The sequence below is a fragment of the Arthrobacter oryzae genome, assembly GCF_030812315.1.
GTDB lineage: Bacteria > Actinomycetota > Actinomycetes > Actinomycetales > Micrococcaceae > Arthrobacter > Arthrobacter oryzae_B.
The window spans coordinates 1-115,343 of the sequence record NZ_JAUSSM010000010.1; the positions used below are offsets into that span (position 1 = coordinate 1).

General features: G+C 60.6%; 85 protein-coding genes and 6 pseudogenes (1 of these 91 running past the window's edge). 37 read left to right on the plus strand and 54 right to left on the minus strand.

The window, feature by feature from the left end; translation table 11 throughout:
* Positions 1-74: 74 nt before the first annotated feature.
* Positions 75-353 (minus strand): annotated as a pseudogene (locus tag J2S97_RS18345) (transposase); the annotation flags it as partial.
* Between the two features lie 274 nt (positions 354-627).
* Here J2S97_RS18345 and J2S97_RS18350 point away from each other — a divergent pair.
* Together J2S97_RS18350 and J2S97_RS18355 are read left to right on the plus strand one after the other, a co-directional pair.
* Entirely contained in the window at positions 628-882 is a 255-nt protein-coding gene (locus J2S97_RS18350) for a hypothetical protein (protein ID WP_307051381.1), read from the plus strand.
* Between the two features lie 664 nt (positions 883-1,546).
* A complete protein-coding gene (locus J2S97_RS18355) occupies positions 1,547-2,020 on the plus strand; it encodes a hypothetical protein (RefSeq protein WP_307051382.1) in 474 nt (157 codons plus the stop codon).
* 254 nt (positions 2,021-2,274) lie between these two features.
* On the opposite strand, the gene J2S97_RS24160 is transcribed toward J2S97_RS18355, so the two are convergent.
* The 3 genes from J2S97_RS24160 to J2S97_RS18365 all read right to left on the minus strand — a co-directional run bounded on the left by J2S97_RS24160 (position 2,275) and on the right by J2S97_RS18365 (position 3,916).
* Positions 2,275-2,463 (minus strand): Lsr2 family DNA-binding protein, encoded by a 189-nt coding sequence (locus tag J2S97_RS24160; RefSeq protein ID WP_444875939.1) that lies wholly within the window; start codon positions 2,461-2,463, stop codon positions 2,275-2,277.
* Entirely contained in the window at positions 2,372-2,593 is a 222-nt protein-coding gene (locus J2S97_RS18360; protein WP_444875936.1) for a histone-like nucleoid-structuring protein Lsr2, read from the minus strand. The genes J2S97_RS24160 and J2S97_RS18360 overlap by 92 nt, the downstream gene beginning before the upstream one ends.
* Positions 2,594-3,628: 1,035 nt before the next feature.
* Positions 3,629-3,916, minus strand: coding sequence for a hypothetical protein (locus J2S97_RS18365; protein ID WP_307051383.1), 288 nt, complete (start codon positions 3,914-3,916; stop codon positions 3,629-3,631).
* A 373-nt stretch (positions 3,917-4,289) separates the two neighbouring features.
* On the opposite strand from J2S97_RS18365, the gene J2S97_RS18370 reads away from it, so the two are divergent.
* Both J2S97_RS18370 and J2S97_RS18375 read left to right on the plus strand, forming a co-directional pair.
* Complete coding sequence (locus tag J2S97_RS18370; protein WP_307051384.1) at positions 4,290-4,646, plus strand: hypothetical protein; 357 nt, start codon at positions 4,290-4,292, stop codon at positions 4,644-4,646.
* Positions 4,647-4,849: 203 nt separating this feature from the next.
* A complete protein-coding gene (locus J2S97_RS18375; protein WP_307051385.1) occupies positions 4,850-6,271 on the plus strand; it encodes a hypothetical protein in 1,422 nt (473 codons plus the stop codon).
* A 1,714-nt stretch (positions 6,272-7,985) separates the two neighbouring features.
* On the opposite strand, the gene J2S97_RS18380 is transcribed toward J2S97_RS18375, so the two are convergent.
* Positions 7,986-9,371 carry an IS1380 family transposase gene (locus tag J2S97_RS18380; RefSeq protein WP_307051386.1) on the minus strand — a complete coding sequence of 462 codons (1,386 nt, stop codon included), beginning with the start codon at positions 9,369-9,371 and terminating at the stop codon, positions 7,986-7,988.
* A gap of 384 nt (positions 9,372-9,755) precedes the next feature.
* Here J2S97_RS18380 and J2S97_RS18385 point away from each other — a divergent pair.
* A pseudogene (locus J2S97_RS18385) lies at positions 9,756-9,881 on the plus strand (DUF4193 family protein); the annotation flags it as partial.
* 55 nt (positions 9,882-9,936) lie between these two features.
* On the opposite strand, the gene J2S97_RS18390 reads toward J2S97_RS18385, so the two are convergent.
* Positions 9,937-10,365 carry a helicase associated domain-containing protein gene (locus tag J2S97_RS18390; RefSeq protein WP_307051387.1) on the minus strand — a complete coding sequence of 143 codons (429 nt, stop codon included), beginning with the start codon at positions 10,363-10,365 and terminating at the stop codon, positions 9,937-9,939.
* A 145-nt stretch (positions 10,366-10,510) separates the two neighbouring features.
* On the opposite strand from J2S97_RS18390, the gene J2S97_RS18395 reads away from it, so the two are divergent.
* Positions 10,511-10,720 (plus strand): type II toxin-antitoxin system death-on-curing family toxin, encoded by a 210-nt coding sequence (locus tag J2S97_RS18395; RefSeq protein WP_307051388.1) that lies wholly within the window; start codon positions 10,511-10,513, stop codon positions 10,718-10,720.
* 2,186 nt (positions 10,721-12,906) lie between these two features.
* On the opposite strand, the gene J2S97_RS18400 is transcribed toward J2S97_RS18395, so the two are convergent.
* The 5 genes and pseudogenes from J2S97_RS18400 to J2S97_RS18415 all read right to left on the minus strand — a co-directional run bounded on the left by J2S97_RS18400 (position 12,907) and on the right by J2S97_RS18415 (position 17,792).
* Positions 12,907-13,077 carry a hypothetical protein gene (locus J2S97_RS18400; RefSeq protein WP_307051389.1) on the minus strand — a complete coding sequence of 57 codons (171 nt, stop codon included), beginning with the start codon at positions 13,075-13,077 and terminating at the stop codon, positions 12,907-12,909.
* An 827-nt stretch (positions 13,078-13,904) separates the two neighbouring features.
* Positions 13,905-14,552, minus strand: coding sequence for an aldehyde dehydrogenase family protein (locus tag J2S97_RS24050; protein ID WP_373460588.1), 648 nt, complete (start codon positions 14,550-14,552; stop codon positions 13,905-13,907).
* Positions 14,465-15,363 (minus strand): annotated as a pseudogene (locus J2S97_RS24055) (aldehyde dehydrogenase family protein). The gene J2S97_RS24050 and the pseudogene J2S97_RS24055 overlap by 88 nt, the downstream one beginning before the upstream one ends.
* A 7-nt stretch (positions 15,364-15,370) precedes the next feature.
* Positions 15,371-17,047: a thiamine pyrophosphate-dependent enzyme gene (locus tag J2S97_RS18410; protein WP_307051390.1), complete on the minus strand. Its 1,677-nt coding sequence runs from the start codon at positions 17,045-17,047 to the stop codon at positions 15,371-15,373.
* A 223-nt stretch (positions 17,048-17,270) separates the two neighbouring features.
* Entirely contained in the window at positions 17,271-17,792 is a 522-nt protein-coding gene (locus J2S97_RS18415; protein WP_307051391.1) for a cupin domain-containing protein, read from the minus strand.
* A gap of 198 nt (positions 17,793-17,990) precedes the next feature.
* Here J2S97_RS18415 and J2S97_RS18420 point away from each other — a divergent pair, with 198 nt between their 5' ends.
* On the plus strand, positions 17,991-18,536 hold the full coding sequence (locus J2S97_RS18420; RefSeq protein WP_307051392.1) for a MarR family winged helix-turn-helix transcriptional regulator: 546 nt from the start codon (positions 17,991-17,993) through the stop codon (positions 18,534-18,536).
* 209 nt (positions 18,537-18,745) lie between these two features.
* Here J2S97_RS18420 and J2S97_RS18425 read toward each other — a convergent pair whose 3' ends face one another.
* The 14 genes from J2S97_RS18425 to J2S97_RS18490 form a co-directional block, all read right to left on the minus strand.
* Complete coding sequence (locus J2S97_RS18425) at positions 18,746-19,546, minus strand: aspartate dehydrogenase domain-containing protein (RefSeq protein ID WP_307051393.1); 801 nt, start codon at positions 19,544-19,546, stop codon at positions 18,746-18,748.
* 262 nt (positions 19,547-19,808) lie between these two features.
* The gene (locus tag J2S97_RS18430) at positions 19,809-20,198 is read right to left on the minus strand and encodes a RidA family protein (protein WP_307051543.1); all 390 of its coding nucleotides are present in this window, start codon (positions 20,196-20,198) and stop codon (positions 19,809-19,811) included.
* Between the two features lie 5 nt (positions 20,199-20,203).
* Positions 20,204-20,524: a hypothetical protein gene (locus tag J2S97_RS18435; protein WP_307051394.1), complete on the minus strand. Its 321-nt coding sequence runs from the start codon at positions 20,522-20,524 to the stop codon at positions 20,204-20,206.
* A complete protein-coding gene (locus J2S97_RS18440; protein WP_307051395.1) occupies positions 20,524-21,612 on the minus strand; it encodes a Rieske 2Fe-2S domain-containing protein in 1,089 nt (362 codons plus the stop codon). The genes J2S97_RS18435 and J2S97_RS18440 overlap by 1 nt, the downstream gene beginning before the upstream one ends.
* A gap of 3 nt (positions 21,613-21,615) precedes the next feature.
* Positions 21,616-21,834, minus strand: a complete 219-nt coding sequence (locus tag J2S97_RS18445; RefSeq protein WP_307051396.1) for a recombinase-like helix-turn-helix domain-containing protein — start codon at positions 21,832-21,834, stop codon at positions 21,616-21,618.
* Positions 21,827-22,354: an alpha/beta fold hydrolase gene (locus tag J2S97_RS18450; protein WP_307051397.1), complete on the minus strand. Its 528-nt coding sequence runs from the start codon at positions 22,352-22,354 to the stop codon at positions 21,827-21,829. The genes J2S97_RS18445 and J2S97_RS18450 overlap by 8 nt, the downstream gene beginning before the upstream one ends.
* Positions 22,355-22,465: 111 nt before the next feature.
* The gene (locus tag J2S97_RS18455) at positions 22,466-24,112 is read right to left on the minus strand and encodes a thiamine pyrophosphate-binding protein (RefSeq protein ID WP_307051398.1); all 1,647 of its coding nucleotides are present in this window, start codon (positions 24,110-24,112) and stop codon (positions 22,466-22,468) included.
* Positions 24,113-24,201: 89 nt separating this feature from the next.
* The gene (locus J2S97_RS18460) at positions 24,202-24,990 is read right to left on the minus strand and encodes an SDR family oxidoreductase (protein ID WP_307051399.1); all 789 of its coding nucleotides are present in this window, start codon (positions 24,988-24,990) and stop codon (positions 24,202-24,204) included.
* 85 nt (positions 24,991-25,075) lie between these two features.
* Positions 25,076-25,819 (minus strand): SDR family oxidoreductase, encoded by a 744-nt coding sequence (locus J2S97_RS18465; protein ID WP_307051400.1) that lies wholly within the window; start codon positions 25,817-25,819, stop codon positions 25,076-25,078.
* The gene (locus J2S97_RS18470) at positions 25,816-26,631 is read right to left on the minus strand and encodes an alpha/beta fold hydrolase (RefSeq protein ID WP_307051401.1); all 816 of its coding nucleotides are present in this window, start codon (positions 26,629-26,631) and stop codon (positions 25,816-25,818) included. Before J2S97_RS18470 ends, J2S97_RS18465 begins: the two co-directional genes overlap by 4 nt.
* A complete protein-coding gene (locus J2S97_RS18475; RefSeq protein WP_307051402.1) occupies positions 26,615-27,610 on the minus strand; it encodes a VOC family protein in 996 nt (331 codons plus the stop codon). The genes J2S97_RS18470 and J2S97_RS18475 overlap by 17 nt, the downstream gene beginning before the upstream one ends.
* A gap of 27 nt (positions 27,611-27,637) precedes the next feature.
* Positions 27,638-28,672, minus strand: coding sequence for a PDR/VanB family oxidoreductase (locus tag J2S97_RS18480; RefSeq protein ID WP_307051403.1), 1,035 nt, complete (start codon positions 28,670-28,672; stop codon positions 27,638-27,640).
* A gap of 3 nt (positions 28,673-28,675) precedes the next feature.
* Positions 28,676-29,023, minus strand: a complete 348-nt coding sequence (locus tag J2S97_RS18485; protein ID WP_307051404.1) for a RidA family protein — start codon at positions 29,021-29,023, stop codon at positions 28,676-28,678.
* 44 nt (positions 29,024-29,067) lie between these two features.
* Entirely contained in the window at positions 29,068-30,630 is a 1,563-nt protein-coding gene (locus tag J2S97_RS18490; RefSeq protein WP_373460589.1) for an aldehyde dehydrogenase, read from the minus strand.
* A 415-nt stretch (positions 30,631-31,045) separates the two neighbouring features.
* Between J2S97_RS18490 and J2S97_RS18495 the strand changes: the two genes are divergently transcribed.
* The 6 genes and pseudogenes from J2S97_RS18495 to istB all read left to right on the plus strand — a co-directional run.
* The gene (locus J2S97_RS18495; RefSeq protein WP_307051405.1) at positions 31,046-32,326 is read left to right on the plus strand and encodes an MFS transporter; all 1,281 of its coding nucleotides are present in this window, start codon (positions 31,046-31,048) and stop codon (positions 32,324-32,326) included.
* 1,001 nt (positions 32,327-33,327) lie between these two features.
* On the plus strand, positions 33,328-33,837 hold the full coding sequence (locus tag J2S97_RS18500) for a flavin reductase family protein (RefSeq protein ID WP_307051406.1): 510 nt from the start codon (positions 33,328-33,330) through the stop codon (positions 33,835-33,837).
* Positions 33,838-35,426: 1,589 nt separating this feature from the next.
* Positions 35,427-36,478 (plus strand): annotated as a pseudogene (locus J2S97_RS24165) (IS110 family transposase).
* A 36-nt stretch (positions 36,479-36,514) separates the two neighbouring features.
* Positions 36,515-37,330 (plus strand): hypothetical protein, encoded by an 816-nt coding sequence (locus J2S97_RS18515; protein WP_307051409.1) that lies wholly within the window; start codon positions 36,515-36,517, stop codon positions 37,328-37,330.
* A 20-nt stretch (positions 37,331-37,350) separates the two neighbouring features.
* Positions 37,351-37,746 carry a Mu transposase domain-containing protein gene (locus J2S97_RS18520; RefSeq protein ID WP_307051410.1) on the plus strand — a complete coding sequence of 132 codons (396 nt, stop codon included), beginning with the start codon at positions 37,351-37,353 and terminating at the stop codon, positions 37,744-37,746.
* Positions 37,743-38,468: pseudogene (gene istB / locus J2S97_RS18525) on the plus strand (IS21-like element helper ATPase IstB); the annotation flags it as partial. The gene J2S97_RS18520 and the pseudogene istB, both read left to right, overlap by 4 nt.
* A 50-nt stretch (positions 38,469-38,518) precedes the next feature.
* Here the strand turns inward: istB and J2S97_RS24170 are convergent.
* The 4 genes from J2S97_RS24170 to J2S97_RS18540 are packed head-to-tail and all read right to left on the minus strand — an operon-like array spanning position 38,519 to position 44,991.
* The gene (locus tag J2S97_RS24170) at positions 38,519-39,613 is read right to left on the minus strand and encodes a hypothetical protein (protein WP_444875937.1); all 1,095 of its coding nucleotides are present in this window, start codon (positions 39,611-39,613) and stop codon (positions 38,519-38,521) included.
* Complete coding sequence (locus tag J2S97_RS18530; RefSeq protein ID WP_307051412.1) at positions 39,613-41,355, minus strand: hypothetical protein; 1,743 nt, start codon at positions 41,353-41,355, stop codon at positions 39,613-39,615. The genes J2S97_RS24170 and J2S97_RS18530 overlap by 1 nt, the downstream gene beginning before the upstream one ends.
* A 4-nt stretch (positions 41,356-41,359) precedes the next feature.
* The gene (locus tag J2S97_RS18535) at positions 41,360-44,128 is read right to left on the minus strand and encodes a hypothetical protein (protein WP_307051413.1); all 2,769 of its coding nucleotides are present in this window, start codon (positions 44,126-44,128) and stop codon (positions 41,360-41,362) included.
* Positions 44,128-44,991, minus strand: a complete 864-nt coding sequence (locus J2S97_RS18540) for a hypothetical protein (RefSeq protein ID WP_307051414.1) — start codon at positions 44,989-44,991, stop codon at positions 44,128-44,130. The genes J2S97_RS18535 and J2S97_RS18540 overlap by 1 nt, the downstream gene beginning before the upstream one ends.
* A 917-nt stretch (positions 44,992-45,908) precedes the next feature.
* Here J2S97_RS18540 and J2S97_RS18545 point away from each other — a divergent pair.
* The gene (locus J2S97_RS18545; protein WP_307051415.1) at positions 45,909-46,736 is read left to right on the plus strand and encodes an AfsR/SARP family transcriptional regulator; all 828 of its coding nucleotides are present in this window, start codon (positions 45,909-45,911) and stop codon (positions 46,734-46,736) included.
* Between the two features lie 2,828 nt (positions 46,737-49,564).
* Here J2S97_RS18545 and J2S97_RS18550 read toward each other — a convergent pair.
* The 9 genes from J2S97_RS18550 to J2S97_RS18590 all read right to left on the minus strand — a co-directional run bounded on the left by J2S97_RS18550 (position 49,565) and on the right by J2S97_RS18590 (position 59,717).
* Positions 49,565-50,437 carry an SDR family NAD(P)-dependent oxidoreductase gene (locus J2S97_RS18550; RefSeq protein WP_307051416.1) on the minus strand — a complete coding sequence of 291 codons (873 nt, stop codon included), beginning with the start codon at positions 50,435-50,437 and terminating at the stop codon, positions 49,565-49,567.
* Positions 50,438-50,707: 270 nt separating this feature from the next.
* Entirely contained in the window at positions 50,708-51,100 is a 393-nt protein-coding gene (locus tag J2S97_RS18555) for an EthD domain-containing protein (RefSeq protein WP_307051417.1), read from the minus strand.
* Between the two features lie 78 nt (positions 51,101-51,178).
* Entirely contained in the window at positions 51,179-52,474 is a 1,296-nt protein-coding gene (locus J2S97_RS18560; RefSeq protein WP_307051418.1) for a cytochrome P450, read from the minus strand.
* A 79-nt stretch (positions 52,475-52,553) separates the two neighbouring features.
* Positions 52,554-54,197, minus strand: coding sequence for a GMC family oxidoreductase (locus tag J2S97_RS18565; RefSeq protein WP_307051419.1), 1,644 nt, complete (start codon positions 54,195-54,197; stop codon positions 52,554-52,556).
* A 51-nt stretch (positions 54,198-54,248) separates the two neighbouring features.
* Positions 54,249-55,709 carry an aldehyde dehydrogenase gene (locus J2S97_RS18570; RefSeq protein ID WP_307051420.1) on the minus strand — a complete coding sequence of 487 codons (1,461 nt, stop codon included), beginning with the start codon at positions 55,707-55,709 and terminating at the stop codon, positions 54,249-54,251.
* Between the two features lie 89 nt (positions 55,710-55,798).
* Positions 55,799-57,055, minus strand: a complete 1,257-nt coding sequence (locus tag J2S97_RS18575; RefSeq protein WP_307051421.1) for an NAD(P)/FAD-dependent oxidoreductase — start codon at positions 57,053-57,055, stop codon at positions 55,799-55,801.
* 2 nt (positions 57,056-57,057) lie between these two features.
* Positions 57,058-58,356, minus strand: coding sequence for a cytochrome P450 (locus J2S97_RS18580; protein ID WP_307051422.1), 1,299 nt, complete (start codon positions 58,354-58,356; stop codon positions 57,058-57,060).
* 82 nt (positions 58,357-58,438) lie between these two features.
* A complete protein-coding gene (locus tag J2S97_RS18585; RefSeq protein ID WP_307051423.1) occupies positions 58,439-58,948 on the minus strand; it encodes a nuclear transport factor 2 family protein in 510 nt (169 codons plus the stop codon).
* Positions 58,949-59,396: 448 nt separating this feature from the next.
* A complete protein-coding gene (locus tag J2S97_RS18590; protein ID WP_307051424.1) occupies positions 59,397-59,717 on the minus strand; it encodes a 2Fe-2S iron-sulfur cluster-binding protein in 321 nt (106 codons plus the stop codon).
* 407 nt (positions 59,718-60,124) lie between these two features.
* On the opposite strand from J2S97_RS18590, the gene J2S97_RS18595 reads away from it, so the two are divergent.
* Together J2S97_RS18595 and J2S97_RS18600 are read left to right on the plus strand one after the other, a co-directional pair.
* Positions 60,125-61,048 carry a LysR family transcriptional regulator gene (locus J2S97_RS18595; protein ID WP_307051425.1) on the plus strand — a complete coding sequence of 308 codons (924 nt, stop codon included), beginning with the start codon at positions 60,125-60,127 and terminating at the stop codon, positions 61,046-61,048.
* Between the two features lie 168 nt (positions 61,049-61,216).
* The gene (locus J2S97_RS18600; protein WP_307051426.1) at positions 61,217-62,245 is read left to right on the plus strand and encodes an alcohol dehydrogenase catalytic domain-containing protein; all 1,029 of its coding nucleotides are present in this window, start codon (positions 61,217-61,219) and stop codon (positions 62,243-62,245) included.
* Between the two features lie 173 nt (positions 62,246-62,418).
* Here J2S97_RS18600 and J2S97_RS18605 read toward each other — a convergent pair whose 3' ends face one another.
* From J2S97_RS18605 to J2S97_RS18615, 3 genes are all read right to left on the minus strand, one after another.
* Positions 62,419-63,387 (minus strand): hypothetical protein, encoded by a 969-nt coding sequence (locus tag J2S97_RS18605; RefSeq protein WP_307051427.1) that lies wholly within the window; start codon positions 63,385-63,387, stop codon positions 62,419-62,421.
* Between the two features lie 91 nt (positions 63,388-63,478).
* Complete coding sequence (locus J2S97_RS18610) at positions 63,479-64,867, minus strand: FAD-dependent oxidoreductase (RefSeq protein WP_307051428.1); 1,389 nt, start codon at positions 64,865-64,867, stop codon at positions 63,479-63,481.
* Positions 64,868-64,937: 70 nt separating this feature from the next.
* Complete coding sequence (locus J2S97_RS18615; protein WP_307051429.1) at positions 64,938-66,308, minus strand: MFS transporter; 1,371 nt, start codon at positions 66,306-66,308, stop codon at positions 64,938-64,940.
* 294 nt (positions 66,309-66,602) lie between these two features.
* Here J2S97_RS18615 and J2S97_RS18620 point away from each other — a divergent pair, with 294 nt between their 5' ends.
* Both J2S97_RS18620 and J2S97_RS18625 read left to right on the plus strand, forming a co-directional pair.
* Positions 66,603-67,421, plus strand: a complete 819-nt coding sequence (locus J2S97_RS18620; RefSeq protein WP_307051430.1) for an IclR family transcriptional regulator — start codon at positions 66,603-66,605, stop codon at positions 67,419-67,421.
* 160 nt (positions 67,422-67,581) lie between these two features.
* Positions 67,582-68,538 (plus strand): VOC family protein, encoded by a 957-nt coding sequence (locus J2S97_RS18625; RefSeq protein ID WP_307051431.1) that lies wholly within the window; start codon positions 67,582-67,584, stop codon positions 68,536-68,538.
* A gap of 1,857 nt (positions 68,539-70,395) precedes the next feature.
* Here J2S97_RS18625 and J2S97_RS18630 read toward each other — a convergent pair.
* Complete coding sequence (locus J2S97_RS18630) at positions 70,396-72,501, minus strand: beta-galactosidase (RefSeq protein ID WP_307051432.1); 2,106 nt, start codon at positions 72,499-72,501, stop codon at positions 70,396-70,398.
* A 1,244-nt stretch (positions 72,502-73,745) separates the two neighbouring features.
* Between J2S97_RS18630 and J2S97_RS18635 the strand changes: the two genes are divergently transcribed.
* Both J2S97_RS18635 and J2S97_RS18640 read left to right on the plus strand, forming a co-directional pair.
* Positions 73,746-74,129 (plus strand): hypothetical protein, encoded by a 384-nt coding sequence (locus tag J2S97_RS18635; RefSeq protein WP_307051433.1) that lies wholly within the window; start codon positions 73,746-73,748, stop codon positions 74,127-74,129.
* On the plus strand, positions 74,122-75,642 hold the full coding sequence (locus J2S97_RS18640; protein ID WP_307051434.1) for a glycoside hydrolase family 43 protein: 1,521 nt from the start codon (positions 74,122-74,124) through the stop codon (positions 75,640-75,642). Before J2S97_RS18635 ends, J2S97_RS18640 begins: the two co-directional genes overlap by 8 nt.
* Positions 75,643-75,804: 162 nt before the next feature.
* Here the strand turns inward: J2S97_RS18640 and J2S97_RS18645 are convergent, their stop codons facing one another.
* A complete protein-coding gene (locus J2S97_RS18645) occupies positions 75,805-76,158 on the minus strand; it encodes an ArsR/SmtB family transcription factor (protein WP_307051435.1) in 354 nt (117 codons plus the stop codon).
* Between the two features lie 116 nt (positions 76,159-76,274).
* Here J2S97_RS18645 and J2S97_RS18650 point away from each other — a divergent pair, with 116 nt between their 5' ends.
* The gene (locus tag J2S97_RS18650; RefSeq protein WP_307051545.1) at positions 76,275-77,384 is read left to right on the plus strand and encodes an alkene reductase; all 1,110 of its coding nucleotides are present in this window, start codon (positions 76,275-76,277) and stop codon (positions 77,382-77,384) included.
* A 245-nt stretch (positions 77,385-77,629) separates the two neighbouring features.
* On the opposite strand, the gene J2S97_RS18655 is transcribed toward J2S97_RS18650, so the two are convergent.
* Both J2S97_RS18655 and J2S97_RS18660 read right to left on the minus strand, forming a co-directional pair.
* The gene (locus J2S97_RS18655; RefSeq protein ID WP_307051436.1) at positions 77,630-78,697 is read right to left on the minus strand and encodes a LacI family DNA-binding transcriptional regulator; all 1,068 of its coding nucleotides are present in this window, start codon (positions 78,695-78,697) and stop codon (positions 77,630-77,632) included.
* A gap of 117 nt (positions 78,698-78,814) precedes the next feature.
* A complete protein-coding gene (locus tag J2S97_RS18660; RefSeq protein WP_307051437.1) occupies positions 78,815-79,888 on the minus strand; it encodes a LacI family DNA-binding transcriptional regulator in 1,074 nt (357 codons plus the stop codon).
* 454 nt (positions 79,889-80,342) lie between these two features.
* Between J2S97_RS18660 and J2S97_RS18665 the strand changes: the two genes are divergently transcribed.
* From J2S97_RS18665 to J2S97_RS18715, 11 genes are all read left to right on the plus strand, one after another.
* A complete protein-coding gene (locus J2S97_RS18665; RefSeq protein WP_307051438.1) occupies positions 80,343-81,734 on the plus strand; it encodes an ABC transporter substrate-binding protein in 1,392 nt (463 codons plus the stop codon).
* A 30-nt stretch (positions 81,735-81,764) separates the two neighbouring features.
* Positions 81,765-82,703, plus strand: a complete 939-nt coding sequence (locus J2S97_RS18670; protein WP_307051439.1) for an ABC transporter permease — start codon at positions 81,765-81,767, stop codon at positions 82,701-82,703.
* A complete protein-coding gene (locus J2S97_RS18675; protein ID WP_307051440.1) occupies positions 82,700-84,460 on the plus strand; it encodes a dipeptide/oligopeptide/nickel ABC transporter permease/ATP-binding protein in 1,761 nt (586 codons plus the stop codon). Before J2S97_RS18670 ends, J2S97_RS18675 begins: the two co-directional genes overlap by 4 nt.
* A gap of 2 nt (positions 84,461-84,462) precedes the next feature.
* Entirely contained in the window at positions 84,463-85,320 is an 858-nt protein-coding gene (locus J2S97_RS18680; RefSeq protein WP_307051441.1) for an ATP-binding cassette domain-containing protein, read from the plus strand.
* Positions 85,321-85,392: 72 nt separating this feature from the next.
* Entirely contained in the window at positions 85,393-88,212 is a 2,820-nt protein-coding gene (locus tag J2S97_RS18685; protein WP_307051442.1) for a family 78 glycoside hydrolase catalytic domain, read from the plus strand.
* Complete coding sequence (locus J2S97_RS18690) at positions 88,146-89,720, plus strand: glycoside hydrolase family 43 protein (protein WP_307051443.1); 1,575 nt, start codon at positions 88,146-88,148, stop codon at positions 89,718-89,720. The genes J2S97_RS18685 and J2S97_RS18690 overlap by 67 nt, the downstream gene beginning before the upstream one ends.
* 10 nt (positions 89,721-89,730) lie before the next feature.
* Positions 89,731-91,494 carry a DUF5605 domain-containing protein gene (locus tag J2S97_RS18695; protein ID WP_307051444.1) on the plus strand — a complete coding sequence of 588 codons (1,764 nt, stop codon included), beginning with the start codon at positions 89,731-89,733 and terminating at the stop codon, positions 91,492-91,494.
* A 70-nt stretch (positions 91,495-91,564) separates the two neighbouring features.
* Entirely contained in the window at positions 91,565-92,842 is a 1,278-nt protein-coding gene (locus J2S97_RS18700) for an MFS transporter (protein ID WP_307051445.1), read from the plus strand.
* Positions 92,835-94,568, plus strand: a complete 1,734-nt coding sequence (locus J2S97_RS18705; protein WP_307051446.1) for a DUF5605 domain-containing protein — start codon at positions 92,835-92,837, stop codon at positions 94,566-94,568. Before J2S97_RS18700 ends, J2S97_RS18705 begins: the two co-directional genes overlap by 8 nt.
* Positions 94,568-96,316, plus strand: coding sequence for a hypothetical protein (locus J2S97_RS18710; protein ID WP_307051447.1), 1,749 nt, complete (start codon positions 94,568-94,570; stop codon positions 96,314-96,316). The genes J2S97_RS18705 and J2S97_RS18710 overlap by 1 nt, the downstream gene beginning before the upstream one ends.
* A complete protein-coding gene (locus tag J2S97_RS18715) occupies positions 96,313-97,071 on the plus strand; it encodes an SDR family NAD(P)-dependent oxidoreductase (protein ID WP_307051448.1) in 759 nt (252 codons plus the stop codon). The genes J2S97_RS18710 and J2S97_RS18715 overlap by 4 nt, the downstream gene beginning before the upstream one ends.
* A 158-nt stretch (positions 97,072-97,229) precedes the next feature.
* On the opposite strand, the gene J2S97_RS18720 is transcribed toward J2S97_RS18715, so the two are convergent.
* The 4 genes and pseudogenes from J2S97_RS18720 to J2S97_RS18735 form a co-directional block, all read right to left on the minus strand.
* Positions 97,230-99,083 carry a hypothetical protein gene (locus J2S97_RS18720; protein WP_307051449.1) on the minus strand — a complete coding sequence of 618 codons (1,854 nt, stop codon included), beginning with the start codon at positions 99,081-99,083 and terminating at the stop codon, positions 97,230-97,232.
* 175 nt (positions 99,084-99,258) lie between these two features.
* Complete coding sequence (locus J2S97_RS18725; RefSeq protein ID WP_307051450.1) at positions 99,259-100,302, minus strand: family 43 glycosylhydrolase; 1,044 nt, start codon at positions 100,300-100,302, stop codon at positions 99,259-99,261.
* A 52-nt stretch (positions 100,303-100,354) separates the two neighbouring features.
* The gene (locus tag J2S97_RS18730) at positions 100,355-102,766 is read right to left on the minus strand and encodes a glycoside hydrolase family 3 N-terminal domain-containing protein (protein ID WP_307051451.1); all 2,412 of its coding nucleotides are present in this window, start codon (positions 102,764-102,766) and stop codon (positions 100,355-100,357) included.
* Positions 102,767-103,034: 268 nt separating this feature from the next.
* Positions 103,035-103,328: pseudogene (locus J2S97_RS18735) on the minus strand (phosphogluconate dehydrogenase C-terminal domain-containing protein); the annotation flags it as partial.
* A gap of 558 nt (positions 103,329-103,886) precedes the next feature.
* On the opposite strand from J2S97_RS18735, the gene J2S97_RS18740 reads away from it, so the two are divergent.
* A complete protein-coding gene (locus J2S97_RS18740) occupies positions 103,887-104,957 on the plus strand; it encodes an IS110 family transposase (protein ID WP_307051452.1) in 1,071 nt (356 codons plus the stop codon).
* A 2,476-nt stretch (positions 104,958-107,433) separates the two neighbouring features.
* Here J2S97_RS18740 and J2S97_RS18750 read toward each other — a convergent pair.
* From J2S97_RS18750 to J2S97_RS18770, 5 genes are all read right to left on the minus strand, one after another.
* Entirely contained in the window at positions 107,434-108,225 is a 792-nt protein-coding gene (locus J2S97_RS18750; RefSeq protein ID WP_307051453.1) for an SDR family NAD(P)-dependent oxidoreductase, read from the minus strand.
* Positions 108,226-108,399: 174 nt separating this feature from the next.
* The gene (locus J2S97_RS18755) at positions 108,400-109,221 is read right to left on the minus strand and encodes a sugar phosphate isomerase/epimerase family protein (protein ID WP_307051454.1); all 822 of its coding nucleotides are present in this window, start codon (positions 109,219-109,221) and stop codon (positions 108,400-108,402) included.
* Between the two features lie 160 nt (positions 109,222-109,381).
* Entirely contained in the window at positions 109,382-110,794 is a 1,413-nt protein-coding gene (locus J2S97_RS18760) for an MFS transporter (protein ID WP_307051455.1), read from the minus strand.
* A gap of 320 nt (positions 110,795-111,114) precedes the next feature.
* Positions 111,115-111,660 (minus strand): AAA family ATPase, encoded by a 546-nt coding sequence (locus J2S97_RS18765; protein WP_307051456.1) that lies wholly within the window; start codon positions 111,658-111,660, stop codon positions 111,115-111,117.
* The gene (locus tag J2S97_RS18770) at positions 111,657-112,304 is read right to left on the minus strand and encodes a bifunctional 4-hydroxy-2-oxoglutarate aldolase/2-dehydro-3-deoxy-phosphogluconate aldolase (RefSeq protein ID WP_307051457.1); all 648 of its coding nucleotides are present in this window, start codon (positions 112,302-112,304) and stop codon (positions 111,657-111,659) included. The genes J2S97_RS18765 and J2S97_RS18770 overlap by 4 nt, the downstream gene beginning before the upstream one ends.
* Positions 112,305-112,450: 146 nt before the next feature.
* On the opposite strand from J2S97_RS18770, the gene J2S97_RS18775 reads away from it, so the two are divergent.
* The 4 genes in view from J2S97_RS18775 to J2S97_RS18790 are tightly spaced (at most 3 nt apart) and all read left to right on the plus strand, a layout consistent with a single transcriptional unit that may run on beyond the window.
* Entirely contained in the window at positions 112,451-113,437 is a 987-nt protein-coding gene (locus J2S97_RS18775) for a Gfo/Idh/MocA family protein (protein ID WP_307051458.1), read from the plus strand.
* Positions 113,430-114,425, plus strand: coding sequence for a LacI family DNA-binding transcriptional regulator (locus J2S97_RS18780; protein WP_307051459.1), 996 nt, complete (start codon positions 113,430-113,432; stop codon positions 114,423-114,425). Before J2S97_RS18775 ends, J2S97_RS18780 begins: the two co-directional genes overlap by 8 nt.
* Positions 114,422-114,988, plus strand: coding sequence for a VOC family protein (locus tag J2S97_RS18785; RefSeq protein ID WP_307051460.1), 567 nt, complete (start codon positions 114,422-114,424; stop codon positions 114,986-114,988). The genes J2S97_RS18780 and J2S97_RS18785 overlap by 4 nt, the downstream gene beginning before the upstream one ends.
* Positions 114,989-114,991: 3 nt before the next feature.
* Positions 114,992-115,343, plus strand: the start of a protein-coding gene (locus tag J2S97_RS18790) for a sugar phosphate isomerase/epimerase family protein (RefSeq protein ID WP_307051461.1). 548 nt of this gene lie beyond the right edge of the window; only the first 352 of its 900 coding nucleotides appear in the window; it begins with the start codon at positions 114,992-114,994; its stop codon lies off the right edge, out of view.

The following is a 115,343-nucleotide window of genomic DNA, read 5'->3' on the forward strand; positions in this document are numbered from 1 at the left end:
AAACGCTACGTCTGCCGCTCCATCTTCCGGCAACTCCAAACCATCATGACTTGACAGAACCCATAGAAGAGTCATTTTGGGTTGATGTCCCTGGCCAGATAGGCCGCGGCTCGGCGCAGAATCTCGTTCTCCTGTTCCAACAGGCGGTTCCGCTCCTTCAGCTCCCGCATCTCGGCCGACTCCGTCGCTGCCGGGCCGGCCCCGGATTCTTTACGGTCGGCGATGGCAATCCAGCGCTTGAGCGTCGTGACCGAAAGCCCGAAATCCTTCGCAATCTGCGCCAGGGTCGCCTCGCCCTTGCGGGCCACATCAATAACATCCTGGCGGAACTCCGCCCCATAAGCCGTGGGCATGGTCAACATCCTTCCACGAGCACGAGCTCGCTAGGTCAAGGAGTCAACAAAACCGGGGGCAGTCCCTTGGCCTTCCCCAGTGCATCAGCGGCCTCTGGAAAGCTGGCCTGTTCCTGGGCGACCCAACGCCAGACCGATGGGTTGGTACGACCGTCGAAACTAATTCGAACAAACTCGAAGGAGTGATCGGACTCAGAGTTGCCATCATTCCGGCTCATTCCGATAAGTCGGACCTGATTTACAAGGATGACGCCCGAAACCTCATTGTCTGCCCATGCCCTACGACCAAAGCTTTATGCAGACGTTCTACGAGGGGCGACGGGTCGTCCGGGCACTTCTTGCGTCCGTCTTCAAGGAACCGAAGCCGGGCATACTGACGACGAACGCAGAGCGCGAAGTCGCTCGCGTGTGGATCGAACGCAAGATGTTGATAGTGGCGGATGCGTTAGAAGCCATAGCTACACTTCAGCAGCAGGGGGTTGCTCCAGAGAAGCGCTCAATCGATAACAACGACCACGGTGTCCGATGAATCTCTGCAGAAGGAAGTAACCGCGACTCTTATTGCTCCCTTCGCAAAGATTGGGAAGACGAAATCCCAGTCAAGGCGATATCGGACTCGGTAGAGCCATGATGTTAGGGGAGAAGCCAAATGGCCTTTCCCCCAACATCACAACTGTTCGTTTCTTCGTCTCCATCTGTGCGACCCAGAACAGCCGCCGGGGTCCTTTTCGAGCGCCAGGAGTTTCAGGGTCAAGGTGTTCTTACGTCGAGTTGTAGAACCCTCCCTGTGAATCCAATAGAGAAAGGCGGTGCGCGAAGTGGGGGACGACAGATGAGACCGACAAACTTGTCCGCATCGTCGAGTTCTATACGTTTACAGGCCGCCACCTCTGTGTCACGAGCTTTGCTGCACCGCCATAAAGTGCGAACACTCATGGGCGGGTCTTGGGGCGGCGCACGCCTGGGCCTCGAATTGCTGGGCACTACACACCCGGATGACTAAGTGTGGCCCGTGTGACTGCCGAAGGATCGTTCTGCGCACGTCTGCCGGAGCACCGAAAGCCAACAGATCAATATGAAGGTGGGCATCAAAGCTGTAACGCCAACGTAACGGATTGTAAGTTAAGTTGGCGACATGCTGGGCAGGAGGAGTCTTTTTGATGGCCCTCCGTTACTCGGGAGGAGGCCATGGGATGGAAGACCACGTGGATCGAAATGACACAGCGGCACGGGCCGTGTGGGACGACTATCGCAAGCGTCAAGAATTTGAGCACCTCCTAATCGACCACAAGATCTCGTGGTTTTTAACGACCCAAACCATTATGTTCGCCGCTTACGGACTTACCGTAGCCCAGGCTGAGGACGCCGAGGGCGTAAGTACATTCCGTATTGTTGTGCCCTGCGTAGGTCTGATTCTAGGGATATTGACGTGCATCGGCGTGATCGCAGTCGTCAACTCGAAAAGACTTTCATTCCTCGGATTTAAGGCTTACTGCGAGGCGAAGAAATTCCAACCACCCGAGCCGCATGTGGCCATGAAAGTTGAAAACGCGGCCCCGAATGTTGAATGGGGAGTCAAAACCGGCAACACGTGGCTGACTCTTATACCTGACATTTTCACCCCGTTTCTCTTCGCCGGTGCCTGGTTTGTCTTCCTAATCCGGTAGGGGCGCTGACCTCCGGACGAGTAGGCGCGCGTATGAAAGTCCTCCTTGACTCATAAGGCCTGTTCTGCAACTGCGACATGAAAGAACACCACGACCCCGAACACCTCGAACCAAAAAAGGCGCGGGCTGGTTGATTCCCAGACGTGGGGACTATTTCCGCATGAAAAGTTCGCGTCAGGATGCTGTGTCCCGCAGATAAAAATCAGGGCCGGAATCAGCAAAGACTTCCAGCCCCGATTTTGTTTTCTCTGGGTCTAGTGAGCCGCTTCGTACTTCTCTACAACATTCGACTGGATTCGACCACGTGTATTTACCTGGATGCCATTCTCGGCCGCCCACAACCTTACCGCTTTAGCGTCCGGGGTCACGCGCGAGGAGGACTTGGATTGAGCCGCCGCACGGCCACCAGCCACTCTGCGGCCAGCGTTGGTACAGCGCGTCACGCAGTTCCTTAGCGTGTCCCTCATTGAGATCAATCTCGTATTCATTACCGTCGAGAGCGAAAGATATTGTTTCGTTAGCTTCCGAGCCGTCAATATCATCTTCCAACAGCACGACTGTCCTTTTTGCCATGAAATATGGCTAGCAGCCTAGTGAGGAAACAGATGCGCTGCCCAACAGGACCCGGCCCGGGAGTTTCAGAACCCTAAGATGAGGCCTTTAGCACTCGGTTTGAATGGGTATAGGAACCCGGGCACACGTCTAAACGGCACGCAGAGAACTGAGCAGTCCACAGTTGGGACTAATCCGGGTTATCCACGGCTGGAATCGGGAGCCAGCAGGATAGCTCCCTCAGCAGCAGTAGCGGTGGACAACTCATCAGGATTGTCCCCGGCTGTGGGCAGCGGAACTGTGCTGCGCTGCTTTTCCGGCGCCCAGGCACTCCTTTCACCGTGGCAGAGTCAGCTGGCGCCCACTGCATGGCAGAGATTCGCCGCGGTCAGATCAAGCCCCGGTGCATTTGCGCTCATTTAGCAGCAAACAGCCCCAGTTCCCTACGGGGACGCTTATTTCAGGACGTTGGCATCCCGTGGTGTTGCCTTGTACTGGTGGTGCGAGGTTCTGTGCTTCGTGGAGGTCGAAGCGGAACGAAACAGGAAAGCCTCGAGGATTCTTGCCGGCTGCCGCTGTGTGCGATAACGCAACAGTAACGCTTGGGATGTTCTGATTTCTCTGTCGGAGGATTTACGCCATGGCATCTGAGTGGATGTTGGCCGTAGGAGCAACCCCTGCGTAGAAAGATGCGCGATGCACCTTGTAAGAGAGATCGACTTGGAACATGTACTCGTGTGGGTGCGTCGCGGGGGATTCCCTGGCGAGGCAACGGGTGAGGACATGGAGTCTGCTCAGTTACTTTTGAAACAAAACCCACAAGCTAAAGCTGTGCTCGTGGTGCTAGGCGCTGAATCTTTCCTTTGGATAGACGCCACGGGAGGAGAAGCTGCGGAACTCGTTGCCAGTGGTGATAACCTCCAACAAAATCAGACCGCGTCTGCGCCGCGGGGCGGCTTTGGTTTAGGAACTGGTGACGGCGCCACCTTGGCAGGCGTACCCAGAAGCTGGCACCTTCTGCGCTTCAATTGCCCGCACGGCGACACCACAATTTTCCTATCCCAATACCCTAAGTCCACTCCAGTTTGTCCTTGGCATCATCTTCCGCTGGAATTCCAGAGGCCTGACAGTGAGTGACTTGTCTTCGCTAATGACTCCGGGGTCCGCAGGATTGCGGTTCATATTCGTCAGTTTTATACCAACCTTCACGGCCGGCATTGCATTATTGCTGCTGGTGACCGCTGATGCACCACTAGGTCCAATAGACGTCTCGAATGCCTTAGCCAGACTTGCCGATTTAACAACTTCCCACGCAGCCGCTCTGGCTGCCGCTGCAATTTTCATCAGTGCCCTCCTTCATCCCTTGCAGCTCCCTCTCGTTAGGGTTTTAGAGGGATACTGGCCCCGTTACATGGAGCCACTCTCCCGTTGGGCCGTGGCACGGCAAACCCGTGCCCAGCGTCGCTTGGCCATGCGTGCGAAAGTTCCATCAGATCCAGGTCCCGAGGATGCTGAAAGCGCACTGGAAGCCGGATGGACCTTGACCCATCGTTTTCCTCCTGTTGGAACCGCCTTGTTGCCGACGGCGCTAGGGAACGTTCTACGAGCGGTTGAAACCGCGGCTGGGTCACATTACGGCGCGGATACGGTCACTTGGTGGCCACGACTGTACCCAGTCCTGCCTAAATCAGTGAAGGAAATAATAGACGATCGGCGCATGCAGCTTGACGCGACCTGCAGGTTAAGTGCGACAGCGCTGATCGTCGGCATCATTACTCTCGTCCTGTTGGTTGACGATGGGGGGTGGCTTGTGCTGGCCGCGGTACCCTTTTTCTTGTCTTGGGTCGGGTACAAGGCCGCTATTTCTGCAGCTGTGGCCTATGGAGAAATGTTGTCCGTCGCCTTCGACCTCCACAGATTCGATGTGTTAAAGGCCCTGCATTTGTCCTTGCCGACAGATGCAGTTACAGAGGCTGACATAAACAAACAGCTCTCTCTGTTTTGGATGCAGGACGTTCCGCTTATGGATGTCCAGTATGTGCACGACCGGAGCGAAAGCGAGAGTGACGATTAGTGCTTGGACCACTCCAAGCGTGTGTCACCGTCCAGGAAGGATATTTCGTGATGTCTCGGGACATTGATGACCCAGTCCGCAAACTGGCTCGCGACTGGGCAGGACTTACACACCAGGGCAGGATCGTTATCAGCATTAGTGAGGTCGTGCGTGGCCGCCCCCTCCAGCACATCCTCTCTCACGAGACAGCTCATGATGTACTCATGAAGGGGTCAGAACTCGGATGGGCTCAATTAGCGCTATCAAGCGAAGGGCTTGCCCCAGCTCCCCCAAGCGAAATTCGAGAACGATGCGCCAACTTGCTGGAGCTGTTTATTCAAGCATCTCGCTATACCCAGGAAGGCGTAGCCACGTTCGTCGTCAGCTTGGATGTTCCTGAGGAAGATTTAGCGACCTATCGAGGTTATCACCCGCAAGACTATCTGGATGCGGCAGGAGCGCTAGAGTGGCTGCGTAAGCGCGGCGTCGACAATGAAACGAAGTTCGCTGTGGCGTTCGCGATCGGTCAGTTAGCACTAGCCATCCCCCTCCTTGATGAGTGGAGGCGGGAGCGCCTATTTGATATTGGGGCTACTCGACACTGGTTACAGGTAGGCTCTAACCGCCCTGATCGCCGCTTTCCGGCGCTTTGTCGATTCTTGTCCGCACAGCCGGACGCGGTGCTGGAACAAATCGGGTCTGGGGGAGTGGTTGCGGCAGTCCGTACGTGTCGGGGCGTTGCCGTGGACGGCCAACAGCTTTCCTTCTCTGGACACGTAGAACCGCCTCTAAGCAGCGAGTTCATGCTGCACCTGGCTAAGACCATTTTCGGAGACCTGGTACTGGATTTCTCGATTGAGGCTGAGGCTCGGCTCGAGCTACTCAAACGGTGGCGGATCCCCGCACTGAGTCTCCCCGGCCTGGCACCTACGCTGATGTCAGTCGTACTTACGCCAACGACATCCGTAAAGGGCCCCTTCCACCTTTATCCGCGTATAGATGAGTTACACGGTTATCCACTCGTTCACGTACTTTATAACAACACATCGGAGCCTTTACCCGGAGTTGAGCTTTTGGAAGGAGGTGAACAATGGCTGCGGCCAAGGGAGGCGGCGCTGTGGTTTGTTTCTCCGGATGGCCGAGGCCGTGCATGCCACCTCCGGCCCGACGCCTTGCGCGAATGGGTAGAGCATCTCGACCAGGATACTACCGTGAGTCTCCGCGATGGATTCTCCAATTTTGGTCTACCCACGGGCGAACCTAGGCTTTCAAAGCGTCGGCATATCCTGCTCGTTCAAAACCAAACGCCCGGCCAGATACTCACGGTACTTTCCCATGTCGGTCTTGAACCAGGAGTTGAAGAGGTTCTGGTAGCGGTGTTTCAGTCGGACTGGCCAGACGTTGCGTACGTGCTTCTTCGATCGCCGTCGGGATCACCAGTAGTCGTGGTGCCTACCGCCCTGATTACAGCCCGGAGAATGATCGAAGAGCTGCACGGGGCGACCGGCAAGGTTCGATTCCACTTCGTTGGGTCGGCTGAAATGATGAGGTCCTGGCCAACGACTGTGGATATTATGCGAGTCCTAAGCGATTTTGAGGGTCGAGACTGGCAGCAATGGATCTTACCTACCGATCTACTCATTTGAGCGTCGCCTCATTTGGCTCAAGTCCCTCTCCAGCAAGGACATCGGCGAGGGCAACAACTTCCGCCAGGTCAAGCAAGATGCAACCGCGGGAGTTTGAGTCGGCCACAGTGCTAGATGCTCACGACGATGTGCTCACGACATGGAAATTGAAGCAGACGACGTGCTCGTTAGAGTGATCACTTTAAATGAAGCAGTCAGGGCAACGGTCGCGAGTGTAAATACGCTTCCCGTTCCAGTTCCTGCGTCGGTGTTTGAGGCCGACGACAGCTTCTGCCTGGGAGTTGAACTGTCCGCCCACATTGGTCACCATCTGGTACCCTCGGCGATTGACCACATCTGGTACCTAACCAATTCGATCACTTAAACAAGAATGTTCCCTGTTTTCGGTGCCTATACCCTGGCACGTTCGACTATCGAAACTGCAAGCACAATGTTGTGGGTATTAGCACCTCACAACCGCCCTACCCGCTTAAAACGGCACTTGCGTTTGGAGGCACCCTGTCGCTCCTGATGCTCCGGACGAGTTCATTGCTGGGAGGCGAGCAGCCGTGGTGGCTGCAGCCGGAAGGGCCGAACTGTCCCGCACTGAGATAGACGTGCCTCCCACCATCACTTCAATCATTAGGGAAGCCGCAGAAGAGGCCGGCGAGTCTCCCAGGTAATTCTTGACTGGCAGATTGCATCGAGTGCGGCTCATGGAAAGTCTTGGTCAGGACTGCTGACTCTCATGCCGAAAGACGGTTGGGGTGCGAAGGCGCGAAGGAAAGCAGATACAGATCGTACTGCTGGCATTTCAATGATGATTGATCTTGCCGAACGTGCCCTTGTGATACTTGGTTGGGGCTTGGACCGCCTTGAGGAACTTAGGGCAACAAAGGAGCCCGTCGCCTACGCAGAGAGGATGTCGGCGACGGCCGAAAAATGAGCCACCTGTTCCGCGCGCTTGGTGGATTATCGGTGAATAAAGGTCTGCTCGAAAATGGAGCGTTTTGCCAGAGATGTGCCTGAGCAAGGGTCCCCGGCTGCTGCAGCTAGAGGCTCAGCCGACAGGGGGATGTTGAATGTCCTTCCATATCCAGTTGTCCGCCCGGAAGGGCCGATTAGAGGGAACATTTCACCGGCTCTTTCACAGCCCGACACTTGACACTTCTTCGGGACGATAGCCTCACGGGCACCCTGTTCCGTACTGCGACCGTAGGCGGCAAGTTTTTCGGCCAGAAAGCCGGCCGTAGACCCGATGTGAGATAGAGCGTTACTGATTTCGTACTCGTATTTCGCCTGAACATTGCCGTTACGGAGACGCCAATAGTGATAGGCGCGCTGGCTTAACCACCATTGCCACAGCCTCATTACATACAAAAATGGGGGGTCAGGGTAAAGAAGCTGCATGTGCAGTTGTGCAGTCGCCAGTTCAACCGCATCCATCGTCCGATCACGTCGGCCTTGCCGGTGATCCGCGAAGTTGCCTGCTCAATAGCTCCTTCCAACGCACCAAAGGCTGCCATTAGACGAACCAGAGCGTCACGCTCACGTTGCTTGGCATTTTCTTGTTCTTGGTGAGCAAGCTGTCGCCTAAGCCTCGATCCACCGGCCGGGTTTGATGGGGCGGGGTCGTTCTGATCGTGGTTCGGGTTCGGTCGTTGGGCATGACAGGGTTCCCGGCCTTGCTGCCGGTGATGTTCCATGGCCTGCTTGCGCCGAATCGGCTGGATCGTCAGATAGCGGCGATCCGTGGTGGCCCGCAGGCCGCTTCGAAGAGTTGTGACCAGCTGGTTTCCCAGGGCCATTGAGCGGGCAAGTGCAGAGTGATCTTCCGTCCCGAGGTCGCGATCCTGGCAGGGACAGTGATGAGTTTCCGGCGGATGCTGCCGCCGCGTGCTTTGCCCAGATCGGCGCCGGCGAGGGTGCCGATGGCGCGCGAGAGGTTGAAAGCGATGGTCGCCAGGACCAGCCAGGCCGCGTTGGCGGTGAACTTTCCCGAGGGCAGGTGCGCCAGGGCACTGTCTTTGAGGTCCGCGTTGACCTGCTCAATGATGGCGTGTTGGCGGTGGGTTTTGTCTGCGGTGACGGTGTCCAGGTCGCTGGTGGTGAAGGAGGGATGGAAGCGGTGGGTGTCGAACAGGGTCTGTTGCCCTTCGCCTGCTTTGGCGTTCAGTTCCGGGATCCTGCGCACGACCAGGCGTCCGTGGATGTGGTCGGCTCTCTTTCGGCCCACGAAGGCGGTGAAGGCGGTTTCGGCGACTTCCGCGGAGGAAATCCAGGCTCCGGTGGTTTCATCGCGGACCGCGTCGGTGTATTGGATTGTGGTCCAGTCCTTCTCGTAGATGGTGGCGATGGCTCGTTTGACGGCCGGGTCCATCCTGGCGGTAATGGACACTTTCGCGCCTGCGCGGTGGGCAGCGGCGACGACCGAGTGCCCGTAGAACGCACTGTCGGCACGCAGCAGCACCGGCCCGGTGGCATCCTTGCCGCGCAGCCGTTTCACGGTGGCGAGGATGTCACCGATGAACTTCCCGGCCCCGCGCGGGGAGCCGGAGCTTCCCTTGCGCAGCCTCGCGCCGATGATGACCGGCGCCGCGGTCGCGGTCGAGAGAATCCCGATCAGCGCGTTCAATCCCCGGACTCCGGAGTAACCGTATCCGGAACCCTGTTTTCGGTAGCCGTGGACTTCTTTGATGGTGTCGTCGATATCGACCAAAGCGTAATCATCGATGCCGGAGGCGATCGGGGCCACGGCGGCTACGTTCACCAGCCACCGGGCGTCGAGCTGGCGGACATGGCCAAAGGTGAACGCCCGCAGGAACGATCCCAAAGTCGACGGGGCATATGCACCGGCGAAGAGTTTCTTCATCCCGCCGTGCCGCAACAACGCCATGTCATCGATGGAATCAGCGCCCGCGATCATGCCCGCGACCAGTGCGCTGACCATCAACCCTGCGTTCGCGCCCAAGTAGCCGGGCAGCGTCAGCCACTGATCAGCGAGTTCTCCAAGGCAGGTTTTCGCCGCCAGCGCCATCGCCGGGACCAGACCTGCTGCCGACACGAGATTGGAATCATCGAACGCGGCTGACACGCGCGTGGATCTACGGAAAAGTTGCACCTACGAGATGCCTGTCGGATTGGTTAAACGGAGTTCTAGACAAACCCCATATTTCCCGACCCGACAGGCATTCTCCGTTTAAACCGCCGATACGACCTCAACCCGACCGGTGGATCGAGGCTAAGAGAGCGTAGAGAGGCACTAACGGCAACTAGCGCAGCGGCACCTCCCAATGCTGCACCCAGAAAGCCGCTGAAAAGATTGGGCATGCCACCACCGACGGTGATCAGTAAGCCAAAACCGCAGATCACCGATAGGCACAAAACTGTCCAGACGAGCGCAACATTAGACGTTATCGGCAGAGATAGCGTTTCCCCAGTTCCTTTACCTCACGGATCACGTCGAGGGTGTACATGGCGGTGCAGGAATACCAGGGTTAGCTGCGTCGTGCAGGTGATTCCCCAGAGCGGGGACGAGTTCACCTGCTATTCCTGTTTCCTTGTCCGGCACCGGTCCCAGATGGCGCGGCAGAGCAACGGCCATTCATACTGCGTCGAGTGCGAAGGTTAAGTCCCGCAGATAGGTTTCCGCGCGCTCTGGTGGCCCCTTCTCAACCTTAGCTTCATCACATAGGGGGTGCCTGAACATGTAACGGCGGGGGATGCCGGCAGACGTGTGGACCGCTGTTGATTATCGAATGCCTTGCCCTAGTAGGAAGCACTTTTGGGAGACCACGAGGCCGGAGCCACGTGTTCGCCATTTCTGGGTATGAATTACGGCGTCGGCCGCCGGTGCGGCGCCTGCCTTCGCGACACCCGGGCAGATGCTCGTTTAGCAGTGCTTCCTTCTCCGGCGCCATCTTCCCCTGGTTGTAGGCGATCCGCTGACCATGCAGCCACACACCCAGGGCGTGTTCGGCCGCATCCGGCGTCTTCTGATGACGCGGCCAGTCACCGCCAGCATCCCGGAGGTCCTTCACCTGCTCAGAACGCTTCTGCCACCGGGCCTCATCCTCAGCCTTCTTAGGGGAGGCTTGATCCCAGCCGGGAATCACATCAAGCCCGTCCCGGACAGCGGGGGAGAGGTTTCCCTGGTGTGCTTCCTTGCGCCGGAGGTAAAGCCACCGGCATTGGCCAGGCCGGCTACAACTGTCATGGGCACGGGAAGCCTATCCGGAACTGGCGGTGAAGGCGGCCGCCTTGTTGGAATCGGTCGCCCGGTTCCATCCACTCATTGATGGAAACAAACGGACCGCCTGGACGCTCATGGTGCTGTTGCTCTGGATCAATGGTTACCGGCATGCCTTCACGACAGATGAGGGCTTCGACCTCGTCGTCGGACTCGCCGCGGGCACCATCGACTTGCTGGACTCTGCCGCCAAAATTTCCCGGCATTTGGTGCCCCGATAGTCGTTCAACACCATCCGATACGGGGTGTGGACAATGTCCACACTTTTCGTCTTGGACTTCCTCGTACAGCCCTCGGACTGCTTCGGATTCCGCACGTTTTCACGGATTCCCAGTGTGTGCAGGACTAGGAATACAGTTCGAGTCCCACCTCGGGCACGCATGACCCCTCGTCAGAGGGGTTTTTGCTCTAATGTGTGGACATTCTGTTCGGTCAGGTCCCTCTTACACGGGCCGCGATTGTGCCTGGCGCCGCGGTCGCCTGTGAAGTTATGTGGGTGACGGGTACAGGGTCATGGCTGGTGGGCCCTCCGCCTGCTGGAGTGTAGGGTATTTGCCGTCCTATCTGGCTGTTCGGGTGGCCAGTTGTTGGCCGTCACTCATTCATGGCCAGGAGTTGTGGTGACGACATGACGAAGCCGAATTTTCTTTCAGGATCTTCCTCGGGTGGTTGCTTTCTGCGAGCCAGGCCGAGTGCCCTGATCGCGTGTTTGTCCGGCCAAAGGGGGTGTGGACAGTGTCCACACCTTGTCCACAGCCGGCTTTTCGAATCGCATTTGATACCTTCCTCATGATTCTGCCTTCACTACTTCATGGAGGTCTCTGTTGCAGGTGACATGACCTTGCGGCCCAGACCCTCGGTTTCCTAGGACGTTGGGGGTTCAGCGGGAACGTCTTCGGAGCTATCTATTGCTGGCGTACGATCCGGCGACAGAGTCCAGGTGTGTGGGATCCGGACTCTTCTTCCTGGTTTGGTTGATCAGTGCGACCTGTCCCTAGTTGGACGCGCGGTTATCGTCTCTTCCTCCCATGCGTAGGGTCAGCGCCGTTCCCGTTAAGAAAGGCGTACCGAGCAGACTTGCGGCAGACGAGGCGGCTGCAGCGCCTCTCAGATGCGGGCCCGTCACCGACGGTCATTCCGCTGAACACAGCGACGATCACGTTGGCGGCACCGGCGTCGTGGACGACGTAGCCGGTCGCTGCGGACACCGGATGTGTCTGTCAGATTTTCGGCGTCGTTCTGATACATGGAGTCACCGCTGGGTTTGAGGGTCCGGAGTGCAACCTGGGGAACCGGGAGCGATCCAAGGTTTCGCGAGGAAATAAGCGACGGAGGAGCGCCGAACGAAACTTTGGACCGTGAGCGGCGCATGGCGCCCTGGTTGCGCGAAGGACCCGCCGAGCGATGATGGGGAGCAGAATGACAAACAGCGATGTTGCTTCTGGTGGTTCATGGGGGTGGGGGAGTGGGGCGGCATGACGTCTTGGAAGCCGCTACTCAACGGGCTCTGCTGACATGAACGTAGGTGCCCCGAGCGGGAGCTGAACCCGAACTGCTCCGATCCCGCGGGCGCTCCTCGCACAGCATGAGCTCGGTAGGGAGACCCAGGGGAAGCACGCGTGGGGTGGCTTCGCGATTGCGGTGGTGGAGTGAGGCCATATGGGGCTGTCCGCCTCAGGCTCGCTCAGGTGCTAACAGCGGGGTCGAGCTGACAAGGCGCGAGCACATGCGCCTGCACAACTGGGGAAGGTGCGTCATGGCTGAAATCAATGCGGTGCTGGCCGGACTGACGGCTGAAGAACTCGAGGAGATGTCGAAACTGGGCGGAAGGGGCACCTGGGGCGGCAACTGATCGATGCGCTTGACCGCCCCGCAGGCGGTCCTGATGCCCGCAAAGACCTCAGCGACCGTTTCCAAACCCAGAGCCAAAGGCTAAAGCAGGCTCCCAAAGGATGGGCCGCCGAAACGGCTGGCATGGACGCTTCTCCCACGGGTTTCCGGGGAATTTTGGAACGCCGATATTGTGCCACATGTCGCGCCGCCGTCTGGGGCGCGTCAGGTTGCGATCCAAGAGTTTCCTCGACCCATCGTCAGAAAAGAAGAATCTAACCCTATTCTGACGGCCCTTGGCCACCTGCCTGACGTCAGGTTGCGGTGTGCCTTAGCCACACGCACATGATCGGTGCACCGGGTCTGCCGACCTCCACGAGGTTACGCAAGAGGCCGCGTTCGATCTCACCCCACTGAAGGTCCTGAGTTGCGTCACGCCCTCTACGGAAAGATTCTCTGTTGGTGGGTGTAGCGTGATGGTGGCAGCTCATTGACGAGGGACCAACGGGTGCGTGCACCGGCATCTGCGGGAACTTTGAACCCAAGGTGTTGGATTTGGGGCTTCTGGAAGTCCAGTTCAGGTTCCGGCCATCGGCTCGTGATGCCACCATCCCTCCCAGGGCGATGATGAAATGGTGCCTGCGGGGAACCTTTCATCGCGGCGATAAATCACGCGCTCTTGATCGCAGTTGTTGTAGCTGGCAGGGACGTCGACGAAGGTACTCAGGATGCTCAAAAAAACTTTCATGACTACTGTCTCCCGGTGTGGGCTCGACGGTCTCCGGTGATCGCCGATGGTTTTACCTTGTTTGCTAGGGATCCGGTTGACTTCCGGACCCAATACAACAAGGCCTGTCTATATGGGCTGGTCAAGCTGAGCAAAGTACTTACAAACAGAAGGGGCAGGGGGCGGATCCTGACGTGACCGACGTCTCCCTTCGTTAGTTAGATATCAATGAATACCTCAGGTAAACTAACTATCTTGATTCTAAGTTACTTAGCACAAAGCTGCAATGGTTGATTTGCGCCGCTCCGCCTACGCAATTTCAGGAGCTTCGCCGCCCATCTTGTTTGTGCTGTTCGGAAAGCTGCACCCGTAGTTGCTGCATTGCAGCAGGCTGTGCCACCTGCTCGGTAGCCCGGACCGTTTCGATCCTTGGCAAGCAGTTGCGGTTGATAGATGAGGAGCCAGGACGTGGTTACCTGTCTCCAGAAACATGTTTTCCTCCATCTGATGCTCACGCGCCACGGGGGCGGCAAGGGTGGCCTTCACCCTCGGAACAAACCTCGTTGGGTAACGCTCCGACAATTCGTTCGGCAGCGTAGTGGTTCGCTCGGTAGATCCCGCCTTAGCGGGAAGATGTCGAAGTTGAACTGACGACTAGTTGGTGGACGACCTTCCCGAAGGCTGAAGGATTGCCGGGACCATCAGGAACATGACGCGCTGAGGCCCCGGCAAGTTGCTCCCCGGAGTCCGTCTGGTCTACCTCAGGTAGGGATCTGCGCGATGCCGATGTATTGAGTAGTGGTGTATTCGGCGATGCCTTCGTTGCCGCCTTCGCGGCCCCGACCTGACTACTTGACGCCGCCGAAAGGTGCCGCGGCGTTGGAGATGATGCCGGCATTGAATCCAACCATGCCGAATTCGATCTGTTCGGCCACACGCAGCAGCTTGTTGAAGTCGCGGCTGTAGAGGTAGGACGCGAGGCCGTATTCGGATGCGTTCGCGAGCCGGATGGCGTCGTCTTCGGTGGTGAATATAGTGACAGGGGCGACGGGTCCGAAGATTTCCTGGCCCAGAATCGCGGCGTCGTTGGGCACGTTGGCCAGGACAGTGGGCTGGTAGAAGTAACCGGGCCCGGCCACGGGGGTGCCGCCGGTGACGGCGGTGGCCCCGGCACCGACAGCGGCGGCCACGAGGGCGTGCACGTCATCGCGCGCGCCGGCGTCGATGAGCGGTCCTACCTGGGTGGCGGGGTCGGTGCCGCGCCCGGTAGCCAGGGATCCCATCGCGGCGGCGAACTTCCGCGTGAACTCCTCGGCGACGGATTCCTGGATGAGGAACCGGTTGGCGGCGGTGCAGGCTTCGCCCATATTGCGCATCTTCGCGGCCATGGCACCTTCGACTGCCTTGTCTATGTCCGCGTCCTCGAACACGATGAACGGCGCGTCCCCGCGCAGTTCCATCGAGGTGCGCAGCACGTTTTGCGCCGCATCTGCCATGAGCCGTTTGCCCCGGGGGTGGAGCCGGTGAACGAGACCTTCCGCAGCCGGGAATCCTTCAGCAGCGGCCCCGAGATCCCGGACGCGGACGAGGAGGAGACTACGTTCAAGACATCGGCGGGCAGGCCGGCGTCGAGCATGGTCTGGGCGAAGTACTGGGCGGTCAGCGGGGTGAGCTTTGCGGGCTTGAGGACCATGGTGCAGCCAGCGGCGACCGCGTGGGCGACCTTGCGGGTGGCCATCGCCAGCGGGAAGTTCCACGGCGTGATGAGCAGGCAGGGCCCGACGGGTTTGTGCTGGACCAGGATCTTGTTCTGCCCTCCGGCGTGGTGAGGTAGCGGCCGTAGTCGCGGACGGTTTCCTCGGAGAACCAGCGCAGGAACTCGGCCCCGTAGGTCACTTCGCCGCGGGACTCGGCCAGGGGTTTGCCCATCTCCAGGGTCATCAGCAGCGCGAAGTCCTCGGCACGTTCGGTGACCAGGTCAAAGGCCCGGCGCAGGATCTCCGCCCGCACCCTTGGCGCGGTCCGCGCCCAGGACGCCTGCGCGGCATCTGCTGCGTCGAGGGCGGCGACTGCGTCGTCGCTGGTTGCGGAGGCGAGGGTGACGATGACCTCCCCGGTTGCGGGGTCGTGCACTTCGAACGTGCCGCCGTCGGACGCCTCTCGCCACTGGCCTCCAATCAGCAGGCCCGTAGGGACCCTATTGAGCAGTGCAGGTTCGGTAAGTGTGGGGACAGTCAATTTTTTCCGTTCGTTGAGCAGCACCGGCGAGGTGGCGAGGATTAATGCCTGCGGCAGGGCAGAGCCCACCAGCGACCTAGTAGGCCTTGCCTCTTTGTTCCACCACTAGATGGATCAGTGCAAAGATACGATCTTCGTCGATAGCTTTCAGTGCTGCTTCAATTGCGGCTGGGATGTCAGCATCACGGTCGACTTTGATGCCGAACCCGCCGAAGGCTTGCGCCATGAGCGCGAATTCAGGGTTCTTTAGTTGTGTTCCTGAAACCCGGGCAGGGTAGTGGCGTTCCTGGTGGGTGCGAATGGTGCCGTATTCCTGGTTGTCCATCACGATCACCAAGGGAGTGGCGCCGTACTGCGTTGCGGTGGCCAGCTCTTGGCCGTTCATGAGGAATTCGCCGTCCCCTGCGATGGTCACGATGCGTCGGCCGGGGTATTCCAGAGACGCCGCGATGGCCGAGGGGACGGAGTATCCCATGGAGCCGTTGCGGGCACTGATCATGGAAGCGTAGCGCTGGGTGGGGAAGTAGCGGTGTGCCCAGTTGGTGTGCTCACCGGCGCCGAGGGTGACCATGGCGTCGTGGGGGAGGGTTGGGACGAGGTTGGCCATTAAGGTGTCCATTCGTGCATGGCCGAGGGTAGGCCTCGCATGGGGGAGCGCGGCGAAGGATTCCTGCTCAGTGCGCATCCGTGTCGTCCAGGCCTTCCATTCGTCCTTGACCGGGAGTTCGATCTTGGCCAGGTCGCGGATGAACACGTCGGGCTTGGCAACGATCTGGTAAGAGACTGGACCTGACCTGCCTCGGAGCGATGGGTCGATCGTGACAAGAAAGTTCTTTTTGGTCCAGTCCTGACGGCACAGGAAGCCGTCCGTGATGACGTCACCCGGGACAGTGCCGACAAAGATCAGCAGGTCTGTCTCTTCGAGCAGGTCATAAGTGGGACGCGGGCGACCGTAACCGATAGGACCGACGTAGGACGAGGAACCGAACGGAACAGTCCCTTGGGTCCGCCATTCAGCCGCGGCTGGAATATGGTGCTTTTCCAGCCAGGCGGTGAGCTGGTCAGCACCCTCCTGGGTCCAGTCATTTCCACCGGTGACGAACAGTGGCTTCGTCGATGCTGACAGGGCCGAGGCTAGTGCGTCGGAGTCCACCGTGGTCATGCCTCCGGTGGCCACAGGGATTGGCGGGTGAAGTTCGGCAGGGATCTGTTGCCTGATGACGTCCTCGGGCAGCCCGATAACGACGGGGCCGGGCCGGCCATTCATCGCTGAGAACAGGGCCTCGGCGACGATCTCGGAAGCGCGATCTGCGTGATCCAGAACCATGACGCGCTTAGCTCCGGTGTCGAACCAGGCTTTGATGTCGAATTCCTGGAAAGCTTCACGGTCCCGGTGCGCGAAAGGAATCAGGCCCACGAACAGCACCATCGGTGTTGAATCCTGCCACGCCGTGTGCAGTCCGACGTGGGCGTTGGCCGCACCCGGGCCGCGGGTAACCATCGCGATGCCAGGCATCTGGTGAATTTTGCCGTCAGCTTCGGCCATGTAGGTGGCCCCGCCCTCGTGGCGGCAGACGATGGTCTCGATCGTCGAGTCGTGAAGCCCGTCCAGTACATCCAGGAAGCTCTCGCCGGGGACAACGTGTGCCCGCTTGATGCCGTGTGCGACAAGCGAATCAACAATGACGTGTCCTGCTGATTTGTGGGTTTGCCCGTCCTGGCTGACTGGGAGGGTTTCCACTGCCGCGCTCACTTACTCACCGCCTCGTTCGGGAGGACGGCGGTTGCCCGCCCTGGGTGAGGTGCTGGTTGGCATGGGGGAAGTGGATTGGCCAATGTTGTCGACTCCATCGTCATGCAGCTGATGCTGCTCAATTTCACAAGCGAAAATATTGTCTTCTGCTGATACCTGACAGATGCACCAAGAAGCGCGGGTACCAGCTCCAGCTGGTACCCGCGCTCTCGGAGGAACATGTCTAGCGTGTAACTCCGTGCATTTCGGAGGTCGGCGGGTAGAAGGGAATTTCCGGCTTCTTGGCGCCAATGATTACGCAGATCAGCGCGTCCTCTTCGCTGACAGTACGAAGGCTGCGCGGAACGCCTGCAGGAACACGAATCAGGTCGCGGTAGCCCAAAACGCGGCTGGCCTTCTTGGTGCCGTCCTCGACATCGTGGACGCTGAACTCCACCTGTCCCTCGAGGACGAAGAATACCTCTTCGACGTCAGGGTGAGTGTGCTCGGGTCCTACGCAGCCGGCGGGCAGAACCATGTTGGAGAACGTGAAGTGTTCGGCCTGAAGGATGTTGTTGTCGTCCGAGTGGTCCCCGGTAGCTCCGGAGCCGATGTAGCGGACCTGGCCGCGCCGGAATTTGTCTCCCATTTTCGTCTGGAACTTCAGAGTGTCAAAGTCAACGACGCGGCTCTCACGGGACGCGATAGATGAATCGATGAGCTCTTCAAGATCTGTTGTAGTCGGTGCACTTACGGTTTCGCTCATTGTTAAACCTCTCGGACTGGGGCGATGTAAACCAAGAACTGGCAGCAAAGCGAAGGAGCAACTCCCTCAACTCTAACTATCTTAACACTAAGGTAGATTGGGTCAAGTAACAAGACCTTAAGTGAATCAACCAAGAGTTAATTGATTGCATGAAGGCTCAGTGTTAAGATTCACTATCTACTTCTAAAGGACAGGGCCATGGCTGACGAAACAACCGAAGCTGATGCTGTTGACCGCATTCTCGCGGATTGGCTGCGTGAACGGCCGGACTTGGATGCGAGCTCGATTGGCGTCCTCGGGCGGCTTTTGCGGCTGGCCAATCAGATCCGCGCCGTCGAAAGTTCCTACTTTGATGAGTATGGGTTGACACTTGCGTCCTTTGACGTCCTAGCTAACCTGCGCCGCTCTGGCCCACCTCACCGGAAGACCGCCGGGGAGCTCGCGACCTCGTCCATGCTCACGACCGGTGGTATTACTTTCCGGTTGGACAGGATGGAGGAGCAAAACCTCATCGAGAGAGTTCGCACCCGCGAAGACCGCCGGGTTGTTTACGCCCAGCTCACCGATCATGGCAAGGCTGTTATCGATGAGGCATTCGGTAAGCATTTGGACAAACAACGTCAGATGTTGAGCGGTCTGACGCCCTCAGAACTCGATCAACTCGCAGCGTTGCTTAAGAAGGCAGAAGCCTCGGTGGTCGCATTTGATGTCAATGCGCTGGAAGCGGTTGGCCCAAACTCCTGAAGCTCCGTCTTCTCCGTTGCGTCAGGGTTTGGCGGGCGCATCCTTGGCCTTCGCGGGTGCCGCGTCTGTCTAGAGAGGGCCCAAACAACGCGAAGGCCAAGTTTTCACTTGGCATGAGGTTCAGCAGAGGCTCACCTGCCGGCACTTCTGGAACGCTCACTGACCGGAAGGATCCCCGCGGAGGCTGCAGTTCGAACCCGCTGCTGCGCTCATATCAGTCCGCCCCGGCCGCCGATAATGGATTCCAGGGATCGTAGTACGGCGAACGGCACGACGCCGCTTGTCCTCGGATTGTCCTCAGAGGGCTTGTTGCGGATCTCGAACCGGTATTCCCCGATGTTTCCAGAAGCTTCAATGACGTGGCTGGTGAGTTCCGCTGCGGGGTCTGCCCTTACTCTGACCGTCACAGCGTCCCAGTTGTTAACGGCGATAGCAACGGCGGCGCCGGCGTTTAGGGATTTAGGGAACAACAGCGCGGCTTCAGCGGCCGATCCTTCATAGACGTCCAGTGGCCCTGGAGTATTGCGTATCTCCTCCAACAAAGCCTCGTTCATCCAGGGCTGGAGAAGGGAGCCCGGCAACTTCGTCGTCGTAATCGTGACTTTGTCATAGCCTTCGGCACGGGCGCCTGAGGACAAAAGGTCAAGGCCGCCAACTGCGCCGGATGTCAGGAAGAGCCGGCCTGGCCCGGCGGCGCGAAGCTGTTTTGAGAATTCTCTATCTGCCAGGGCGCCAATAGAAGTCACGAGCAGGTCAACACCTGCCCGGAGCACATCCTCAGCGTGCTCGACGAGTGCTTCCTGACCTGCACATTCGACCAGTAGGTCGCAGCGTTCCAGGGCCTCCGCCAAGTCCATACGTTTCACCGGAGTATTACTGAGCGGGCTTCGGGAGATAATTCCTTCCAGGACAGCCCCTGCGACCCGTCCCTTAGTAATCCCAGCGACGACGGGCACTCCAATGGCGCCGTAACCGATAACTCCGACACGGCAGGTGCGTGCTGACTTCATGATGTCCTTCGAGTCTTGATTGGGTAGTTGGATCCGCTCGAGCGTGTGGTTGACGAGGCGTAGTGAGGAGAATGTCCTCGTCACGCTCGAAGGCACTTGTGTTCGCTCGAACACCACTGAACTACTGGGTGATTTCACGCGCTGTTCAGCGTGTGGTGGGAGTGAGGTTGTTTCCCTCCGAAAGCCGGATTGCCGACGACAATCCGGCTTTCGGAGGGGCAGAAGCCGGGAGGACGTGTCCACCCACCCCTGGCCTCTGGCCCTAATCCTGGTGGGCAGCCCCGATAATGCCTTGTGCTTCGATTTCCACCGTTAGCCCGTCTACAACGAGACGGCTCACCTCCACTAGGGTGGAGCACGGAAAGTCGCCCGAGAACACTTCGGATCGTGCCTTGCCGACCAGCGCTTTATCAGAGATGTCGGTGAGGTAGATGCGCAGTGTGATGATGTCATCTACTGTGCCCCCGCATGCTTCGGTAAGTTCTTTGATCCGGCGGAAGGTCTCCCGCGACTGAAGATAGGTATCGCTTCCACCGACAATGCCGCCGCTGCCGCCGGCATGCATGCCGGACAGGAAAAAGTGCTGCCCCTGCAACCGTGCGTTACTGAACATCTTTTCGCGCGGAGGCTCGGGAACTGTCGCCGCTTTCACCCTGCTCAACGACTTACCCTTTCGTTGGACTCCCGGCGCAGGCGTTCGCGCACTGGCAAGAAGTCATACGTCGGATAGAACTGGGTGGAAAAGACACCCCAGGCCCGCCGTTCCAGCTCGACGTTCACGGTATTCAGCAGACGAGCCGGAAGCCGCAGAGTGACTATTTGACCTACACCCATGGCGACTACCCAAGAGACGATCTCACAACCTTCAGGCGGGAAGCCGTTCCACCAGTCCCGTTCATCCAGTCCGGCTTGAATCTGTTCCAGGTGCTGGGACTGATCATGCTGCAGAAAGACTGTCAGCAGCATGGAGTCATCCATTACAGTCCTTCACCCCTGAGGATTGCCGCCTGCTTTTCTGCGTCGGCTTCGTAGACGCGCCTGATCCGCGCCACGCCGAGGTCGTGCTGGTAGAGGTGTTCGTCTTTGTCAGCGTCGGCGGCAAGTGCTTCGAGGACTTCCCGGTCCTGTTCTAGGACTGCCCAATGCTTTTCTTCAAGAGTCGTCTTGTACATGAACCGCCAGACGTCGCGCTCCCAGTCCGAGACGGTGCGGGTGCGCCAGTGGAAGATGGCCGAGTTGTTTGCGTCAATGGGAGTGGCCATGCCGACGATGCCAAAAGTCCCGCCGGGTCCTGCGGACTCGGCATACGGGATTTCCAGATCGACGTAGTCCATTGCCTCGCGGCAGTATTCGACCCAGTCGAAGTTCACGCCGCGCTGGTCCGTCTTCTCAAAGAAGAAGCCTCGGTCAGTTTCGCGGATTCGGAAGCGGGCGCTGGTGTCTCCACCGAACATGGAATGTGAGTCGCGGTGGAGGAACGCGCCGTGCATCGGGTCCAGGACGTTGTCCATGTAGAAGCGCCAGGGCCCCTTCCACTCCGCGAAGTTCGAGAACCAGGAAACCTCCGGATTCGCCAAGCGGTCCGGCAGCTTGAACTCCGTTACCTCAGAGTCGGCTGTCAGTGGCATGAACGCGAAGATGGTATCGGCTGCTTCTGCAACTGCCAGCGACGTGGTGACCGTTCGGCCCTCGAGGGCACATCCAGGCATGCCGGGAACGGAGACTACCGTACCGTCTCCATCGACCTGCACACCGTGATATTTGCAGGCAACACGATCTCCGAGGTGCTGACCAACTGAGAGGGGGGCACTGCGGTGGGGGCAGCGGTCCTCGAGCATCCGGATACGTCCGGTGGCGTCGCGGAACAGCAGCCAGTCCACGCCCAGGCGCTTAACCTTGACCATGTCCCCAACGCCGACGAAACGGGAGGGGTAGATGGGGTACCAGCGGTCCCGCAGCCCCATGGCTGCCAGTTCTTTGGCATCGACTTCGTGGCGGACGCCGACCACGTTTTTTGTCTTGCTCTTCCCGGTGGTCGGACGAGCGGTTTGCGTTGTAGTTGTCATTTCTTATTCTCCCAGTCGTCGCATTTCGGCGCGGAAACGGGCTTCGTCCCACGGTTTGCCATCCGGAGCATTGAGACCAAGGCCGTTCAGACCTGCAACCACCCCTGGCAAATCTTTTGTGCCGCCGCCGAAGACCTCGCTAAGTGCCCCTGCAAGTTTCTTCTCGTAGGGAGTTGCGGGCCTGGTCAAGGCCTGATTCGGTTCTAGGTACTGTTCAGGCACGGAAGTCCTCCTCTGGTTCGGCGAAGGTGTGCAGGCCTTCGGCGATGTTCATGAATGATGTGGCCCACTCGTTGAAAGAGTCGGCCCGTGTTCGGTGCGCGGGGACGGCGGTGTTTTCGATGATGACGAAGACGCCGTTGTCGATTCCTCCGGCGATGCTTTGCGGTTCGGCAATGTCGGTGTCTGCCTGCGGCACCGCGGCGATAACCAGCGATGGTGCCTGAACGAGCTGGAGCGAATGTGCATATCCCTCGATGGAGGTGTCAACCTCCGGGTCTCCGAGAATCAGGCTCTTGACCAGCTCGGGATAACGGCCAGCGAGCACGATCGTGGCGTAGGCGGCCCGTCCGGAGGCCACCAGGTGCACGGGGGTGACCCCGCCGTCCTGGAGTGCTGCCGCAGCACCTGAGACCCACTCTTCAAGCTGGTCTTCCGTGACGGTGGCACCGAGAAAGGCGCCATCGAAGTTTTCCCAGGTTTGTGCATCGTAGGCAGCAACCTGCCGGCTATACCACTCCACGGCTCCGGTGCCGTTGTGAAGGCAGACGACACGGTGCCGGATTTGCCCTATGTCCGGTGGTGGACTGTCCAAAGTAAGTGGTTCTGTCAGTGCCATTTTTTCCTCGTCCCTCTAGTGGTTCCGGCTGGGGATATGCACCGGCGGCACGAACGGTCCCGGCGCCGGGTCCAGGGCTGTGACGTCGATTTCGATGACGGCCGGTCCCCGGACCGCCAACGCTTCTGCCAGTGCCTGATCGAATTGTCCGGAGCCGCGAACCCGCCAGAACGGCAGGCGCAGTGATTGGGCCAACAGGTCAAAGTCCGGAGTGTAAAGATCCACGCCAGCTTGGGCGAAGCCGTTGGCTTTTTGCATGTTCCGGAGGACTCCGTAGCCGCTGTCGTTGAAGACCAGCACTACGCACCAGGCGCCCGAGCCTCCGAGTGAGGCGAGCTCACCGAGGTGGACCGCCAGTCCGCCGTCACCGACGATCACCGCGGTGGGGATCCCGGGCCGGGCGCAGGCGGCGCCGATGCCCATCGCAAGTCCCTGTCCGATGCCGCCGCCGAGCGGGAAAATATTGGTTTCCCGTGAGTAGATCTCCAGCAGGCGGTTGCCCCATTGGCTGGAGGGGATTGTTACGTCGCGGGCGATCACCGATCCGCGGTCAAGCCGCCGACGAACGCTTTCGCAGATCTCGGCGTACCCGCCGATGTATTCGGTCAGGGCGGCCCTGACGTTGCGTCGGGTCGCGCGTACCCGCTCGGTCCAGCCGGCCTCGACGCCGGGGGCGGGGAGTTTCGCGATGATCTGCTTGAGCAGGACTTGGGAATCACCTTCCAGCCCGACATCGGCCGGGTAGACCCGGCCGATGGCTGCAGGATCGATGTCTAGCTGGATATGCGTGCTGGGCAGTGCCATGGAGTAGTGCTTTGTTTCATTGGAGCGGAAGTGTGTTCCAATGCTCAGCAGCACGTCCGCGTCCGCCAGGAGTGCCGCGGCCTCGGGGGTGGTAGCGAAGTTGCCGATCACCTGGTCATCATCTTCGGGTACGACGCCTCTGCCGGAATTGCTGGTCAGTAGCCCGGCGCCGAGGCGGTGCAGCAGCTCAGCCAGGGCTGTACCGGCACCCGCGGCTCCACCGCCTGCCCAGATGAGGGGCCTTTTGGCCTGGGAGAGCATTCCAACGGCTTTGGCCAGAGCTTCCTCGTCGATGGAGGTTTCAGGCTGGCTGGGGGAATCCGCCGGGCGCTGTTCCTCGGGCAGGGCCAGGTACTGCAGGTCGATGGGCCATTCCAGGCTGGCCGGTGTATGGGGGGCGGTCAGCAGGTGCGCGATAGCTTCTTCCAAATCTGCTTCGGCATCTTTGGCGTTGAAGATGGTCCGCGCATAGCCCGATACTGCGTGAAGCATCTGCAGCTGTCGTGGGACCTCATGGATCACTCCGCGGTTGCTTCCGAGGAATTCACTGTCAATTTGGCCGGTGATATGCAGCACGCGGCTGCCTGCGGTCAGCGCTTCCACCATGGACCCGGCAGCGTTGCCGGCGCCTGTTCCGGTGCTGGTGAGGGCGACGCCGAACTTGCCCGAAGCGCGCGCGTAGGCGTCCGCCGCGTTTACCGCCGCGGCTTCGTGGCGGACGGCGACGAAGTTCAGTTCCCGGTCTACGGCCTCGATGAGGGGAAGGTTGTGAATACTGATCACCCCGAAGGCGGTGTCAATGCCGTGCCTGCGCATTACCCGGACGAGGATGTCACCGCCGGTTGGATTTTGGGGCATTTTCGTTCCTTGTTCCATGGACATGTCTTATCTCTTTCGTAGATCAGGGCCGGGCAATGCCGTTGAGCGTTAGCCCGATGGCAGGTGCCTTACACATAGCGGCCAACACCGCCGCCGACGTCGATCGTGGCTCCTGTGGTGTAGCCGCTTAGCGGGGACAGAAGGGTAAGAATGTGGAAGGCGACTTCTTCGGCTGTGCCGAAGCGGCCCAGCTTTACCCCTCGGTCCTTGGTGATTTCGGCGCTCCACTCGGTGAAGTCCAGGCCGCTGCCTGACTGCTCGAACCGCCGGCGCCACTGGCCGGTGTCGACCAGGCCGAGCAGCACGGAGTTGACCCGGGTACCGTCCGCGGCGAGATCTTCAGATAATGAGTGGCTCAGGTTCAACAACCCGGCGCGCGCGGCTGAAGTAGCGGCCAGGCGCAGTTCAGGTTGGCGGGATAGGATCGCATTGACGTTGACCACTGAGCCGTGCGGCGACGCGGCGAGGGCAGCCCGGGCCGAGCGTACGATGTTCAACACCCCGAAAATCTTGAGGTCAAATTCTTCGCGGAACTGCTCGTCGGACGTCTCATCCAAGGTAGCCATGAGGGAGCGGCCGGCGTTGCACACCAGCCCGTCAACAGCCCCGAAGCTTTCCAAGGTCCCGGCGACGAACGCGTCGGTGGCTTTGCGGTCGGTCACGTCGCAGGTGGCCAGATAGACGGAGTTTTTATCAGCCCACGCAAACTGATCGAAAGCGGCCGCGAGGCGCCCGGCATCACGGGCGCAGGCAGCTACCTTCGCGCCTTCTGCAAGCAGGTAACGGGCGGTAGCCAGGCCGACGCCGGAACTCGCTCCCGTCACAACGACAGTGCGGTCCTTTAATTGCAGATCCATCTGGTGGTCTCCTTGATCATCAGCCGGAGCCCGGCGTCCTGGGATATTTTCGGGAATGGGGATGTTGTGGGTGGTGTTAGCTGACTCAATGCCCCATGACAAAGCCGCCGTCAACGATGATGTTCTGACCGGTGATGAACGCTGCCGCGTCCGAGAGCAGGAACTGGACGACGCCCGAGACATCCTCGGGCACCTGGTCCCTTTCCAATACCCTTGTCTCTTCGTAGAGCCGGTAGCGGGAGGCCGGCACGGACTCGGTTGCCTCGACTCTGGTAAGGCCCGGGGAAACGGCATTTACACGGACCCCGGCTACTCCCGCATCCCGGGCCATGGTCCGGGTCATTGCCAGGACCGCGCCTTTGGAGCTGACATAGTGGACCAAGCGCGGCGAACCGTACAGCGCGGCGTCGGAAGCGACATTAACGATGGCGCCTGTCTGCTTTTGTGCCAGCTGCGGATAGAGGTGCTTGCTCACCAACCAGGTGCCGAAGGTGTTCACCGTCATGACCCGCTGGAAGAAGTCCTCTTCAAGGTCCCAGAAGGTGTCCCCGCCAACGCCGTCGGCAAGAGCTGCGTTGTTGACCAGGCCATCTGCCCCGCCTAGTTCCTGAACGGCATCGGCCAAAGCCGCAACGGAGTCCTTATCCGCGATGTCGGTGATGATTGCCGTGGCATCAAAGCCGCGTTCGCGCAGCGTATCTGCTGCACATTCTGCGAGGTCTGCGTTTTTCTCAGCGATGACAATACGGTCACCTCCGGCTGCCAGCCGTTCGGCGATACTGAATCCCAGACCACGTCCAGAGCCTGTTACTACGATCAGCCGTGTCATGAAAGCCTCTTCCAAAACTCTAGAATCGACGACGCCATCTCTGCCGGCTTCTCCTGCACTGCGGCATGGCCTGCACGGGGAATGATCTTGAAAGAAGCGTCTGTTATGGATTTGGCGAGAATCCGGGATTCAGCCACACCGGTGACTACATCGTCTTCGCCGACCAAAACCAGTGATGGTACCTGCAGGGACGACAGCACATTCGATGTGTCGGTAGCTGCCATCATGGCCGCTGCCGCTGTGTAGCCGGGCAACCGGACCGCCGCCATCTCGGACCTGACCGCCGCGGCTGTCGCAGCATCCGTTGCCGGCGAGACCAGCCTGGACGCGCGCCGGTCGGCAAACGCTTCTGGCCCCAGTTCAGCCAGTTCCGGGACGCGAGCCAGCATCCTGTCCACCGACTCACCGGTAACGGCCGAGCCTCGGGTGCTGTCCGCCAGCACCAGGGAGCGGACAGCACCCGGTTCCTGCGCTGCCACTTTGGTGGCGATGACTCCTCCCCACGAGGTCCCAATCAGGTGTGCGGGACCAAGGGCAAGGGAAGCCAAAATCTGCAGGACGAGCCCGGGATGGTCGACCGGACCCAGCGGATCCGCGGACTCCCCGTACCCTGGTGCATCCCAGCAGAACGTGCGGTAGCCGGCCTCACTGAGCAGCTGTGCCAGCGCCCCGCAGGATGAGGCGTTACCCCCGATGCCGTGCATCAGGAAAACAGGCGCTCCTTCACCACGGACGACCAGGGAGACGCCGTGGAGGGAAATACGGCTGCCCAAGCTTCGGGTGGCGGGAGCTGCCTCAGTGGGCAGCTGCATGACTTACCGAATCTGCCGACGGAACAGTGAAGTAATCCGCGCTGCCCGGGACGACGAGGGAGCGGTAGCCGTCATCGGGGATTCCGGCCATCGCAGTGCGAACGTTGACCGTGGGGGGCCCGGCGGTTCCCCACTGGTCCGACAGTTCCGGGGTCCGCTTCCAGGTGCGGCACAGCCAGCTGTCCTCATCAACCTGCGCAACTTCCGAGGTGTACTCACAAACCAAGCCAGCAGGGTCGGTGAAGTAGGAGAAGGTGTTATCCCCGGGACCGTGGCGTCCCGGTCCCCACTGGGGGGCGATACCGTGGGTTTTGAGGGACCCGATACCACGCATGAAGTGGTCGATGCTCTGCATTTCGTAGGCCACATGGTTAACTGCTGTCCACGGGGCCTGGTTGAAGGCGATGACATGGTGCTCGGAATTGCACCGGAGGAAGGACATCTGGTGCTCGGACCAGTCCGAGACCCGCATGCCCAGGACCTGGGTGTAGAAGGCGGTTGCCCGGTCAATGTCGATCGTGTTCAGCACGACGTGGGCAATTTTGCGCGGGATTGCCCGGCGTCCGGATGGCTCCTGGCTGACGACCGCATGAACGTCAGCGGACAGCTCTACGAGCCTTCCCTCGGGGTCAACCAACTGCAGGCCGTATCCGCCGGCAGCGTCGTCCAGGGGTCCGGGTTCACGGAAGAGGGGAATACCCAGAGCAGCGAGCTTAAGGGCTGCCTGGTCCACCTCCTGGGGCGTGGCGAGGGCGAAGGCGACGCCGCCAAGCGCGTTCTGCTGGCCCTTTTCCAGCTTTAGAATGTGGTGCTCGGAGCCGGTCCCGCGGAGCCAGAAGCGGTCGCTGTCCTCCTCGACGGTGGAAAGGCCCCAGACCTCGTGGTAGAAATCCTTGGCACGTGCCGTTTCCGGTACCTTCAAGGACACCGAGCGAAGGGATCGCAACTTACAGACAGGCTCTGCTGCGAAGAAATTCATGGGGCTACCTTCTTACTTTTCGAGGGTTTAGAGATCAAGAATCAGTTCGGCCGAACGGCAACGCGAGACGCATACGAACATGGATTTGTTTGCGGCCTGCTCGGCCTGGGTGAGGAGAAAATCACGGTGCTCCACGTCGCCGCTGATGACGCGTGTTTCGCAGGTGCCGCAGATTCCTTCAGCGCAGGAGCTGGGAACGTCGATGCCTGCGTTGTTGAGGGCATCAAGCACAGATACGTCAGGCCCGACGGGGATGCGTTGGCCGGTGCTGTTGCACACCACGTCAAATGCTGATTCGCTCTCCACCGGGACAGCAACTTTTTCTGGTGCCTTGAACCGCTCGATTCGAAGCTGCGCTTCGTCCTGCATGGCCCCGGCAACGGCTTTCAGCAGCGGTTCCGGACCACAGGCGTAAACCAGTGCATCCGGGCTCAGGGTTCCGACAGCGGCGGCCAGGTCAGGGTAGCTGCCGTTGGCTTCGTCGTCGGCGTGGATGGTGATCCGGTCCTGGGGCAGGGTGTCGATCTCGGGAAGAAAGGCCATACTGGCGCGGGACCGGCCGGTGTAGAGCAGTGACCAGTCCGCGCCTGCTGCGTGCAGTTGCCGCGCCATGGAGATGATCGGGGTGATGCCGATCCCGCCGGCGACCAGCACGTAGCGTCCGGCGTCTTCGAGCGCGAAGTTATTACGCGGGCCTTCTACCTTAAGGAGTGCTCCCACCGGTAGACCCTCATGGACATGTTGGCTGCCGCCGCGTGAGTCGGGAGTCCGGAGCACAGCTACCGTCCAGCTGGTCGAATCCAGCGGATCGGAGCATAGCGAGTACTCGCGTATGAGCCCGTTGGGCAGGTGAAGGCTCAGGTGGGAACCGGGCTGCCATTGGGGCAGCTGTGCTCCGGACGGGTCAGCGAAGGTAACGCTGGTTACCCCGTCCGATTCCCATGTTTTTTGCTGGACCCTCAGGGTCCGTGCGGTGGGCTCACCGGTCATTGCCCGGTCAGTGGTCGGATTCTGCCGGGTTGATTCTTCCGGTCCCCGTGCGTTCAAAATGGCGGTAGTCATGATTCACTCCTGGCCCCGGTGGGCAATGGCTTCAATTTCCACCGTGGCGCCGTATGGCAGCGCGGAAACTTCAACGAACGTCCTGGCCGGTCGAGGAGCGGTGAAGAGCTGTTCGTAGTGGCTGTTGGCTTCTTCGCGCAGGGTCAGGTCCGTGACGAAGTAGGTGGTTTTGACGATGTCCTGCATGGACATGCCAATGGTCGCCAACCGCTCCGAGAGCCTGGTTGTAGCGGCCTCAATGGCCTCGGTTCGGCCGCTGACCGGCGTGTAGTTTTCGTCAACGGACAACGCCCCGGACACGAAGCCGAAACCGCCGGCCTGGTATGCCGGACTGTAGGGGTGAGCACTCACTGACTTGCCTTTCGTGGGGGATGGATTGGAATATGCTGCGGATTTCATGCGCCGGCCCAAGGCAATGGGGCGCCGGAAAGGTCGACATATATGCTCTTTTGGTGCATGTAGGAGCGGATACCGTCCCTGCCTTTTTCGGTGCCCAGCCCGCTTTCTTTGATGCCGCTGAAGGGTGTGGCGATGCTGAATTGCTTGTACGTGTTGATCCAGACGGTGCCCGCGGCAACGGCGCGCGCGATGCGCCAGGCCCGCCGGTAGTCGGCCGTCCAGATGCCGCAGGCCAGACCAAACACACTGTCGTTTGCCTGGGCCAGCAGGTCAGTTTCATCATCAAAGGGAAGAACTACAGCCACGGGACCGAAGATCTCCTCCTGGCAGATCAGGTCGGAGTTGGCCACGCCGGCAATGATGGTGGGCAGGTAGTATGCGCCCTGCTGCAGTTCCGGCTCCGCTGGCCGTGCGCCGCCGCACAGGATTTGTGCTCCGGCCGCCCGCGCATCCTCAACCATTTTTTCAACGGAGTCCCTGTGGGCGTGGGCAACAAGAGGTGCCACTTGTGTGCCCGGGTCGGTTCCTGGCCCCACCCGCAGGGCTTTGGCTCCTTCCACTACGCGTGCCAGCACGGTGTCATAGATGGCCCTCTGGATGAACACCCGCGAACCGGCGATGCAGCTTTGGCCGCTGGAGGAAAAGATTCCGTAAAGCACCCCGGCAACGGCTTGATCCAGATCCGCGTCCGAAAAGATGATGGTTGGCGATTTTCCGCCCAGTTCCAGCGTGATCGGCATGATTTTCTCAGCTGCGATGCGGCCCAGCTGTCGCCCGGTCGAGGTGCCGCCGGTGAAGGAAACCTTGCCGACTTCCCTGTGCCGTGCCAGAGCGTCCCCGACGGTCCTTCCCGGACCGGGAAGCACCGAAAGCAGGCCCGAGGGCAGTCCAGCCTCGTCACAGATCCTTGCCAGCAGCAGCGACACCCAGGGTGCCCACACCGGCGGTTTGATAATGACGGCGTTGCCCGCGGCAAGGGCCGGAGCAACCTTTTGCGCGTCGCTGGCAATGGGGGAGTTCCACGGTGTAATGGCAGCCACCACACCGATGTGCTCATAGGTGGAGATACTCAGGTAGTCACCCCGCGGCGGGGTTAACGCATCCTCCATGGTTTCAAGGGCCGATGCGGTGAAACGGAATGTGGCCGCAGCGCTCATGGCCAACGCCCGCGTTTCCTTGAGCGTTTTACCCGTGTCCTGGGTTTGAAGAACAGCGATCCGGTCAGCGTTGGCTTCAAGAGCCGAACCGATCCTGTGCAAGACAGCTGCGCGTTCGTGCGGTAGCTTACGGGCCCAGCCGGACTCCGCAATGGCCGCCAGGCCTGCCGCGACCGCCACATCGACATCGTCAACAGTGGCACCATGGAGCGTTGCGAAGACCTCAGAAGTTGCGGGATTGACGGACTCGATCAGTGCCCCTGCGCCCCGGCCCCAGACGCCGCCAACGTAAATCTCGTCCAGCGTATCGATGCCCGGTTCAAAGCCGCGGAAGGGGATATATCCTTCGGAGTCTGTACCGGCCGGCCGTTCCACGATGCCCGCGCTGCTCTGCGTTGTCATCCTCAGGGTCCACCAATCTTTATAGTCACTCAGGCTGCCGCCGAAGTTGTTCGCGGCTATCCCCGCAGTCGCGGAAGCGACCGGAATGTGAACTAGGTCATGTCAAAGAATAACAGCACTAAGATACTTTGTGTCAAGGCAGTGGGGTCTTGACCTTTAAGGGCTAAGGAGATAGAACTAACACATTGCCATGATCTTCACCACACTTGAGCACCTCGCTAGCGCCCGCCTACGTGGGCGGGCTGACGGTGAGAAAGCACGTGTCGTGCGTGAACGGAGAAACCGTCATGATGTAGCAGCGGGCGACGACGCCTGGGCCTCGTCCACGACCTTGACTCCCGAGCCGCCTACGGGCGGGTGGCATGCCCCCGCTTCGAGACTGTATTCGAAGCCCTCACAACCTTAAGGATGTCCAATGGACACGATGAGCGAACCCAAGAAGCAGGAAGAGACCAAACCGAATTGGTGGGTACTTTGTCTCGCATGTGCGGCCATAGTGCTCGATGGATACGACACGGTCGCGCTGGGCGTGTCCATACCGGCGATTGCCAGGGACTGGGGTGTTGCACCCTCGCTCTTCACTCCTGCGCTTGCGCTGACCAGCGCTGGAGTGGCCCTGGGGTATCTGGCGGTAGGGCGCCTCGTGGCCAAGATGGGCACCAGAAACGTCATTTTTTCGGCGGTCGTGGTGTTCACCCTGGGTTCGTTGCTGACAGCGTGGTCGGATTCGATTCTGCAGCTGACGATTTTGCGATTCGTGACCGGCCTGGGACTGGGTGCCGTGCTGCCAGCCGCTGTCGCCCATGCGACCGCAGTCAATCCCGCTCGGTTGCGTCAATCGATTGCGGTGGTCGTGATGACGGGCATCTCCCTCGGGGCGCTCATCGCGGGGTTGGCCGGGAGCGGTATCGTGGGCGCACTGGGGTGGGAATGGGTGTTCATTACCGGAGCTATCGCTTCTGCTGTGCTTCTGCCGTTCCTGTGGTTTGGACTCTCCGCCAGCCACGTATCGAGCACGCCCATCGATGCGGCCGAGGCCAAGCACCATGCGTCGGTGGCGCGCCTGTTCGATGCTTCCGTACGAAGCAGAACCCTCCTCCTGTGGGCTTTTTCGTTCCTCATCTTTGCCTCGTTCTACGTGTTCTCTTCGTGGTTGCCAACACTGCTCACCAGCTACGGCTTCAGTGCCGGCCTAGCACCACTGGGATCGGCGGCCCTGGGCATAGGAAGCATCATCGGTGCCGGCGTACTAATCCTCGCATCGCGTCGATTCCGGATGACGTCCGTCCTGGCTGGAACCTCGGCAGCAGCGATCGTGTTCCTTGTCATCTCTGCATTCCTCGGCCCGGACAAAGCGCTGCTGCTGATGGTCTTTGGTGGCGTCGGCCTCGGACTTCAGGCCGGCATGATCGGCCAGGCCGCGGTGGCAGTGACGCTGTATCCCCAAGCAACGGTGACCGCCGGTATCGGCTGGGCGGCTTCAATGGGCCGACTCGGATCGGTTGTCGGCCCGATTTTCGGCGGCGTCCTCATCGGGCTCGGCGTGGATACCAGCATCATCGTTCTCTCAGTATGCGTGCCCGTGATCATCGCTTTGGTATTGGTGCTGATTCTAGGACGGATCACAGCAGCCAAAGCGACGGTTCCGACGTCATTACAGCCGGCGAAATCGCCCCTCACCGCGCCTCGGACCTAGCGTAGACCCTGCCCTGCACTGCCCTTTCGACACCCAACCGTAGGGGCAGTGCAGGAGGTTGAATCCTAATACCCCTGCCGTCAGTGGAAAGCCTCCCAGGACGCACCTAGGGAAAGAAGAAGAAAGTCATGGCGCGCGGCCCACAGAACCACGGCCATGGTCAACACCGTCGCGCGGGAGACCGAGAAGTAGCACTACCCGCACCACTCGACGTTGGATTGGCAGGCACCCCGCTAGCGTGCGCATCGAGGATCTGGCGTAAGTAGAGCTGGCGTGCCATGGGCCAGCAACGAGTTCGGCTTGCTGCCGCTCTGGGCGTGCTGGGCGCTGGCACCCCTCTGAGTAAGTGCTGCTAGGCAGTGTGGCCAGCGAAAGCGAGGGAGGGCCGAGTGATTCCGGGACGGAAGTTACTCTTCTTGAGGGATCCTCATTCTGCATCTCTGCGGCGAGCGACGACATGACAAGGGCCGGACGCATGGAGCTTCTTCAAGGACACCCGCTTCATCGCGGAACGGAACCTGACCATCAATGGCGGCTCTATCGAAGCGCTGTCCGTTGCGACACCACAGCCTACCGCGCGAAGTTTGTCGGGAGGGCCGCCAGCAACGGAGGGATGGACAGTCCGTTGCTGATCGAACGCGAACGAATCCTCGGAACCGGTCTGACTGAGACTGTAAACGTCCGCAACTACTCCTGGGACATCGTTTTCGTTGCGCCTCGCTGCATGTGACAATTAGCCATACTAATTAGCTCCGCTAACCATTATTGCGCGGATCATCGACTCTCATCCTCGGAGTAGTCCGAGGGTGCTGCTAGTCAGCTCCTCGGACTCGTGCACCAACGCCGACCCAGCCCCGGTCCCGGCCCGGCCGGTTCGTTTTCCTTGGCCATCCGATACTTGCCACCTTCTTCATATTATCTTAGACTTAAGATAGTTCAATCTAAGGGACATCTGATTGACCAAGCATCGCTTTCCGGGTCTTGGGCTCGAAGGAGACAACATGACTATCGTCACCGAACACCCCCGCACCATCGATCCCCAGCAGGTCCGGGAGGTCATGTCCAAAGTGCCCACGGGCGTGACCGTCATTGCGGGTGGGCCCGGACTTACCGGTGAACGCGCCGCCATGATCGTTGGATCATTCGTTTTCATTTCCGTCGAGCCCTGCTTGGTTGGTTTCTTCGTTGGCCACGGCTCGTCAAGTTGGCCAAAGCTCAAGGAGGCCACAGTGCTTGGCATCAGCACCCTGTCCGCAAGCCAGACGCAGTTCTGCCGCAAGCTCGGAAAAAAGGAAGCGGACCGCTTCGCCGAGCATTTCTGGAACGAGGGCCTATACGGCGCACCACTAGTCGCCAGTTCACTCACGGCCATGGAATGCCAGATCGAAAACGTCACGTCCGTCGGTGACCATGACTTCGTTCTGGCCCGTGTCCTCGATCTCAGCGCCGGAAGCGCCGCCGACCCTCTTATCTTCCAAAATCATGAGTTCTCCGGGCTCCTTCGCCACTGACTCGACAGGACTTTGAGCCACTGGATCCTGCCCACGCTTTGCTGATGCCGAAGCGTGGGGCCTGACGCCGGCGCCCTGCCTGCGTCGGGTATTCCGGACGGCCAGGCGGTTTTGCCGCGGTGTTGGGCTTGAGTGGAACCCTCTCAGTCGGGTCTCCTAAACGCCGATAACGGACGTTTCGTCACAACGGGGGAAGCCCCTCCTGACGCGCGCTTTCTGGAGCTGGAATATGGCAAAAAGAGAGTGTGGACAATGTCCACATTTATAGCTTCGGACTGGGCTGTACATCGGTCGGATCGGGCCGGATTCCGCATGATTCCCGGAGATCCCAATGATTGCAGGGGCGGGAATGCAGTTCGAGTCCCACCTCGGGCACAGCATATCCCCTCGTCAGAGGGGTTTTTGCTTTAACGTGTTGACATGGCTTGTGGTGGCGTCCCTCTGACGCTAGGTGCGCGGGCTGTGGCCTGGCCGCCGCGGAGCCTATTCAGGTGTGTGGGTGGCGGGTTCAAGTCCCTAGCTGGTGTGCCTTCCGCCTGCTGTGGTGGGTTAGATGCTTGCTCGTTCCGGTTTGTCTGGTTGGTCGTGGGTGGCCAACACCTATTCATGGTCGGGAGCGGCGGGTACGACATGACGTCGCAGACTCCTGTACGAAAATTTTCTTGGCGGGCTCCTCTAAGACCTCACGGAGCCCTAAGTGCTCGTTTTTCTGCCAAAGTGGGTGTGGACACTGTCAACACTTATGTCTGCTTTAGGGGAATCCTTCCTGGGACGTAAGGCATGGAAGGGAATCTCGGATCACGAGGCATATGGAGGTCTGAAGCCGCGGGGGAGGGAGTCAGCGACCATGAGAATCAGAGCGGCAAACATCGAAGCTGACGTGGCTTCGAATCGTACAAAGCAGTCTGGGGAGTGGGGCGCCATGACTAACTGGATTGGACCTGACCTCGGACACCTTAAATGGTTGGCCGGAGGGCAGATGCTCGCGGTGTAGCCGCTCGGTAACCAGCCTCACTTCGCTTTGCAAGTTTCGCTAGCTTTTGGCCCGTCAGCTTTGGGTGTACTTGAAATGTGAGACGCACCGAGCCTGGCGACGCTGATCTTAAGACAGCGTCCCGCGGTTCCGGGTACGTACTCCAAGGCGTGAAGCGTCGTGCGTGCTAGCTCAGGCCAACCGAAATTGATTCCAGAAGCGGCCCGCTTTATAGCCGGCCCACCAATGGCCGGTGAGCTGGAGGGCTTGTGCAGGAAACTGGTCAGCGTCCCGGCCGGGATCGCTTCTATTGCCCGTAAGATGCGTCTTCACAGTCCCGAGCTAGACGATATGAGGGGAGTGATGGGGCTGCCGTGGGCAGGGGTCCGGTCCTTCTGGAGTCCATTATCGCCCGGCGGATCCGGGCCGCGAGCGTGGGGGCGGCGGGTTTTGTTCATGGGGCCGATGCGTTCCGGATCCTGTCGCCGGGCGGTGTTGGCCTCTGTCAGAAGGACCTGGCGAGTTGGGCTGGAACCTTCTCTTCAAGATGACGTGGGTTGTCCCCAGACTTAATCCATTGGGGCAGAGCCACATTTGAAGTTTGGAGGTTCCAGCTATGCAGGAGCGTACTCACGTGGGCTTGGATGTCCACGCCCTCACGGTCGTCGCCTGCGCGATCGACGGCGAAACAGGTGAGATGGTCCGGGCCCAACTGTCACCGGACCACGGTGAAATTCTCGCCTGGATCCAAGCACTCCCGGGCCCGTCCCGTGTGGTTTACGAGGCAGGGCCTACCGGCTTTGTCCTGGCCAGGGTCCTGCGGGAGGCCGGCGTCGACTGCCTGGTCGCGGCCCCGTCCAAGCTCCAGCGACCCTCCGGTGACCGGGTGAAACGGACAGGAACGATGCTCTGCATCTGGCCCGGCTGCTGAAACTGGACCAGATCACCGAGGTCGCCGTCCCGGATCCCGGGCAGGAAGCGGCCCGGGACCTGGTCCGGGCCAGGGAAGACACCCGCGGGGACTTGATGCGCGCCCGGCACCGCGTCTCCAAACTGCTGCTGCGCCAAGGCATCCGTTACAACGGCGGAGACACCTGGACCCGGGCCCACATGAGCTGGCTCTACCGCCAACGCTTCGATTCCCCGGCCCTGCAACTGGCCTACGACCTCGCCGTCGAAACCCTGGACCGGCGCGATCGCCTTGACAAGGCCATCACCAAGATCGCCTACGAGAGCGAATACACCCCTGTCGTCAGGGCACTGGAATGCCTGCGCGGGATCTCCACGATCACGGCGTTCGGCCTGGCCGTGGAGATCGGAGACTGGAACCGGTTCACCGGCCGCACGATCGGTGCCTACCTCGGCCTTGTCCCCAGCGAGAATTCCTCCGGCCAGCACCGCTCCCAAGGCGGCATCACCAAGACCAGGAACACCCACGCCCGACGGCTTTTGATCGAGGCCGCCTGGCACCACCGACGAGCCTACACACGGCCTTCCGCGCTGATGCGCTCCCGGTGGGAGGCAGCAACCTCCGCATCCCGGACCCGCGGACAGGCCGGCAACCGACGCCTGCACGAACGGTGGCTCGTTTATTTGGAACACCGGAAACGGCCCGTGATTGCCAACGTGTTAACGCCAACCGAAAATAGGGCCAGGAACGCCAACTGAAAATAGGGCCACCGACCACTATGGAAGGTGATCAATTTGGATGATTGGGCGGAGATACGCCACCTGTTTTCGACGGGCAAGCACTCGAAGCGGGAGATCGGCAGGATCGTGGGGGTTTCCCGCGGAACGGTGGACCGGGCACTGAAGTCGGACCGGGCGCCGAAGTACCAGCGGGCATCCGGGGTATCGAGTTTTGATGACTTTGCTCCCAGGGTGCGGGAGTTGTTGGTGAAGACGCCGACGATGCCGGCCGCGACGCTGGCGGAGCGGGTGGGCTGGTCCGGTTCCGCGTCGTTGTTCCGGGCGAAGGTCGCCGTGATCCGGCCCGAATACGCACCGCCTGATCCGGCCGACCGTTTGGTCCACGAGCCGGGGTTCCAGGTCCAGTGCGATCTCTGGTTCCCGCACGAGCCGCTGCCCGTCGGTGAGGGCCAGTCCGACACGCCGCCGGTGCTGGTGATGACCTCGGCGTTCTCGGGATTCATCCAGGCGCGGATGCTGCCGTCGCGGACGACGCCGGACCTTCTGGGCGGAATGTGGACTCTGTTGCAGGACGCGCAGGCGGTTCCGTCCAGGCTGCTGTGGGACAACGAGTCCGGCATCGGTAGGCGCCGGCCCACGGAGCCGGTGGCCGCGTTCGCCGGGTCCCTGGGATTGGAGATCAAGCTGCTTCCGCCGCGGGATCCGGAGTCCAAGGGCATGGTCGAGCGGATGAACAGGTTCTTCCGGCAAGCTTCATGCCGGGCCGGGACTTCCGGTCACCAGCGGACTTCAACGGCCAGTTGGAAGACTGGCTGCCCAAAGCGAATCACCGGTATTCACGGTCCCGCCACGGCCGCCCGGACGAGCTGATCGTCCTGGACCGGGAAAGGATGCGGGAACTGCCGCCGGTGAGCCCGGAAGCGGTGTTCCGCAACGCGGTGCGGCTCCCGCGGGATTACTACGTGCGGGTGTTCTCCAACGACTATTCCGTGGACCCATCATTCATCGGGCGGATCGTGGATGTCATCGCTGACCTGGATACCGTCTGGGTCACCCACGACGGGGTCATCATCGCCACACACGTCCGGGCATGGGCCCGGCACCTGGTCCTGACCGACCCCGCCCACGTGGCCCGCGCAGCGGTGATGCGCCGGGACTTCCGAACCCAAAGAGTCCACCGCCCCGAACCCGATGAAGCAGTGGAGGTACGGGATCTGGCCGCCTACGACGAGATCTTCGGCATCGACCTCGGCCAGCAGCCTGCGCTTCTCGAGGTGGCCTCATGACCGGGACACCGTCACAGATTGAGTACTACGCCAGGGCACTGCGAGCACCGCGGATCAGCGACGGGTTCCGCCGGCTCGGGGACCAGGCCCGGGACGCCGGCTGGTCCCATGAGGAGTACCTGGCCGCCGTCCTCTCCCGTGAAGTCTCCGAACGCGAAGCCTCCGGAGCGGCGACACGGATCAAGGCCGCGAGGTTCCCGGCCCACAAGGATCTGGAAGAGTTCAACTTCGACCACCAGCCCTCCGCGGACCGGAACCTCATCGCGCACCTGGGCACCGGGGTGTTCCTCTCCGAAGCCAAAAACGTGGTCCTCCTCGGGCCGCCCGGCACCGGCAAAACCCATCTCGCGGTCGGCCTCGGCATAAAGGCAGCCAAGGCAGGGCACCGAGTACTCTTCGACTCCGCGACCGGCTGGGTCGCCCGGCTCCAGGAAGCCCACTCCCGCGGGAAACTCGCCCAGGAACTAGTCAAACTCCGCCGCTACAGCCTCCTGGTGGTCGACGAAGTAGGCTACATCCCGTTCGATCAGGACGCCGCGAACCTGTTCTTCCAGCTCGTCTCCAGCCGCTACGAACACGCCTCCATGATCCTGACGTCGAACCTCCCGTTCGCCCGCTGGGGCGACGTCTTCGGAGACCTGACCATCGCCTCGGCCATGATCGACCGGATCGTCCACCACGCCGAGGTCATCAGCCTCAAAGGCAACAGCTACCGGCTCAAGAAACACCAGCCCGCCGCTGCAAATCACGGGCTAGCTGATTTTGGGCCACGTCACCGCTTCGTAGGAAGCACTCGCTGGTTCCATGCCTTGAGAAAGGCGACGGCAAAGTCCATCAATCCCGGCACTGGCACCCCGACCGTCCTCATCAGGTACCTACCGGGGGTGATCTCGATGCCGCGCGCAGCGCCCTCGTAATAGGCGGTCAACAGTGGCACCTCAGCGCCTGACAAACCGCTGTGAACGGGCAGGTGAACCTTTTCAGGCGGAACGAAAAGCCCGCCTAAGACCACCCCTCGCTGTTTGATCCGCGCCAAGACCCTGTCCTGCTGTTCGGGCGCATCATGTCTTCCCCGTAGTCCAGACTTTGCCTCGTCAATGTTGGTTAGTAGCACATGTCCGGCGGCATTCCAGCAACCCACCACCCCGTCGGAGAGCGGTTTGTTGTCCCCGTCCAGCACCTCGTCGTAATACACCGGCGGGCCAAACTCCTCCGGTGTCACGCTCCGCCCGGCCGCTTCGCCGGGTGAAGATGGCGTGATAAGGTGCCGTCGCAACGCCTCGTTGAATGCGCGGCGTTTCCTGTCCCCATCGCTCAGGGCTGCCCTGAACTCAGGCGTCAATTTACGGGCCTCTTGGAACAGGAGTCCCGCAAGATTGTTCGCTTGGCCGCCTTCCCTTCCCTCCGCAGGGAATGCCCACATGGCTGGCCGCTGGAGAAGTGCGGCGATTTCCGTCGGAGAGGGCGATCCCAGAAGTTGGTAAAGCTTCTCGAACTCGGGTCGCTGCTTGCGTATCTCAGCCACGACATCATGGATTGCGGCAATCATCTCGGGTTGAGATGCGTAGGCAGGTCGTCGAGCTTGCTGTTTGACGCTATCGCTGGCATGGCGCCCCAGCACGGTCGCAGGTGGCGGATGCAGCGCGGAACCCAGGTTCCGCTCTTCGAGGGCTGCAATAGTGCTGGCCCGCTTGTTCCCTACCGCTTCCCTAAGCGCTTGTATCGCATTGCTCTGCTCGGCAGCCGACCTTTTCGCAACGTACTCGAGGGCGTCGTCTAGGGTCAGGAACGACTTTTGTGTGTAGCGGGTAAGGGCTATTAACTTCTGTTGTCGGCGCTTCGCCCTATCCCGGCTCCTACTGCCCATCAGAGGAAGCTCTCGAGCATCATCACGTTGTCGAGCCACTGAAGGTCTACCCGATCGATACGCAAAACGAACACACCAATATCCGTCACCGGTATACCAACATCAAGAAGTAGCTCCAACAGCCCCGTATCCTTTGGACGTTCGGCGATCACGGCACCCACCGCAACCAGCCAGTCCAACCCCTCCTCTTCAATAACAGACCCCGTGAGCAGGGCCTTGAACTCTGCGTCGCGGGCAAGAAGGCCCCTGACGCCTTGGATAGCGCCGTGCGCGTAGAGGGCTCCCTCCAGCAGGATAGGAATTTTCACCGGGAACAGGATCAGGGCCATGTTAAACACCCAGTTCAGCGCTCCGACGCCCATCTCGATGATTTTCTTTTGCCTGGCGCTATCCCTCAATGCCCGCCGGTAGTACAGGGCAACCGTGGAAGCGAATCGACCCGAAGTTCCTTCCAGATCTTGCACGGCGGCTGCCACCAGAGATTCGGACGCGAGTGGCTCCACTGCCTCGCTTTCGGCAGGGAGCCGATCAAGAAGCGTTTGCTCAGGTCCGTCGCGCAATACCTGGGGCCACACTGCTTCGGCGCGTAGGCCAGCCACCAATGAGTTCTTGTCAGCAGAGAACTTCTCAGTGACATCGATAATGTCGTGCAACATTTTGTAGAGACAGCCGGCAAGTTGATCATCTGTAACCTTGGTGATGCTCAATGCGATAGGCACGGCCCACGGGTGGTTGGAGCGGCCGGCCTGTGCCAGCTCCTTCGCCAGCATGTCGCAATGGATCCGGTGCTCTGTCCCGAGTTTTTCGAGCTCTGCCCCCACTTCCTCGAACGGTCGGTCGCTGCCACCTATACGCAACGACCAGAGCATTCGCTCAACGATTCGGATCCGTTCGACTCGCGCATACAGCGGCTCAACCATCGCTCTCAGCTCAGCGACACTCGTGGAGCCCATACCGGCGCCGGCAGCGACTGCATCCTCCTGGGCATCGACGAAGTAGTACCCCCAAATGAGTTGGGGCGTGGTCGCAAAGTCTTGAACACCCTTTGTGTATCGGTCCGGTTTGTACTTCGACAGGGCGCCGATAGCCATGAGGTGAGATCTGTCTGCCCGGAGAACTGCCTGATTGTCAACGTGCTTCTCCAGCGCCTCCAGCCCGCTTACGATCAACCCGGCCAGCACACTGGTGGCTGCTTCGACGGCTTCACGCGCGCGCCTCCATCGGCTTACGTATTCTTTTGCCGTGGCGATGTCCTCTTCGGTTGGTGGATAACCGCTGCGATCTTGGGTCCCCACAGCCTGGACATCGGGCGGTCTTCCCGCCTCGTCGAGCACAGCCCTTGCCCGGGCAGATTCGACGTCTGTGATCGCGACCAACTGGTCCACCGCCGTCCTGACGTCGCTCCAGCCACCGATCGCGTACAGCCCTACCAGATCCTCTAGAAGACCATCCGGATCTACGGCTATGTCGAACTTCTGGTCGCGGACGTGAATCGTGGCGTCGTCATCCGCCGGCTCAGTGCCTTGAACCTCCAGCGCAGCTTCGCGGCCCTTGCCGACGGCTATATCAGCGGCGGCCAGCGCGTCTTGCAGCGCGGCTTCAACAAAACGATAACGTGCCAGACCAGCATCCGCCGGGTTCCCGAACACCGGTGGATGGGCCTCATAGGAGTTGATCAGCAGCAAGTCACTCGGCGCGAGCCCGTCGGCGACCGCCTGATACTCCTCGTCCGGGACGGCCATCGCGTCACGCCTGCGTCGGCCTCTGGATGTCTACCGACAGCCGAGGAACGGGCTCGTGCGGATCTTCCAGCCGTGGTGGCTGCGCCGCCAAACGAGCCTCCAAGCGCTTCGCCTCGGCCGTTGCCTGCCGTACTTGCGCTGTGCGAAGCTCGATGTCCAGTCGCCGCGATTCTTCAATGAAATCCTCGCAGGCGCTGCAACGACCGAGCCTGGCCTCGATCGTTAGTCCGGGGGACGGCAACTGCATCGTGTCTTCCCCCGCGGTGACGTCTATTGCCGTTTTGAAATCGTCCAAGAACTCTTGGCCGCTCTGTATGACCTCGTGATTCAGAGGCACTAGCAGCTTCGATCCGATCTGACTCACAACACGAGGCTGGAAAAAGCCGGGCTCGAAGCTCGTCAGCAAGCCTGCCATGGACTGTTCAATGTGATCGAGCTGTTCCTGCGGTGGAAGCGCTAGAAAAAGTGCGAACGAGTAGTGCTCGGCGTGTTCCTGCAAGTGCAGTTCGAGCACCTCGGCCCGTTCCTTAGCTAGGGCGTAGTCGCGGATCGGGAAGTCGTTCTCAATGCGGTCTTCGTCGTTCTGTTGGTTTTGATTCTTCTGTTGCTCCTGAATCAACTTCTTTGTATCAGCGCTGATCCCCCCGCTTTTTACTCCGTCCAGAAAAGCCCGATAAACCTTTGTGAACTGCTCAATTTGCGTGCCGAGGCCGGCGTCCTCCGCCTCCAGCAGGCCCACCCTCAGAATCTCCGTCCACCACCATCCCCAGTCTGCGGCTTGCTTGACGTGGTAAGGCCCATGCGGTCCCCACATTGCCGGACGCAGAAGGCCCTGCTTGACTTCCTGGGGCTCGAGGTTCAGCTGTGACGGTTTCGGCATAGCCGTCGCCTCCGGCATGACCGCGGCAAGCCGCGGGCCCCACTCCCGGATCTGGGGAGGCGTTTTCTCGGCCGCGAGCTCGGTCAGTGTAAGCGTGAGCTGTGAGAAGGAACGTAGGAGCAGTTGCTGTGCCAGCCACCGTTTGCCAGCGTCGAGATCATGAGGCAATACCTGGCCCTTCTTCGTCCCCAGGGTGGGAACGTCTTCCCCCAGGCAGGTTAGGGCAGTGTCTAACTTCGTGGCATTCCCTTCGTCAAGCAACTTGCGTGCGGTGGCTTGGAGATTGGCCAAGTAACCGTTGGCTGCTCTTTCTTCGTCCGAGATCCCTGTTTGCGGAGTGGGGGAGTCGTTAGGTGCGGCCGGAAGCGGATCTTTCCGGTCCTGGCGGCGAACTGCGATCTCTGCTTGCTCAATCTCACGAGCACGCAGGAACCGGATGGCTTCAAAGCCAGGGCTTAGTCCACGGTCCAGGAGTGCGTCGCGTAACGCGGCTTCGTGCTGGCGAATGAACTGCTCGGAGAAGGCATGCTCGGCGACCGGGTTCGGAATCATCGCACAGAAACGCATTGCGTCTTCGTTGAACTCGGTCCGGATCTTATAGTGGGTGAGGATCTCGAAGTAGTCCAAGTTCAAGGTGTGGCACATGTTCGGGTTGCGGACCTTGCGGGTGATCCGTTGCTCGCTGCCACTCTCGGTGGTCTCGGTGACTTTGGTCGATCGCTGTACTTTCACCCGAGCAGATGACTTTCTCACTCCCTCCCGGATCGCCTTGGTGGTCGTGCGTGCAACGCTGTCCGCGTTTGTCTTGTCGCGCGCGTCCACGTTAGCGCCGATTTTGATCTTGACCGGGCCAGGGTTGTACTGAATATCAACGGAACCACCGCCCTTTAGCTCGAACTCTTCCTTCTTGGTCAGCTCGCGAAGCACCTCGGTACTGTCTTGTGTTTTTTCTTCCTCCTCGGCCGACATCTCGCTATCCGTGGAGGAGGATTGCTCAAGCGTCTTCTTACGCCGGTCCCAAGTGAAGAGCTCGATGGTTACCTCCTCCTGAGGTGCGAGAGCCAGCGACTGCAGGAGACGACCGCGTGAGAAGCCTTCGAGCGTCCACGACTGCTTCCACTCGAAGTACAGGGCGAGGATTACGCCGCTCAGGTCGGGCGGACTGAGGAGTCGCGTGGGGCTGTAGCTGTTGTTGGTGACCGTACCCTTGGACGGCTCAATCGTCATCGTCGGCCCGGCGGCCACCCTGCCGGGGGCGCCTTCGACCGTGGCAACGCTGGCATTTAGTGCCCCTCCTGCCGACGGCTGGGTCTTCTTGAGGTGGACGGTTATCTCGTAGTCTTCGTAGACGACACCTACCTCCCCATCCTGGGCGAGAGCTGTTGCCTGAGCAGGCGTCATGGCAAACATGATCCTCGTGGCACCCGACAACGCCCACGGGCCAACCAGATATGACGCCAAATCAGCCTCGTCGACCCAGTGAGAGACCTTGATCAAAACTTCCCTGCCACCGCCGTTGCCGCCATCCATGCGCCCGCGAGTATTCATGAGACTGGCAAGGCCTGTGTCCACGGCGGGCGATGACCGGGAGTCGGATGTGAACGAGCTGGCTTCCGCTGCCTTGAGCCCCAGAAGCTCACCGAGGGAGATCCGCTCCTGACCGGCGAGGCTCAGGGTGCCATCGGCGCGGGCGCCGCCGCCGGTGGCTCCTGCGCCCTTCTTTCCGCCCCCACTGTCGAGTTTTTTGCCGACTTCAACAGGGAGCTCACGGTCGCCGATGACGAGCTTTACCGGGCAGAACTGGCCAAAGCGAAACTCCTGGAGCAACTCCCCAGCGGGCAGCGACCGTCCGCAAGCGCCATCGATGAATAATTCAGGCTCGGCCCCTGCCATCAGCTGTTTCCACCCCGTCTACCGGTCAGACTGCCGGGCTCATGCCAGGCCTTCAGCGCTGCGTTCCAGGTGTAGCACCGCGTGATTAGCTGAGCGAGCTCGTCATCGCCTTGGCTCTCGTCGAACAACATAACCGCGGTGATAGCCTCACCACCGCGGTGGGCGACGCGCTGAAGGGCGCTAAACCCCTCCCTGGTCAGCCGCCGCTCCGGTGCCAGCTCGAGCGCCTTGGATATCTCCTCAACCAGCTTGTCGCCATTTGAGTCGGTCCGGTACGGCCACTGCTCCTCGGGCCTGCCTGTAAGACCGAAGACGGCAATCACGTCTTTGTCGCGGAGAATAGGGTAGGAATGATCGTCAGCTATGCTCTGCAATGATGACGAACGGCTCCACGTCACGGAAGCACCCGAAACTCCAGCGAGGTAATCACGGAAGGGCCGATGCTCCGTCCGGACCCGTTCGCGAAGCATCGGGATACCTGTCGCCTGACTCCACTCCGCAAACGTAGATGCGGCCGCAAGTAGCCCGTCCCGAAGTCGTACAAAATCGCTCGTCGCCCCGGGCGAGTCCGACGGACCAAACACCGGTTCATACATCGCTTTGCGCTGAACATACGACGGAAAATTCTCATCGTAACCGACGCGTGCCCGCAGACGGGCGAGCCCTAGAGTCGTGGGGGCTTGTAAGTCCACGTACAGGTGCGGACGAAACAAGAAGTCGCCCGCAACTTGGCAGGCCAATTCGATGAGCGGGTCGAGTCTGGCATAAGTGTAGAGCCCAGCCACCTCAAATCCACCGCCTGTTACCGTGTCGAAGGAGGCTCGGTCCGAGATGTCCAGGGTTTTTTTGTCTTTCAGGGACAATTCGGCTGCGGGAGCCGCTGGCACAGGGGGCCTATTAACCATTTCAGTGACCCTACTCTCAACTGGGCAACCAGTTTGGGTTGCCGCCCCGAATTTTGCACTGACCCCATTTCCCAAGGCGGTCCGCACCGGGGGGTCACCACTCTGGGTCGTTCGCCACCAAAAGGCCATCGCATCTCCCAATGCGCTGTCGTTGACCACAGTAGCCAGAGTTCGTTCGCTGAAACGGACGCTACGCAGGCTGCCATTACCGTAGCGTTATTGCCATCGACCAGGCCCCGGGCACGGAGTGCAAAAGCGGACGACTTCGGCCTGGGGTGGTCGTGAGCCCGTGTGGGTGGTCGGGAGCGATCCCTCCGGCTGCGGCATCGAGGACTCGGCTCCGACCAGTGCGGCTGCGATGGTGGGACGCGTCAGGAGATTCCGCTCTATTCGCATGTCACAGCAAAGCTGCTGACGGTGAAATCGCGATGCCTTTGGCATCGAGCATGTGGTTCTCGATGTGGGCGGTCTTGGCCAGAAGGCCCTGATGCGTGTCTTTTCCGGGCCTGGTGCGCCCGGCCCGCAGCCCTTTTCGCGCATGATGCCCCCACGGTCAGTGCAGGGACCCTCACCGCGCGTCCAGCGGCAGGGTCAGCTGATCGCGGCCGGCTCAGCCGAGGCTCGGGAGAGCTTCAACGCCCGGAAAAGCCACACCACAAGAAGTGGTTGGGGCGATCTATTTACCCACAGGTCTGAGGGTGCCTGAGATGGGGGCCACGGCCAACGGACAGCCGGCTGACCACTCCGGCAGAGCTTTAGAACGATTGTCAGACTCCGGAGTGGACTATCTCTTTAGAACCAGCGTGTGACGGTTGGTACTCCTGAGCCTCAAGGGTGCTACTGACCACGCATATTCCTCCTCGGGAAACTGCCAGATGACGCAGGCCATTGACAGCCCGCGCCTGACTGCGGAAAGTCATTCCTACATCTGTTCCAGCTCTTCAGACCCACGCTGGATTTTGGGGGTACCCATGGGCAACGACGGCTATGGTTTTCAGTTAAGCCTGCTTCAATCGTGGCAACTTCTCCGCGGCACCGACATCGTACACGTTGCAGCACGGCAACAACGACTCATCACTGCGCTGGCCATCAACGGGCCCCGTCCCCGAGGTTTTCTCGTCGGTTTATTGTGGCCTGAGTGTCGCGAGCCCAGGGCACTCGAAAGCTTGCGCGTTAGCATCCATCTCATCTCGCGGCAGGTCCCAGGCCTGCTCATCAATGGTGGGGCGGTGCTGTCGCTAAGCGAACTGGTCGACGTCGACCTCCACCGAGTCCGCGCCCAGATCCGGGAACTGAGCCGAGCTGGACTTAATGGAAACGTGGCCTCATGCCTGCACCAGCTACGGGACGCCGACTTGCTCCCGGGCTGGTACGACGACTGGGTGCTCTTCGAACAGAGCAGATTGCGGCAGGACCGGCTTCACGCATTTCAGATCATCGCTCGCGAGTCGCTCAAGCGATGTGACTGTGACTCCGCCGTGGCTGCGTCGGAGGCAGCACTGGAAATCGAACCGCTCTATGAAAGTGCCCTTGGACTTCTCATTCAGGCTCAAAGGCAGCAGGGCAACTATGCTGCGGCGGTCCAGGCCTTCGAGAAATACCAAGCGAAGCTGGATGAAGACATGGGGCTTGTGCCTTCGGACGCCATTCGGCGCTTCATAGCGGACATTTCGTCACAACCAGGCGCCAAGAGAACGACCTAGACCTTGTCTGGGGGGTTGGTTTGGCCAGACAGCCACTGGTGCACCACGCTTAGCACCTTGTCCGGATCCGCGGTGGAGACAGTTCTGGGTTCACCGCTTGGGTCTTCGCCGTACGTAATCCTGGCACGAAGACTTGGCGTCTGGTCTGGTTCGTGCCATGTGCGGATGACTAGCGTGCTCATGGACGGCATCGCCGTGTCTGATTCGTCTTCATGGGAGATTCCTGGCGGACGATCATCGTTGGTCATGCTATTTCACCTTACTTTGAGCGCATCCGCCGTGGTTTTTTAGCCGAGAGCCGCTGTGGACGTCCCGCCAACAATTGGACTCGGCAACCGGACGTCCCCGGCTGCTTTGATCCTTCTGCACATGAATCAGGAATCAGATTACGTTTACTAAAGGTTTGCTCAAGATCGTCGGCGCTGGCTGACTCAATGTGAGCGTACGTTGCGGCCCTGCGTATGGACGCACTGATGGTAGCGCGTCCGTAACGCCTCAAGTGCTCAAATGGTTGAGGTCTCAGACGCTGTTCCGATGGTGCTCAACAGGGTGATGCCACACGCTTTCGACATGTCGGTGCCACTCGCGAGTATTTAGCGATCACCCTTCTCCAAGCGGGTGGTTTGCATCATCGACACCGGGTCGGGGAGGAAGTCGTGAAGGATCAAGAGGCTCGTCAGAGACTGACCGAGAATATTGAGCTGCGACAGTCAGCGATCAAGCTTCTTCTGCGACAGGACGGCCCTCGTCGGAACAGGCTGGCCACGACAAGCGTGGTTGGTAGCGCGTTGGCTGCGGGCTTTACAGCGGGCCCCGCATTTGGCGGGCCCAAGTTCGCTGCGGGGGTCCAAGGAGCACTGACGTTGGAACAAAGTTCCATAGTTTGGCAGGTGCTCTGTTTGGCAGCGATGCTGATGTCCGTCGTCGCTGCTGTGTCGACCAACTTGGCTAACTCGCACTCAGTGGCCGCAAAGGTCAGTGCAGCAGAGGCCTGCAATGCCCAGTTCGAGGGTTGCAAACGGCGTTGAACTTCGGACGCCTCCCTTTGGAAGATGCCATTCAGCTCTTTCAGCAATACACGACCCAAGTAGCGTTCGTAGACGATGCGGAAGACAAGACTACTTCACCGCGGTGACGAACGTTAGGTCGGAACCGGCAGTAGAGACAAGGGTTTTCCGCAACCGGTCTGCCCTACTTCGGTGGATACTTTGCAGCAGGGTATCTGCCAGGGCTGCCAAGAGCCGCGCACATTCGAAGTCGAGTGCCGGCGGTCGGGAACGGAGGAAATTGATGTGTGGACAATGTCCACACTTTGGGCTTCGGACTGGGCCGTACTGGTGGCGGACTGGGCCGGATTCGGGATGTTTCCGGAGGACCCCAGTCGTTGCAGGGGCGGGAATGCAGTTCGAGTCCCACCTCGGGCACGCATAACCCCTCGTCAGAGGGGTTTTTGCTTTAATGTGTGGACATTCATTCTCGACGCGTCCCCTGACGCTGTTCGCGGTCTGGGCCTGGCGCCGCGGTCGCCTATTCGGTTGTGTGGGTGGCGGGGTCAGGCCCCTGGCTGATGGGCCCTCCGCTTGCTGGAATCTGGGGTATGTGCCGTCCTATCTGGCAGTTCCGATGGCCGGTTGTTGGCCCTCACTAGTTCATGGCCACGAGTTGTGCTGACGACATGACCAAGCCGAATTGTCTTCGAGGATCTTCCTCGGATAGCTGCTTGCTGCGAGCCAGACAGAGGACGCTCATGGCGTGTCTGTCCGGCCAAAGGGGGTGTGCAAATTGTGCACGCGTTTGTGCACGGGGTGGCTTTCGACCCGCATTTTGATCCCTTTCTCATGGTTCTGCCCTCACCACTTCATGCAGGTCTCTGTTGCAGGCGACATGACTTTGCGGCCCCGGATCGTAGGTTTCGTTGGACGTTCCGGGTTCAGCGGGAACGTCTTTGGGGTCATCTGTGGCTGGCGTACGATCCGTCACAGAGTCCAGGTGTGTGGGACCGGGGCTGTTGTTTCCGGGGCCGTTGCTGGTTTGGTTGATCAGTGCGACCTGTCCATAGTTGGACGCCGCGGCTATCGTCTTCCTCCCATGCATAGGGTCAGGGCCGTTCCCGCTAAGAAAGGCGTCCCGAGCAAACTTGCGGTAGACGAGGCGGCTGCCGCGCCTCTCAGAGACGGGCACGTCACCGACGGTCATTCCGCTGAACACAGCGACGATCACGTTGGCGGCACTGGCGTCGTGGACGAGGTAGTCGGCCGCTGGGGCACCGGATGTGTCTGTCAGATTTGTGCGTCGTTCTGATAGCGGAGTCACCGCTGGGTTTGAGGGTCCGGAGGGCACTTGGGGAACCGGGAGCGGTCCAAAGTTTCGCGAGGAAATAAGAGACGGAGGAGCGCCGAACGAAACTTTGGATCGTGAGCGGCGCGTAGCGCCCTGGTTGCGTGGAGGAGCTGCCCAGCGATGATGGGGATCAGAATGACAAACAGCGCAGTTGCTTACTGATCGGAGGGGCAGGCGGCAGAACGGAAAACTGTCCCCCTACGTGCGGCGTTCATGGATATATCCCGGCATGTACGGCGGTCAGCCGGCTCGGCCGCTCCCAACTCTTGCGCCGTTGGAAGGGGCAAGAAACGCGGTGGGATTTCGGACAACAAATCCAATATTCTCAGTCCGGTCCCGCTGTAACGCCGCCCATCCGAGCTCGGGAGAACAGGTTCGGATCGGGACTGCTGATCATCACTTAGGACTGCTGTTGGCGAAGCTCTCAAGCGTTCCCGGTGCTGCGGAGATGATCCTGTCCCCGAGGATGTTGGGTAGCGCCGGGGCTCTTAGGCGCCGAGGTCCGCGGGGTTCATGTCCTTGAACGCTTCCGCGACGGAAGGATTTGCCGCAATCATCTCGTCGGCGAACTGTTGGCCGGTGACGCGGTACTGGGTGAGGTCGTTGGAATCGGCGCTTAATTGGTCCGCGACCGCGGCCCATCCCTCGGGGGTGTTCTCGGCGGACTGGACCCGGGGCAGGCCAGTGAGGACCATCCGACTGGCCCGGCCGCCGCTGACCTGGAACATGTCCCCGTGCACCGTGGTGTCCTGGTGTGAGAGGTACGTGACGAAATTTGCAATGTGCTCGGGCCCGAGCCCGTCGCGGAGGGTACGGATGATGTTCGTGTCGCTGTAGGCGCCCTCCGTCATAGGTGTCCATGCCGTGGGCATCAGGGTTGAAACCTGTATTCCAACGCGGTCTCCCTCCTGGGCAAGGGTGTTGCCCAACGCCCAGATCGCGCCCTTGGCGGCCCCATAGGCAGCGGCGCCGGGATTGGCGAGAATTCCGCTGGAGGAGACAAGGATCAGGCGGCCGGAGCCGGATTTCACCAACTGCGGCCAGGCGGCCTGGGACAGCTCAACGGTGCCCTTGAAAGAGACGTCGAACACCTTCCAGAATTCCTCCATGGGCTGCTCCCCGAAGAGGCCAACGCGGATGATCCCGGCGTTGTTGACTACGATGTCGAGGTGGCCATAGGTATCCAGGGCGGTTTGGACGATCCGGGAGGCCTCGCTGGCAACGTCATGGACATCGACGACGGCGGTTCCACCAGCGGCTTCGATCTCCTTCGCTACCTGCTCAGCATGCTCGCGCGAAACATCGTTGACCACTACCCGGGCACCACGGGATGCGAGGGTGGTGGCGTGGGCCTTACCCATTCCTTACCCGGGCACCACGGGATGCGAGGGTGGTGGCGTGGGCCTTACCCATTCCTTGGCCGGCGCCAGTGACGATGGCAACGCGCCCTTCGAACTTAAACAATTTCGTCATCTCCTTGTGATCAGGCTTCGACAGCCCTATTAGAATCATCGGCGCCCGGACAGGGGCCGACAAGGCTATTACGGGTCTGGGCCGGGGCCACGCCCAAGGGGCGCTGCCCCGGCCCAGTTCCGTCTATCTCAAGCCCACACCCCGGCGTGCGCTTCCGGTCAGGCGGACGCTACTGCCTGGGTATGGAAGGGTTCGCGCAAAGTGGATTCGGGGATCCAGGTGAATCGGTCCACCTCGAAGATTTCAAAGTGGCTGCAGAATCCGATGTCGTCCGCCGCAGCTTCCGTCCACGCCTCCGACTCGGCGATCTTGGCCTTCGACTCCTCGGAATCGAACATCATCACGACAATTGCGTCCGGCTTCGCAGCGCCTCCGATCACCGGCCAGCCTTCCTGCGAATTCTTGTTCATGAACGATTCGTACCAAACCAGACCGGGGATGCGCATTCCGATTTTCGCGTGTACGTCCTTGTAGTGCGTGCGGAAGTCTTCGGCGCTTGTGCCGGCCCACCGGTATACCTCGAAGGCGAGGACAGGTCCCTTGGTTGACATGGTGTTGTTTCCTTTCGTTGGGTTCCTCGTGTTGCGGGGCTTGCTTGGTGTGGTGCCCCGCATCCTGGCCGGGTTCGGCTAGGCAGGTGTGATCCGAACCGGCAGGCTCTTGGGGCCGGACAGGAAGTTCGCGGCCACGAACTGCGGTTCGCCAAGAAGCTCGACTTTCGCTAGGCGGGGGAGAAGCTCCTCGAGCAGGACGCGCATCTCGAGCTTGGCCACGTGCTGGCCGACGCACTGATGCGGGCCGAAACCGAAGGCGAGGTGCTTGTTCGGCTTACGTGTAATGTCGAACTCGTTCGGGCGCTCAAAGACCTCCTCGTCGCGGTTCGCGGAGGGGTACATCAGCATCACGCCATCGCCGGCCGACAACTTGCGGCCGGCGAACTCGGTGTCTTCTGCCACTATCCGGAAGAAGTGCTTGACCGGCGATGCCCAGCGAAGGGCCTCGTCGACGACGCCGGGTATAAGGCTGGGATCGGCGCGCACCGCTTCGAGCTGCTCCGGATGCCGGGCGAACTGCTCGATAGCGCCCGAGATCGTCGATGACGTTGTGTCGTGTCCTGCCGTGGCGATTGCGACGTAATAACCGTTGACGAAGGACTCCGGAAGATAGTCACCGTCGACCTTGGCGTTGGCGATGAGTGAGGCGAGGTCATCCGTCGGGTTCTTCCGGCGGTCAGCGGACAGTTCGTTGAAGTAGCGGAAGAAGTCCTGGAGTGTGGCCTTCCACGCCTTCATGCTCGCGCCCTCGCCGTCCTCGGCGTCGTCCCGCTTGGAGTCGTCATCGGTGGTGCCAAAGAGGTTCTGCGTCAGGTTAAGCATCATCGGTTCGTCCTCCGGGGGGACGCCGAAAAGAGTCATGATGACCCGCAGCGGGTAATACAGCGAGAAGTCCTTAACAATGTCGACCTCCCGTTCGCCGGCCAGCAGCTTGTCGACGGAGTCACGGGCGAGCGCGCGGATCGCTTCCTCGCGTTTGCGGACATTGGCCGGCATGAACCAGGCGCTCGTCACGTTCTTGATCTTGGTGTGTTCCGGAGCGTCCATGTATGCGAGGGTGTCCTGCGTCCGCGCACCGTTGTTCGCTGCCTTGAGGTATTCGCGCCCGGCACGGTCGACGAGGAACGGATCGGCCTTGCCGCTCGAGAAAATCTTGGGATTGCGCTCGATCTCCATGATGTCGGCGTGCTTTGTTGCTAGCCAGACGGGATCGTAGCCGTCGATCTCGGCCAGGCCCAAGGGATTGTTGGCCCTCAGCCACTCGAGCGCTGGGTAGGTGCGCGTCTGCTCCTCGGCGTAGGAGGCGGGCAGCATCACCGCCTCCGCTATGTCGTTCGGGATTCTTGCTGTGTCGGTCAAGATCTCGGTCATGGACTGTCCTTCAGATGGTCGGAATATGGTTCTCGCAGGTCCGGGTGCGGACGGGAGCACGCCCGCACCGCGGAGACGGTCAGGCGTTGGCGCCCGCGGCGGCCGCCAGGTACGGGCAGGCCAAGGCTGCTGCCTGGTCGCGCGCACTGTTGATGCCGCGCAGCAGGTCCGCGGCTTTTTCGCCGATCATGATCGAGGGCGCATTGGTGTTGCCGCTCGTAATCTGCGGCATGACTGATGCGTCGGCGATGCGGAGCCCGGCAATGCCATGGACGCGCAGTTCCGCATCAACGACGCCCGTCTCCGGTGTGCCAATACGGCAGGAACCGGCGGCATGGTACATATGCTGTGTGTCGGCGCGAACCCACTGTTCCCGTAGGGTGCCGGTGACCGTGGCGCCGGGGTTCACCTGCTCTTTCAAAACAGAACGAAGCGGCGTCTGCTGGGTCAGCTCCGAAACGAAGTCGAGGGCACGCAGGACGGCATCGACCTCGTGTTGTTGGCTCAGCAGGTTGCTGACAATACGGGGCTGAGCCGTGGGGTCCGCTGAACGAAGCGTGACGGCGCCGCGCGAGCTGGGACCGTTGTAGGACAGTCCAATGGACATACCGAGGGTGTTGGGGGAGCGGAATCCGTGATCCCAGAACCAGCCCGGCACGAAGATCATTTGAAAGTCCGGGCTGGCAAGGGCAGGATCCGAACGCCAGAAGATCGCGGCTTCGCCGGCATTGGACGTAAGAACACCGGTCCCGGAGGTGCGCCATTCTTCTGCTGCCGCGGGATCGCCGGCTACGGCAAGTGTGTTGTCGGCATCCGTGGCGTAGTGGGTCAACGTGAACGGGTGGTCCTGAAGATTTCGGCCAACCTGAGGGGAATCCAGGACGACGTCGATTCCAAGGGCGCGGAGCTCGTCTGCAGGCCCGATACCCGAAAGCATCAGGAGCTTCGGTGTGTTGTAAGCCCCGGCGGAAAGCACGATCTCACGCCCTGCACGGGCAGTGACGACGTCGCCGCCGTGTTCGAACTCGACGCCGACCGCGCGTCCGGACTCGATGACGACCCGCCGCACGTAGGCGTTGGTCACCAGTTCGAAGTTCTGCCGGGCAAGCGCCGGCCGCAAGAAGGCGTCAGCTGAAGAGCAGCGCTGCCCATCGCGGCCAGTGACCTGGAGCAGACCCACACCCGCCTGCTGCGCACCGTTAATGTCGTCGTTGCGCTCGATGCCGAGCTGGGCCGCGGCCTCAATGTAGTTCTGCTCGTACCCGGAGAACCAGCGCTTCGTCGTAACGCCCATCGGCCCGTCGGTACCGTGGTACTCGTCCGTGATATCGGTGTTCGCCTCGGAGCGCTTGAAGTAGGGCAGTACCTCGTCATAGGACCAACCGGTCGCCCCGTGCTCGCTCTCCCAGGAGTCGAAATCCTCGCGCGCGCCGCGCACGTAGAACATGGCGTTCAGTGAGGAACTGCCACCGAGAACCTTGCCACGCGGCAGGAACAACCTGCGGCCGGCCAAGCCGGGCTCGGGATCGGAGTTGTAGTTCCAGTCTTTTTCTCCCTGGAAGAGGCCGGCGAACAGCAGCGGGGTGCGGATCAGGTCGTCGTCGTCGCTTCCGCCTGCTTCGAGGAGCAGGACGGTGTAGCCGTCCTCACTCAAGCGGCCGGCGACGGCACAGCCGGCCGATCCGGCGCCGACGATGATGTAGTCGTAGTCATGATCTTTCATGATGGTTTCCTCAGTTCCTGCGTTGTGGACGATCGGCGGATATAGGCTGGCTCACGGCGCGTTGTAGATGGTTTTGAGGCTCTGGTAGGCGGCCAGTCCCTCCGGACCTTGTTCGCGGCCCAGTCCGCTGGCCTTGACACCGCCGAAGGGGGAGCCGATGTCGTGGCTGTAGAAGTTGATGCCGACGCCGCCGGTCTGGATCCGACGGGCGACGTCGAGGGCGCGTTCGGTGTCCTGTCCCCAGACCGAACCGCCGAGCCCGAACTCGCTGTCGTTGGCCATCGCGATGGCATCGTCGATGGTGTCGTACGGGATGACGGCCAGGACCGGACCGAAGATTTCCTCCCGGGCGATCGTTGAGTCATTGGTGACATCGGCGAAGACCGTGGGTTCTACGAAAAAGCCTCGGTCGAGGTGCTCGGGGCGCCTGCCGCCGGTGGTGATGCGGCCACCCTCAGCCAGGCCAATCTCGATGTACTTCTCGACGCGGGCGCGTTGCCGTTCCGAGACGAGCGGTCCGACCTGTGTGGCCGGATCGAGTGCGTCCCCGACCCTGAGTGAGCTCACGATCTTAGTGATCTGATCGACGAATTCGGCGTACTTGGCGCGCGGCGCGAAAATGCGGGTGCAGACATAGCAGGTCTGGCCGTTGTTCTGCAGCGTCGCGTCGACGAACTCGGCAGCCAGGGAAGGAAGATCGGCGTCGTCGAGGAGTATCGCCGCGGACTTGCCGCCGAGTTCGAGCGTCACAGGCCGTAGCAGCTGGCCGCACGTGGCGCCGATGCTGCGGCCGGCCTCGGTCGAGCCCGTGAAGCCTACTTTGTCGACGCCCGGATGGCCCACGAGGTACGCGCCGACTTCACGACCAGCGGGAACAATGTTGAGGACACCTGCAGGCACGCCGGCCGCGTGGGCGGCTTCGATCATGGTGTAGGAGTCGATGACGGTCTCGGGCGAGGGCTTGATGACTATCGTGCAACCTGCGGCGAGCGCGGGGGCGATCTTGACGAATGCGAGGGCCTGGGGAAAGTTCCACGGCACGATTGCTGCGACAACGCCCACAGGTTCGTGGCGCACGCGTGTCGGACGACCGAAGATGCCGGCACGCTGCTCTTCGATGCCCTGCTCGCGGATAAGACCCGCGTAGTAGCGCAGCGCAACAGCAGGGAATCCGCCCTCAACTGGTCCGGACATCGAGATTGGCATGCCGTTCTGGCTGCTGACCAGGTGCGCGATCTGCGCACCGCGCTTCTCTAGCTCATCCGCGAAGCGCTCCATGATCTCGGCGCGGCGGCTGACCTCCCACGAAGCCCAGCCCTGTGGATCGTCGAATGCTGCGCGGGCTGCCGCAACAGCCCGGTCGATGTCCTTTTCTTTCGCTTCGGGGACTTGGCCGAGGGGCTGCTCCGTCGAAGGATTGATGGGCCGGAGTACGTTGCTGGTTGAGGGGTCGACCCATTCCCCGCCGATGTATAGCTGGGTTTGGGTAGTGCTTTCGACAGTGACAGTCATGGTTGTTCTCCACATCGTTGTGCTGAGTAGGGGACGGCGGGAAGCCGGGTGTTTGCGGTATAGCCTTGCGAGGACGGGTCCTCGGTGCGTCAGGCGGGAACGAGGTCCCGCAGGGGAACTGATAGATCGGGAAGGAGATCGATGGACGGTGACGCACCGGAAGTGATCCATTTTTTTCCGGCCATAAAGTCCCTAGGTGCGTTGACGGCCTCTACGGCGAGTAGCCGGTCGGCGTCGTCGAGGTGATAAATGGCGAACGAGCCGGATGACGGGTTGCCGCGGACTATCGTGCGTGACGACCCGGCGAGCAGGCCGGCGATCTTGAGATTGGCGTCGTACTGGTCGGACCAGAACCAGGGGACCTCGCTCCGCGGTACCGTCCGGCCGGTGATGGCCGCTGCTGCCTGCTTGGCCTGCTCCGTGGCGTTAGGGATGCTCTCGAGCCTGATCCGCCCGGGGTAGCCCGGTACTTCCCGGCGTGTTACGTCCCCCACGGCGTAGACTCCCGGGAGGCTGGAGCGGGCAGATGAGTCGACGATGACACCGCCGTCACACTCGGCCCCTACCTGCCGCAGCAATTCGTCTCGGGGTTCGGCGCCGACGCCGATTACCACAGCGCCGCAGGGCAGCCGCCTGCCGTCCTCGAGGATGACCGCCTCGACACCGCCGTCGCGGCTGGCGACGATCTCGTGCAGTGCCGCGTTGACGAGGACGTCCACGCCTTTGTCACGGTGGAGCGCAGTCAACGCTTCCGAGAGGTGCGGGCTGGCAACGCGCTGCAGCAGCCGCTGCTCACGTTCGATGACAGTCACCTCGCATCCGCGGCTCCGTGCTGCGGCTGCGACCTCGAGTCCGACGAATCCGCCGCCGATGATGACGATGCGTGAGCGTGATTCAAGCACGGAACGGAATCCTATGGCGTCGCGGAAGGTCCTCAACGACCAGCATCCGCGTTCGGGAAGCTGATGCGTCAACGTGCGGGCCCGTGCACCCGTTGCCAGGACGAGCTCGTCGAAACCGTGCTCGCTGCTGTCATCGAGCGTCGCCGTCCGGTTGGTCAAATCCAGTGACTCAACGCGACGGCCGAGCTTGAGCTCGATGTTCTGGTCGATGTAGTAGGACGGGTCGCGGAGCAGATCGGCCTCGGCGTCCCCGTGCAGGTACGCCTTGGAGATCGGTGGGCGGTGGTAGGGGTGCTCGTCCTCGTCGCCGACGATTGTGATGGTTCCTGTGTGTCCGTACTGGCGTAGGCTTGCGGCCGTTGCGGCCCCGGCGTGGCCGGCACCGATGATGAGAACGCGTGAGGGTGGGGAATCAGAGTTTGACGCCAGGCTCTCGGTGCTCATCGTCAGGCCGCCTCGAACCGGATCGGCAGGGTCTTGGGGCCGGACAGGAAGTTCGCTTCGACGTAGCTGACGGGGCCGGCCAGCTCGATCGATTTCAGGCGCGGCAGCAGCTCTTCGAAGAGGATGCGCATCTCGAGTTTCGCGACGTGCTGTCCAATGCATTGGTGAGGACCGTATCCGAAGGCGATGTGCCTGTTCGGCTTGCGCGTGATGTCGAAAGAGAAAGGATCGGTGAAGACTTCCTCGTCCCGGTTGGCCGACGGGTACATCAGCATAAGGCTGTCGCCGGCGCGCAGCTGGCGGCCACGGAACTCCGTGTCTTCCGCCACAATGCGGTGGAAATGCTTGACGGGTGAAGCCCAGCGCAGGGCCTCGTCCACGAGCCCCGGAATGAGGGAGGCATCAGCGTGTACGGCCTTGAGTTGCTCCGGATGGGCCGCCAGCTGCTGGATTGCCGTTGCCGTCGTCGCCGATGTCGTGTCGTGGCCAGCGGTTGCGATGGCAATGTAATATCCGTTGACAAACGAGTCGGGCAACGGCGCCCCGTGGACTTCCGCGTTCGCGATGATTGAGGCGAGATCCTGGGACGGGTTCGAACGCCGATCGGCAGACAGCTTGTCGAAGTACTCGTGGAATTCGAGAACCGCTGCCCGCCATGCGCGTGCCGCGGCCTCCGGCGTGGCCGGGACGTCAGTGCGCTGCTGCTCCGGATCGGAGTTGCCGAACATGTCCTGGGTCAGCTTGAGCATCGTCGGTTCGTCCTCCGGCGGGACACCGAACAGACTCATGATCACGCGCAGCGGGTAGTGGAGGGCGATGTCCTTGACGAAGTCGACTTCTCCGTCGTAGGAGAGCAATTTTTCCACTGACTGCCGGGCAATCGTCCGGATAGCCTCTTCCCTCTTACGGACATTCGCGGGCATGAACCAGGACGCTGTTACGTTCTTGATCATCGTGTGTTCTGGGGCATCCATGTTGGCCAGCGTGTCGAGGCCCCGTCTGCCTTCGTTCATCGTCTTGAGGAAGTCGGTGTCGACCACTGAATTGATGTAGGGCTCGCCGAGACCGCTACGGAAGACCGCGGGCGTTCGTTCGATCTCCATGATGTCCGCGTGCTTCGTGGCCAGCCAGATGGGAGCGTAGCCTTCGACCTCGGCGCGGGCGAACGGCATGTTTTCGCGTAGCCACGTCAGGGCCGGGTGCACGATCCCGGCTTCGTCCCTGTAGGAGGCCGGTAGAATGACCGACTTGGCGATGTCATCCGGGATGATGATCTGGTCTTGGGTGACGGCAATGGACATGAGGGATCTCCTGATGACGGGTCCCCACGGGAGTGGGGGAAAAGGGGGTGTGTGGTGGGAGCTGCGGGCGGCGCTGGCGGGGTCAGCCGAAGACGCTCTGGTCCTCGTCGCCTTGCGTCCAGACGACTCGCAGGTGCATGCGGGACAAAAGCCAGCCTTCGGGAGTGCGGCGGAAAGTCCACTCATAGGGACCGCCGATGTCATAGTGCTTCGACGGATTCTGCGGATCTTCCACTCCAGCGAACCAAAGGTAGGCAGTGCCGGTGGCAGTATCGCCGTCGATCTCGAACTGCATGTTCGTCATCGAATGCTGCATGGCGCGGTAGGGCTCTTCAGCGGCCTCGCAGACCTCGCGGATCTTCTGCCGGCCATGGTGTGTGCCGAAGGGCCCGAACTCGAATTCCGCATCTTCGACGAAGCACTGGCCCCACGCGTCCCAATCTTTCGCGTCAGACGTGCGGCAGTAGCGATTCATGAGGGCCGCGAGGGCTTCCTTATCCTCAAGCATCCGGACACGGGCTTCGAGTTTCTTGACGTAGTTAGTCAGTTCGGAGTGAGTTCCTGCGGTCTGGTTCATTTCCTGGATGGTCATGGCGTGCCTTTCGTAGTTCCCGTTGTGCAAACTTCGCTGTTCGCTGCGGGGGGTTCTTCCCGTTTGCCTATGTGGTTGTTGCGTCTGTGTATGTGACCGGGGAGCCTCGCCGGATGAGAAAAAGGCTACGGCTGTGACTCCGGTCACGGTAGGGATGAATCGGCTATCGGGTGATGCTTCCCCGGCATTACCGCTCCAGCGGGTATCTGTCCGCGCCGCCCAACGTCTTGATGGTTCTTAAGCCACTTCGCTTGTGTAATGCAGTCCCAGCCAAGGAAGGGCAGCAAAGGTTCGGTCGCACTCTCCCGGGTGGTCATCGTCCTCGGACGGTACAGCCTCAGCCGCAGCCTTCCAGGATCCGGAAAAGAGGCAACGCGATTGATCGGTCATTTTGTGCTCCTTCAGATCTGGGCTTGCCCCTGGAGGGCCTGGGGCGGTTTTGTGTGGTTCAGCCTTGCGTGGGTGGGGTCCGGACGCAGAGTCCGTCATGCTCGGCGCCGAGCAGGAGCTGGCAGGATAAGCGTGAGGTGGGCCGGGCGTCATCCAGGAATTCGATGAGGGCGTCCTCCTCGGGCGCTGGATCTTCGAAGGTCTTATGCCATGGTTCGTCGACGTAGACGTGGCAGGTGGCGCAGGAGCAGCCGCCGCCGCATTCGGCGACGATGCCGTCAATGCCGCGCAAGGTGGCGACTTCCATGAGGCTCATGCCGGGTTCGACTTCAACAGGCTGTTCTTTTCCGTCAGCCGTGATGTAGGTGATCTTGATCATGGAATTCCTTATTGCGTCTGGCGGAACAAGGTCCCGCAGGGGATGTGAAATGCCGCGAAGGGATTAGGGTCGGGCGAAGCGCCGGAAGCCCCGATGCAAACAAGGACGCCGGCCGTAAGCGCCCGTGGGGATGATTTCTGAGGCGGTTTCCGGTCTGTTTCTCGATGAAATGCCTCGTCTGGTACCGACTTTATAGGGGTGATTCAGGTCACGGTAGGCGCCGATTTTGCATCGGGTAATGCCCCTGGAAGCATCACTCCGGGATGCGCGCGCCAGGTGGCCCGCGTCGACCTTCATCGTCATGGACGGCGCATCAGCCTCGATTTCTACCTCCTGGTGGCGGTGGAACGTATACTCAAAGAAATATGTGGTTTAGTGCACACTGTTGTGCCAGGAAGAGGTCGCCCATGGATGTGCGCCAGCTTCAGATGTTTATCGCAGTGGCCGAAGAGGGCAGTATCCACGGGGGCGCGCGCCGGATGATGATGGCGCAGCCGGCCATGTCGAAGCGGTTGCGGGCATTCGAGAAGCAACTGCAAACGCAGTTGGTCCTGCGTTCGCCTCGGGGCATCGAACTGACAGTGGCGGGGGAGGTGTTGCTCGGGGAGGCTTACGAGATTGTCCGCTCGCTGGACCGGACAGTCGACATCGTCCAGCAGGCCGGTCGGAGGCAGAAGACCTTGACCGTCGGATTGATCTCCGGGGCTGCTTCGGCGTCGGAGTTGACCGCAGACATCATCCGGGGCTTTCAGCTTCTCTGCCCTAATGTCACGCTCACAGTTCGTGAGCTGGACTTCGCCGACCAATTTACGGCCGTCGCTGACGGGCATGTCGACGTGGCCCTCGTGCGCGCTCCGTGTGGTGATGATCGGGTCAGTACTACACCGCTTTTTGACGAGCCGCTCGTCCTGGCGCTCAGATCCGATCACAAGCTGGCGGAAGCATCAGGGGTTTCCGCCGATGCGATCATGGACGAAACGATGCTGGCCATGGGCGACGCTCCGCGCTCGTGGACGAGCTTCTGGCATCTTGACGACCTTCGCAGGTCTGCCCCGAGAACCGGCCAGTCCGTCCGCACACTCGCTGAACTGCAGTTCGCGTTGCTGAGCAGCAATGAGGTCATCATGCCGATGACCCTCACAGCCTGGCGCATGAGCGCCCAACATTCCGATCTACGCGCCCTGCGCATCGACGGTACGCCTTCGTCAACCGCTGTTGCTATGAGACGACAAAGCGACGACCGTGAACATGTCTTGGCCTTCACCTCGCACGCCCGTGAGGTTGCACGGCAACTCCTAACGAAGGTGCCCGAAGCCGTGTTGCCGGCCTAGTACGCGGGTCAGGTGATATCGGTGAGGCATTCCCTGATGGTCGATATCTCCCTACCGCCGTGCGCTCCTCCGGCATAGCGTGGATGCTCAATCACTTTGCCCTCGCCGTGCGCGGCCAGGCTCAATGGATGTAGGGCCAAGTCCATATCAAGCATCGAAGGAATATCAATGGATTCAATGCAGGCATACCAAATGCTCGAATGGGGCAGACCGCCCGAGTATCGCGAAGTCCCGGTGCCCGAGCCGAAAGCCGGGCAGCTGCTGGTCAAGATGGCGGGCGCTGGCCTGTGCCATACGGATCTGACCATCATCCACAGCCCTGCCGGGTTCTGGCCGGATCCGCCTTTTACCCTCGGCCACGAGAACGCCGGCTGGGTGGCAAAGATGGGGCCCGATGTCTCCGGGTTCCAGGAGGGTGACGGAGTCCTTATTTCCGCAATGTACTTCTGCAACTACTGTGACAAGTGCGCGCGGGGTTTGCATGAGCAATGCCGCAACATCGGACTGCCTGGCTACGGCGTAGGGTACGACGGCGGCCTTGCCGAATATATCCTCGTCGAGGCGAAGCACGCCGTCCAGCTTGGCACACTCAATCCTGTCGAGGCCGCGCCTCTCGCGGATGCGGCGGCCACTTCGTATCATGCGGTCAAACTGATGATGCCGCAGCTGGTACCTGGTTCATCTGCCGTAGTCATCGGCGTCGGTGGTCTAGGAGCATATGCCGTTCAGTACCTCAAGCAGCTCACGGCCGCCAGAATCATCGCAGTGGATACTGTCGATGACCGCCTCAGCAATGCCAAGAGACTAGGCGCAGACGAGGCCTTCATCTCAGACGGGGATACCGCCGAGAAGATCCAGGATCTGACGCAAGGGGGTGCCGATGCCGTGTTCGACTTTGTCGGCAATACACCAACACTGACCACAGGCCTTTCGTCTCTAAGCCAAGGGGCCCGGCTTGTCGTCGCGGGCATCGGCGGCGGCGAGGTTCCCATGGGCTGGGAGAGAATCTCGATGAATGCGGGATTCATTAACACGCGCGGATTCAATCTTCCCGACCTTAACGAAATTGTGGCCCTCGCCCGCGAGGGCCGTATTGAAATGGCGGCCACCCACTTCGCCTTTGATGCCATCGAGACTGGACTCGACGCCCTGGAATCAGCATCTGTTGCCGGGCGCGCAGTCGTTACGTTCAGCTAACATCCTCTGATCTGGACCGCAGAGGCCAATAGGAGACAGTCTCCGCAGTCGACGGGCGGCGCGGAGGCTGGGAAACGCCTCAATGTCCGCGCGGCCTTCGGCCGCGCGGACATTGAGCCCGTTGCCCGATCAGGGAACTTTGACGCTCAGAGGCCGGCCTATTTGTTGCCCTTCTAGAATTGTGGCTGCCGGCGTTCTGCCGCCGGATACGGCAGTTCCGGGATGAAGCGCCATTGTGCCCCGAACCCGTTGACGGGCTCGATGACTACTGACCCGCCGTCGTGCGTGAAGGGAACGTCAACCTGCGCCAGGTGTGCACCCGCCGCCTCTGGGTCTTTCACCAGGAAGCTGACGCCGTAGTAAAGGTCGCGGCCGTCCGAGAGTTTGGCCGAATAGGGGCTGTCCGGTTCGGGCACGGCGCATTCGAGCACAGTGTCTGCAAGCCGGATGAACGTGCTTTCCGCATCCAGTGCGGCATTGTGGCCGTGGCCAATGACTTGCCCTTCCAGTACGTCTACGTAGAGTTTTGACAGGCGTGCGGGGTTCCCGGTGAGGATTGTGTGGTGTGAGGTCAGCACGATGGAGAGCGGGTCGTTCGGGTCCGGCGAAGGGCCCTTCCATTCGGGGCGAAGCCTCGGATCTGCCTGCCGCGCGTAGTGCTCCCAGTGCCGCTCGCCAGTTTCCTGGAACTCGTATCGGATGCCCGTGTCCTCGGGCATGGTGAACCCGGTGAATACGTCGGAAGCGAATGAGGAGGTGGGAGGCTTGGCATTGGTGATGATCTTTCCCTGCTGGTCGTGCGCCCGGATCCCGGCTCCTGCCAGTTTCTCGAACATCCCGACGGCGTCATCGGTGTACCAGCCCAACCCGATCATACCGTCAGAGACGCCCTTGTACCGGGTCTGGCCCGCGAGAGCACCTTGGGCATGGAGCGTCGGGCAAAGGAAGACCCAGTGAATATCGGTGATGAAGGCGAAAAACGAATAGTTCACCGGATAGTCGGGGTTGAGCAGGCTCAGGTCGAGCGTTTCTTCCCAGCGAAGGTCGGGGCGTTCGAACACCTTTCGGAACCATGTGCGGGCCTCTTCGAGATCGGGAACGGCCAAGGTGGGGTGGTACAGGGCTGGAACATTCGGGGCCATGGTAAACCTTTCGTTTTTCAAACTTGTGAGCGGATAGCTTCGTCGGGGGCCTCGTGGGCCATGTTGGGGCGTGGGCGTATGCGGTGGAGTGTCAGGCCCTAAGGGCGAACTGCGTGGCGGCCTGCCGTGCGACGATACGGCCGAATACGGCGCCCTTGCCGAGTGACGTGCCGGTCATATACGCGGCGCCGTGGAAACCGCCGGTGACCTCGCCGACTGCGTACAGACCCTCGATGACTTCGCTATCGACGTCCACCACCTCACCGCTGGTGTTGATGGTGATCCCGCAGTAGGTCGTGGTCATCAGGGACTTGGCCGGGTAAGCGTAGAAAGGTGCCTGGTCGATTGGCTGCAGCGCACCGACTCCATTGCACAGGCTGGTTCGGCCTAGCTCATCCTCCTGCCGGCCGATGACGGCTTCGTTGTACCGGGCCACGGTCTCAGCGAGGGCGGCTGGGTCGATACCGGCCACCTCGGCGAGTTCTTCGAGGGTGTCGGCCTTGTGAACATGGCCAATGTCCTCCAGCGTGTCGATGTCCTTCAAAGGAATACCCCGGTGGGATTTGGCGCGGACCTTGGCGTCGAAAATCTCGAAGCCGAGCCCCTCGGGCTGGCCCAGCACCTGCCGTCCCAGGGTCTTGTAGTCCTGTGATTCGTCCATAAATCGACGACCGTGCTTGTTCACGACGATCGCGCCCATGTAGTAGGCGGTGAGGAGTTCGTGGAACTCCTCACCTGTCTCGGGATGGGAGCCGTATGTGCCGGAGACGAAGGACATGTCCGCCATGCCGGCACCGAGCTTCCACGCCATCCTCAGCCCGTCACCCGTGTTGCCTTTGCCGCCGTACGGGATGGCGGCGAGCTGCTCGGGGGCGAAGATCTTCAGCAGGTCCGTACCCCGGCTGAACCCGCCGGTGGCGAGTACGACTCCCGCACGCCCGGTGAACAACTGCCTTCCTTCGGGGGTATCAGCCATGACAGCGGTTACCCGGCCGTCGGTGTTTCGGACCAGCTTGTGCGCGCTATGGCTGAGCCGGCTCTGCCCGCCCAGGGCGGTATAGTCCCGGTGCAACGTGGCCAGGACTTCCTTGATCGACGAGTTGTGGCTGCGCCGGGCGGACTGGCCCGAGCTGATCTCAACTTCCCGGAACACCACCCCGTGGGCCTTGAGCCAGCGATAGGTGTCCTTCTGATGGGCCAGGTAGGCGTCCAGGAGCGACCGGTCGTTGCGGTGTTCTCCAACCTCGAGCAGGTCCTGGAGGAATAACTCAGCGGAGTCGTCGATGCCCTCCGCGGCCTGTTCCTCGGTGCCCGTGAACGCGAACCAGCCGCCGCTCATGGCCGAGGAGCCGCCCAGCTGCCCGGTCTTTTCCAGCAGCACTACCGACAGGCCCGCCTCTGCCGCGGACGTTGCGGTTGACTGCCCGGCGATACCGGAGCCGATAACGACCAGGTCATAGGTGTATTCAGGAATCGTCATTCTCCACTCTCCTTCTAGGTGTCTCTTGAATCAGTGGTGCACCCTCGTATGCGCATGGGTGTTCACCCCGTCAGTTCCTCGGTTCGGCCGGCGCCATCAGGGCAGCCGGGACATCCGCGCTGGCGGTGGCCCCGTTCACGAGTTGGCGATCAGTTCTTGGCAGCCCGAGTTCTTCCAAGGGAGTGCGGTACGTTTCGCGGGCGGTGAGAGCGGCGATGGCGGCGATGACGAGAGCGCCCGCGACCATGCAAGCGACGGGCATCCAATTGGTGGGGTCTCCGCGGGTCAGTAGGGTAGCAATTGACGGTGCGAACCCGGATACGACTGAACCGATCTGGAGTCCGACCGCCATGGAGGTGTAACGGACCCGCGCGGTAAACATTTCTGCGTAGAAAGCCGGGTAGATGGCTCCGCAGAATGCCAGGAACAAGCCAACCATAAGCGCGTTGGTGACGAACATCAGGGGAATATTGCCTGCCGATACTGCCGAGAAGAACCCGAATGTCATGACCCCCGTGCCGAGTGCGCCCACCACGAACACGGGTCGGCGTCCGATCCTGTCGGCCAATAAGCCCGCCAGGGGGCGGACCAGCAGGGCGACGATCTGAGTCACGACGGCGGACCACAGTACTGTGGTCCGGTCGATCCCCATCGAGATGGCGAACGCGACGCCGAAAACGTTCATGATGGAATCGGGGACGAAGTAGAGCGTCGCTATGGCGACCCGACTGATACCTTTCCAACTGCTCCGGGCTGCCTCGAAGAGCGGGATCTTCGCCGTCTCGCCCTTCTGTTTGACTTGCTCGAACACCGCGGGTTCCTCGAGCGTGCGGCGGACAAAGAACGCGATGAAGAGGACGACGATGCTGGCCAGGAACGGCAGGCGCCAACCCCAGGTGAAGAGGATTTCGTCAGGCATCGCTGCGATTGGGATTAGGACGAGAGTAGCGAGAAGCATTCCGGCGCCCACGCCTTCGACCGTCCAGCTGCCCCAGAAAGCCCGGCTCCGGTCTGGAGCGTGTTCAATGGTCAGCGAGCTGGCACCTGCGACTTCGCCACCGGCAGAAAAGCCCTGCAAGAGCCGCATGGCGACCAAAAGCATCGGCGCCAGAGGTCCGATCTGGTCGAAGCTGGGAAGGAGCCCGATAACGAACGTGGCCAGCCCCATGATCAGCAACGTTGCCAGCAACGCATTCTTGCGCCCGAACTTGTCACCAAAGTGGCCGATCACTACGGCACCCAGCGGCCGGGCCAGATAAGCGACTCCGAACGTGGCGAAAGACATCAACGTCGCAGCTTCCGACCCTGGGAAGAAGACCACCGGGAAGATAAACGCGGCCGCCGACGCGAAGAGGACAAAGTCGTAGTACTCGAGTGCCCCGCCCAGGAACGCTGAGAGGGCGGCCTTTCTGGTCTGAGCGGTTGCTCCGGTCTTGATCATTACTGGAAACTCCTCGATTGCCGACGTCAAAGGACATCACGTGCTTGGTGGTCTAAGGGATGGACGCGGCAGGCTCGTTATCGCACTGTCCCCGCATTGTTCGAGCCTCATTGGGCGCTACCTAGAGAATGTCTGTGAACAAGGTCATGGTCGAGATCGTTTCTCACTGAACGAGAAGGACAAGTTTCTGCCCGCCGAGGCCTTGGTGGGCGATAGTATCTGCTGTGCAGGCAAATGGATCGCTCGTCCGGGCAGTCTGCGGAGCGGGGCGGGACAGAAGCGGTCGGAGGCCGAATGCCAGCGCAGAACGAGACGATGATCGAACGGGTCATACGCATCCTCGAAGTGTTTGGCGCCGGCGAGAATGCCTTGACGGCATCAGAGATCGCCAGGAGGGCCAAGCTTCCGCTGGCCACTGCTCACCGGATTGTGGGTGACCTCGTTGCCGCCAGGGTTCTGGAACGTGAACCAGACCGCCGGGTGCGCATCGGCTTGCGTCTTTGGGAACTCGCAACCCGGGCGTCCAGCGCCATGTCACTGCGCGATATTGCGCTGCCGTACATGGAGGATCTTCACGCAGTGGTCAAACAGCATACCCAGCTCTCGGTTCTGGACCGACATGACGTGCTCTACCTCGAGCGGCTCTCATCCAAGGACGCCACTTCCGCCAACACTGCGACGGCTGGATCACGCCTACCTGCGCTGCAGTGCGCACCGGGCATCGTCCTTGCGGCGTACTCACTGCCCGCAGTTCGGGACGAACTACTCACCTGGGGCAGGCTCACAGAGTTCAACAAACAAACCGTCATGGGCAGGGATGACCTCAGGAAGATCATCGCTGAGGCCCGCCGGGTTGGCTATGCATTGGCCCCGGGCTGGATACACACCGACGTCTCTGGAATCGCCGTCCCCATCTTGGCGGCGGACGGCGGGGCAATTGCCGCGCTGTCCATCACGATCAAACGCGACAGCGCTGATGAACTCACATACCTCCACGCGCTGCACACCACGGCACGCGCTGTTTCCCGGGCCATGAATGTCGAGAACTTGGTGACGGACCCGCGCTTGAACCTGCTTAAGCAACAAATCCGGAGGGCCACTGACGCCGACTAAGCCGAAGAGGGATACTTGCATTCCACAGTTGCGGCTTCTCGCTGAGTGGGAAGGGGCGTTGTGGGTTCGGGATTGCTCAGAGAAGGTTTCAGAAACCTATGCGGGCCCCGCCTAACGGCAGGCAACTCGCTAAACTCGACCAGCCCCAGAAAGTTGCGAAATGAATGCCACGGCCCTGATGAGTACCGCTGTCCCAATGATGTTTCACCCCACGCTGGTGGTCGACGACCTACGGCAAGCGACCGAGTGGTTCCAAAGGGTCTTCGGTCGTCGCGGGGTCCGATGGGAGGAGAAATACGACTTCTCAAAGCTAAAAGGGGACTATCCCAAGGACTACTCGATCTTCATCCACATCGGTGGTGTCGTAGTTGACGTGCTTTCGCCAAAGTTGCTCGCGCTGCCGGAAGGCAAGGCGGCCCCGTACCCGGAAGGCCACGGACTGTCGGACATTGCGTGGTACACGGAGGATGCGCGCGCCCTGGCGAGATACCTCACCTCACGAGGAATTGGCGTGCGGGATCAGAATGGGTCCCTTGTCGAGGACGGTCACCTGCCGGTCTCCAACCTGGCCGATGATTGCTACATCCTATGGACCCTTCCGGAAGACACCGGCCTGACCTACGAATTTCTTGAGATGGGGGAGCAGCACCGCGAGTTCTATTCAAGGCAAGGTGACCCGCGGCTTAACCCGTGCTGGACCCTGCCGGCCCCAGCCGCTGACGACCCTCTCGGTGTGGTTCGGAACCTGCACCACACAATCCTCACCCTCGACCTTGAGCGGGCCGAGCGGCTCTACACCCAGATCCTGCCCGGGCAGGTGGTCCGCCGCGGCGTAGATGCCCAGTGGGGCGCCGAGAGTGTCTTCATCGAGTTTGCCGGATCAGTGCTCGAATTCGCCCGGCCGAATTCGGGAACGATCACGGATGTCTTTACCGGCGAGGCGACGGATACGGATAGCTACGTTGGCATGACCTACCAGGTAGTCGACCTCGAACGTGTGGCACGGCACTTTACGCAGCAGAGGATCGGCTTTGTACGGGAAGGCGAGACGCTGGTTACCTTCCCTGCCGAAACCATGGGCGTGCGATGGACTTTTGTTGAAGGCCTTCGCCCATGACGGTCCAAACCCGACGAAAAGAAGTTGGCTGTGCATTTTCGAAGAAGAATGCCAGCTGTCCTTGCAGGACGACGTACGCGCGAATTTGCGTGGGAGAACTGCACTTGGTTGTGTAAGACGCGGCGAGTGAGCTCGGTTTCATGTTTGGTGTTTGAAAAAGTCGAAATTGGGGTGTGCACAATGTGCACACTCAGCGCCTCGGTCTGGGCCGTACACAGGCCGGATCGGGCCGGATTCCTTATGTTTCCGGGGGAGCGGCGGGTTTGTAAGGGCTGGAACCCGGTTCGAGTCCCACCTCGGGCACGGCAGATCCCCTCGTCGGAGGGGTTTTTGCTTTAACGTGTGGACATTGTTCGTCGGATGGTCCTCTGACGCTGTCCGCGGTCTGCGCCTGGCGCCGCGGTGGCCTATTTGGTTGTGAGGGTGGCGGGGTCAGGGCCCTGGCCTGTGGGCCCTCCGGCTGCTGAGATCTAAGGCTATGTGTAGTTTCTAGCTGTTTCCGTTGGCCAGTTGTTGGCCTTCACCCGTTCATGGTCACGAGTTGTGGTGACGACATGACCAAGATGAATCTTCTTCAAAGACGTTCCTCGAATAGCTGCCTTCGGCGAGCCACGTATGTTCGCTCATAGCGTGTTTGTCCGGTCAAAGACGGTGTGCACATTGTGCACACCTTTGTGCACGGGCGGCTTTCAACCTGCATTTTGGTCCCTTCCCTCTGGTTCTGCCGACACCACTTCATGTACGTCTCTGTTGCAGGCGACCTGACTTTGCGCGCTGATCGAACAGCATGAGCTCGGCGGCGAGACCAAGAGGAAGCACGCGTGTGGTGGCTTCGCGATTGCCGTGGTGGAGTGACGCCATATGGGACTGTCCGCCCTCTGGCTCGCTCAGGTGCTAACAACGGGGTCGGGCTGACAGGGCGCGAGCACATGCGCCTGCACAACTGGGGAAGGTGCGTCATGGCTGAAATCAATGCGGTGCTGGCCGGAGTGACGGCGGAAGAACTCGAGGAGACGTCGCAACTGGGCGGAAGGGGCACCTGGGGCGGCAACTGATCGATGCGCTTGACCGCTCCGCGGGCGGTTCTGATGCCCGCAAAGACCTCAGCGACCGCATCTTCCAAACCCATAGCTAAAGGCTAAAGCAGGCTCCCAAAGGATAGGCCGCCGAAACGGCTGGCATGGACGCTTCTGCCACGGGTTTCCGGGGAATTTTGGAACGCCGATAGTGGGCCTTCTGTCGTAATTGATAGGACGGCAGGGACCTGAGAGCAGGCCACAGTTGGGGTCACCCCGGATTATCCACGGCTTGGTACGGAAGCCACTCGGCAGCGGAACTGATCGTCCAGATACTCTCCCGACGATTGAACAGGACGTTGCACAATTGCCGAGCTTCGGTTTGCGCTATCTCTCATAGGCGAATTTCCGGCTGTTTCGACATCCTCTCGCTGCGTCTCCCATCTGGGTAGGTGATAAGTGCGTTGCGGACGTGTTCAAAGTGACAGGAGTGCACCACCAAATGCGAAGCGAAAGGGCCACTCCGCACTCCGAGCGAAGGAAAATCCAGACCGCGAGCCCTTCGCCGGAGCATACTCAATGGTGGAGCCCTAGAGAGCGACTGTCTCGTTCCGCTGGGCCAGCCAGCGGCGCCAAGGATCGCCCACCATACGGCGACATGGCGACCTGCGGCGGAAAGATACTCATTGGGGATGCTTCACAGTGGTTGAATCAGAGGTGATGCTCGGCGGAATGCACTGGCCAACACAGTGCAATTGCCCGGCTCCATGGAACTTCTTCCGTCTGGCAGGGTGTTCCCCGTGTTTCGACCACGGTAGGTCGCAGTGGCGTCCGCCTGGCATTAACCGTGGGGTTCTATGAGTATTCGAACGTCCCAGGCGGCAAGCTCGATTTTGGTCAAGTTGGTCAATTTCCGGTCGAGGACGTCGTCCACGGGCGCCGATGAGGCAATTGTCGCTGGTTCCCAGCTCCAGTTGTGTACGAAGTGCACACGTCTCTGGTCGGCGTTCGTTGCCGAGTGAACGGTGACTGCCTCTGGTAGGTCTTCCCAAACTGCAGTTTGTTCCGAGGTAAGCCAGCGGATGATGTCGGCGCCAAGTTCGGTATTTGGCAGGGTGCCGATGGTGGTTATTCGGCCGGACCCGGTTGCCTTGGTGACGATGGCGGGGTAGCGACCAAACTGGGGGTGCCGGTAGCTAGCGAGGACTGTGGCCTCGTGCTCCTCGAGATAATCGACCCAGCGCGTTGCGCGGCTTTCCGTGGAGAGCTGCAAACCCACGGCGGGTTCCAGTGCGAGCGGGATATCGAGTTGCGAGAATTCCTGATAGCTGACCCCTGCCTGTGTGGCGAGTCGGGAGGGTTTTGTTTCGAGCCGGGCTCGGGACTCGTGGTCGGCGTATCCGGTGCGCATGCCGAGCACGAGGTGTCCGCCGGCGTCAGCATAGGCTCGTAGCCAGTCCAGCAATTCGTCATCGGCAATAAACAGGCCGGCAGCGATCAGGACGGGCAATTCCTTAGCCACTTGGGCAGGGTCGAGAGCCTGGCCTTCACCTCCCGCGATCTGCCGGTCGTGAATGATGCGGACAGGAGCTCCTGCATGGAAGGCTCCTTGGTAGAAGGCCTCGAAGATTTTCTCGTAGGAGCGTTCGTCTCCTCCAAGTGAGGCTTCGTTCGCGAAACAGGGCTGGCCGGCCAGTCCCCACTTGGAGTCATTGGAGTAGATCATGCCGATGCTTGCGTCCGGGGTGAGGCCGACCAACGCTTTGTCGGCGGCCTTAAGCTCCGCGCCCAGTTGCGCCAGTTCGCGGTAGACGCGTCCGGGCTTCTGGTCGTGTGGGAGGACGCCGATCCAGTACGTTTCTGTGCCGCAGTGGTTGCTTGCCCAGTGCCAGTATTCGATCATTTCGGCGCCGCGGGAAATGAGTGCGTAAGCCGCCTGCCGCCACTGTCCGTCGAACGCAGGGTATTGCATTTCTGAACCCCCGATAGCGCCGGCGTTAGTTTCAGTGACCAGGAAAGGAGCTTGTTTGGATGAGTACATCCTGTCGCCGCTCCGAAAAAGAGTCCAGGCGCCGCCGGCGGCCCAACCTTGGGATGTGTTATTCGACGACGGGATGGCGAAAGCGTCCTGCATGGCGTAATAGGGGTTGCCGGCCGTGATATCGAAATCGCGTGTCACGTCCTGATCGTGCTGGGAAGGTAGGTCGTACGAGATGCAGGTGGTGACGAACTGTTCCGGCGTGGAATATTCGCGGACGATGGCACTCTGCCATTGAAGGAATTCGGTAGTGAGACGGGCTTGGAATCGACGCCAGGCGAGGTCGTACTGTGGCTGTGCATTGTTGTCGGGGGTCCAGAGATCTGCCCAGGTAGAGAGTTGGTGGGACCAGTAGACCAGGCCCCATTCCTTGTTGAGGTTTTCCACCGTTCCGTACTCATGCCGGAGTTCATCTGTGAACCGCTGGAAGACCCCGCGGTTGTGGAAGGAGCGTAAGCCCGGTTCGTTATCAACCTGGTAGCCAATCACGGCCGGGTGTTTCGAAAACCGTTCGACAATTTTGCGAATGACGCGTTCTGCGTGGAACTTGAAGGCCGGGTGGGTGTAGTCCATTTCCTGGCGGGCTCCCCATCCGAGTGGCCGGCCGGTACTGGTTTCAGCCGCGATTTCCGGGTAGCGGCGTGCCAGCCACATCGGAATCGCATAAGTCGGCGTACCCAAGATCACCGAAATACACCGTTCATGCGCGCCGTCCAGAACTGGTGTCATCCACTCAAGGTCGAAACAGCCATCCTCTGGCTCCCATTTGGACCAAGTGGACTCACCTACGCGGATGACGCTCATGTTTGCTGCCGCCATGAGGTCGAGGTCTTCCTGGAGGCGGGGTGAGGGTTGGTATTCGTGGTAATAGGCTGTTCCGAAGAGCACTTTGCGGGGTCGTTCAGACATGCGATCTTTCTTTCGTTAAGGAGACGGGCATTGAGACATGCTCTGAGGAGGCCGCAGCGCCCGAAGAATTACTTGGCCGTGTGATTCGTATTTGGGTGGTCAGCTTTGAATTTCAAGTACGTTCTCAACATCGGACCAAATGGCATCAGGAATTTCTGCCGCATCATTCGATACGAGCTCGGGGATACGATCTGGACGCGAGACGCCGACGATTTAATCTCGTTCTTCTCATTCATAAACCTCCGAATTTTGCCGTCCGTCACCCTTGGCCGTCGCGTCTTGGTAGGTCTGCGGGCAAACGAAGTCGTGGATAGGGCCGGCATCGCGGCCGGCTACGCCGATGATGAAGGCAGCTACTAGTTGTCGGCGACAGCCGTGTGCAACGTTTTACGAAACGATATCTGCTGCAAGCTCCCGGAGCAAGATCTCGCGATGACTTTGCCTTTGCCTTTGCCTTTGCCGCGGTCATCGTGCCCCAAGTGTCTGTGCTTTCGCAGCCGTCACATGGGCATCGTCATATTGGTCTGTCAGAAAGGAGATGATGCTGTCGGGCGAGACTAGTGAGGTTCAACCCGACCGTGTCGACTAAATCGAGTTCCCTGGGAACGTATTCGGGGGTGTCTTTGAGATAGACGTGGGCCTAAGAGCCAGCCACTCGGACGGTAATGGACCGAGTTTGGTGCGCCGCCAGGGGCCGATCGTTGCGAGCGGGTGGCCGATGGAGCTGAGCACGTCTGCCAGCCTCTCGGCATTCAGCGCCAACGACGACGGTCCCGAGAGGCGATCTGCTGCCGGCTTCCTGAGACCGGGGGCGGCGACAGAAGGCCTTCAAACGGGCCGGCTTCGGCCAACTCGACCACGCGTGCGGAGCGCTTAGCAGAGGAACCCGCAAGCCTGATGGCACCTACTTGGTGTCCAACAAGGGCTGCTTCGCTGGCACCTGTGAGCATGTGCGCTGAGCTGATGGCGCGCTGCCGATAAGGAGGAAAATCCCGAGTCGACCTGTGCAGTTGGTCGACAGGGCCCCGGCTGCGAAATTCGGGCGGCGCTGTTGGTTCAGCTATGATTATGTGCAACGTTGTCCGGCGACGTTATTAAACAATCAGCTCGGGCAGATGTCGCCTGCTATCCGAGCTATGGCGCATGACGTACGTCCACGCTCTCCGCCTCTGTACGACCAATTATCAATCTCGATGAGATCTCATCGCGGAACTCGCCGAAGGCTTAGCCGAAAGGACCATGGAGTGAACTCTTTCCACGAGGGTTGTACCGCCAAGCCACCAAACAACATCTTCCCCAATCTGGGCGGCAACCCTAACGTGACCTCCGCTCCTTTCCAGGACGTGCTCATGCCTACGCCTGCCGCGCTGGAAGCCAGCAACGAAGTCGAAGACTTTCCCGCGGCAGCCTTCCAAGGCAGCAAGGCCTCCCTACGTTCGACCGTTGGCGTAGCAAACACGTCAGGCCGCACTCAGCTGCCTTCACCGGGACGTCCATGGTTTCCATCTAACAGTCGCTCGCAGCATATCGATGTGGAAGCTGCGTACAAACCTCTGAGCGGCTCCGTGCCCCATCAGAAGAAGGTCTTGAGGGCTTCCGAGACCGGAATTGCAGTAGCCCATGACTGACGCGCTCCGCGCCGGAATAGAGCAACCGCTAGGCAGCCGACCCGTCGTGTCCGGGGCCGAACAGCCGATCCTCTCGGGTTTCTACCCCGACCCCACTGTCTGCCGCGTCGGTGACGACTTCTACCTTGCGAACTCCAGCTTCGAGTACTTCCCGGGGGTCCCGATTTGGCACAGCAAGGACCTCGTCAGCTGGTCGCAGGTGGGTCACGCGCTCAGTCGGCGCACTCAGTTCCGGAATGGTTTTGCTTGGCCCTCATCGGGTATCTACGCTCCCACGCTGCGGCACCACGACGACCGCTTTTGGCTGGTCACAACGAACGTGAGCGATTTCGAATCCGGGCAGCTACTCGTCTCGGCGTCGGATCCTGCAGGGCCGTGGAGCGATCCCGTGTTCATCTCCGAAGCGCGCGGCATCGATCCGGATCTCTGCTGGGACGGCGATACGTGTTTCCTGTCCTGGCGGACGCTCGACCCTGCCGCCGAACACGGCCTCCTGCAGGCCCGTCTCGATGTCACCACGGGAAGGCTCATAGGGCCCTCTTACCCCATCTGGCAAGGCAGTGGGCTCCATGGGGCTGAAGGGCCTCATCTGTACCACATAGGTGAGTTCTGGTACCTGCTGCTGGCAGAGGGGGGTACCGAACGCGGACACGTTGTCACGGCGGCCCGAGCGCCGCATCCGTGGGGACCGTTCGAGCCCTGCCCCTGGAACCCGATCTTTACGCACCGAAGTCTAGGACTTCCGGTGCAGAATACGGGTCACGCAGATCTCGTGCAGACATCGGAGGGGGAGTGGGCCGCCGTGTACCTGGGAGCCCGGCCCCGCGGCTTTACCCCTGGCTTCCATGTGCTCGGCCGTGAGACCTTCCTCGCCGGGGTCACCTGGGAAGACGGTTGGCCGCGGTTCGATGAGCACCGTTACGACGTGCCGGTTCCTTACGCCGACTTCGTCGACGACTTCTCCACTCCCGAGCTCCATCACCGTTGGGTAGTGCCCTATGCCGAGCCCGAAACAATCGCGGAACATGAGGGTACACCTGGGCTCGTGCTGCCCCCGGTTCGCGACGGGGGAATCGGATTGTTGTGCGCGCGGGTGCGCGACCATGACTGGACGGCGGAGATGGTCGTAGAGGGAAGCGGTCGCTTCTCGGTCCGGCTCGACGACCGCCACTGGTACGGGTTGTCTCTTGAGGACGGCACCGTGCAGGCCGAGGCGCAGATAGGAGACCTGCGTCAGCAGTTGGGTTTGCGGCTGGTGACGCAGCACGAGCTCGTCCTGCGGATCGAGAGCGTGCCCCCGTTCCCCCATCCGAATTCTTACGGTCACGGGGGACCCGATGACATCCTCTTGTCCGTGGATGACAGGGAGGGGCGGCACGAGCTCGCGCGGATCGACGGCCGATACCTCTCCACAGAGGTGGCAACCGGCTTCACCGGTCGGATGCTCGCGATCGGATCCGGCGCAACTATGGCCCGCGTCCGGTCGGTCTCCTATCGTGCGAGCACCGGATGACGAAGAACCTGCTGAGAAATGCGGGACTAATGCCTGGGACTCACTCAAATCACGTATAGCTTCAGGAGGGGAAAGCATCGCCCCGGCGTCCACCAGTGCTTCTGGTGGTGTCGAGGTTCACCACATTCTTGGCGTCCAGCGCGGAAATTTTTCCGCATGGAGTCAGGCGGTGTCGGCGGCGTTGTAGGGGAGCACGTGTTTGGCGCTCTCGGTCAGCACGAGATCGAACAGTCCGGGGAAGCGCTGGTCCAGTTCTTCTTTCCGCAGTGTGTTGATTCGCCGGGTACCAACGTCGTGTTGCCGGATAACGCCCGCCTCACGCAAAATGCGAAAATGCCGGGTCAGAACCGACGGAGTGACGTCTTGCTTGAAACCGCTGCAGGCCAACCCGGGCGAAGCGGCCAGGGTTACCACGATCGTTAGTCGCGTCTCGTCGGTGAGCGCCCTCATGATCTTGAATAGATCGAAGTCGCGTATCTCAGGATGAACGAGGGGCGAGGAAACGCGACTGGCCATGCTGCAACGCTATCATCACCCCGCATGTTCGCTTAAATGCGTACATAGGATTACATTGGGGGCTGGGATGAATGTTCATCCCAGCCACTCATTGTTTAAGGAAGAATGCCATGCCCATGTCCACTTCAAATCCCACGTCCCCTCCAACGCTCTTTTCCCCGCTATCCCTTGGAGGGCTGGCCTTAGCCAACCGAATCGTCATGGCACCACTCACCCGCGTCAGGGCCGGAGCGAGGGGGGTGCCGGGTGACCTGATGGTCGAGTATTACCGACAGCGATCCAGTGTCGGACTGATTGTTACCGAAGGTACGTACCCAAGCCTTGAATCTCAGGGATGGGTTGGAGCGCCTGGCATCGCAACCGAGGAGCAAGGCGTCGGTTGGGGGCGGGTGTTTGATGCCGTCCACGCGAGCGGAGGGCGCATCTTCATGCAGATCATGCACGCGGGCCGTGCCGGGCACCCTGAAGTCAACGGGGGGCGCCGGATCTTAGCTCCCAGCGCTGTCGGAATTTCTGGAACAGTGTTCACCGAACGGGGACGGCTGCCATTTCCCGTACCCGAAGCAATGACATCAGACGACGCTCGTCGAGTGGTAGAGGACTTTGTGTCTGCGGCCCGTCGGGCAATCCAGGCGGGAGCCGACGGGGTGGAAATTCATGGTGCAAACGGGTACCTGCTCCATCAGTTCCTTTCCCCTGCCGCCAACCAGCGGGTTGATGAGTACGGCGGCTCTCCAGAAAAGAGGATTCGATTCGTCGTCGACGTGGTCACGGCCGTAGCTGAGGCCATTGGCCCTGGCAGGGTTGGGCTGCGGATCTCGCCGGAGAACAACAGCGTCGGTGACGTCTCTGAGACGGACCCCCAGGATGTCTTGGCAACTTATGGTGCATTGGTAGACAACCTGCGCCCTCTGGGGCTGGCCTATCTCTCCATGCTGCACGGTAAGCCGACCGGGGACCTGGCTGCAGAGCTCCGTCAACGGTTTGCTGGAAAGTTCCTGATCAACAGCGGCTTCGAAGGTGGGCAGACCTCAAAGGAGCAAGCGTTGCGTCAGATCGAGGACGGACATGCTGACGCCATAGTTGTAGGACGGGCGCTCATCGCCAATCCAGACTTGGTGGAACGGTGGCAGGCAGGGCACACGGAAAACGAGCCCCGACCTGAACTTTTCTACGCATCCGTGGCCGAGGGATACACGGACTACCCTCGCTACACACTGAATTAGCGATTCATATTTTCGAACCAGGGCTACCGCTGGAGCCCGGATTGATGCCCGGGCTCCGGCGATTGCATAAATGAGTAGCGATCCCGAGCGGAATCGGTCGGGGCTCTGCCATCCGCTGGCATAGACATCGTGCTATTGCTCCACGGTGACTCGGGGGAGGTCTATCTTAGAAGTCGGTATGGAAACGCGTACTCGCCGCTTGAGCAGCTCAATCGCCACCCGGTCAAAGCGTGCCTATGAGGAGGCTACGCCACCTGTGGTGCTCTTTCCCGTGCGGGTCCAACGGATTCACGCAACAGAATCTCGGAACGAATAAGGGTGGGCAGTGCCGTGCGAGGCGTATTGCGGACTCGCCTCATAAGATCCATCATGCTCCTGCCACCCAAGGCCTCGTGATCCATACGAACCGTTGAAAGTGATGGGACGAGAAAGGAAGATTCTTCCAAGTCGTCCCACCCAATGACGCTGATGTCGTTCGGAACTTTGAGGCCGTTTTCGTGCAGGGCCCTCATCACACCTATTGCCATGTGATCGTTTGCGGCTATCACGGCTGTGACATGGTCAAGGGCTGCGATTCGTAGGCCAGCGGCGTGACCGGAAGCTATGGACCAGTCCCCATATCCGATGCCATGCGAAGTCACGCCCATTTCCATGATGGTTTCCCTGTAGACCGCAGCGCGACTACGGGCCGCGGGCCAAGCCGATGGGCCAGCTACGTGGAAGAAGTGACCATGACCTAGAGATACCAGGTGGCGCACCACCCTGGCGGTCGGTGAACCATCGGCAAGAGTGCCTGGTGCGCGCAGAATGTCGTCATAATCACCGGCCACCACCAGCGGCGGTTGGGTAGCCGACTGGCTCGAGACGGGCCTCAGCAGCGGTGCAAAGGAAAGGATGCCGGCGACGTCGCTGGCGGACAGCACCCGACGAAGCTGGGATACAACGACCTCAGAATTTCGATCCAACGTAACGGTTTCCACGCGATACCCATTGGCCAAAGCTACCGTCTTAGCGCCGGTGAGCATCTTAGCCGGGACATGAATGGAGTCGTCCGGAACAACGACGAGGATTTTGTCGGGCTCTTGTGATCGAAGCGCACGGGCGGCGAGGTTTGGCGTGTAATGGAGCTCGGCCAATGCTTTTGAGACTCGCTCCACCGTGGTTGGCCTCAATGAGCTGCCGCCCCTTAGATACCGAGAGACAGTCTGGTGTGACACGCCTGCCAATGTAGCCACGTCATATAGGGTTGGCTGCCGTTGCTTCGGACTGACTAGCGAGTCCACGGCTGGTGACGAAGTTTCTTCGACAGCCATTGCGACTCCTCCTTCAGTGGCAACCAGTTGCTGCTGGTTCTGTGGACCCAGACGCGTGGTGCAGAGCCCCGATTGACGACTCAGTCTCATCCTTTGGAAGACGAATCCAGGCGCCGCCTAGTGCTGGACTGAAACCGACCCGGGCTGTCCGACGTGCACGGGCGCGGCGCTGGTGTGGCGGGGCACCAGCTGGGGTGCAATCACGTAGTGCGCCGGTTGAGTCCTGCCTTCAATACGTTCGAGCAGTAACCGGGTGCTGTTGGCTCCCGTGAGCTGGCCTGACTGGTCCACTGTGGTCAGTGAGATCCGGCCGATGGCCGACACGTAAATGTTGTCGTAGCCAGCGACCGTAAGGTCTTCGGGAACCTGGAGGCCGTGTTCTTCTGCGGCACGGAGGACACCAAGAGCGGCGATGTCCGCTCCCGCAAAAATTGCCGTGGGCCGGTCGTTTCCAGATAGCGCCTGAACGGCCGCGTCATAGCCGCCGATTTCGGAGTAGGTGGTTTCAACGATCTCCGGCACAAGTCCGTGGCGGGTCATGGCTTGCTCGTAGCCATACCGACGGGCTGTATGGGACAAAACGAATGGCTCAAGCCCACCAGAGGGCATGCTTGTATGGACGATTCGTTCGTGGCCGAGCGAGACCAGATGGTCAACCATCAGTCGGGCGCCCTGGTACTCGTCGTCTACCACAGTGTCAAAGTTGATGGCTGTACCATGCCGTGCCACAACTACCGTTGGGATCTTGGCGCCCAGCTCCTCCAGCCACTCCGCTTCCATCCACGGGGCGACAAGAATAAGGCCGTCGACCTGCCGGTCCATTAATGCTTCTATGCTTCGCTTCTGTCGTGCGGGGGATAGCCCACCCGCAATGAGTACCTCTTGGTAAGGGGTACCTTCGAGAGCGTCGGTGATTCCCTGAACCACTTCGGGCTGGAACGGCGAACTCATTTCCACGATCATGACCCCGATCGTGTACGACTTTCCGCGCATAGCCCTGGCGCCGGCGTGCGGGCGGTACCCCAGTTTTTCGATGGCGGCTGTGACACGCTCCCGCATTTGCGGGCTTACTCCGGAGGCACCCCGGATCACCTTTGACACCGCAGAGAACGACACGCCCGCTTCGCTGGCAACGTCCTGGAGAGTTGCCCGCCGTGGTTTGTCCGTAGCTGTGGTTCGTGTGGGTGTCACCGACGACCCCTTCTGTGTGAGTTCTAGGCTAGCTCAGTGTATCGCGCTGGACAACGTTGCACCACTAGCAGCGAGACCTCCGGTAGGAACAACATTTTACAAATCAATAAACCCGTCGAAAATCCTTATATCAAGGGGCTAAGGGGACCTGACTGTGAGATGAGCAACAAAACTCTCTTGACGGTGTTGAAACTCTGGCTTAGTGTTCTTACGGACAACGTTGCACGCACTGTGTTCTAAGTCATCGACTGGAAGATTTTGGCGGCCGTTTCTGGCAGCGTTCCTGCCCTCAACAACAAAGGAGTTATTCATGCGGCGCACACGACGACGTGCTCTAGTCGCCCTTGCGGCCCCCTTGGCAGTCGGGCTTCTAGCCTTGACGGGATGCACAAGCGGTGGCCAGGCGGCCAACACAAGCGGCAGTTCAACCAGCAAAGACCTTTTGACTCTCGGCATGACGGCCGACATTCAGGGCTGGGACCCTGCTATCCAGCCCAGCTACCAGGGGTGGAGTGCCAACGCGGTGTGGGATTCCCTGCTGCGATGCGACAAGAACGGCAAGCCGGAAGCATCACTGGCGGACAAATGGGAATTCAGCGCTGATCAGAAGACGGCGACCCTTCACATCCGCGATGGCATCAAATTCTCTGACGGCACCCCCGTTGACGCCGCTGCGGTGAAGACGAACGCTGAGTACTATGCGACTGCCGGGGGAGCCGCCAGCCGGTGGGCCGGTATTACCGTCACGACCCCTGACACTCAGACGGTGGCCATTTCCTGGCCAGCCCCAAACCCCCTGATTGCGCTTCGTATGTGCGACTCCAGCATTGCGTCCCCGGCGTCCATCCAGGGTAAGAAGTTTGACGCACCGGTGGGTTCCGGGCCTTACATTCTGGATGTCGCAAACACCACCCGGGGCTCCGTCTACACGTTCACTAAGAACGACTCCTTCTGGGACAGCGGCCGCTTCCCATATAAGAAGCTTGTCCTGAAGGTTTTGGAAGACGAGACAGCAGCGGTCAACGCCCTGAAGACAGAGCAGATCGACGGCACGATCGTTTCCTCGGCAACCTTGGAAGAAGCAAAAGGTGCAGGCCAGAACATCCAGACACTCAAGGGCAGTAGCACCACACGCCTGCTGATCACAGACCACCTGGGCGAGAAGGTCCCGGCTCTGGGCAACCTCGATGTCCGTAAAGCCATGAACATGGTCTTTGACCGTAATGCAATGTCCGAGAAGCTGTACCAGGGGCACGCGTCACCGGCTTACCAGATCTTCCGTGAAGGCAGCGATGCCTACATCCCGGACATGAAGGACCCGTACCCCTTCAACGTAGACGAAGCCAAGAAGCTGATGGAAAAGGCCGGATACTCTGACGGATTCACCCTGCAGATTCCGACCATGACCGGCCAGAATCACGAAACTCTGATGCCGTACATCACCCAACAGTTAGCGCAGATCAATATCAAGGTCGAGCAGGTTGCCCTATCGGGACCGAACGCCATTTCCGAGCTTCTCAGCGGAAAGTTCCCCGTGCCGCTGTGGCAGCTGGGCAACTACGGCGAATCCCTGCAGGACATCAGTGACTACGTCCTCAAGGACGGCATTTGGAACGTCTCCCACCAGCCGGACGCCAAGGTAGAGGAATTGTGGAACACGGTCCTAACCGGATCCGATACCGAACGCAAACAGGCTCAGCAGGACTTGAACAAGTACGTCACCGAGCAGGCCTGGTTCGTTCCGATGGCCTACATGGACCGCTTCTACGCATCCAACCCCAAGGTTGACGTCCAGGAATCCAGCGACTTCTCCGGTCTGCACCCGCTCCTGCGCGACTTCAAGTAACCGACCACACGAGACCCAGCGACCACAATGATGTTATCTCTACTCAAAAGCCTTCTCCGCTCCGCGGCCATACTCCTCCTTGTCAGCTTCGCAACGTTCTGTCTCATGTTTGGCAATGGAACGGGAATCGCCAGGGCCATCCTGGGCTACCAGGCCACAGAGTCTGATGTTCAACGCAAAGTGGTTGACCTGGGCCTCGATCGTCCGTTGCTTGTGCAATTCGGCGACTGGCTGGTCAACGCGGTCACCGGCAACCTCGGCGAATCCTTCTTCACGGGACAAACCGTGACGTCGGCTCTTTCGACGAGGGTGCCGGTGACCTTGACCTTGGTCATCACCACCTTGATCTTTACCTTGATTCTTAGTGTCCTCCTAGGCGTGGCAGCGGCAGTCTACGGCGGCTGGCTGGACAAGGCCCTCCAGTTCATTTCCGTTCTGGGCGCCGCCGTCCCGCCGTTCATCATCGCCATTGCCTTGGTTTTCACATTCGCCATATCTATTCGGGTGTTCCCGGCCACAGGTTACGTTTCCCCTGACCGGAGCTTCAGCGGATGGATCCTCTCGGTCACCCTGCCAGTTATAGCGTTGCTTATCGGCTCAGTGGCCAGCGCGGCCAGCCAGTTCCGCGGAGCTGTCCTGGACGCGCTCTCCAAGGACTTTGTCCGGACCCTGCGGGCCCGCGGGCTTAAGGAGTCGCACGTGATTTTCAGGCATGTGCTCCGGAACGCCGGCGGACCGGGCCTGACGGTCCTCAGCCTCCAGACCTTGGGACTGCTCGGCGGTGCAATTTTCGTCGAACAGGTCATGGCGCTTCCCGGGATGGGGCAAATGGCCAACCAATCCGCCCAGCAAGGCGACGTACCCATGGTGATGGGAACCGTCGTGGTGACAATCATCATCGTGTTGTGCGTGAACTTCCTTGGCGATCTCGCCAATTCTGCGTTGAACCCGAAAGCGAGGACCCGATGAGCGCCGAAGCCAGCCTGATTGAGACTGAAGCCGAGGTCCCCGCGGCCGGCCGTTCCGTACTGCGGCGACTGTTGACAAACGCGCAGGGCATGATGTGCATCGTATTCCTGCTGCTGGTGATCCTGTTTGGGGTCCTCAGCCCCTGGCTGGCACCCTTCCAGCCCAATGAGGCGGACCTCAACTCCGTGAACGCCCAGCCATTCTCCGAAGGGCATCTCTTCGGTGCCGACCGCGCCGGTCGCGACATCCTCGCACAGCTCATGTGGGGTACCAACGGCACCCTCCTTGGATCATTGCTGGTGCTGGTAATCGCGGTCCTGCTCGGCGTAACCACCGGCCTCCTTTCAGGCTTCTACAGAGGCAGATTCGAAGCCGTTGCCGGCTTCGTCACCGACCTCATCATGTCCCTGCCAAGCATCGTCCTGCTGATCGCTCTCTTCGCGCTCACAGGGCCCAACGTCATGGTCGCCATGGCAGTCTTCGGTGTCCTGGTCGCCCCGACGTATTACCGTCTGGTCCGCTCGGTCGTTCTGGGTGTCCGGACGGAGCTGTACATCGATGCAGCAAAAGTTGTCGGTCTTTCGGACCAACGCATCATTGGCCGGCACGTGCTCTGGGCCGTAAGGGCCCCCGTCGTTATTCAGAGCTCCTTCGTCGCAGCGTCAGGTATCGCCATCCAGGCCGGAGTCGAGTTTCTTGGCCTCGGCGATCCGGAACAGCCGTCATGGGGCGGCATCCTGCAGAACGCGAACAGCAACATTTACAACAACCGGTTCGGAGTACTCTGGCCGGCGCTCCTGATCAGCCTCACCATTCTCGCCCTCATCCTTCTGGGGAACGTGCTCCGCGACGTCCTGCAATCCTCGGCTCACAACAAAACATTGAAAAGGTCACGCCGACGAGCATTGCTCACTGATGCCCAGAATGTGCGGACAACGTCCGCTCCCTCAGGATCCAACGAAGCACTCCTGTCCATCCGCGGCCTGAAGGTCGGCTATCCGGACGGCCCCGACCGTGTCCGCACGGTGGTGCACGGCGTCGATCTGGACGTCCGCCGCGGCGAAATCCACGGACTCGTCGGGGAATCCGGATCCGGAAAATCCCAGATGGCCTTCTCAACGCTGGGCATTCTCCCCAAGGAAGCCCTCATCCTCGGCGGCAGCATCTACCTGGACGGCGAAGACCTGTTGGCGGATGACAAAGCACTCAAGAACGCGCGCGGCCAGCGCATCGGATACATCCCCCAGGAGCCCATGTCCAACCTGGACCCCTCATTCACCATCGGCGCCCAGCTCGTCTACGGTCTCCGGGCCGTCAAAAAGATCAGCGACAAAGGAGCCAAAGAACAGCTGATCGCACTGCTAACACGGGTGGGCATCCGCAACCCCGAAAACGTCATGCGCCTCTACCCGCACGAAATATCCGGAGGTATGGCCCAGCGAGTCCTGATCTGCGGTGCCGTCGCCGGAGACCCCGATCTGATCGTCGCCGATGAACCAACCACCGCCCTGGACGTCACAGTGCAGGCCGAGGTACTTGAACTCCTGCGCGAACTCAGTACCGAACGTGGCCTGGCAATGATCCTTGTCACCCACAACCTGGGCGTCGTCGCAGATCTTTGCGACACCGTCAGCGTCATGAAGAACGGCCGGATTGTGGAACGAAACGACGTCGAATCCCTGTTCAGCAACCCCGAGCAGGATTACACGAAAGCGCTGCTGGAATCCTCGCGCAGCGTAGAACTGATGGAGGCGTAAAGATGACTACTCCCATACTTCAGGTCGAAAACCTCGTCGTGACCTATACCGGGCGCCATGGGCTTTCCAAGAAGGTCATCGATAATGTCAGCCTGGAACTGAAGGCCGGCGAAACCCTGAGCCTGGTAGGTGAATCCGGGTCAGGCAAGACAACCATCGGCAGGGCCATCCTCGGACTCGCACCCGTCACGGAAGGTTCCATCAAGTTCCGTGGAGACACCATCAGCAACATCTCCCGCTCCCAGCGGCGGAAGGTGGCCCGAGGAATCCAGGTGGTCTTCCAAGACCCCTACTCATCCTTGAATCCGTCAATGACGGTCGAGGACATCCTCGTGGAGCCCATGGCCGCCGCTGGTGCCTCCGGAGGCCGCCACCGCGTGAGGGAGCTGCTCGACTCTGTTGGGTTGCCCAACGACTCGGGTAGCCGCTACCCGAAAGAGTTCTCCGGTGGACAGCGCCAGCGTATCGCCATCGCACGGGCACTGGCTCTGGATCCGTCCGTCATCATCTGCGACGAGCCCACCAGCGCACTGGACGTTACCACTCAGGCCCGTGTTCTCACCCTGTTCAAGGAACTGCAGGAACAAACCGGGGTCGCGTACTTGTTCATCAGCCACGACCTGGGCGTTGTGAACTCCATCAGCGACCGCATCGCCGTGCTGTATCAAGGCTCGGTCGTTGAAATCGGGGAAGCTGATCAGGTAGCCCGTGCACCACGCCACGACTACACCCGCCGCCTTCAAATGGCAGCGCCAGTGGCAGACCCGAAAAAGCAACGCGAACGCCGAGCCGCCCGCCTGCAGTTCCTGGCCGCCGAGAAGGCCACGGAAACTCTCCGAGGCGCCCCGGCCCAGCTCTGACCCTCTCGCTTAACCAGCTGCCCCCTTCCTAACAGGGGCCGGCGCCCGATTCAACACCGTCTGGAGACACTCATGGCACACGCTGCCGCTCCCCAAGGCCTTCGCTTTGACCAACGCACCGAAACTTCACCCGTTATCGGGCTGGGTACCGGAACACCGCGACTCTCATGGTTTGTGCCTGTCGCCGATGCCGAGTACGAACAGACTGCCTACGAAGTCGAGGTGACCCGCGGTGAAGCAATTGAGGTCTACCGTGTCGAAAGCAACGAACAGGTGCTGGTCCCGTGGCCCGCGCCGGAGCTGAAGTCCAGGGAGTCCGCCGCCGTGCGGGTACGTGTCACCGATGGTGGGGATTGGAGTGACTGGAGCGAAGCCTCAACGGTCGAAGCCGGTCTTCTGAACGCATCAGACTGGGAGGCTAATTTTGTCAGTCCCGTCGAAATTGGCGCAGCCGGCATGCCGGCCCCCGTCCTCTCCGGCGTTCTGGACCTGCCCCCAGACATCACCAAAGCGCGTCTGTACGCCACGGCCCACGGCATCTACGTCCCGACCGTGAACGGCCAGCGCATCGACGACACGGTGCTGGCGCCGGGATGGACCTCGTACGAGAACCGTCTTCGCTACCAAACGTATGACGTCATGTCGCTGCTGCGCCAGGGCACGAACCACCTGGACATGCTGCTGGGCAACGGCTGGTACCGCGGACGACTGGGTTTCGAAAACAAGAGCGCCATCTACGGAGACCGCCTCGCCGTATTGGCACAACTTGAAGTCACCACGGCGGACGGCGCCTTCCACGTTCTCCTGTCCGACGATTCCTGGACCGCCCGCAACAGCCACATCGTTGCCGACGACCTTTACGACGGCCAGAGCACCGACCTGCGCGACCAGGCCGGGGTCAGCACCGCTCCCTCCAGCGCGGTCGAAGTCATTCCCGCAAATCATTCTCTCCTTGTTGCCCCCGAAGGCCCGGCTATCCGTCCAACCGATGTGCTCCCGGCGGTGTCCGTCTTCACTTCTCCTTCCGGGAAGACGCTGGTCGACTTTGGGCAGAACCTCGTGGGATGGGTCCGGATTCGGACTCACGGCCTGCCGCGGGGCAGTGAAGTGGTCATCCAGCACGCCGAAGTTCTTGAACACAATGAGCTCTGCACCGAGCCGTTGCGGTCGGCGAAAGCCACCGACACCTTTGTAGTGGCCGGGGCCCCGGACGAAACCCTGGAACCCTCCTTGACGCTGCACGGCTTCCGCTATGCCGAAGTCACCGGCGTCCCGGACCTGAAGGCCGAAGACATTGAAGCCGTCGTCATCGGTTCGGACCTAAAACGTACCGGCTGGTTCTCATCCTCGGACGAGCTGCTGAATCGGTTCCACGAGAACGTTAACTGGAGCATCCGCGGGAACTTTGTCGATGTGCCAACGGACTGCCCCCAGCGTGACGAAAGGCTCGGATGGACCGGCGACATCCAGATCTTTGCTCCCACAGCCTCGTTTCTTTATGACATTGGCGGGTTCCTTGGTTCCTGGCTCCGCGACCTGGCCGCCGAGCAGCTCCCCGACGGGTCGGTACCTCACGTGGTCCCGGACGTCATCCACTCGGATTTCACCAACACCCCCACAGCTGCCTGGGGAGATGCAGTTGTACTCATCCCGTGGACGTTGTACCAAAGGACCGGCAACCGCCAGATTCTGGAACAGCAGTATCCAAGCGCGTGCAAATATGTCGCCAAGGTGGCCGCACTGGCCGGTGACGACAGGTTGTGGACAGGTGGTTTCCAATACGGGGACTGGCTCGACCCCAGCGCCCCTCCGGAAGACGCTGCCAGGGCCAAAACGGACCCCGACGTCGTCGCGACCGCGCATCTGGCGCGTTCGGCCGAGGTTCTGGCCTATACCGCCGCCGTACTCGGTCACGATGAGGACGCGGCTACCTATCACAAGCTCGCCGAAGAGGTGCGAGCCGCGTTTGCCCGCTCCTTCGTGACCCCCTCCGGCCGGATCCTTTCCGACACCCAAACAGCGTATGCAATGGCACTCGAGTGGGCTCTGCTGCCCAGCGAAGACCAGCGCCAGGAGGCGGGGCGACGCCTCGCCGACCTGGTTCGCGTCAGCGGTTTCCGGATCAGTACCGGTTTCGTTGGCACGCCGCTTGTTTGTGATGCCCTGACCGCCGCCGGTGAAGTGGACGTCGCCTACCGTCTGCTCCTCCAAACCGGGTGCCCCTCCTGGCTCTACCCCGTCACGATGGGCGCCACCACTGTCTGGGAACGATGGGACAGCCTGCGACCGGATGGCAGCGTCAACCCTGGCGGTATGACCTCATTCAACCATTACGCCCTGGGTGCCGTGGCGGACTGGCTGCACCGGACCGTCGCCGGCCTGGCACCTGCGGCGCCTGGGTACCGGATGATCACGGTCCAACCACGCCCGACGGCGGCCCTCACCCAGGCATCTGCAAGGCACCTCACCCCGTATGGTGAAGCCTCGGTTCGGTGGCGGCGCGTAGGGGGAAACTTGACCCTCGACGTTACCGTACCGGTCGGGACCACCGCTGCCGTTCATGTCCCCGGTACCAAGGAACCCGAAGTGGTTTCGCATGGAACCCACACATGGACCGTTGCCGATCCCATTCCGGACACCGGGGAGGGCAACGCCCTCACCATCCGCGAACTGTTGGATCGTCAACCCCTCACTTGGTCGGCCGTGGTCGACGCTGCCGTCGAAACCGGCATTGCCCCCGAGGGTGAAGCCCAGACCGCTGACAAACTCGCCAGGTACCTGGACGAGCCCGTCGGCAATCTGGGATACGCCTTGGTTCCCGAACCGTGGATCAACCGAAGCGTTCCTCTGCGGGAAAAAGTAGCCCAAATCCTGAAAGGCTCCCAGGCATGACAGCGATCTCAACGCACGTGACCGCAGAAGGGCAGCAGATGGCGAACTCTGCCATCCAGCCGATCCTTCCCGGTTTTTACCCTGACCCCACCATCTGCAGGGCAGGGCAGGACTACTACCTGTCGACCTCCAGTTTCGAGTACTTCCCGGGTGCGCCCATCTTCCACAGCACGGACCTGGTGAACTGGACTCAGACGGGGCATATCCTGGACCGCCGAAGCCAATTCAGACTGGGCAACCCGCTTCCATCGACCGGCATCTATGGTTCCACCCTTCGCGAGCACGACGGAATCTTCTGGTTCGTTACCACCAACGTCAGTGACTTTGGCGCCGGGCAGGTGTTGGTGCACGCGACCGACGCCGCCGGCCCCTGGAGCGAGCCGGTGTTCATCGGGGGTGCCATCGGCATCGACCCTGATTTGTGCTGGGATGACAACGGCGACTGTTACCTGAGCTGGAAGGCCATGAACTTCACCGAAGGTGAAATCGGGATTCTGCAAGCCCGCCTTGATACGGGTACAGGAATGCTTCGTGATGTGCCATACCCGATCTGGCAAGGCAGCGGAATGGATGCGGTTGAAGCGCCCCATCTTTACCACATCGACGATTTCTGGTATCTCCTGCTGGCAGAGGGCGGCACCGAACGCGGCCACTGCGTGACCGCTGCCCGCAGCATGCATCCATCGGGCCCTTTTGAACCCTGTCCCAGCAACCCGGTGTTCACCCACCGCAGTTCGATCCACCCCGTCCAGAACGTCGGGCATGCTGACCTCGTCCAGACACCTGACGGCGGATGGGCTGCGGTGTACCTTGGTGTACGTCCCAAGGGGTCCACGCCGGGATTCCATGTTCTGGGCCGTGAAACCTTTCTTGCGGGCATCGACTGGGTGGACGGGTGGCCGGTCTTCGACGAGGGGCGCTTTCACGTCCCGACAGCAGACACCGCATTTTCGGACGATTTTTCCGCCCCGCACCTGAACCCGCGGTGGGTGGTACCGGCGGGGGAGCCGGAGAACGTCATCCAGCGCAACCCAAATGGTGGCATGACGTTGCTACCCATGCCGGATGGTTCGCCGGGAATGTTGTGCACCCGTGTGACGGATCTGAGGTGGACAGCCACAGCGACCATCGAGGGACAGGGCAGCTTCCTACTGCGAATGGATGACAGGTACTCCTACGGGGTCACCGTTCGATCCGATGTCGTTCAGGCGTGGGCCCGTATCGGCGGGCTGACGTTTGACCTGGGATCGTGCCCTGCTGACGCAACCACCACCGCGCACATTGAAAGCGTCCCCGCTAACTCTCCAACGGTCCCCCTGGGCCATGGCGGGCCGGATGACGTTTTGCTCTCTGTCGTTCAAGAGACGGGTACCGTCCAGTTGGGCCGCTTGGATGGGCGGCATCTGTCCACGGAGGTCGCGTCCGGATTTACAGGGCGCATGTTGGCCCTCGAAGGCGCCGAAACCAGCGGGTCCATCCTGTCAGTCAATTACACCCCTCAAATCTAGGAAGATTTCCATGCCTTTCACGAAGAATGCTCTACTCAGGGACATCCTGGCAGACCCTGCCGCTTCCCGGGTTCTGGAGCTGCACATTCCCGGGTTCGCCACCTGGAATGACTGGTCCCTTGCACCCTTGGCTACCTTGGACGAAGTATCGCATTGGGCGCGCGGCGTCGGTGAGCAGTCCCCGGACCTTAATGCACTTTGGCAGGATATGGCTGATGTCGAATCGTCCCCCGCTGTAGTCTCCGCTGACCGTGCCCCGATGCCTGCCATCTGGGGAGACAGGGAAGCCGGCGGCCACGAGCGGGCTTCTGCCCAGGTCCCAGCGATCCCTTCCGAACAGTGGGGTGTGGCCGAAGTTGCGCTGGCAGGACCATCAACCGGGAACCCGTTCACCGAGATTGAACTCGAAGCGACCTTCCGTTCCGGCAGCGATGCCGTGCGCGTAGGCGGCTTCTACGACGGCGAAGGCACATACCGAATCCGATTCATGCCACCGCATGCCGGCACGTGGCAATTCGTGGTGAAATCCAATTCCGATGAACTCAACGGAGCCGTGGGGTCCGTTGAGGCTACGGCGCCCGCGGGGGGCAACCATGGTCCCGTAGGCATCCGCGGGACCTTCCACTTCGCTTATGCCGACGGCACGCCCTACCTGCCGTTCGGGACTACCGCCTACGCCTGGACCAACCAAAGCACCGAACTGCAGGAAAAGACACTGCGGACCTTGGCCGAAAGCCCCTTCACCAAAATCCGCATGGGCGTATTTCCCAAGTCTTACTCCTACAACACAAACGAGCCCGAGAGCTTTGCCTTCGAGCGGCACCCAGATGGCAGCTGGGACTTCAGCAGGTTCAACCCCGCCTTTTTCCGCAACCTCGAACAGCGGATTGAAGGATTGAGGGCGCTGGGGATCGAAGCAGACCTGATCCTGTTCCACCCCTATGACCGGTGGGGCTTCTCCGCCATGCCGGCCTGGGCAGATGACCTCTACCTGCGGTACATCGTCCGCAGGCTCGGCGCCGCCCGCAATGTCTGGTGGTCCTTGGCCAATGAGTACGACTTTATGAATACCAAGAACGAGCAGGACTGGGAACGGTTCGCCTCCATCGTGGGACAGGAAGACCACGTGGGCCACCTCCTCTCCATCCACAACGGAGCTTCCTTTTACGACTATTCACGGCCTTGGGTAACCCACTGCAGCGTTCAGCGCACTGACAACTACTTGTCCGCCGAGAACACCGACACCTGGCGCGAGCGCTGGGGGAAACCCGTGCTCGTCGACGAGGTTGGCTATGAAGGTGATGTTGCCGAAGGTTGGGGGAACCTCAGCCCTCAGGAGTTGGTCCGTCGCTGCTGGGAAGGCGCAGTCCGGGGCGGATACGTCACTCACGGGGAGACGTACCTGGACGCCGATGACGTCATTTGGTGGGCCAAGGGGGGCAGTCTCAAGGGTGAATCACCCGAACGAATCGGGTTCCTCCGGCGGCTGGTGGCTGAGGCTCCCAGCGCTCGATGGGATCCACTCCCCGGAGACTGGGACTCCCGCACCGGAGGCGACCAGGACCATCGGGTCATATACCTCGGGATCGGGAGGCCACGTTTCCGCTCGGTCCTGGTTCCGCCCGGAGATTCCTGGCATGTGGACGTGATCGATACGTGGAACATGACAATAACGACGCTGCCGGAACCGGTTGAAGGCCGGGTCATTGTCCATTTGCCCGGCCGCGAATACATGGCGATCCGGGTCCGCCGGGCTACGAGCACAACCAACTGACCTACGGTCCATAAGGGCCACTGATCCGCAGTTTTCGCGGCAGAAACAATCAATCTTGTGAGGAAACAGGATGACTTCTTCCGTGAAACCGGACCGTTCAGGGCAGCGAACCGTTGCTCTGTCCGACGAGGGCTTCCCTCTCTATGGACTTCTTGCACTCTCCGGGGCAATTTTCATTTCCATGGCCACGGAGTTTCTGCCCGGCGGGCTGATCCCGCAGATCGCTGCAGACTTCGACCGGTCAGCAGGAGACGCCGGACACCTCATAACGATCTTTGCACTCACCGTCATCCTTACGGCAGCCCCCGTCGCCATCCTTACCCGCCGGGTCCCGCGGAAGGCGTTGATACTCATTGCTTTCGCCCTGATTGGTATGGGCAACATCGCCACGGTCTTGTCGCCGTCGTTTGAGTTCCTGCTGGCTGCACGGGTTGTGGGAGCCCTCGCACATGGGGCGTTCTGGTCCGTGGTGGCCGCATACCCGGCCCATCTTGTTCGTCCCACTCAGCTTGCCAAAGCAACCGCGCTCACGGCTGCCGGCGGATCAGTCGCAGGAGTTGTGGGAATACCTCTGGGAAACGCTGTTGGACAGGCCTTCGGATGGCGCGTCTCCTTCGGGGTCCTGGCAGCGCTGGTTGTGCTGACTGGATTGCTGATGGCCTGGAAGCTGCCACCCATCGCCGTCCCACGCAGCATAAAACACTCCTCAAAAGGGCCTCCTGCCGCGCGCCGGGATGCGACGCTTCCGGCGATCCTGATCGTGTGCCTGCTCTTCATCCTTGTGGTGGGCGCCCAAAACAGTTTTGGAACGTTCAACGTGGTGTGGTTGCTGGATGTAGCCCACGTGGCGCCTGCGGCTGTTCCCATCATGCTCTTCATAGGTGGTGTGGCCAGTGCCGTGGGAGTGGCCCTGACCGGAGTTCTGTACAACAAGTTCCCCATCCGGCTCTTCCTCGTTTCCATCGCTGTCCTTGCGGGGCTTCTTGGATCCCTGCCAGTTGTGGCGGGCTCCGAGCCGGCCGTGTGGCTGTTGTCGGCTTTGCTGGGTGCAGTTTTCGGTGGTGTGCCCATCATGCTGCAAACACGCATGATGATCTCGGCATCCCCCCGGATGCGCAATGCAGCCGCCGCATTGCAAACAACGGCCATCAACATCGGGATCGGCGGAGGAGCTTTCATGGGCGGTGTAGTGCTTGACCGGATCTCACTTGACGCCCTGCCGTTCTGGGCTGCCATCTGCATGCTGGTAGCCCTTGCAGCCGCGGGTGTTTGGGAAATTTACAATGAACGGCGCCGAAATAACGGGCCACGAAAAGAGAAAGTAGTAAACCATGGCGTTTATGGGTGAACACACGAAAGCCCGATTGATTCTTGACTACGAGGCCGGCAGGGCAGCGTTGTCTGAAGCACTGCCGGAATTCACCAGCCACCCCGAAAACTTTGGGAGTGCCGGCGATCTGCCCATTGGGGCTTTGGCGACAGTATTCCGCGTGAAGGAAGCCGCGCAAGAGAAGCTGTGGCTCAAGCTTTCCACCATAGAGGTGCCCGACCGTGTGGAAGTTCCGCCCATAGCTCCCGACCCCGGCTACGAAGTGCCAGACGTTGCCCTCGCGTCGGCACGGATCAGCGTTCCGGCAGCCGGACGAGTCAACGAGACTGTGGAAATTGCCTTCGAAGGACCTTCACACGGCAACCCGTTCACCGACGTCGAACTCCATGCGTACTTCTCACTGGACGGCGAGGAAATCCGTGTAGGGGGTTTCTACGACGGAAACGGACGGTATCTGGTTCGTTTCCTTCCGGAAAGGCCAGGGCAGTGGCAGTTCAGGACAGAGTCAACCGCACGGTCCCTCAACGGGCACGCCGGCACTGTCCGTGTTGAACCTGGTCCTGCCCGCGGTGCGGTACGCGTAGCAGAGACGTTCCACTTCTCTTACGCCGACGGCGAGGTGTACCGGCCCGTGGGGACCACTCTTTATGCGTGGACCCATCAGAGTCCTGAACTGGAAAAAAAGACCCTGGAGACGCTGTCGACCAGCCCTTTCACCAAAGTCCGGATGTGCGTCTTTCCCAAGGGGTATATCTTCAATGACAACGACCCTGGACTCTACCCCTTCGAACAGGATGACGAAACCTGGGATACCAGCCGCTTTAACCCGAGATTCTTCCAGCACCTCGAAGACCGCATCCGCGATCTGGGCGCGCTGGGCATCGAAGCGGACGTCATTTTGTTCCACCCCTACGATCGTTGGGGTTTCCAGGATTTGGGAGCAGCAGCGGATGACCGGTACCTTCGCTACGTTGTGCGCCGCCTGGCAGCCATTCCCAACGTGTGGTGGTCGTTGGCCAACGAGTATGACTTCCTCACCGCAAAAACGTCCCGGGACTGGGAGCGCTTCGCCAAAATCGTCACGGAAGAAGATCACGCCAACCACCTTTTGTCCATCCACAACGGCACCCGGGTCTACGACTTCTCCGCGCAGTGGGCGACCCATTGCAGTCTCCAGAAAGTCGATTACTACAAGTCTGCTGAGCTGGTTGAGGACCTGCGCGAAAAGTGGGGCAAGCCGGTCGTCATGGATGAAATCGGATACGAGGGTGACCTTGAACACGAATGGGGAAACCTTTCTGCCCAGGAAGTTGTCCGGCGAGTTTGGGAAACGAATCTGCGCGGAGGCTACTATACCCACGGCGAAACCTACTATCACCCCGACGATGTACTGTGGTGGGCCAAGGGCGGGGAACTGGTCGGCCAGAGCGCAGACAGGATCGCATTCCTCGACAAGCTTGTCGCCGAGTCCCCGACACGGCGTCTCGAGCCACTGTCTCTCGCCGGCGTTCCCACTCCTGCCGGCGGCGTCGCAGGAGAGTACGAACTCCATTACTACGGCTACAGCCAGTGCCGGTATGTGACCCTGAGTGTCCCTGAGGGACGCGACGCGGTCATTGACATTATTGACACGTGGGCCATGACCACTGACACGTTGCCTGGAACTTACTCCGGCCGGCCTCGCGTTGAGTTGCCCGCCCGTCCCTTCATGGCTGTGCGCGTCCGTGTAAACAAGGCACCGTAATGGCAAGCAACCGTGAACGGCTCTTCGCAGCATCTGACGTGATCGAGGCAGGAGCATGGCGGGCCGAACTGCGCAACGACGAAATCGCCGTCATCAACTACGCAGGCGTTCCCGTGGTGCGGGGAATCCGTGCGGTGGTCCGGGACCGGGACTGGCAGACGCTGGTCCCGGCCGTTCGGGCCGTCCAACGTTCCGCCTCCGCGGAGGGCTTTTGTTTGCTCCTTGAGGTCGAATTCGAAGGGTTCGGCTGCCGGTACAACGCCACATTGAGCATTGTTTTTTCCGTAGATTCCCTCGAAGTGGTGTTCGAAGGTGAATCGCCCGCCGATTTCCACAGCAACCGCATCGGACTCGTGGTGCTTCACAGAACGGATGAGGCCGGACGAGACGTTCTCATCGGGGAAACCTCAGGCGGCCACACGCCGTCGAGATTCCCGGTAGACATCAGCCCACACCAGCCTTTCCGGAATGTCGCAACCATGCAATGGCAGCGTGACGGGGTTGATTTTGGGCTGGAACTCAGCGGCGATGTTTTCGAAACCGAAGACCAGCGCAACTGGACTGACGCGTCGTTTAAGACATACAGCCGGCCACTGTCCCTGCCCTTCCCCATGGAGGTTCCGGCCGGAAGCCGGATCCGCCAGAGTGTGAAGGTGACGGCATCAGCTGCTCAGATACCCGCACCTGAGATCAACCCTGGCGCAGACCTGGTCATCACCTCAACTGTTACTTCGGTCGTGCCTGCTTTGTCATTGCCTATAGTCTCCACCCCTGATCTGCAGACGGTATCCGGGTTATTGCCGGCAGTGGAGTCCGTGCTGGTCGAACTGGTCGCAGGGACGCCAAAAGCAGCCGAACTGGCCAAGCAGGCCGCAGAACAGGCCAAGGCCCTCAACGTGCCCTTGGATGTGAGGCTGAGCGCCGAAACACCGGATCAAATACGTGGGTTGCTTCAATTGGTTCCCACCCGGAACATCGTGCGGCTCGGAGTTTTCCATGCCACCCGCCATGTCACGGAACCGGACTTGTGGGAGGCATTGAAGTTCGCGGCTGCCGAGGCAGGTGTGGCGTCCTCGCTCATCGCCGGTGCCCGCTCGCATTTCACCGAGCTCAACCGCAACGCCCGGACGGTGCCCTGTGATGCCGAAGCGTTGACGTACAGCATGACACCACAGATGCACGCCACCGAGGTGCCCCATCTGGTGGAGAGCCTGCCGATGCAGAGCCTCACAGCACGTAACGCACTGCGGATCTCGGGGGGCCGTCCACTGCACATTGGGCCGGTCACGCTCAAACCGCGGTTCAACGCAGTATCCACATCCGCAGGCCGGGATGGAACCGGCGGGGAAGCTTCCAGCGATCCCCTCCAAGCAGACCCATTTGCAGCGGCCTGGATGTTGGGCAGTATCGCGGCCCTCAGCATTCCCGGCGTTGAGAGCATCAGCTATTTCGCATCGGTGGGACCAGGCGGCATCAGTTCGTCGACGGGTTTGACTCCCGCTGGGAAACTTCTGAAGTCCCTCGCCACCCAACGCGGCCTCAACATCCTTGAAACACGGGGGAGTCGACACGGTTTGGTCCTATACCCCGTACAGGCAGAGAGCGGCATTGACCTTTACGCGGCCAACCTGACCGCCGAAGGAATGTCCGAGAGCGTGCAACTCCCCGACGGCACCACCAAGGAATTGGTCCTTGAACCATGGACAGCTACCCTCCAGCACTTGGCAACAGAAAGAAGGACAACATGACCAGCAACCGACTCTCCGGCAAGAGCGCCCTTGTCACAGGAGCGGGTTCCGGTATAGGGCTTGCGGTGGCCCAACGATTCGCAGCTGAAGGTGCGCAGGTTTTTTTCGCGGACATCAACGTTGAGGCGGCCTCAAAGGCAGCCGCGGAGACGGGCACCGACCGTGCAATGCCAGTACACATGGATGTCTCCAACGAAGCCAGTGTCCAGGACGCGTTCAGCCTGGCAACCAAGGCCCAGGCGTTGGATATCGTTGTCGCCAATGCTGGAGTTCAACTGTTCGGACAGGACGCGAAGGTGGGCGACCTGGACCTTGACGTTTGGGAACGTACAGTGTCCATTAACCAACGCGGCGCCTTCTTGACACTTAAGCACGCTGTGCGCGCGATGGGGAGCCGGGGAGGATCGATCATCGTCACTGGTAGTCCCACGGCAGTCGTGGCCTGCGGACAGACTTTCTCGGCGTATACAAGCTCCAAGGCTGGAGTCCATGGGTTGGCCCGCGTGGTCGCTGCGGACTATGCAGCCTCCGGGATCCGGGTCAACATCGTGGTCCCCGGATACACCGAAACGCCGCTTGTCCAGACGATCGCTGATGACCCGGAGAGCCGGGCCGGGTTGGTGAACGCAACCATGCTCGGAAGGGCTGGCCGGGCTGCCGACGTCGAAGGCATCATGGTCTACCTTGCGAGCGATGATTCATCGTATGCGACCGGGGGCATCTTTACTGTGGATGGAGGCCTGACGGCCCTCTGATTCGTTCCCTGCAGAATTTCCGGGTCGGTCCTCGCCAATCTCTGGCGGGGACCTTCAGTTTTTTCAGGCATTCAGTCAGGGCACGACAATGACCGGAGTCCAGCCATGAGCTGGACCCCGGTCATGTCGCGGCATTTGCTGTGGGTCAGCCATGGGCCCTAACCGCCCGGGGTGACGACGATCTGGACGCGGTCGAGGTTCTGGGCCAGGGCGAAGGTGGCCGTCGGGTCTCCGGTGCGCTCAGACGAAACACGAAGAGCCACCAGGTACGTGCCGGGCTTATCGAACGCCGCGTTGGTCTGCAGCATGACGACGTTCCCGACCCGGACGAGCGGTGCGTCGGTGTAAACGCCGTCGCCGTCCAGATCCCATTCGGCCTTTACTACAGCGCCGGCTCCAGGCGGTACTTGCGCCTTCGCCCTCAGATTAATCGTCTGGCCAACCTTGACCGAGGTGGATTCCTTACCCTGGACTGTCAGGTCAACCGTAGGCTGAATGCCCCGTCGGGCCGCTGCGTTGTCAGGCACCACAACTTGGGCATCCGAGATCTGGTAGTTGGTGGATGCCGGCGGCTTCACCCCGTTTTCGGCCCAGGCGGCGACGTCCCGCAGGGCTTGTTCCGCCATTCCGTACCAGTTGACCAGATGCTTGGCTCGTTCCCCTGTAACGGGTGCGTTCTGGTGGTCTGCGTGGTCGTTGTAGTAGATCCTGTAGTTGTCCGTTGCGGCTTGGCCCAGGCTGGCCTGGACGCGCTGCCGGTACCAGTCCGCATGCTGGGGCAAGGCGTCCGTGTCGTAGAGGTTGTCGACCACTATGACCTTTCCGTTGATGGAGCCATCAAAAGCTGTGTTCCCTGAAACAAAGCCGGAGAAGCCTGGATCCTTCACGGGGCGCTGCGGATACAAAGCGGTGCCGTCCGCCTTGAGGAATTGCTGCAGTCCGACCCAGCCTTCGCTGGCGGGAGGGGTTTGGTAGCGGTAGTAGAAGCGGTTTGCGATGTTCCAGCGGTTATCGACCGTGTCGCCCATCTGTGCCAGTTCAGCCCGGACCCGGACGCCCAGCGGGGAGTTCTCAGTGCCCAGATACCCCGGGGTGTTCCAGAAGTCATCGGCGTATGTGGGGTCGAACCACAGGGGAATGCTGGAGTCGAGTCCGTTTGCGTACTGTTCGGAGCGGCCGAGGAGGTAGTCAGGGAACTCCCAGCCCTTCCAGGGGATTCCGAGTGCGTGGACTTCTCTCAGCATGGCCTGCTCGGCCGGATCGAGGCCGGTGTAGGGGTTTCCACTGCCGCCTGGGAGAAGTGCGTTGCTGATCTGGTCGGCTCTGTTGCCGAGAATCAGTTCAGCGGCTGATCGGCCCACGAAGTTGTAACTGGTGGGTTGGGGGACGCCTTGGACCATCGGAACAAACCCCTGCCAGACGCCGGTGCTGTTCTCGGTGGCGCCGATCGTCTGGTAGGAGCCGCCACTCGGGCCGTAGAGATAACCCGAAATCTTCCGGTTGCTTCCGTAGTACTTTGCGGCCAGTGTTTCGGCGAACTTCGCAGCCGCCGCTGTGTGCCGATACCCCAGCGCCAAAGACTTGTTGCCCGCCTGAACTGCATAACCTCCACTGGAAAGCGCGAAGCCTACGGCACGGTCATCGGCTTGGGAGGTGTCCTCCTCGGGGGTAAAGGCCGTGGGGTAGGTGTACTGGAAGAAGCGCCCCTCCCACGTGCCGAGGTCCTGTTTGGCGTGGAAGTAGACGTTGAATTCGATGTTGGTGCCCTCGAAATGCGCGCGAATCCTATGGTGGGCGATCGGAGCTGTTTCGTCCGTTTCGCTGTCGAGGACGGGTTTGGTGAATTGCGGGTCGATGCAGTCGGCAGTGATCTGCATGGCGCCAGCAACGGCAACGCACTCGGGTGCGGCTGCCATTCCCGGGGGTGCGCTTCCGAGGCCGGTTCCCAGCAGCAACGACGCTGCCAGAATACCGATGCCGCCGTGACGAGCAAGAGTGCAATTGATGCTCATGGTCCTCCTTCATTGGGGGCCCCAGGCGCGCGCGGACGGTCTTTGTCTGCGCCGAGTGAGTGGGGAAACGCACGCTATGGAACGTTTCAGAGGAGACTACCGCCCCCACCTAAATCGGTCAACCGGTTGACAAGATAGGGGCGGTAGGCTGCGATCGGCGGCCGGCGAGGTGATCCTAAGGTGTGTTGCTTTGGGGATTCCACGCGTCCTGCCAGTCGATGACGGGTCGGCGGTCTTCGAACCGGACCTCGAGCCACACGTGACGGGCCGATGAGGTGTCGGGAGCTCCAGCCTGAACGAACGCGTTAATCTCCGGGTCGGGTGTTCCGCCGGTAAATTGGGCTTCTGTTGCCTCCCACGAGCGCCGGATCATGTCGTCAGGCATGTCGGGGAGCCATCTGTCGGCAAGTGCGATGTGACGTCCATTGTCGAGGGTGAGGACCGAAGATATTTGGGAGTGGAAGGACGTGCCAGTGGCATCTTTTCTGTGTGGGTCCCCCAGAACTGTCCAAGGTCCGTGGTAATCGTCGGCCACTGCGATTTCGGAGCGATTGGGGAAGTACCAGCTGGTACCTGAGGTGATGAGGTAATGACGGCCCTCATGGCGGAAATAGGCAGGCGCTTCGCGGACGAAAGGAGGATGCGGGTGTGGGAAATGGGAGCTGAAAGTCCCCGTCACGTCCGTAAGATCCTCAGTCAGGTCCGCGCAAATGAGTTCCGAGTGAACGCGTTCAAAGAAGTAATAGCCTCGACCGGTTTCAGGATCTACGACCAAGTCAAAGTCGCCGGCACTCATCCCTAACGGTTCAAATCCTGGTCGCGCGAGTTTGTAGGGTCCCTCGAAGCGCTCAGCCTGGTAGACCCAGGAGCGCTGCTTGCCGTCTGCATGCATCACTTTCATCCAGCAAACGAAGTTTCCCGTCGTGGGGTGACGTACGATGTGGGGCCGGTCCATCATGGCTTCCGGATGCAGTGGTGAATCAGGAACATCCGGCTCTGCTGGAATGATGGTTCCCAGGTCCTGCCAGGTCAGTAGGTCGGAGGAACGGTACGCCCTGACGCCGCTGTGCCATCGTCCGGTGGCTGGCGTGGACTGGGATTTATCCTCGCCGTACCAGTAGTACTGCCCGTCCATTGTGAGGATGGAGCCTCCATGGATATGTATGCGGTTGCCTTGGGCGTCGAGCATGATTTCGCCCGGGCGGATGCTGTGGTTCATGAGAGTCACGCCTTGTCTGTGAGGGGTGGGTAACGGTGCATGCGGGCCTGAGTTAGCCGGCGTAGAAGGACCGGCTTTTACCGTCGATGAGCGCATCCGAAGCTATGTGAACCGAGTTTTTCAGCCGGATGTCAGCGGACGAAGCGCCGATCAGGATGTCCACATGACCCGCTTCGACTTTCCATTGCATCTCAGCGTCGAGGAAGGCCAGCTGAGACGTCTCAACGCGAAAGTCCACCCGGGTTTTTTGTCCCGGTTCCAGAGTGACCCTGCGGAAGCCGGCGAGTTCCAGAACCGGGCGGGAGACGGAAGCGAATCTGTCACTCAGGTAGAGTTGCACCACTTCAGTCCCGGCTCGGTCACCCGTGTTGGTGATGGCAAAGGAGGCATCGAACCCGCTATCGGCCATGACCGGCTCTTTCGACACCGAGAGTTCTGTGTAGTCGAAGGTCGTGTAAGACAAACCGTGTCCAAAGACATACCGCGGAGTGTGGGGCGAGTCGACGTAGTCGGGAAATCCTATGCTTCCTCCCTGGTGCCAGCAGGAGCCATGGGGATGGTTGTAGTAGACCGGGACCTGTCCGGCGTTTCGGGCAATACTGACTGGAAGTCGGCCCGAGGGAGAGTATTCGCCCACAAGGACGTCAACTATGGCCTCCGCGCCACCTTCTGCGGGGCTCCAAGCTTCCAAAAGCGCAGACAGGTACTTGTCCGCTGCGTCACTGGACACCGGGCGCCCATCCACGTGAATCCCGATCATCGGTTTGCCCAGCTCCGTCAGCTTGATCATGAGCTTTTCCTGGCATGCCGGAAGGTTGATATTCGTAGCGTCAATTCCTTCACCCATCGAAGCGATGGATGCCGTGCCGTGTTTGCCGCCGAGAGTCAGAAGTATGACGTCGGCTTCTGCAGCCACGGCGAGGGCTTCCTCGTGCCCGGATTCGTCAGGGCCCGCGATGGGGTACCCGTAGGCCCACTCCACCTCTGTCTCGGGCATCCGGTCAACGAGCTCTTCGAGGAGGCTGCGGATTCCTGGCTTTTGCTGCTGCAGCAAGTCCTCGAATGCTGCGCTGTCAGAAGCTTCAATCGTTGTGCCCGGAACCGTATCGGTAATAGTCCTCTGGGCGTCGCTGCTGGTGGTCAGTCCCGCCATTGAAGCGTTGACCGCCAACCTTCCTTCCGCCATCGAATAGTGTGTGTAACCGCCAAAGAAGAACCTTGCGGTAGTGGCGTGGCAGCCGATGACAGCCAGTTTCCTGATCCCGGGCCGCAGAGGAAGGACGCCGTCGTTAGTGAGCAGGACCAGCGACTCACGCGCTGATTGATTCGCGACTGCCGTGTCAGCAGGCAGCTTGAAGGAGGTGTCCCTTTCCGCCGGGTCGGGTGCAAACGGATTCTCGAAAAGTCCCATGCGGAACTTTGCCTGGAGCACCTGCTGTACGGCCCGGTCCAGCAGCGCAATGTCGGCACGTCCCTCGGCAAACCAAGCCCTCAGTTCCGGGCCGAAACCTTGGGGCACGTGGAGCTCAACGTCCAGGCCTGCGCGCAACGCGGCCAGGCCGGCATCTGCCGGGGACGGTGCGACACGCTGAACAGAATGCAGATTGCCCACCGCGCCGTAGTCAGAGACGACCAAACCGTCGAAACCCATGTGCTCCCGCAACACCGTTTTCAGGAGCCGGACGGACGCTGTGACGGGTTCCCCGCCTACCGAGTTGTAGGACGGCATCACACCCCGCAATCCCGCCCCTGAAATAACAGCCTGGAAGGGCTTGGCGTAGATCTCCATGAGGGTGCGGTCCGGCACGTTGCAATGCGCGCCGTGGATGCCGCCTTCCGTGTGGTGTGAACCGACAAAGTGCTTGGCCACGGCCTCTGTTTGCCGACCCGCGGAATCTCGCCCTTGGAGTCCCTGCGTGAACGCGACTCCCAGCGCAGAAGCGAGAGCCGGATCTTCACCGTACGTTTCGCCTTGCCGTCCCATTCGTGGATCGCGCGAGATGTCCAGGACGGGCGCCAAAGTGTGGGTGATGCCCACGGCGCGTTCCTGTTTGCCTACGATCTCCCCGACCCTGCGTTCCGCATCAACATTCCATCCAGCCGCCCGCCCCAGCCCGGAGGGAAAGCTCGTTGCACCGGGCAGGTAAGCACCGCACAGGCCCTCCATATGGAAAATCGCCGGAATACCGTGCCCAGAATGCTCCATCGCATCGTTTTGTATTCGGCGTTGAAAGGCAGTCACCTCATCCAGCGAAAGCGCTGAGCGGACTTCAAGGCACGACACTTCACCAATACCGAAGGGAAAACGCTCCGCAAAGTCCTCAGTGTTGGTGATGTCCGAAGGGAAGTAACAGGAAACCTGCGCCATTTTTTCGTCGAGGTTAAGTTCCTGAAGAAGCAGCCCTGCGCGGTCCCGGGGAGCCAGTGCGCTATTCAGCCAGGGTTTTGTCTCGTGTGTACTCAAGGAAGTCCTCAATCCACCAGTCGTTTAGCCGGTTGGGGGAAACTGGAGGGCCCAACCGGACGGCGGGGTTTCCCCACCGCGCCGGACGACAGGGCGCCGGACTTCAAAGTGAAACGCTGCACTCGTGCAACGTTATACGCAACGCTACAGATTCATTCACCACAACGCAATGGCAATTTGGCCTGGATTGGAACAATGGCAGAAACGGCCTGGAGGTGCGGCGGAGTAGTGGCCACCGCAGCGCACCGCACCGCACCTCCTAAGGGACTTAGCGCTTGACGGCGTCCAGCTTGAGCATTTTGGCGATGACGCCGTCGAGTTCGGAGTGGTCGAAGATCTTCCTCCAGTCGTCCTTGATGATGGTGTCCTTGCCGTACTGGATGGCGATTTCGCAGGCCTCGGAGAACGGGTTGGAACCGCGCAGCGCGTTGGTGAGCGCAATCTGGACGTGGCCGAACAGCATGGCCTTGGCTGCTTCCTCGGGACCGCCTGCGGTGTGGACGGTTTCGTGGAGTGCCTCGTTGAGGGTGCCGATCATGGAGGCCACGGTTTCCACGAGGGTCCGCGGACGTATTCGCGGGTGCCTGAGGCGGGAAGTTCGTCGAAGGTTTCGTGGGTGATCTTTGGTTCGACCGCGAGGTTTCGGGGGAACGCGGTGACGTGCTTTTGGCGGATCCAGGTCAGAGCAAATTCTGGTTCTGACGTTCTGACGCCCGAAGCGGTCTTTACCGTGAAGCCGCTCTGACCCGCGAAAACAACGAATTAGTTCATGGACCGGGAGTTCTCGCAGCTACTTCCACTCCCGCGCTTTTAACGCCTGTGAGGATTGGGGTGGCTGGTCTGGGATTGGCTGGCAGAGTAGGTGCAGGCCGTTCCACCCCGCGGTCGTGACTCATTAAACGCTTGGCCCCGTCTGGGTGTCCTGTTATCGACTTGTCCGTCCGTTGGGTGGGCGGCCGGCACCTGCCCGGCCCACATCGGTGACTTGATCAGAAGATTGTCCGCCCCCGCGGGGGCGTGGCTCGTCACAGTGCTGTTCCGAAGTGACCTCTACCCGGACTGGTACCGGCCCGTAACGGCCTGACCATGTCCGCGAAATGAGGAAGGTGCCAGAACCGCTATGACTATCGTTGCGTATTCCCACCCGTTTGTCGTGGGTGTCGACACCCACGCCCGGAAGCACGTTTTCGCCATCATTGCCGCGCCAAGCGGCGAACGGATCGAAAACCGGGATTTCCCAGCGACGGGCGCCGGGATCAACCGCGCCATTGCTTGGGTGGCGCGTCGCACCGAGGCCGACCTGGCCACTCTATGGGTGATTGAGGGCGCGGCTTCTTACGGTGCCGTGTTGGCCGGTGCTGCCGCAGCTGCCGGCTACCAGGTTGCTGAAGCCACGCGCATGGATGCCCTGCCGCGTCGTGGGGTTGGTAAGTCGGATCCGTTGGACGCGCACCGGATCGCTTCTGCCGTCCTTTCCCTGGAAGAGGATAAGTTGCGCCGGCCACGGTTGAACGAAGGGGTCCGCGCAGCGTTGCGGGTCCTCGTCACTGCGCGTCATTCGATGACAACCGACCGGACCAGGACCGTGAACGCGTTGACTGCGCTGCTCCGGATCAATGATTTGGGTTTTGATGCGCGCAAGTCGTTGAGCGGAAGTCAGATACTGGAGGTGTCCCGGTGGCGGGTCCGTGAGGAAGCTCTTGCTGTATCGGTGGCCCGCTCTGAAGCGGTCAGACTGGCCAAGCGCATCGGCGACCTTGACGCTGAGATCAAAGCAAACGGCTCCCGGATCACCGGACTGGTTGAGGTAAGCGAAGCGGCGCCGCTGCTGCAGGAAGCCGGCTTCGGACCAGTCACGGCAGCAATTTGTCTTACCGCTTGGTCTCATCAGGGCCGGGTACGTTCCGAGGCGGCTTTCGCCTCCCTGGCCGGGGTCAACCCCATTCCCGCTTCATCTGGAAATACCGTCCGTCATAGGCTCAACCGCGGCGGCGACAGGACCCTGAACAAAGCCCTTCACATGGTTGCTCTTACGAGGATGGCGTTCGATCCAGCGACCATCGAGTACGTAGCGAAACGGCAAGCAGAAGGGCGAACCAAGAAAGAAATTCGTCGGTGCGTGAAGCGCTACCTCGCCCGACGGATCTACCGCACACTCAATGCCAACAGTCCCCAGCCATTGCTACATTGACAACCATAGAAGAGTCGATAATGACGTTTCGTCGTTCTGGCCTCAGCCGGCACATCCTGGTTTTGCTTTTGCGTGTTTGTCATTCTGAGATGCCGTCGTCGTAGCCGACTCGTCGGTAAGGGGAGGGCGAGACGCGGGACTGGTTCTGGATCAACCGAGTCAGTGAACTCCGGTGCCTATGCGCCGCGCGAGCCGGTTGGATCGGGCATTGGAGTGGGGAAAAGAGCGTGTGCACATTGTGCACACTTGGGGCTTCAGATCGGGTCGTACTGGTGGCGGACTGGGCCAGATTGCGGAGGTTTTCGGGGGAGTGGCGGATTCGCAGGGGTCGGAATATAGTTCGACTCCCACCTCGGGCACGCATGACCCCTCGTCAGAGGGGTTTTTGCTTTAATGTGTGGACATTGACCTTCCGCGGGTTCCTCTGACGCTGTCCGCGGTCTGTGCCTGGCGCCGCGGGCACCTATTCGGTTGTGTGGGTGGCGTGGTCAGGGCCTGGCTGGTGGCCCCTCCGCCTGCTGGAATCAAAGGATATGGTCGTCCTTTCTTGCTGTTCCGGTGGTCAGTTGTTGGCTGTGACTCATTCATGGCCAAGAGTTGTGGTGACGACATGACCAATGCGAATCCTCTTCGAGGATCTTCCTCGGAGAGCTGCTTTCTGCGGGCCAGGTAGAGTGCGCTCATCGCGTGTTTGTCCGGCCAAAAGCGGTGTGCACATTGTGCACATCCTTGTGCACGGCGGCTTTTCGACCCGCATTTGATCCCTTCCGTCTGGTTCTGCCTTCACTACTTCATGAAGTTCCCTGTTTCAGGCGACATGACTTTCCGGTATAGATCGTCGGTGTCGTTGGACGTTCCGGGTTCAGCGGGAACCGCTATCTGTGGCTGGCGTGCGAGCCGTCGACAGTGTGAAGGTGTGTGGGATCCGGACTCTTCTTCCGGGGCGGTCCTGGTTTGGTTGATCCGTCATGGCCGGTCCGTGTCTAGACGCGCGGCTATCGGGTGACTACCTGAGCCTGCTCTTCAACGGCCATGGGCTTGCTGGCAGGCGAGGATGACCGGAAACGGCCGGCGCATCACGCGGCGGGTCTCGGGCATACGGAGTTTGTCCGGCAAGCTGAGGGTTGAAAGACGTCGAACCGAGACATGGGCGGCCCCATCACTACCGTCTGATGAAACGTCTAGTTGATATGTCTCGCAACCGGGGCTCGATCTTGGTGTCCTCGCCGAGTCTTACGAGACACTTCTGTCGGGTTGGGATCTGAGAGTTTCTGGAGCCATTGTCAGAAGTGCCGAATCGGACCCTATTCTGACAGCCTTTCGGCTACCTGCCTGACGTCAGGTTGGGGTGTGGTCTAACCCCGAGGCACAGCCGATTTACGCAACGGAGAGGCTGTTTGCTGAAACATGCAACCATTGAAATTCGTGAATGTGAGGGTCACCCGCCGGCGGTGTGCGCGCCTGCAGCCCCATTGTGGCGTCTTGGTCCTGCCAGGTATTCGAAAGCGCTCCATGTTGGCGAAACCAGCTGGCAGTCGTGTCGGTGACGGGCAGCGAATGACGGCCGACGCTTTTGTCCTGCTCGAAATACCGCGGGGCCGTCACAGGACAGGCATGTCAATTCCTGCCGGGCTACTTTCCGCTTTTCTGGTAGGAGTCCCGCGAATTCTGTGGCGGTTCATTCCGTGCCATCCAGAACGCTTTTTGCCATGTACAAGGTGCCTCCTCGTGTAGATGTCTGGGAATGAGGATCAGGGTGACCGTCGATGCGTCCTTGGCAGCCTGCCGCTTCCCGCGAAGCCTCTGACTCTAGGTTTCCCCACAAATCCACCTGTGCCAGTGCTGGCCGACAAAGGTCATGCCCCCTGGAGACTCTGTTCGACGCCCGCCGGCACCACGTGTTCTTCATTACCGTGCCGGCCGAGGTCCTGGACACCGCAGCGGCGAGTAGACCCACAGCCAGTACGCCATCATCGAACAGATCAATGCCGACCTCAAAGACGGTGCCCTGGCCCATCTGCCGTCGGTGTCTTGGCCGCGAACTCTGTCTGTCGCGTTGCCGGGGTCGTGGCACACGATCTTGCTCCGCGATAATTGCCCGGGGGCGGCACTTTAAGTTCGAGGCGGTGCTTTGCAGCCCGTTCGCCGGCCTCGAGATCAGATCCGCTGTCCAACACCATTGGCCGGCCTCCGGCTTCTGGGGACAATGCCTTACCACCACTCGGTGACCGCAATCGATGCGCTTTTAGAGTTTCGTCGATGGTTCGACAACTCCGAACGGTATCGGCGCCGTCGAGCCGGCGCGACGAAGGGACGGCCGGGTGGGACCGCCACCCCAACGCAAGGGTCCTCTGCCCGCCACGGCAGGCGAAGGCAATTGCCGGGGTCTGGCGTCGCCGGTGGTGAGCTTTGCGGTGGCGGTGCTCTACCGGGCGACGGCTACGTCAATTTCCGCGGTAACGGTACGGTTCGAGCCTCAAGATTTAGAGCTAGGTCGACCAGGAATATGGCTAAGAATAGACTTAGAGAATCCACCATCAACACAGATGTCTTGCCCGGTGACATAGCCCGCCAGAGGGCTTACAAGAAACTCGATAACGTTCGCAATGTCCGTGGGTTCTCCGATCCGTGCCAACGGGATAATATCTTCCCTTGCCTTCTTGATTTGGGGATCTTCATACATTTTTTCAGTCATCCGTGTATGAGTCATACCCGGGGATACCACATTTACACGAATTCCTTCAGGTGCCCATTCCAATGCGAGTGTCTGGGCCAGCATCGTCAACGCAGCCTTGCTGGGGCTGTAAGCACCAGATCCGGCATGTGGGAGCTGGCCAGACATTGACGAGGTAAAACAAGCGGAACCGCGGCTCTGCCTCAAATGCGGGTAGCTTGCTTTGGCAAGAAGCCACGGGCCGCGGAGGTTAACGGAGAACATGCTGTCCCAGTCCTCAACAGATAGGTCACAGATGGCAGCGGGGCTGGCGACTCCGGCATTCGCCACCAACGCGTCCAGGCCACCGAATTCAGCTATCGCAGCTTCTACCAGTTTGCTTGGCACCTCGGGATCGGCGAGGTCGCCTGCCAATGCGATGGCGGTACCTCCCATGGACTGGATGGAACGAACAACTTGCTCTTGGCTACTGTTCGTTTCGTGTCCACACACCGCAATCATCGGCTGAACGCCCCGAGCCAGAGCGGCCTCTGCGATTCTGAGGCATGTAGCCGCGCCTATGCCGCTACTTCCGCCACTTACCAACGCTCTCATCGCACACTCTCCTTTTAAAAGAAATTCACATGGGAATCATTTGAATACCGAAAGACGATGGAAATCATAGGCTGCAAAACGCAGGTCGATGTGCAGTTCAATTCGCAAATCTATTCCGGTTTGATTATATTTTAAGAGCAACCGCTTGACGCGTTGCAGTCTCCAATACTGGAGTTAATTTCCTAGTTCCCAGCCTCGATTTTTGAGATCCTGCATCGCCTTCTTGAACTCTTGCACCGGGTTCTCTTCGCGAATGATCTCAAGAACAACGTTATTGACTCCACAGGTTGCTTTGACGGCATTGCCTAATCCATTCCAGTCGATCACTCCAGTGCCGATCGGGTCATGCCCCCAGGTTTCCGTGCCCGTATCGGAAATATGCACTAGTCCAATTGATTCGTGATAGGAGAGCAAGCTGTCGACGGGATCCTCTCCAATGTAAGCAGCATTGGCGACGTCGTATACGATCTTGACTGAGTCGTCGTTGACCGTGCTTACGACGCCTGCCAGGTCCTCAATGGTGGGGGTGAAGCAATAGGGAGTGTTTTCGAAAAGTAGTCGTGTGCCGGCCTGCTTGGCCAGCGGAATGAGATTCTCCAGACTCTCGTACATCCACCCGTAGGTCTTCTCGAGTGAAGGTGAGATCATTGGGCGCCTTGTGCCGGGGGATATCACAACTTCGGGGACGCCCCAGGCTTCGGCCAGGTCGATTACCGACTTGATGTGCTCGGTACTTTTGCGGCGCATGTTGGCGCCGGGGCTGGCCAGGTTGATGTCATAGCCGCCCGCGTTCAGCGACCTGATTTTTGCGCCGTATTCATCGAGCCTCGCATAGCTTGCTGAACGCTCCGAGTTGGATATTTCATCCGGCCAACAATGCGGAGAGCTGACCGGAACTTCGAAGGTCTGATAGCCATTCTCGACCAGTTCCGCTATCGCATCAATAGCAGTAGATGACCATAGATAGGAAAAGGTGTTAATAATCATTTGGTTCATTTAGAACATCCTCGCGGTTCTGCGTCTACGGAGAAAATTGTGAATTTCGATCCAGCGGAGGGAATTGCGCTGGAGGGCTCGGCGGCTCAACGGGACCCGGGGCTGAGGCACCCCCGTCTTGCCCGGTCGAGCCGCCACCGCTTCCTGTGGACAAGTGGGCCTACCGGGAACGCGTCACTTCGTCTGCGGCCTGCGGAGTGCTCAGGAGCAGGCGTTCGCCTTCGAGTACCTCGGGGTCGGCGGGAGCTACGGTGGCTCGGGCGGCGCGGCTGCCGGTCTCCGGGAGGGTGAAGTAGACGATGAGGCTGAGGGCGACAATGGCGATCATGTAGACCGCGACGAGCATTGGCTGTCCGGCGCCGACGAAAGCAGCGGCGATCAGCGGCGCGGTGCCACCGAAGACTGCAATCACGATTTGGTGTGCGAAGCCGATGCCCGATACCCGTACCGAAGCTGGGAACAGCTCGGCCTGGATGGTCGGATATACCGACTGCCAGACACCGAGAACCACCCACCCGGACGCCGATACCAGAACGTAAACACCGAAGCCCGGCTGGTTCAGCAGCAGGAGCATGGGGTAGAAGAGAACGATCATGCCGATGGCGCCGATGATGGGGAAGATTTTGCGTCGGCCGAGTCGATCAGAAAGCGCGCCGCAGACCGGCACGATGATCACGAGCAAGGCCAGTCCGATAACGCTCCCGGCCAGGGTGGAGGACAGGTCCCGGCCGGTGGTCAGCTTGGCGTAGGTGGGAAGGAAGGTGGCCCAGGTGTAGTAGGCCACGGCCGGGGCAGAGAGCGCTGCTGCCTGCAGCAGCGCCTTCGGGTGTTCGCGAAGGAGTTCCATCAGGCGGGCCGCGGCGGACTTGTGATCGACGAGGGACTCTGCCTCAAACTCAGGGGTCTCCTCTGCCCGGGCCCTCAAGATAAGGCCGACGATGCCGAGGATGCCTCCCACAACGAATGGGATGCGCCAGCCCCAGGCGGCGAGGTCGGCGGGTGAAAAGGATGAGGTCACCAGTGCCGCGGCCCCGGTCGCTACGAGGGTCGCAAGGCCGCTCGCCATGTTGGTGAAGGAACCGAACAGGCCCCTCCGGTTCGCTGGAGCGTGCTCAACCATGAACGCGATGGCGCTCTGTCCCTCGCTACCGGCCGAGATGCCCTGGATGATGCGTGCAACCAGAAAGAGAACGGGCGCAGCGTAGCCGATGGTCGCAAACGACGGCGTGAGGCCGATGATGAGCGATCCTAGCGCCATCCCGGAGACGGACAGTGTCAGGATGAGCCTTCGGCCGAAACGGTCGGCCAGTGGAGAGATGATGATGCCGCTGAGCGGGCGTACAACAAACCCGACTGCGTAGGCGAGCAGTGCCGCGATCAAGGAGGCGAACGGGGAATCGCTTGGAAATATCTGTGATGAGAACACCGCTGCCAGGAGCCCGTAGATGTACCAGTCGTACCACTCCACGAAGTGGCCGATCGTGCCTGCAACGATGTTGTGGCGGCTGCGGCCGGGCGCCTTGAGCTGATCGGAAGGGTCCGGGCTGCGGAGGGCGTCTTGCGAGGTCTTCATTGAACTCTCCATATTTTCACGTTTGTTGCGGAGGGATATTGGACGATTTCCCGGACACCTGAAAGGGGTGTGCGGGTCTCGCCCGGCTGTAACTCGGCTCGACGGACAATCGACCGCCAAGACCAACAGCCAGAGCAGCTTGTAGCGGGACAGAAGCTGATCCAAGCTCCCCATATTTCATAAATGAGATCGGTTGCTGAGATCGGTTGCGAGCAACGATACGGATGAGATGTGATCCTTGTCAACGTCTCGTGTGCTCGCGGCGCAGATTTCGAAGATAGGCCTCCGACCCAGTGCCTATTCGCCCGACGCGGTTCACGTCAATCGACCGGAAGGGGCGCCTGATTGTTGAAGTCCTGGAAATGCACTCCGGCCCAAGCGCACTCCAAGCTGCCGTACGCCGACCAGTATTCATCCCAGTGGGCAAGTTTCCACTGGTCTCGTTCCAGTCCGCGCAGGGTGAGCCGCGTACGTAGAACGTCTTGGGGCACCCTGACCCGTATCACGGTGATCGCGGGTGACGGCCATTGGAATTCTTCTGCCACACGACTCAGATAGTCTGGTTCCCCGAAATAGGCTCCAAAGGGAGCATCAAGGACCACTGATCGGCCGAGACGCAGGTTTATCCCGGCCACATCCATGAGAGTCTCGTACTCGAGGGGCAGCAAATTGCGGCGATAGTAGTCGTTGGACTCGCGGTCGGTGGGATCATGGCCGGTGGCGGTTAGTGCGAATTCGACGAAGCGGCCACTGACCCGGTCCTTATCCAGGTACGCAGCCCCGTGCTCTTGTGCTGTTTGCTGGGCAATCGTTGTTTTCCCTGAGCCGGCAGGACCGATAACAATGAAGACTTTGGGGGCGTTCATTGGCGGGCCTCTGCTACAGCTGACAGGAACTCCTTGGCGGCCTCGGTGACGCGGGAGAAGTCGCCATCGGGTTGCCATGCTTTCGTCACGTAGCTGCCCACGCCGACGCCTGCCACGCCCGCCGCGAACCACTCGCCTACGTTGTCCAGGGTTACGCCGCCGGCGGGCATGATCGGCAGATGCGCCAGCGGAGCCAGCACGGATTTGGCGTAGGCGACGCCGCCGGCTTCGGTGGGGAAGAGCTTGAGGATGTCGGCGCCTGCCTCGGCGGATTCAACCAGCTCGGTCGGTGTGTAGGCCCCGCTGATGGTTGGTATCTGGTAGCGGTTCGCCGTGCGGATCATCGCGGGGTTCAGCTGCGGACTGACCAGGAACTGAGCCCCGGCGCGGATGCATTCGTACGCTGAATGCTCGTCGAGTACTGTTCCGGCACCGACCGCTACGCCGGCGGACCCATGCTTGGCGGCGAGCCGACGGATGACGTCTACGGCGCCAGGAATTGAAAGAGTGATCTCGAGCGCCCGGAACCCTCCTTCGATGGCAGCTTCCGCGACGCGCTCGGCAAGCTCCGCGTTCTCCAGTCGCACGATGAGGACGGCCCCGGACTCGTCGATGGTTTGCAGGGTGCGAAGTTTCTTATACATGCTGGCCTTTCTCTGGGCGGGTATCTCTATCTTTCTGAGTGGCCCGACCCTTGTTCGTGTTTGGTTCCGTTGACAAACTCTCCCACCATCCATAGTGTTATTGCAACCGATCTCAGCAACCGATCTCATCCAAGGGGGTATTGCGGTTGACGCACGTACGCACAATCATTCTGGGCGCTTCCCATTGGCATGTTCCGCTCTGTGCGCAGGCCATTGCCGAAGAGCACGAGGTCATCGGAGTCAGTGACGACGATGTATCTCGCGTGCAGGTGCAGGAACTGGCCAAAGGCTGGCGGTCGCCGGTTGAAGCCGACTGGCAGAAGCTGGTTGATCTCCCCGACGTCGGACTCGCATATGTCTTCGGCCCCCATGAGGGGATGGCTGAAAAGTGTCTCGCCCTGATCGCGCGCGGCATTCCGTTCGTCGTGGAAAAGCCGTTGGGCACTTCCCTTGACGAGCTTTCTGCCGTGCGTCAGGCCGCCGAGGCAGCTGGCGTGCCTGCCACTGTCCCCCTGGTCCAGCGCGGCGGACCAACAGATCAATGGCTTGCCAAGGCAGGACGGCCCGCTTACCAGCGAACCTCATTTATTGCTGGTCCACCATCCCGGTATCTCGACAATGCCAATCCCTGGATGCTCGACCCGCTCAAGGCAGGCGGGGGTTGCCTGGCCAATCTGGGTCCGCATTTTGTCGATCTGTTCCTCAGGGGCAGTGGCGAGACTGCAGCACATGTGGGCTCCCGGCTCTCATCGGTTCTTCACAGCCAGGCTGTTGAGGATCATGCCAGCCTCATCATCACGACACCGGACGGCCGCGAAGCCATCGTGGAAGTTGGCTACGCATTCCCTGGCTCGCCGCTCAAGCGCTACTGCAGCTTCACCTCGGTCGGTGAGGCAGGATTCGCCTCCGTTGATTCGGACGGTACAGCTACGTTCACGGCATTGGATGGCACCACGGAGGTCGACAAGATCAATGTGGATAGCGACCCTCTTTACGATCCGTTCGTGCGGAGCGTCGCCCGGACGCTGGATGATGGATTCCGTGGCCTGCCGACGCTGGCCCAGCTCGAAAATGTCATGCGCCCGATTTGGCGGGCCTATGACGACCAGCACGGAGGAAGAGAACATGCCTGATCTGAGTATCGACGTCGTCGCGAAAGCTGCCGGCGTCCACCGGTCCACCGTCTCCCGGGCATTCTCCCGGCCGGAAGCGGTGAAAAGGGAAACACGCGAACACATCCTCAGGGTGGCCGAGGGGCTCGGCTACACGATGAGTCCACTCGCCCAGGCTCTTCGGACAAAGACCAGCACGTTCATCCCGTTGATCGTGCCTGACATCACGAACCCGTTCTTTGCAGAACTTGCCAAGACGATGACGCAGGCGGCGGATGAGCGCGGATACCAGCTACTGCTCTGCGTCACCAACGGGGACCCGGCCAAAACCGACGGATACTTCACCGCAATGCAGGCCATGTATGCCCCCTTCGGCATCGTCGCGCCGTCTACAAAGGTCGATACCGAGGCCATGAAACGCTTCGACTTCGGCCACAAGGTCGTGGTGATCGACCGGGTTGAAGGGGACGATGCCGTCCCAACGGTCACCGTCGACAGCCGCCGCGGAATCATGATCGCCCTGGAGCACCTGCACTCTCTGGGGCACACCTCGATCGGCTACGTATCCGGCATCGCCGGAACGCACACCGCCCAGGACCGGATGGACGCGTATTTGGAGCTGTCCGCCGAGAGCGGCAGTGCACCTGTCGTGCTGGACAGCGGGTCGGATCTGGATGCGGGCACGCGCGGGGCAGAACATTACCTCGAGATGGACAATCCTCCAACGGCAATCATCGCGGCCAATGACATGGTGGCCTTTGCGGTCATCTCGGCACTCGGCCAACGTGGCGTACGGGTACCGGAGGACGTGTCGGTCATCGGCTTCGATGGTCTCGCTCTCGGCGCCCGGTTTAACCCTCCTCTGACCACGGTTCGCCAGCCGATCGCCGACATGGGACACATCGCCATCGAACTGGCTGAGAAGCAGAACATTGACGGCTCCGTGGACCACATTGTCCTCGAACCTCAGCTTCTGGTCCGCGGCTCCACCTCTGGACCACGCAAATGACCAGGGGACAGGAGTCAACGCTCCGGCGTCTGCCAGGGCTCCAGCACACAGACCACGTCGGCCTGACAGTGCCAAACCTTGAGGAAGGCATCCGCTTCTTCGTTGAAGTCCTCGGAGCTGAGGAGCTGTACCGCTCAGAACGCGGGCCCGACGAAGAATTCATGCCCACAAACTTCGAAGTCCCGGCAGATGCCAAGCTCACGCTCGCAATGTTGCGCCTGCCACCAAACCTCAACATCGAGCTTTTCGAATGGAGCAGCGCTGAGCGGCGTGATACCCCGCCGCGGCACTGCGACGCCGGCGGCCACCACCTGTGCTTCGTCGTGGACGACGTCGACGAAGCGATCGTAGTACTGCAGGCAACACCTGGAGTAAGCGTGCTTGGTGAGCGCAAAGAAGTCGCTGGCGACAGCCCCCGAGTAGCCGGCAATCGCTGGACATACTTCGTCACCCCTTGGGGATTGCTGATGGAAATCGTGGATCGATCCCGCGTCGCAGCCCCGCCCCGGCTGGTCGGTCCCACGGACTGGGCAGCACCTCCAAACACTTCAGAAAGGACATAAACAATGCGGCTAGCCGGTCACACACTAGGCACCCCGGACCACACGGTTCCCCAAGCACTTGATCTATTCCGAGCCGCAGGGCTCGATGCCGCCGAAGTCATCTACCAGAATGACTACAAATCAGGATTGCCATTAGGTGACCGGCGTGCCGCGATGGAGGCAATGAGAGCGGCCGAAACCGCAGGGATTCCCATCGTAGGTCTGACGCCTTACACGACCGCCATCAACTCACTGGACGACGCGGAATGGCGCACAGCAGTCGATGAATTCCGCGGCGCCATAGAAACCGCACACCTGCTGGGCGCTGATCGGGTCCGTGTCTATGCTGGTTCGTGGCACCCCGGCGATGAGGACC

Excerpts from the sequence above, each read along its gene's own strand:
- J2S97_RS18350 (WP_307051381.1), top strand. The coding sequence starts at position 628 with ATGCCCTACGACCAAAGCTTTATGCAGACGTTCTACGAGGGGCGACGG.
- J2S97_RS18355 (WP_307051382.1), top strand. The coding sequence starts at position 1,547 with ATGGAAGACCACGTGGATCGAAATGACACAGCGGCACGGGCCGTGTGG.
- J2S97_RS18360 (WP_444875936.1), bottom strand. The coding sequence starts at position 2,593 with ATGGCAAAAAGGACAGTCGTGCTGTTGGAAGATGATATTGACGGCTCG.
- J2S97_RS18365 (WP_307051383.1), bottom strand. The coding sequence starts at position 3,916 with ATGAAAATTGCAGCGGCAGCCAGAGCGGCTGCGTGGGAAGTTGTTAAA.
- J2S97_RS18370 (WP_307051384.1), top strand. The coding sequence starts at position 4,290 with ATGCAGCTTGACGCGACCTGCAGGTTAAGTGCGACAGCGCTGATCGTC.
- J2S97_RS18375 (WP_307051385.1), top strand. The coding sequence starts at position 4,850 with ATGAAGGGGTCAGAACTCGGATGGGCTCAATTAGCGCTATCAAGCGAA.
- J2S97_RS18400 (WP_307051389.1), bottom strand. The coding sequence starts at position 13,077 with ATGAAAGTTTTTTTGAGCATCCTGAGTACCTTCGTCGACGTCCCTGCC.
- J2S97_RS24050 (WP_373460588.1), bottom strand. The coding sequence starts at position 14,552 with ATGGCAGATGCGGCGCAAAACGTGCTGCGCACCTCGATGGAACTGCGC.
- J2S97_RS18415 (WP_307051391.1), bottom strand. The coding sequence starts at position 17,792 with ATGAGCGAAACCGTAAGTGCACCGACTACAACAGATCTTGAAGAGCTC.
- J2S97_RS18420 (WP_307051392.1), top strand. The coding sequence starts at position 17,991 with ATGGCTGACGAAACAACCGAAGCTGATGCTGTTGACCGCATTCTCGCG.
- J2S97_RS18425 (WP_307051393.1), bottom strand. The coding sequence starts at position 19,546 with ATGAAGTCAGCACGCACCTGCCGTGTCGGAGTTATCGGTTACGGCGCC.
- J2S97_RS18435 (WP_307051394.1), bottom strand. The coding sequence starts at position 20,524 with ATGGATGACTCCATGCTGCTGACAGTCTTTCTGCAGCATGATCAGTCC.
- J2S97_RS18440 (WP_307051395.1), bottom strand. The coding sequence starts at position 21,612 with ATGACAACTACAACGCAAACCGCTCGTCCGACCACCGGGAAGAGCAAG.
- J2S97_RS18455 (WP_307051398.1), bottom strand. The coding sequence starts at position 24,112 with ATGCCCCAAAATCCAACCGGCGGTGACATCCTCGTCCGGGTAATGCGC.
- J2S97_RS18460 (WP_307051399.1), bottom strand. The coding sequence starts at position 24,990 with ATGGATCTGCAATTAAAGGACCGCACTGTCGTTGTGACGGGAGCGAGT.
- J2S97_RS18465 (WP_307051400.1), bottom strand. The coding sequence starts at position 25,819 with ATGACACGGCTGATCGTAGTAACAGGCTCTGGACGTGGTCTGGGATTC.
- J2S97_RS18470 (WP_307051401.1), bottom strand. The coding sequence starts at position 26,631 with ATGCAGCTGCCCACTGAGGCAGCTCCCGCCACCCGAAGCTTGGGCAGC.
- J2S97_RS18475 (WP_307051402.1), bottom strand. The coding sequence starts at position 27,610 with ATGAATTTCTTCGCAGCAGAGCCTGTCTGTAAGTTGCGATCCCTTCGC.
- J2S97_RS18480 (WP_307051403.1), bottom strand. The coding sequence starts at position 28,672 with ATGACTACCGCCATTTTGAACGCACGGGGACCGGAAGAATCAACCCGG.
- J2S97_RS18490 (WP_373460589.1), bottom strand. The coding sequence starts at position 30,630 with ATGACAACGCAGAGCAGCGCGGGCATCGTGGAACGGCCGGCCGGTACA.
- J2S97_RS18495 (WP_307051405.1), top strand. The coding sequence starts at position 31,046 with ATGGACACGATGAGCGAACCCAAGAAGCAGGAAGAGACCAAACCGAAT.
- J2S97_RS18500 (WP_307051406.1), top strand. The coding sequence starts at position 33,328 with ATGACTATCGTCACCGAACACCCCCGCACCATCGATCCCCAGCAGGTC.
- J2S97_RS18520 (WP_307051410.1), top strand. The coding sequence starts at position 37,351 with ATGCGGGAACTGCCGCCGGTGAGCCCGGAAGCGGTGTTCCGCAACGCG.
- J2S97_RS24170 (WP_444875937.1), bottom strand. The coding sequence starts at position 39,613 with ATGGGCAGTAGGAGCCGGGATAGGGCGAAGCGCCGACAACAGAAGTTA.
- J2S97_RS18530 (WP_307051412.1), bottom strand. The coding sequence starts at position 41,355 with ATGGCCGTCCCGGACGAGGAGTATCAGGCGGTCGCCGACGGGCTCGCG.
- J2S97_RS18535 (WP_307051413.1), bottom strand. The coding sequence starts at position 44,128 with ATGGCAGGGGCCGAGCCTGAATTATTCATCGATGGCGCTTGCGGACGG.
- J2S97_RS18545 (WP_307051415.1), top strand. The coding sequence starts at position 45,909 with ATGACGCAGGCCATTGACAGCCCGCGCCTGACTGCGGAAAGTCATTCC.
- J2S97_RS18550 (WP_307051416.1), bottom strand. The coding sequence starts at position 50,437 with ATGGGTAAGGCCCACGCCACCACCCTCGCATCCCGTGGTGCCCGGGTA.
- J2S97_RS18555 (WP_307051417.1), bottom strand. The coding sequence starts at position 51,100 with ATGTCAACCAAGGGACCTGTCCTCGCCTTCGAGGTATACCGGTGGGCC.
- J2S97_RS18560 (WP_307051418.1), bottom strand. The coding sequence starts at position 52,474 with ATGACCGAGATCTTGACCGACACAGCAAGAATCCCGAACGACATAGCG.
- J2S97_RS18565 (WP_307051419.1), bottom strand. The coding sequence starts at position 54,197 with ATGAAAGATCATGACTACGACTACATCATCGTCGGCGCCGGATCGGCC.
- J2S97_RS18570 (WP_307051420.1), bottom strand. The coding sequence starts at position 55,709 with ATGACTGTCACTGTCGAAAGCACTACCCAAACCCAGCTATACATCGGC.
- J2S97_RS18575 (WP_307051421.1), bottom strand. The coding sequence starts at position 57,055 with ATGAGCACCGAGAGCCTGGCGTCAAACTCTGATTCCCCACCCTCACGC.
- J2S97_RS18580 (WP_307051422.1), bottom strand. The coding sequence starts at position 58,356 with ATGTCCATTGCCGTCACCCAAGACCAGATCATCATCCCGGATGACATC.
- J2S97_RS18585 (WP_307051423.1), bottom strand. The coding sequence starts at position 58,948 with ATGACCATCCAGGAAATGAACCAGACCGCAGGAACTCACTCCGAACTG.
- J2S97_RS18590 (WP_307051424.1), bottom strand. The coding sequence starts at position 59,717 with ATGATCAAGATCACCTACATCACGGCTGACGGAAAAGAACAGCCTGTT.
- J2S97_RS18595 (WP_307051425.1), top strand. The coding sequence starts at position 60,125 with ATGGATGTGCGCCAGCTTCAGATGTTTATCGCAGTGGCCGAAGAGGGC.
- J2S97_RS18600 (WP_307051426.1), top strand. The coding sequence starts at position 61,217 with ATGGATTCAATGCAGGCATACCAAATGCTCGAATGGGGCAGACCGCCC.
- J2S97_RS18605 (WP_307051427.1), bottom strand. The coding sequence starts at position 63,387 with ATGGCCCCGAATGTTCCAGCCCTGTACCACCCCACCTTGGCCGTTCCC.
- J2S97_RS18610 (WP_307051428.1), bottom strand. The coding sequence starts at position 64,867 with ATGACGATTCCTGAATACACCTATGACCTGGTCGTTATCGGCTCCGGT.
- J2S97_RS18615 (WP_307051429.1), bottom strand. The coding sequence starts at position 66,308 with ATGATCAAGACCGGAGCAACCGCTCAGACCAGAAAGGCCGCCCTCTCA.
- J2S97_RS18620 (WP_307051430.1), top strand. The coding sequence starts at position 66,603 with ATGCCAGCGCAGAACGAGACGATGATCGAACGGGTCATACGCATCCTC.
- J2S97_RS18625 (WP_307051431.1), top strand. The coding sequence starts at position 67,582 with ATGAATGCCACGGCCCTGATGAGTACCGCTGTCCCAATGATGTTTCAC.
- J2S97_RS18630 (WP_307051432.1), bottom strand. The coding sequence starts at position 72,501 with ATGTCTGAACGACCCCGCAAAGTGCTCTTCGGAACAGCCTATTACCAC.
- J2S97_RS18640 (WP_307051434.1), top strand. The coding sequence starts at position 74,122 with ATGACTGACGCGCTCCGCGCCGGAATAGAGCAACCGCTAGGCAGCCGA.
- J2S97_RS18645 (WP_307051435.1), bottom strand. The coding sequence starts at position 76,158 with ATGGCCAGTCGCGTTTCCTCGCCCCTCGTTCATCCTGAGATACGCGAC.
- J2S97_RS18650 (WP_307051545.1), top strand. The coding sequence starts at position 76,275 with ATGTCCACTTCAAATCCCACGTCCCCTCCAACGCTCTTTTCCCCGCTA.
- J2S97_RS18655 (WP_307051436.1), bottom strand. The coding sequence starts at position 78,697 with ATGGCTGTCGAAGAAACTTCGTCACCAGCCGTGGACTCGCTAGTCAGT.
- J2S97_RS18665 (WP_307051438.1), top strand. The coding sequence starts at position 80,343 with ATGACGGCCGACATTCAGGGCTGGGACCCTGCTATCCAGCCCAGCTAC.
- J2S97_RS18670 (WP_307051439.1), top strand. The coding sequence starts at position 81,765 with ATGTTATCTCTACTCAAAAGCCTTCTCCGCTCCGCGGCCATACTCCTC.
- J2S97_RS18675 (WP_307051440.1), top strand. The coding sequence starts at position 82,700 with ATGAGCGCCGAAGCCAGCCTGATTGAGACTGAAGCCGAGGTCCCCGCG.
- J2S97_RS18680 (WP_307051441.1), top strand. The coding sequence starts at position 84,463 with ATGACTACTCCCATACTTCAGGTCGAAAACCTCGTCGTGACCTATACC.
- J2S97_RS18685 (WP_307051442.1), top strand. The coding sequence starts at position 85,393 with ATGGCACACGCTGCCGCTCCCCAAGGCCTTCGCTTTGACCAACGCACC.
- J2S97_RS18695 (WP_307051444.1), top strand. The coding sequence starts at position 89,731 with ATGCCTTTCACGAAGAATGCTCTACTCAGGGACATCCTGGCAGACCCT.
- J2S97_RS18700 (WP_307051445.1), top strand. The coding sequence starts at position 91,565 with ATGACTTCTTCCGTGAAACCGGACCGTTCAGGGCAGCGAACCGTTGCT.
- J2S97_RS18705 (WP_307051446.1), top strand. The coding sequence starts at position 92,835 with ATGGGTGAACACACGAAAGCCCGATTGATTCTTGACTACGAGGCCGGC.
- J2S97_RS18710 (WP_307051447.1), top strand. The coding sequence starts at position 94,568 with ATGGCAAGCAACCGTGAACGGCTCTTCGCAGCATCTGACGTGATCGAG.
- J2S97_RS18715 (WP_307051448.1), top strand. The coding sequence starts at position 96,313 with ATGACCAGCAACCGACTCTCCGGCAAGAGCGCCCTTGTCACAGGAGCG.
- J2S97_RS18720 (WP_307051449.1), bottom strand. The coding sequence starts at position 99,083 with ATGAGCATCAATTGCACTCTTGCTCGTCACGGCGGCATCGGTATTCTG.
- J2S97_RS18725 (WP_307051450.1), bottom strand. The coding sequence starts at position 100,302 with ATGAACCACAGCATCCGCCCGGGCGAAATCATGCTCGACGCCCAAGGC.
- J2S97_RS18740 (WP_307051452.1), top strand. The coding sequence starts at position 103,887 with ATGACTATCGTTGCGTATTCCCACCCGTTTGTCGTGGGTGTCGACACC.
- J2S97_RS18750 (WP_307051453.1), bottom strand. The coding sequence starts at position 108,225 with ATGAGAGCGTTGGTAAGTGGCGGAAGTAGCGGCATAGGCGCGGCTACA.
- J2S97_RS18755 (WP_307051454.1), bottom strand. The coding sequence starts at position 109,221 with ATGAACCAAATGATTATTAACACCTTTTCCTATCTATGGTCATCTACT.
- J2S97_RS18760 (WP_307051455.1), bottom strand. The coding sequence starts at position 110,794 with ATGAAGACCTCGCAAGACGCCCTCCGCAGCCCGGACCCTTCCGATCAG.
- J2S97_RS18765 (WP_307051456.1), bottom strand. The coding sequence starts at position 111,660 with ATGAACGCCCCCAAAGTCTTCATTGTTATCGGTCCTGCCGGCTCAGGG.
- J2S97_RS18770 (WP_307051457.1), bottom strand. The coding sequence starts at position 112,304 with ATGTATAAGAAACTTCGCACCCTGCAAACCATCGACGAGTCCGGGGCC.
- J2S97_RS18780 (WP_307051459.1), top strand. The coding sequence starts at position 113,430 with ATGCCTGATCTGAGTATCGACGTCGTCGCGAAAGCTGCCGGCGTCCAC.
- J2S97_RS18785 (WP_307051460.1), top strand. The coding sequence starts at position 114,422 with ATGACCAGGGGACAGGAGTCAACGCTCCGGCGTCTGCCAGGGCTCCAG.